Here is a 113,165-nt window from a genome sequence, read left to right on the forward strand (position 1 = left end):
AATCAACCGGCACCGGGATTTGCGGTGGCTGATAATCTGCCCGATGCGTATGCTCTGGCGAAGCGTCACTCCGCGCGCGTCAAAAAGCTCAAGATCGGGCTTCCGATTGCGGCAGCGGTTGTTTCGCTGGCTTTCATTGGCGTGTCGCTTGCCCGCACATGGCTCCCGGCGGAAGTGTCGTTGCAGAGTGCCTCGATCGAAGATGGCAAGATCGTCATGGAAAAACCGGCTCTTGCCGGGCGCAACAACAAGGGCTTCGATTACTCGATGAATGCTGAGCGCGCCCTGCAGGACGTGACGACGCCGAACCTGATGACGCTTGAGAAAGTTCTGGCAGCCGTGCCGATGAATGACATTGTGGCCCAGGTGGTAGCGCAGGAAGGCATCTTCGACCGCGCGACAAATAAGTTGAAAATGACGGCGCCCTTTGACATCAATCTGAGCAATGGCCTAAAAGCCAAATTTCAGTCTGCCAATGTCGACCTGAAAGCGGGAACGATGGAGAGCGACCAGCCGGTCGACATCACCACGAAGGAAGGCTCGATTGTTGCGGAAAGCCTACGCATAGCCGATAATGGCAGAACGATTGTATTTTCGGGGCAGGTACGAGCGCGTATTGCTGCATCCACCATTCAGAACGCAGGCAAGTGAGAGCCCGACCAGATGATGCAGATTTCCCGCAACGCCCCCTCTAAGAGAATCGCCGGAATTTCGGCTGCCATTCTTCTGGCATGTCTTTCCGCACCGGCTCTTGCTCAGAACACCACCAGCAAGATGGATGGCATGAAGCTTTCCAGCGACCAGCCGATTGCAATCGAAAGCGATCAGCTTGAAGTGCGCGACCAGGAGCACAAGGCCTACTTCACCGGTAATGTGAAGGTCGTTCAGGGAACGACCACTTTGCAGGCCGGCAAGATGACGGTTCTCTACAAGAACAAGGGTGACGGGCAAACAACATCGGTGACCGGCGGCGATGCCGATATCGACAAGATTTTCGTCGACAACTCCGTCTATCTGACATCCGGAACGCAGAAGGCAACGGCCGATCATGGCGAGTTCGACATGGCGTCGCAAACCTTCACGCTGTCCGGCAAGCAGGTCGTGCTGTCTCAGGACACCAATGTGTTTACCGGCTGCAAGCTGACGGTGCTGATGAATACCGGCGAAGCCAAGCTTGAGAGCTGCGGCGGCCCGGTCCGCATCATGCTCGATCCCAAGTCGCAGAAAAAGCAGTAAGCCGCTCATCGTGAAAATGCCTTTGATTTCAAAGCTTCTTGGCAGAGATTCCGCACGTCCGTCGACAGACGAGGCGAATGCGGGTGATAAATCTCGCTATGAAGGCACCCTGATCGCCCACGGCCTGACCAAGACCTACAACACCCGCCGCGTTGTCAACGGCGTGTCGCTGGTGGTGCGTCGCGGAGAGGCTGTCGGACTTCTTGGGCCGAACGGTGCTGGCAAGACCACATGCTTTTACATGATCACCGGCCTCGTTCCGGTGGATGAGGGCAAGATCGCCATCAACGGCAATGACGTGACCGGCATGCCCATGTATCGCCGCGCGCGTCTTGGAGTGGGCTATCTTCCGCAGGAAGCGTCGATCTTTCGTGGCCTGACTGTAGAAGACAATATTCTTGCCGTTCTGGAAGTGCATGAGAAGGACGAGAAGAAGAGAACCCGCAAGCTGGACGAGCTGCTTGAAGAGTTTCATATCTCGCAGTTGCGCAAGTCTCCAGCGGTTGCCCTTTCCGGCGGCGAGCGCCGCCGTCTTGAAATTGCACGCGCTCTCGCCACCGATCCGACCTTCATGCTGCTCGACGAGCCCTTTGCGGGGGTCGATCCTATCTCCGTCAGCGATATTCAGAATCTGGTGCGCCACTTGACGGCACGCGGTATCGGCGTTTTGATCACCGACCATAATGTCCGTGAGACTCTGGGCCTCATTGATCGTGCCTACATTATCCACGCGGGTGAAGTTCTGACCCACGGTCGGGCTGACGAGATTGTCAACAATGCCGATGTTCGTCGTCTCTATCTCGGGAACAACTTCAGCCTCTGAAGCATGGTCCGGGCAAAGGTGTGCAGCCGTTTTGCGGTAACGACATGTGGCGAGACGAGGGCCTAAGGCGTCAGGAGCGATACTGAAGGATCGCAACGGCTTGGGCCCGAATTCGCAGGTCTTCTTGTGCGGTTGATCTGACGAGAAGGTGGTAACGTCGCGGCTATCTTGTTGAAGATTCTTCCCCTCGACACCACTCTTGATCTTGACCAAACTCAAATAAAAAGCAATTTTTGGGCCAAGTTTGCCTTGTTTTGCAAGATAACAAAAAATTTCTTCAAAACAGGGCGTGTTTGGGAGTCGAGCGTCCGCCATGGCCTTGTCAGCCAGCCTGTTGCTGCGTCAAAATCAGTCACTTGTGATGACCCCGCAGCTGATGCAGTCGATCCAGCTGCTTCAGATGACGCATATCGAGCTGGTCAGCTTCATCGCCCAGGAAGTCGAAAAGAACCCTCTGCTTGAAATAGCAGCAAATGACAGCGAGCCTGGCGAAACATTCAGCAGCGACGACATTAGCGGTTCTCAAGGTGCGGAGAACATCCAGCCACCCCCCACGGCTGAGACGGCAGAATGGTATGGCGATGACGCCCCTGTTCTCAACGAGGCGCTGGACACCAGTTTCACCAATGTCTTTCCGGACGATGAGAGCGGTCGCAAGGCCGACGCACCGGAGCTTCTCGGCCAATGGAAATCCATGCCTGGGGCTGAAGCTGCCGACGATTACGATCTTGACGATTTCGTCGCGCACAGGCCGAGTTTGCGCGATCACATCGCCCAGCAAGTGCCTTTCTCGCTCAACGATCTCGCAGACAGCATGACAGCCGAGGCACTGCTCGATCATCTCGACGAGACAGGCTATATCTCTGCCGATGCGGTCAGTGATGTATCCGATCGGCTCGGGCGATCGGAAAAGGAGGTGGAGGCGGTTTTGCGCGTTCTGCAGAGCTTCGATCCGCCTGGCGTGTTCGCCCGCTCGCTTAGCGAATGCTTGTCGATCCAGCTGCAGCAGAAAGACAGGCTGGACCCGGCGATGCGTGCTTTCGTCGGCAATCTCGATCTTCTGGCCAAACGCGATTTCGCCACGCTCAAAAAGCTGTGTGGGGTGGATGAAGACGACCTTCTCGACATGCTGAATGAAATCCGCGGTCTCAATCCGCGTCCCGGTGCCGGCTTCGAGACGGGTTCGTGCGAGACCATCATACCCGATGTCATCGTCCATCCCTCGACCGATGGCAGCTGGCTGATAGACCTCAATCCGGACACGCTTCCGCGTGTCCTGGTCAATCACAGCTACTTCGCGCAGGTGTCCAAGCTAAAGCCGCGCGCGGGCGAAGACGGTGAATTTCTCTCCACTTGCATGCAGACGGCCAACTGGCTGACGCGCAGCCTGGACCAGCGCGCGAGAACGATCATGAAGGTGGCGAGCGAAATCGTGCGCCAGCAGGATGCGTTTCTGCTGCATGGTGTGGATCACTTGCGCCCCCTCAACCTGAAGCAGGTTGCCGATGCCATCAAGATGCATGAATCGACGGTGAGCCGCGTTACATCGCGCAAATATATGCTGACACCGCGCGGCGTGTTCGAACTCAAGTATTTCTTCAGCGTATCGATCGGCTCGTCGGAAGGTGGCGACAACCATTCGGCCGAGGCGGTGCGTCACCGCATCCGCACGATGATCGCGCAGGAAGCATCCAACTCCGTTCTTTCCGACGACGATATCGTCGATCAACTGAAGAAAAGCGGCATCGATCTGGCGCGACGGACTGTCGCAAAATATCGTGAAGCGATGAACATTCCCTCCTCTGTGCAGCGCCGCAGAGAGAAAAAGGCGATGGCCCGCACGGCATCGGCGTAAGGCGTTTTATTATAGTTTACAAATACTTAAGATTGCCAATTGACTTGCCATGCCGACAAGGCTAGAAGCTCGCCGCAGACAGGGCGGGGGTCTGAAGAGGGAGTTGCGTTCAACGGTTGGCGGCATTCGTCTGCAAAGGCACGAAAGAGGTCGCGAAACGCTTGGATGAGCGCTCAGCTTGACGTAAGCTGGTATACGCAAATCACTGAAAAAGGAAAAATTCCATGAGTGTGCGTGTATCTGGTAAACATATGGATGTGGGCGAGTCTTTCCGTCAAAAGATCGAGGACAATATAAGCCAAGCCGTTACCAAATACTTCGATGGGGGGTATTCCGGCCAAGTGACGGTCGCGAAGTCCGGCCAGCTTTTTGCTGCGGATTGCAAGATCCACCTCGATACTGGGGTCGTTCTGCACGCGGCAGGACAGGCCAACGATCCGCAAGCCAGCTTCGACGCGGCGGCAGAGCGCATTGAAAAGCGCCTGCGTCGTTACAAGCGCAGGCTCAAGGATCACCATAACGGCTCAGCCTCCAAGGGGATCGATGAGGAAGTCGCCTACCGCGTGATGGATGCAGTCCCGGATGAGGATGAGGAAATCGCGGAAGATTTCGCGCCAACGATCGTGGCCGAGACTTCCAAACAGATCAAAACCATGACGGTTGCAAGCGCAGTCATGGCTCTCGATATGACCGATGAGCCAGTTCTGCTGTTCCGCAGCCCGTCGAAGGAACTCAACATCGTCTACCGTCGCAACGATGGAAACATCGGCTGGGTCGATGTGGCGATGATAAAAAGCTGAAGTCTAAAGACCCGGGAGGCGTTCTTAAGCGCCCCCCGGTTCGTCTCGATGGCATGAAGGAAAAAGAAATGGCATTGGCAGATTTGCTGCACCAAGATGCGATTATTCCCGCGCTAAAGGTCAATTCCAAGAAGCAACTCCTTCAGGAACTGGCAGCAAAGGCATCCCGTATCACCGGGGTTTCCGAGCGGGACGTATTCGACGTCATCTTGCAGCGTGAGCGGCTCGGCTCCACCGGCGTCGGCCACGGCATTGCCATTCCCCACGGAAAGCTCAGCAGCATTTCTTCCATTACCGGCGTCTTCGCGCGTCTTGAAACGCCAGTCGATTTTGAAGCACTCGACGACCAGCCGGTCGATCTCGTGTTTCTTCTGCTTGCACCGGAAGGTGCCGGTGCTGACCACCTGAAGGCGCTGTCACGAATTGCCCGCGTTCTGCGCGACCCGGAGCTGGTAGCCAAATTGCGTGCGACGGAATCCGATACGGCGATCTATACCTTTCTTAACCAAGAGCAGGTGAACGCCGCCTGAACGCCGAAGCAGGCTTCACGGAAACCGCCGTTCTATTATTCAGACCATAAAGCAGAGGCCCGGGTATCGATGCGATACCCGGGCCTCTGCTTTATTCAACCCGTTGAAGGCGAAGAAAACGCTTAAGCGTCTTTCTCATTGAGACCGCTCGTGCCGGGCTCGGCACCTGCAGGCGCTTCCACCTTTGGGCCGCCCTTGGCGACGCCGACCATGGCCGGACGCAGAACGCGGTCACCAATGGTGAAGCCAGCCTGCACCACCTGAACGACGGTATTGTTCGGAACCGTCGTGTTCGGGATTTCGAACATGGCCTGATGGAAGTTCGGATCGAACTTCTGGCCTTCAGCATCGATCTTCTTAACGCCGTGACGCTCAAGCGCCGAGAGCATGGAGCGCTCGGTCATGTCGACGCCTTCGATCAGGCCCTTGATATTGGCTTCGGCACTTGCCTTCAGCTCTTGCGGAATGGTGTCCAGGGCGCGGCGAAGATTGTCCGAGACGGCCAGCATGTCGCGGGCAAAGCCGGCAACCGAATAGGCCTTGGCATCCTTCACGTCGCGTTCAGTGCGACGACGAAGATTGTCCATTTCAGCGGCGAGGCGCAGAAATTTGTCCCGGAGATCAGCATTCTCGGCTTTGAGCACATCCATCGGATCGGGTTCTGCCTGCTCCGGCACCGTATTTTCCGCCGTCGCCGCTTCCACTGCCTCGTCGGCAGCGCCCGCTTCAGGTCCGGTCTTATTGGTGTCATCAGTCATGACGTTCTCCAGATTACATGTGTATTGTAGCTTGCAATGAGATTGAGCCCGATATCGAGCTTTGCCATGCAAAAATCAAGGCTTACGGGAAAAAGGAGTGGCTTTTCAAGCAACCTTCGCAATTAGCGCCGTTTGGTCGAGAGCCGCGCCATGATCTGGGCGGTGTAATCCACCATCGGCACAATGCGGGAATAGTTGAGCCGCGTCGGACCAATAACGCCGACAGCACCGACAACCCGGTTCTCATCGTCCTTGTAGGGCGCGACGATCAATGAGGAACCCGAAAGCGAAAACAGCTTGTTCTCCGAGCCGATGAATATCCGCACACCAGAGCCGGTCTCCGCCAGATTGAGAATTTCGATCAGGTTCTCCTTGCGCTCCAGATCATCGAAGAGAAGACGAACGCGATCGATGTCCTCTTCGCCGGCAAGACCCTCGAGAAGATTGGAGCGTCCGCGCACGATGAGACGACCGAGCTTGCCTTCCTCATTATCGCCGGACCAGACGGCAAGCCCCCGCTCGACCAGATCCTGAGCCAGCGTGCTGAGCGCGCTCTGAAGCTCGTTCTTCTGCCGCGCTATCTGGCTTCTGAGTTCTGGCAGCGTCTGACCGGCGAGATGCGCATTGATGAAGTTGGCGGCTTCCGTGAGTTGCGAAGAGGTAATACCGGCCGGCAGTTCGATGATGCGGTTTTCGACCTGATTGTGATCACCGACCAGAATGGCAAGGCCTTTGGTGGGCTCAAGCCGAATGAACTCCACGTGTTTGAGCACGGCATCATTCTTGGCGGTCAATACCAGCCCTGCCCCGCGCGACATGCCGGATAGCATGCTGCTTGCGCCGTACAGCAAACCTTCGAGCGACTGTTCGCGACCAGAGATCGGGCCGATATGACGATCGATATTGGCGCGCTCGGCTTCGGGGAGTTCGCCCACCTGCATGAAGGCATCGACGAAGAAGCGCAGGCCGGTCTGGGTGGGCAGACGTCCGGCGCTCACATGCGGCGAATAGATAAGGCCAAGCTCTTCCAGATCGCTCATCACATTGCGCACGGAAGCGGGCGACAGCGACATGGGAAGCAGGCGCGACAGGCTGCGCGAGCCGAGCGGCTCGCCGGTTTCCAGATAGCCTTCCACAATGCGCCTGAAGATTTCGCGTGAACGATCGTCCAGAAGCGCACCCGGCTCTTTGCCAATGGGAGGAGTTATACCCATGCCGCCCGTTCTTCCCGAAGCTGTTAAGACTGTCTTGAATATAGTCACTCGGTCTTCCAAGTGAAAATGGAAATTCCGCTCCATGCTCTGGTCTTCCGCTTTTCCTTTGCAAAAGCGTCGTCCTGACCTTAGAAGGCGGGAAGTAGGGCATGTCGCGCAAAAGTGCGAAGCGGTTTTGCGAAAACGACATGCGCAAAAACGAGGACTTAAAGCCTATGGAGCGGATTTGAAAAATCGCGACAGGTTTTAAGAGACGGAGAGAAACGATATGCGGCCTTCAGGCAGAAAAACCGACCAGATGCGCAAGGTCTCCTTCGAGCGCAACTTCTCCAAGCATGCCGAAGGCTCCTGTCTCGTCAAGTTTGGCGATACGCATGTTCTGGTCACGGCAAGCCTCGAAGACAAGACACCGCCATGGCTGCGCAATAGCGGAAAGGGTTGGGTCACCGCCGAATATGGCATGCTTCCGCGCTCCACCAACGAACGCATGAAGCGCGAAGCCTCGTCCGGCAAGCAGGGCGGCAGAACGCAGGAAATCCAGCGTCTCATCGGCCGTTCGCTGCGTGCAGTCGTCGATCTGCAGGCGCTTGGCGAACGCCAGATCAGCGTCGACTGCGACGTCATTCAGGCCGATGGCGGCACGCGTACAGCCTCCATTACCGGTGCGTGGATTGCACTCCACGACTGCCTGAAGTGGATGGAAAGCCGCAACATGCTGAAGGTCGAAAAAGTACTGAAGGACCATATCGCCGCGATCTCTTGCGGCATATTCGCCAATCAGCCAGTGATCGACCTCGATTATCTGGAAGACTCCTCTGCCGAGACCGACGCCAATTTCGTCATCACCGGCTCCGGCGGCATCGTCGAAATTCAGGGTACCGCCGAGGGCAAGCCCTTTTCGGAAGACGAGTTCCTGACGCTGCTAGGCCTAGCCAAGACCGGCTGCGCCGAGCTTGTCGAGATGCAGAAACAGGCCATCGCCTGAACCGGGCGGAACGGGACACGGACCATGCGCAAGCTTGACACCAAAACCATCGTCGTTGCCAGCCATAACAAGGGCAAGATCGCCGAGATCGCTGAACTGATCGGACCGCTTGGCTTTTCGGCAAAATCAGCCGCTGAGTTGAATTTCGAGGAGCCGGCCGAAACCGGTACAACCTTCGAAGAAAATGCTGCGATCAAGGCTCTTGCTTCGGCCAAGGCATCCGGCATGCCGGCCTTGTCCGACGATTCCGGCTTGGTCGTCGACGCGCTGGATGGCGCACCCGGCGTTTATACTGCTGACTGGGCGGAGACGGGCAACGGCACACGCGATTTTGCCATGGCAATGCAAAAGGTGGAAGACGCACTGCAAGAGCGCGGCGCAACGACATCTCAGCAGCGCACGGGCCGCTTCGTCAGCGTGCTGTGCCTGGCCTGGCCTGACGGCCATACCGAGTTCTTCCGTGGCGAGGTAGAAGGCACCATCGTCTGGCCGCCGCGCGGCACGAGCGGTTTCGGCTACGACCCGATTTTCCAGCCGGAAAGATATACGACAAGCTTCGGTGAAATGTCGTCAGATGAGAAGCATGGCTGGCGCCAGGGTGATGCGACCGCACTGTCGCATCGCGCGCGCGCCTTCAAGACTTTCGTCGAAACCTGCCTGGAGGCATGAGCATTATCATGACCGGGAGCGGCTTTTCTTCTGCGCCCGGCGCACATCCGTCCGGATATGCGGACCTTCTGCCGGATACGGGCGAGCCTGGCTTCGGCATCTATGTCCACTGGCCCTTCTGTGCGGCCAAGTGTCCCTATTGCGATTTCAACAGCCATGTCCGCCACCAGCCGGTGGATCAAGAGCGCTTTGTCGCCGCCTTCCTTCGCGAGATGGAAACGATGCGGCGCTTAAGCGGCCCCAAGGTCGTCACCAGCATTTTCATGGGCGGCGGCACGCCATCGCTGATGGACCCGCAGACAGTTGGTGCCATCCTCGATGGCATCGCCCGCCATTGGCGGGTGCCGGACGGCATCGAGATTACCATGGAGGCCAATCCCTCCAGCGTGGAAGCCGAGCGGTTCCGCGGCTATCGGGCTGCTGGCATCAACCGTGTTTCCATGGGTGTGCAGGCGCTGAATGACCGGGACCTCAAGTTCCTAGGTCGGCTGCATGATGTTGCCGACGCACTGAAAGCCATTCGCTTGGCGCGCGAAATCTTCCCGCGCATGTCCTTCGATCTCATCTATGCCCGCCCCAATCAGACTGTCGAGGAGTGGGAAAAGGAGCTCGAAGAGGCCATCTCTTATGCGGTCGATCACCTGTCGCTCTACCAGCTGACGATCGAGGAAGGCACGGCCTTCTACGGACTCCACAAGGCGGGCAAGTTGATCGTTCCGGACGGCGAGCAATCGGCTGTCCTTTATGAGGCGACGCAAGAGATTACCGCTCGACATGGGCTTCCCGCCTATGAGGTCTCCAATCATGCCCGCCCGGGAGCGGAAAGCCGCCATAACCTCACCTACTGGCGTTACGGCGACTATGCGGGGATCGGCCCCGGCGCCCATGGACGTCTCACGAAGGGCGGTTCCAAGCTCGCAACCGCCACGGAGCGGCATCCAGAAACGTGGCTGCAAGCCGTCGAACGCGACGGCCATGGCATGGTGGATCAGGAGATGCTGGGGGTCGACGAACAGGCCGACGAGTTGCTTTTGATGGGACTGCGGCTTCGCGAAGGCGTCGATCTCGCCCGCTGGAGCGAATTCTCCGGCCGCGATCTCGATCCGGATCGTGAGGCCGTTTTACTGGAACACGGCTTTCTTGAGCGGCTTGGAAATTCCCGCGTTCGATGCACGCCGTCTGGCATGCTGATCCTGGATTCGGTGGTCGCCGATCTCGCATGAGGTCCGCTCTCCGGGCCCCCCTAGGAGCAACAACCGTAGAGAGCGGATCAACTGATCCTGAACGCGATGTAGATCAGCGTCACGGCAATCACCCAAAGTGCCAAACGGCCCCAGCGCGTGTGACGCGCTTCTGACTTGCCGATGGCTTCGGCCGTTCGCTCATCGAAGCGCAGGCCGTTTTCGCTCATATACATCAGGTCTGAATGCAGCTTTTCGGTCTTTGCGGCAATCTCGGGCGCCGCTTCCGCCAGCTTAATTGCGGCCTTCACGCCGTCCTTCAGATCGGTAACGATTCGCTTCGGCCCGAGATTGTCGCGGATCCAGCCGCTGACGACGGGGTCTGCCGCCTTCCACATGTTGAAGCGCGGGTTGAGGATGCGCGAGACGCCTTCGACGACAACCATGGTCTTTTGCAGCATGACCAGTTCGGGGCGCGTTTCCATGTCGAAAAGTTCGGTGACTTCGAAGAGCAGCGTCAGGAGCTTGCCCATGGAAATGGTTTCGGCCGGCTGTCCGTGGATCGGCTCGCCGATAGCGCGGATCGCCTGGGCGAAGCTTGCCATGTCATGATGAGCAGGCACATAGCCTGCCTCGAAATGCACTTCCGCCACGCGCATATAGTCGCGGGTGATGAAGCCATAGAGGATTTCAGCCAGGAAGCGGCGTTCCTTTTTGCCCAACCGTCCGGCAATTCCCATGTCCACCGCAACGATGATCCCCTTTGGATCGACGAAGAGGTTGCCGGGATGCATATCGGCGTGGAAGAAACCGTCGCGCAGCGTATGGCGCAGGAAAGACTGGATCAGCGTATCGGCGAGCGTATTCAGATCGTGGCCGGCTGCTTTAAGCGCTTCCGTGTCCGACATCTTGATGCCGTCGATCCACTCCATGGTGACGACGTCGCGGCCGGTGCGCTCCCAGTCCACTTGCGGCACGCGGAAACCGGGATCGCCTTGCGTGTTTTCCGCAAGCTCGGAGAGAGCGGCTGCCTCAAGGCGAAGATCCATCTCGATCTTGGTCGTCTGCTCCAACGTCTTGGTGACTTCGACGGGTCTCAGCCGCCGGGCGGAGCGAACGAAACGCTGCTGCAAATCGGCCACCAGATACATGGCTTCCAGATCGTCCTGGAAGCGCTGGCGCACGCCCGGGCGGATGACCTTGACCGCGACTTTCTTGCGGCCCGACGGCGTATCGATAACGGCCGGGTGAACCTGGGCAATAGAGGCTGCGGCAATCGGGTCGCCAAACTCCACGTAAAGCTCGGAAATCGGACGCCCGAGAGAGCCTTCGATATTGGCCTTGGCGGCAGCAGCCGGGAAGAAATCCATGCGGTCCTGCAGACCGGCGAGATCTTCGGCAAAGTCAGCGCCGACCACATCCGGACGCGTCGCCAGAAATTGGCCCATCTTCACATAGGACGGGCCAAGCCGGCTGACCGCCTTGGAAAGACGGTCGCTGCGCCCGCTTCTCAATGCCGTGTTGCGCGCGAGCGGCTTCAGCAGGCCTTTGACGAATTTAGCCGAAGCAGGCAGCCCTTCTGCGGGGAGCGCCAGAACCACACCCTCGCGGACGAGAACCCAGCCCACCTTGGCGAGACGAAAATAAGCGCCAAGCGTGCTCATGCGAATGCCCTGCTATGTCCTGGAAATGCCATCGATCAGAGCTTCCAGCCGGAATGCAGCGCGGCAATTCCGCCAGTGTAGTTGGTGTAGCTGACGCGTGAGAAGCCAGCGGTGCGGATCATCGCGGCAAAATCATCCTGCCGGGGGAATTTGCGGATCGACTCGACGAGATACTGGTATGGTTCTGCGTCGCCGGTGATCATTTTGCCGAATTGCGGAATAGCGTTGAAGGACCAGGCATCATAGACCTTGTCGAGGAGCGGCATCTCCACTTCTGAAAATTCCAGAACAAGAAGACGGCCACCGCGTTTGAGCACACGATACGCTTCCGAGAGCGCCACATCGATACGCGGCACATTGCGAATGCCAAATGCGATCGTATAGGCGTCAAAGCTGTTGGCCTCGAAAGGCAGTTCCTCGGCATTGGCTTCGACGAAGGTCAGATTTTCCGTCAGGCCTTTTTTCGCTGCCCGCTCTTCACCGACGCCCAGCATAGAGCCGTTAATATCGAGAACCGTGGCGTGTGCCAGACGGTTGGAAGCCTCCACGATACGAAAGGCGATATCGCCGGTGCCGCCTGCCACATCGAGAACCTTATAGGATGGGTCCTTGCGAGGCGACAAGGCGCCGATCATCGCGTCTTTCCAGACACGGTGAAGGCCCGCCGACATCACGTCATTCATGATGTCGTAGCGCTTGGCAACCTTGTGGAAGACATCATTGACCATGCCCTGCTTCTGGCCCTCATTGACCTGACGGAAGCCATAGGAGGTTTCCATACCGCCTTCGGCTGTCGTGCGGGCTTCGGTCATGATCAGTCTCCATTCTTCAATTGCGGCGAGAGCGCATTGCGCTCTCTAAGGCTCACTCAGACCACTCTAACTCTTTAAATCAACACATAGCGGAAACGGCTCTGCAGCGCTATCTGTTGCAACATAGATATGGCCTACGCCATGTATGTGTGCCGTCTATAGACCACAAGGTCGCCACGATAAACAGACGCTAAGAGAGTGCCATGCCCGAATTGCCAGAAGTGGAAACCGTTCGACGCGGCCTAGCACCCGTCATGGAGAGCGCGCGGATAGAACGACTCGTCCTCACCCGCCCGGATTTGCGTTTTCCGTTTCCGGAGGGATTTGCCGAACTCGTGGAAGGTTGCGAAATCCTGTCGCTCGGACGCCGGGCAAAATATCTGCTGATCGAACTCAATAACGGGCTCACCATCGTCTCGCATCTTGGCATGTCCGGTTCGTTTCGCATCGAAAGCGGAAACGAGGAAGCCGAAATGCGTGGCGAGGTTCCGGGCGAGTTTCACCATCCACGCTCAAAGGATGGCAAGCACGACCATGTGATTTTTCATCTGACGCGCGGCGCGGACAAGACCCGTATCATCTATAATGACCCGCGCCGCTTCGGCTTCATGCATCTGGTGCGCCGCGCCGATATCGACCTTTATCCCGCCTTTGCCGGCCTTGGGCCTGAGCCGACTGGAAATGAACTGAGCGCCGATTATCTCGCAGAGCGCTTTCAAGGAAAAACGCAGCCGCTGAAAGGCGCTCTTCTCGATCAGAAGGTCATTGCCGGTCTTGGCAATATCTATGTGTGCGAAGCGCTGTGGCGCTCACACCTTTCTCCACTTCGTGCAGCGTCCACGCTCGTCACCAAAAAGGGAAAGCCAAAACCCTTGCTGGAGGAGCTGACGCAGCACATTCGGAAGGTGATTGCAGATGCAATTGCCGCTGGCGGTTCGTCACTGCGCGATCATATTCAGACCGACGGTTCTCTTGGATACTTTCAGCACTCCTTTTCGGTTTATGATCGCGAAGGTCATGCTTGCCGCTTCCAGGGTTGCGGGGGTACGGTCGAAAGGGTCACCCAGAGCGGGCGCTCTACATTCTATTGTGCGGCCTGCCAGAAGTAACGGAGAGGACAAGGGCCATGGATTACGAGACCATCATCGTAGAGAAGCGCGATGCTGTCGGCATCGTGACGCTCAACCGTCCCAAGGCACTCAATGCGTTGAACTCCACACTCCTGAAAGAGCTGCGTCATATTCTCTCGGCTTTTTCTTCGGATGACTCCATCGGTGCTATCGTCATCACCGGATCGGAGAAGGCGTTCGCTGCAGGTGCTGACATCAAGGAGATGAGCACATTGAATTTCGTCGACGCTTATCTTGGCGACTTTCTGGGCGGATGGGACGATGTGGCGGCAAGCCGCAAGCCGGTGATTGCCGCCGTCTCAGGCTTTGCGCTGGGTGGTGGCTGCGAGCTTGCCATGATGTGCGATTTCATCATCGCCTCCGATACCGCGAAGTTCGGCCAGCCCGAAATCACGCTCGGCATCATTCCCGGCATGGGCGGCTCGCAAAGGCTGACCCGCGCCGTCGGCAAGGCGAAGGCCATGGACCTCGTGCTGACGGGACGCAAGATGGATGCTGCTGAAGCGGAGCGTGCCGGTCTCGTCTCGCGCATCGTGACATCCGAAAGACTGCTGGACGAGGCGGTCGAGGCGGCTGGTCTCATTGCGTCCCTATCGCGAGCCTCGGTGCTGATGGCCAAGGAGAGCGTCAACCGCTCCTTCGAGGTTTCGTTGTCCGAGGGTTTGCGGTTCGAGCGCCGCCTGTTCCAGTCGCTTTTTTCTACGGACGACCAGAAAGAGGGGATGGAGGCGTTCACTGAAAAGAGAAAGCCGCTGTTCCAGAACAAGTAGGCAGCGGCACCGCAAAGCCTCTGCCAGCCGGAAGTCTGAATCTCGGTGTTTTTGCGCAAAACGCGTTGACGGGCAGCGGCTTTAGGGTTATATGCCCGCCCACGGTTAGGGAAAGTCATCCGGCTTGTCCCAGTTACTCCCGCAATTTTGGAACATGAGGTCTTCGAACGACCCTATCCTGTGGTTGCGGATTTTGGTTTGAATTCGAAGAGAGGCATACATGGCCAATACAACTTCGGCGAAAAAGGCGACTCGCAAGATCGCTCGCCGTACCGCAGTCAACAAGGCTCGCCGTTCGCGCGTCCGCGGTTTCATTCGCAAGGTCGAAGAGGCCCTGGCAACTGGCGATCTCGCTGTTGCGACCGAAGCCCTCAAGGCTGCACAGCCTGAGATCCAGCGCGCCGCTACGAAGGGCGTCATGCATTTCAACACCGCATCGCGCAAGGTTTCTCGTCTCGCGCAGCGCGTGAAGGCTCTTTCGGCCTAATCCGGCTAAGACAATATTGTGATTAAAAAAGCCTGGCCATTTGGCCGGGCTTTTTCCGATTCTAACCGCCTGTTAACACTTTCACAGACAGCATGACATTTACGCGTCAAATGCGTGACGTAAATAATCATTTAATTTCAGTTACTTACGGAAGGTCTTTCAATGAGGCCTTGTCCTTCCGTGGCGGAAGGCGGCCACAATCTTGAGTCAAGAATTTTTTTATTTTTCTGCCAAAATCGGCCTCGAAAATAGCGTGAAAATGAATCTCATTGATTCATAAGCGATTCTCCAGACAGGGCCGTCGTCGATGCAAAACGGCTCCAACGAGTCAATGGCAGATCGGCTGAACCACAGAAAAAACGCCATTGATCTCGGTATGCGATCCTGCCTAAATGCATCTCGACAAGGGGCGCGGATATCTATCCACAAGCTATCTCGAAACAAAGTTCGAAGGCGTCAGCTCCTTGCGGACGGGTTCTGTTCGGACCCGTGTTTTCAAGCCACTGAGTGTGTTCGGCTGCAACCTGGCAGGTTGTGGAAACATGCACGCATGTCTTGAAGACGAGTGTCCGAGTTGTGTGTGAGAGTATGCGTTAAGAGTAGCATGCCTCTTCATGATGGAGAGGTTAGTGGGATAGCCGGCTCGCGGTTGAAGCCTTGCGCTTCAGGATGGTTTTCGAGGGGCCATCTTTACGGGGACAGTAAGAGGGGCATCTCTGGCGGGGCTTTGAGCTCTGTCAGGCTATGATTGGCAATTTGAAAGGCGGCAGTAATGCAATTGAATTTGGCAATGGGTGCGGTGGCAAACGGGGACCGCACACAGAACGCTTGTGATGCAGTTTGCAATGATGCGGCGGGGAATACATTGGATATGAAGAACGACGCGCTGTTCGAGCGCTTTAGCGCGCGACTGAAGGCGCAAGTCGGCCCTGAAGTCTATGCAAGCTGGTTCGCGCGGCTGAAGCTGCACTCGATGTCGAAGAGCGTCGTGCGCTTTACCGTTCCAACGACGTTTTTGAAATCCTGGATCAACAACCGCTATATCGATCTGATGACGACGCTGGTGCAGGCCGAGGACCCCAATGTCCTGAAGGTCGAGATTCTGGTGCGTTCGGCCAGCCGTCCGGTCCGCGCTGTCGCGACCGATGACAGAGCTCAGCCAGTCCAGGATGTGGCACCGTCCGCACAGCGCGCCAAGCCCTTCATTCCGCCGCAGATGACCAGCGCTGCAAGCCAGCCGGGTTCGTCCGCACCGACCATGGCACCGCGCGCGTCGGGGTCGGGTCCGCTATTCGGCTCGCCGCTCGATACCCGCTTCACCTTCGACACTTTCGTGGAAGGCTCGTCGAACCGCGTGGCGCTGGCGGCCGCAAAGACGATCGCAGAAGCCGGCGCCGGTGCCGTGCGTTTCAATCCGCTCTTTATCCATGCCGGTGTCGGCCTTGGGAAGACACATCTTCTGCAAGCGATTGCCAATGCCGCGGTCGATAGCCCGCGCAATCCACGCGTCGTCTATCTGACAGCAGAATATTTCATGTGGCGCTTTGCCACCGCCATCCGCGACAATGACGCGCTGACGCTTAAAGACACGTTGCGCAATATCGACCTTCTGATCATCGACGACATGCAGTTCCTGCAGGGCAAGATGATCCAGCACGAATTCTGTCATCTGCTGAACATGCTGCTCGACAGTGCCAAGCAGGTCGTGGTTGCGGCAGACCGCGCGCCTTGGGAGTTGGAATCGCTCGATCCACGCGTCCGTTCGCGTCTACAGGGCGGCATGGCAATCGAGATCGAAGGTCCCGATTATGACATGCGCTACGAGATGCTGAAGCAGCGTATTGCAGTTGCACGTCAGGAAGACCCGAGCTTCGACATCGGCGAGGACATCGTCTCGCATGTGGCGCGCAGCGTCACCGCCAGCGGCCGTGAACTGGAAGGCGCCTTCAACCAGCTGATCTTCCGTCGCTCCTTCGAGCCCAACCTGTCGGTCGAGCGCGTGGACGAACTGCTTGCCCATCTGGTTGGCGCTGGTGAAGCCAAGCGCGTACGCATCGAAGACATTCAGCGGATCGTCGCGCGCCACTACAATGTCTCGCGCCAGGAACTGGTTTCCAATCGCCGGACACGCGTCATCGTCAAGCCGCGCCAGGTGGCCATGTATCTTGCCAAGATGCTGACCCCACGCTCCTTCCCCGAAATCGGTCGCCGTTTCGGCGGGCGCGATCACACGACGGTGCTGCACGCAGTGCGTAAGATCGAGGAGTTGATCTCGGGCGATAGCAAGCTTGGCCATGAAGTCGAGCTTCTGAAGCGACTGATCAACGAAAACAACGCCTAATGAAAATGGCGCGGCAGGAATTCCTGACCGCGCCTTTTCAATGCATGCATCGAATACCAAGTTTTGAAGCCGCTGTGGCAAGGCCTCACAAGCATCACGGCACCGGAATGAAGAAGCCCGCCAGTCGTTTCCGACGGCGGGCTTTTCAATGCGCAGCGAAAAGCTGAAACGCTTACTTCGTTCCGTACATGCGGTCGCCCGCGTCGCCGAGACCTGGCACGATATAGCCCTTCTCGTTGAGCTTGCGATCGATCGCAGCTGTATAGATCGGCACATCCGGATGAGCTTCGCGAAAGTTCTTGATGCCTTCCGGTGCGGCCAGCAGGCAGAGGAAGCGCATGTTCTTTGCGCCACGCTCCTTCAGCTTTTCAACCGCCGCGATCGATGAATTGCCGGTGGCAAGCATTGGATCGACGACGATGATCAAGCGCGCGTCCAGGCTTTCCGGGGCCTTGAAGTAATATTCGACAGCCTCCAGCGTATCGTGATCGCGATAAACACCGATATGAGACACGCGCGCCGACGGCACCAGTTCCAGCATCCCTTCAAGAAGGCCATTGCCTGCGCGAAGGATCGAGGCAAATACCAGCTTCTTGCCTTCCAGAACCGGAGCCTCGATGGTTTCCATGGGCGTCTCGATGGTCTCCATCGTGAGGTCCAGGTCGCGCGTCACTTCATAGCACAGCAGCGTGGAAATTTCGCGCAGCAACCGCCTGAAGCCGGCCGTGGAAGTCTCCTTCTTGCGCATGAAGGTGAGTTTGTGCTGCACAAGCGGGTGATTGATGACTGTTACGCCGTCCATGGAAGCTGGCCTTTCCTTTTGCTTTTATCTTTGTTCTCTTCGACCAAATGCGGGCTTTTCGCAAGACCGCGGGTGCCAGATTGATCCTGGCACCTTAGGCTTTCTTCAGGCACCTGCACCAGTCGATGCATCGAAGCGTTTAAGAAGACTGCTTCGTGTCTCGTCGTCGACAAAGGCCGCTTCGAGTGCCGTTCGCGTCAGCCTATTGATCTCTGCATCCGAGAAGCCGAATGCATGTCTGGCAATCTCATATTCTTGCGCAAGCGACGTGGCGAAGAAGGGTGGATCGTCCGAGCTGATGCAAACGCGAACGCCGGCATCGCGAAGTCGCTTCAGGGGATGGCTTGCAAAATCCGGATAGACGCTGAGCGCAATATTGGAGCCTGGGCAGACCTCGAGCACCGTGCCGAGTTCTACCAGACGCTCGACAACTGCGGCATCCTCGATGGCCCGCACCCCGTGGCCGATGCGCTGCGGCTTGACGAGATCAAGCGCGTCGGCAACGCTGAAAGCGCCGCAGACCTCGCCGGCATGGATGGTGAGCCCGAGCCCCGCATCGCGCGCAATGTCGAAGGCGCGCGCGTAATCGGCCACTCGCCCCATGCGCTCTTCGCCTGCCATATTGAAGCCGGTGATCAGAGGGTGACGAACACGCGCGGCGTATTCTGCCGCAGCAATGACGCTTTCTGGACCGAAGTGGCGCTCGCCAGTGACGATGATGCGGGCCTCTATTCCGGTCTTTTCTTTGGCGCGCCGCATCCCTTCGGCAATACCGGCGAGATAGGCATCTGCGCCAAGCCCGATACGATTTCCGTGGTCGGGGGAGATGATCAGCTCGCTATAGATCGTGTTTTCGCCGGCAAGCTCAAGGAGATAGGCCTCCGCGAGGGCGGCATAATCCTCTTCCGTCTTGAAGACCTGAGCCACATCGTCATAGCAGCGGATGAACTCGGCAAAATCATTCCAGACGTAGGCGCCGTCTTTCAAGAACGCGCTGGTGTCGACATTATATTTACGTGCCTGTTCTGTGACGAGCGCGGGTGGTGCCGCACCTTCCAGATGGCAATGGATTTCGGCTTTCAACAATTGATGGGTCACATAAAACTCCTGCCGTGCCGCCCGGACGGTATGCTGAGGTGGGAGGCGATGCTCTCGCCGATATCCGCATAGCTAGAGCGGATACCAATATTTCTTTCGCGAAGACCTGGACCGAAAGCCATGATCGGCACACGTTCGCGCGTATGATCGGTTCCCCGCCAGGTCGGATCGCAGCCATGATCGGCCGTGAGGATCGCCACGTCTCCCGGCTGCATCTTGCGGTGAATTTCCGGTAGTCTCTGGTCAAACGCCTCTAGCGCTGCGGCATAACCTGCAACATCGCGGCGGTGGCCGTAATTCATATCGAAATCAACGAAGTTGGTGAAGACGAGGTCGCCATTCAGGGCCTCATCCATGGCCTCAAGCGTCGCCTCCATCAAGGCCTCGTTGCCATTGGCCTTGATGACCCGCGACACGCCTTGATGCGCATAGATATCTCCGATCTTGCCAATCGCAAGCACCTTGCGGTCCCGCTCGACGAGACGGTCGAGAAGCGTCGGCTCTGGCGGTAAAACCGAGAAATCACGTCGGTTCCCGGTGCGGGCGAATGTCGCTGCGGTCTCGCCGATAAAAGGGCGCGCGATGACGCGGCCAATATTCAGCGGATCGAGAATTTTGCGGACGATTTCGCAGAGCCCAATCAGCCGGTCCAGGCCGAAATAGAGTTCATGGGCGGCGATCTGAAAGACAGAGTCGGACGAGGTGTAGCAAATGGGTTTGCCCGTACGGATATGCTCTTCGCCCAGCCTTGCGATGACCTCCGTCCCGGAGGCATGGCAATTGCCAAGGATGCCGGGGAGATTGCCGCTCTCGCAGATCGCACGGACAAGCTCCGGAGAGAAGGCATCTCCTTCGGTTGGAAAATAACCCCACTCGAAGCGCACAGGTGTGCCGGCAATTTCCCAATGACCGGACGGCGTATCCTTACCCTTTGAGACTTCGTTGGCGCAGCCATGCAGACCGAAAATCCGTTCCGGCGGCGGCATGGCGGCTGGCCGCGTCCCGCTTGCAAGCGTCGCGATCTCCAGGAGACCAAGCGCCGACATGTTGGGGAGTTTCAGTGGTCCGGATCTAACCCCTGCCCTGTCCGCTGCGCCTGCGGCACAGAACTCGGCAATATGGCCGAGTGTATTGGCACCTAGGTCTCCGTAGTGTTCGGCATCCGGCGCACCGCCGACGCCAAATGAATCGAGAACGAGCAGAATTGCGCGTGCCATGCTTCACCATGAAAGGCGCGACATGATTGTCGCTGTGTAACGGCGATATATAGACCACCGGAGAGCAAAAGGGGAAACGCTTTATTAGGGCGTTCCACCCGCCTCTTCGTCTTCATCTCGCTTCGGCGCATTGAGGTTGCGTGTAACGTAAAAGCCAGCTGCCAGGGTCATCGCAGCGAGGATGTACCAGGTGATCGCATAGGAGAGATGGTTGTTGGGGAAGGTGAGCATGGTCTTTCCGCCGATCGGCAAGCCGCCTGGATTGGGCGTCGCATCGGCGTCGACGTAGAAGGGCGCCACAGCGCCAAGCGATTTCGCTTCGGCAATCTGCGCGATATTGCGCGAATACCAGCGATTGTTCGCGGGATCGTTGGTACGCAGGAACAGCCCGCCCGTTTCAGGCGCTCGCATCAGCCCCACGACTTCGACACGTGCCGGCAACTCGCTGGCCAGACGGGTTGACGGATCGCGCTTGTCGCTCGGCACGAAGCCGCGGTTGACGATGACCAAAGACCCGTCATCGCGTTGCAGCGGCGTCAGGATCCAGTAGCCAGGTCCAAGATCCGAAACCGTGTAGACCTGGACTTCATCCTGGTGGCGGAAGATGCCGGTCAAGCGGACGCGACGATATTCGTAGGTTGCAGGATCGGTCAGAGATCCCCATTCGGAAGGCGCCAGCGCATCCACAGGTGCCGCATGCGCCCTCTCCTCCACCTGCGCGATGAGGTTGAGCTTCCACGAAAGCCGCTTCACCTGCCAGGTCCCAAGCGCCAGCAAAAGGCCGGTCAGGATCACGGTCATGAGAATAACAACAACGGCTGCAGGTCGGATGCCCTTCCGGTCATTGCTGTGCTTTGGGGTGGCCATCTAAGAATTCCTCAGGAGCATCATGCTCAAACACATAACCCCATGAATCCGCTCTCCGATTCATGGGGTTAAATGTCTTCTCGGAGAGATGGTCCGTGCCTCGTATCGGCGCGGACCTTGTTCTTTACACCTGGATCGTTAGGGCAGATTTTTCATCTGCTCCATCGTCATCGTCGGCATCATGTTCTTGTTCATGTTGTACATGACCCAGAGCGAGCCGACGAGCGCGATCATGACCACGACCAGCGTGAAGAGCAGCGACATGAATGTCCAGCCGCCCTGCGACTTGGTGTTCATGTGCAGGAAGTAGATCATGTGAACGAATACCTGAACGACACCGAAGGCCATGATGATGATCACAGTGGCGGTGCGGCTTTCCAGAACATCGCCCATTACCAGCCAGAAGGGAATGGCGGTAAGGATGACCGACAGGATGAAGCCGATCATGTAGCTCTTGAACGAGCCGTGATCCTCGCCGCTTTCATGGTGATGGTCGTCCCCATGATGGGCATGGGCATGGCCGTGAGCGTGGTCGTGTGTATGTGTGTTTGAACTCATCACAGAACTCCAACCAGATAGACGAAGGAAAAGACGCCGATCCAGATGACGTCAAGGAAGTGCCAGAACATCGAAAGGCACGTCAGGCGGCGCATGTTTTCTGCATGCAGGCCGAACTTCTTCACCTGCACCATCAGCGTCACCAGCCAGATCACGCCGAAGGTGACGTGCAGACCGTGGGTACCGACCAGCGCGAAGAAAGCAGACAGGAACGCAGAACGATGCGGACCGGCACCTTCTTCAATCAGGTGATGGAATTCGTAGAGTTCCAGGCCGAGGAAGCAGAGGCCGAAGACGCCGGTGATGGCGAGCCAGAGCAGCGTTGAATTGACCTTCTTCTTCTGCGCCTCCAGCATGGCAAAGCCATAGGTGATGGACGAGAAGAGCAGGAAGCCGGTGTTGATCGCAACGAGCTTGAGATCGAAGAGATCCGCACCGGAAGGCCCGGCCGCATAGCTGCGACCGACGACGGCATAGGTTGCGAAGAGCGTCGCGAAGATCAGGCAGTCGCTCATCAGATAGAGCCAGAAACCGAGCGCAGTGCCGTTTTCCGTGTGATGGTCTTCCTTCAGGTAGAAGACCGGCTTTTCCGCGCTGTCGGCGGTCTGTGCGGGTGCTTGAGACATGAGTTACGCCTGAGTTGCCAGCAGCCTGGTGCGCGCTGCTTCGACTTCCGCCACGTCCGTTTCCGGAATGTAGTAGTCGCGATTGTAGTTGAAGGTGTGAGCAATCGAGACCGCGATGATCGCGATGAGGCTGGCGGCAGCAAGCCACCAGATATGCCACACCAGACCGAAGCCAAGGGCAACGCTGATGGCGCTGATGATCACGCCCGTGCCTGTGTTCTTCGGCATATGGATCGGGATGAAGCCATCCACAGGACGCTCAGCGCCACGCTTTTTCATGTCCGCCCAAGCATCGACATCATGCACGACCGGCGTGAAGGCGAAGTTGTAGGCAGGCGGCGGAGACGACGTAGACCATTCCAGCGTACGACCGTCGAAGGGGTCGCCCGTAACATCCCGCAGCTGTTCGCGCTTCAGGTAACCAAAGACGATCGACAACAGGAAGGAAGCGATACCGACGGCAATGATGGCAGCGCCGATAGCAGCGATGACGAACCAAATCTGCAAGGACGTGTCTTCGAACTGGCTGAGACGACGGGTCACACCCATCAGGCCGAGCACGTAGAGCGGCATGAAGGCAACGTAGAAGCCGACAAACCAGCACCAGAAGGACATCTTGCCCCAGAATGGATCGAGACGGAAGCCGAAGGCCTTCGGGAACCAGTAGACGATACCTGCCAGAACACCGAAGACTACGCCGCCGATGATCGTGTTGTGGAAGTGGGCAATCAGGAACAGCGAGTTGTGCAGTACGAAGTCAGCCGGTGGAACGGCGAGCAGAACGCCGGTCATGCCACCGATGACAAAGGTGATCATGAAGCCGATCGCCCAGAGCATCGGCACGTCGAACTTGATGCGGCCCTTATACATGGTGAAGAGCCAGTTGAAGATCTTCGCGCCCGTGGGGATCGAGATGATCATCGTCGTGATGCCGAAGAAGGCGTTGACGCTTGCACCGGAACCCATGGTGAAGAAGTGGTGCAGCCATACGACATAGGCCAGGATGGTGATGACGGCGGTCGCGTAAACCATCGAGGTGTAGCCGAAGAGGCGCTTCTGGGAGAAGGTCGCAACGATTTCCGAGAAGATACCGAAGGCCGGCAGAACCAGGATGTAGACTTCCGGGTGACCCCAGATCCAGATGAGGTTGACATACATCATCGGGTTGCCACCAAGGTCATTGGTGAAGAAGTTCATGCCGAGGTAACGATCGAGCGTCAGAAGAGCGAGCGTGCCGGTCAGGATCGGGAACGAGGCCACGATCAGGATGTTCGAACACAGCGACGTCCAGACGAAGATCGGCAGGCGCATCATGGTCATGCCAGGGGCGCGCATCTTGATGATGGTGACGATCAGGTTGATACCCGACAAGGTCGTTCCCACACCTGCGATCTGCAGACCCCAGATATAATAATCGACGCCGACATTGGGACTTCCCTCGATCCCCGACAGCGGCGGATAAGCAAGCCAGCCGGTCTGGGCATATTCACCGATGAAGAGCGAGATCATGGTGATCACCGCACCTGCGGTCGTCATCCAGAAGGAGAAATTGTTGAGGAAGGGGAAAGACACGTCGCGCGCGCCGATCTGCAACGGCACGACGTAGTTCATCAGACCGGTGATCATCGGCATGGCCATGAAGAAGATCATGATGACGCCGTGCGCGGTAAAGATCTGGTCGTAATGGTGGGGCGGTAGGTAGCCTTCCGAACCGCCAGAAGCGATCGCCTGCTGGGTACGCATCAGGACTGCGTCGGCAAAGCCGCGCAGAAGCATGACGAGTGCCAGAATGATGTACATGATACCGATCTTCTTGTGGTCGATCGACGTAAACCATTCCTTCCAGAGATAACCCCAGAGCCGGAAATAGGTGACGAGACCGAGCACGGCGATGCCCCCGATCGCCACCCCGAGAAAGGTGACGACGAGGATCGGCTCGTGGTACGGAATGGATTCCAACGTCAGCTTCCCGAACAGGAACGACGTTTGATCGGTGGTAGCGGCGACCATTTTAGCCTCTTGATTCAAATCTTAAGGGCGGCGCGAAAGCGCGCCGCAGACAATCATTTCAATTTCAGCCGGCATTGCCCGGAGCGGCAACAGCCTCTGCCTTGACCTGCGGGAGAGCGGCAGGCTCGAAAGTCTGGCCTTCGATGGCAGCAGGCATGGAGCCTGGACCGGTGGCCACACCATAAGGCGAAAGCGGGGTGCAGACGACGGAGTTCAGCGCCTTGGCGATATCGATGCCTTCCTTGCCGCCGCCGCCATTGGCGTCGACATGCATCATGTCGCGCATGCACAGCTTGTTCGGCTCGACGCAGCGATTGAGAATGGCGTCGTAAAGCTGAGGATCGACATTGGCGAAATATTCGACCGGGTTGCGTTCGCTCGGCTTGGCAAATTCCAGATACTCCATGCGGCCGAAAGGCTTGCCGCCTTCCTTAACCTTGGCGACCCACTGATCGAAGCCTTGCTGGCTCAGGCCATGGAACTTGAAGCGCATGTGCGAGAAGCCGGGGCCGGAGAAGTTCGCCGAAAAGCCGTCATAGACGCCTTCGCGGTTGATCACGGCGTGAAGCTTGGTCTGCATGCCGCCCATGGCGTAGATCTGACCGGCGAGCGCTGGCACGAAGAAGGAGTTCATGGCCGTCGTGCCGGTGATCTTGAAGTTGATCGGAACATCGACCGGGGCTGCGAACTCATTGACACTGCCGATGCCAAGCTCGGGGTAGAAGAACAGCCACTTCCAATCCATGGCAACGACTTCGACCGTCAGCGGCTTGACCGCCTCCGTCACTTCGCGCGCCTCGTCGATACGATCGAGCGGACGATAGGGATCGAGGCGGTGGGTCGCAATCCAGGTCACGGTACCGAGCATCAGAATGATGGCGACCGGTGCCGACCAGATGACCATTTCCAGACGGGTGGAGTGGTGCCATTCGGGATCGTAATCGGTGGCCTTGGCGGCTTCGCGATACTTCCAGGCGAAGAAAATTGTCAGCGCGATGACCGGAACGATGATCAACAGCATGAGAACCGTCGCAGTGATGATCAGGTCAGCCTGCTGGCGGGCGACGTCACCCGAGGGGTTCATGACGACGAGGTTGCAGCCGCTGAGCAGCAGCAACGACGACAGGCCGGCAAGGGCCGTGGTAAGTTTCTTGATCGTGCGCACGTTCTTCAACTCGATTATTCGGTATGGACCGGGATTAGTTGCCAAATGTCATTTAATAAATGTGTAATTTTGTCGCGGTGCAGCGGCCTTTTGCGCTGCAGCAATGACAGCTGGGCGATGTCATCATCTTCTTCCTAGCAGTTACTCCAATCCGAGCCTCATCGGCAAGCAATTTCAGGCAATTCCGTTTGACGGGTGACGGGTGCTGTGTGACAATCCGCCGCATGTAACGCAACGGATGAGGAGCCGCCTGCGTTACGGACATGGTTCGCAATACGCAGGAGGGACTATTATGAGCTATACTGACACAGCCTCGACTTTTCCGGGCTCCGGAGCCCCTTCAGGCCAGGCTCCCGTTGCGGTCGATCCGGACCGCATTACGATGGCTGTCATTCTGGCGAGAATGACCGAGTTCTTCGACTTTTTCGTCTACGCGATCGCGTCCGTCCTAGTGTTTCCTTACGTCTTCTTTTCGTTTGCGGACCCACTGACGGCCACCCTCTATTCCTTCGCCGTGTTTTCGCTCGCCTTCATTGCGCGACCCATCGGTTCGCTCATCTTCCTGCAGATCGACCGCAAGTTCGGTCGCGCCGTCAAGTTGACAGCCGCCCTCTTCACCCTGTGTGGATCGACGATGGCGATCAGCTTCCTCCCCTCCTATGACGATGTTGGTGTAATTGCGCCGCTCCTGCTTGCTGCCTTCCGCATTGGTCAGGGTCTTGGTCTTGGTGGCGCTTGGGATGGTCTGGTTTCGCTTCTGGCGATGAACGCACCTGAAAAGCAGCGCGGCTGGTATGCGATGATGCCGCAGATCGGTGCTGCCATGGGATTTGGCCTTGCCAGTGCCTTCTTCATCATCTTCGTCACCCAGCTTTCGAACCCCGAGTTTCTTGCCTGGGGCTGGCGCTTCCCGTTCTTCGTGGCCCTCGCGCTCAACGTTCTGGCACTCTTTGCCCGTCTGCGCATGATCGTGACGCCGGAGTTCCAGGCCATGCTGGCCCAGCATGAGCTGGAGCCGAAGCCGATGTTCGAGATGCTGCGCAGCCAGTCGCGGGTCGTCATCACCGGCGCCTTCGTTCCGCTGGCAAGCTTCGCTCTGTTCCATCTCGTTACCGTCTTCCCGATCAGCTGGGTCGTGCTGCACACGCAGCAGCGCCTGTCGGACTTCCTCTTCGTTCAGTTCATCAGCGCCATCATCGGCGGTGGAATGATCGTCGTGTCCGGCGCGCTCGCCGACCGTATCGGCCGTCGCAAGCTTCTGGTGATTGCCGCGTCCCTGATCGGTGTCTTCAGCTTCGTCGCGCCGATCCTGATGGCCTCAGGCGATATCGGCCGGTATCTCTTCGTGCTGATCGGCTTCTCGTTGCTCGGCTTGTCCTTCGGTCAGGCCGGTGGAGCACTCGCATCCCGCTTCAGCCGAGAGTATCGCTACACCGGCGCGTCTCTGACGTCGGACATCTCCTGGCTGATCGGTGCCGGCTTTGCGCCGCTCGTAGCGCTTGGCTTCTCTTCGGAGTTCGGCCTCTTCGCCGTCGGCCTTTATCTGCTGTCCGGCGCGGTCTGTACCATCGTGGCGCTTTTCTTTAGCCGCAAGCTGGAAATGCCCGCCTAATCAAGTTCTGATGCCCAAAAACAAAAGCTGCGAAACCTCGAGGTCTCGCAGCTTTTTTTCATGTCTTACGTCCTGCTGAAAGCTTGGCTAGGCGGACTTTCTACACTTCCGTGCCAGCTCCCCAAGGAGCTTGTCGCACCTCGAGGCTCATTGCGTCAGCAGTCGCGACAGACGATTGGTTCGCCTTCGCGCTTGGCGAAGTAATAATCTCGACCGATGGTGATGGTCGAGTTCTGCGACACCATCGTCGGCATGAACATCAGCAGGTTGTGCGGCACCGATAATTCCGAATGGACCAGAAAGTCACTGACGGAAAGAAGGTTTGCCGGTACATCCACTGCAGCACCCACAGCGTAGGGACGGCCACCGCCTTGGTCCCAAGACCACGCAACGGTTGCCTTCTTGTTGTCGTCGATCTTGATGCCGGTGATCTTGAGCTTCAAACCATCGGTGCCGTAGGGTACGAAGATCGCCGCGGCCACATCCTTCATGGTCGCCAGATAATCCTTGTCGATCTTCGTCTGGGTCGAGACGATATCGGCGACGGTTCCAGCTGCGCGCGTTGCGCGCTTATAGACGCTGAACCCGACCGTGATTTCAAATGAGGTGAGATAAAGCGATACGAGCAGCGGAAAGATGATGGCGAACTCGATTGCCCCGGCACCCTCCTTATGTCGGGCGAAGCGAAGAAAAACGCCGCCGGTCTTTGCGTCCGATGATCTGGATGTAACCTTCATCGTGTTCCGCTCGCTAGTAGTTCTCGTTGCGATACGCATCGGTCGCAACGATGAGGAAGTGGGAGGGCATCGAATTATCGGCAGGACGTATCTTCGTCAGATAGGGGCGGATGAGGTCGGTGATGACCGGCCAGCGATAATAGACTCGCAGCATATTGATCGAACCCGGGCCTCCAGGCTTAAAGCCGAAGACCGAACTGTTGAGATCGTAGTAATCGCCCATCTTGACCAGTGGTAGAGTTTTAGGAATATCCGCGAAACTATTGAACTGACGAAGGTCGATGTAGAGCTTTGAAGCCAGCTTGCCGTCATCGTCAGAGCAGGTCACCAGAATAGAAACTTCCTTACAGAACAGCTTACGAAAATCTTCCTTGGTGATCGTGTTGGCAATCTGACCGGTGCGCAATTTGCGCGCCATGGTGTCGGTCGCATTGACGAAAAGCTGCTCGCCCGTCATGGCGATGAAGGTCTCCAAAATTGCGAAGACAACCATGAAATAGGGGATGGCAAGGATGGCGAATTCGATCGCTGTGGCACCGTCGCGCGAGCGGAGTAACTTGCCAGGTAATGCTTTCTGCAACATTGGCATTCGCATGCGCTTATCTATCTCTGATAGGAAATGATCTTGTGGGAATGGTATCTTACAAGGATCATTATGAGGGCTTTCTTTATATTTCCTTGTCGGAAAGCCTCGCATTCGCCGTATGTCTTCTTTTTCGACAGGCAATTGAGAGTAGATGCTTTTTTAGCGGCTAAGACGTGAACAGAAGGCCCTGTTTTTAGACGCAAAAAGCCCAGCGATGCCGGGCTCTTTCTAACGTTGTAATGTCAGCGAAGACGCTTAATCCGCGTCGGCTCTGCGTAGTTCTTCCAGTGTCGGAACCGAGGTAATGTTGTAGCCGCAATCCACATAATGGCATTCGCCGGTAACGCCGCGGGAAAGGTTTGAAAGCAGATAAAGCGCGGAGCCACCGATATCGTCGATATCGGCCGTGCGGCGCAACGGTGCGTTCTTCAGGTTCCAGGCAAAGATCGCGCGCGCATCCGAGATGCCGGCGCCCGCCAGCGTGCGGACTGGACCAGCGGAGATGGCGTTGACGCGGATGCCCTTCGGACCGTAGTCGGCTGCGAGATATCGAACCGAGGCCTCAAGAGCCGCCTTTGCAACACCCATCACATTGTAGTTCGGGATGACGCGCTGAGAGCCATTATAGGTCAGCGTCAGCATCGAGCCGCCATCGGTCATCAGGCTTGCAGCCCGCTTGGCGATTTCGGTAAAGGAGAAGCAGGAGATGACCATCGTGCGGCTGAAGTTTTCGCGCGTGGTATCAGCGTAGAGACCCTTCAACTCGTTCTTGTCGGAAAAGCCGATAGCGTGAACGACGAAGTCGATCGAGCCCCAGCGCTCACGCAGCGTTTCGAACAGCACGTCGACAGACGCAATATCTTCGACATCGCAGGGAACGATGAAATCGGAGCCGACTTCCGCCGCGAGTGGCTTGACGCGCTTGCCAAGAGCCTCGCCCTGATAGGTGAAGGCCAGTTCCGCGCCCTGGGCGGCCAGTGCCTTGGATATACCCCAGGCGATCGAGTGATTGTTTGCGACGCCCATGATGAGGCCGCGTTTACCCTGCATGATGCCGTTCATGGGCAATTATCCGTTATAGCGCTGGAAAACGAGCGTAGCGTTAGTACCGCCGAAGCCGAAGGAGTTGGAAAGCACAGTGTCGATCTTGGCGTCGTCGATGCGCTTGCGAACGATCGGAACGCCATCGAACTCGGGATCGAGAGTTTCGATATGGGCGCTTTCGCCGATGAAGCGCTCCTGCATCATCAGCAGACCATAGATCGATTCCTGGACGCCAGCGGCACCAAGCGAATGACCCGTCAACGACTTCGTCGACTGAATGTGCGGGATCTTGTCGCCGAAGACTTCGCGGATCGCACCGATTTCCTTGCTGTCGCCAACAGGCGTGGAGGTGCCATGAGTGTTGACGTAATCGACATCGCCCTTCACGGTCGCAAGCGCCTGGCGCATGCAGCGGATCGCGCCTTCGCCTGACGGTGCGACCATGTCGTAACCGTCCGAGGTCGCGCCATAGCCGACGATTTCGGCGTAGATCTTCGCGCCGCGTGCCTTGGCGTGCTCCAGTTCTTCTAGAACCAGAACGCCTGCACCGCCAGCAATCACGAAGCCATCGCGGTTGACGTCATAGGCGCGCGAGGCGACCGAGGGCGTTTCGTTGTACTTGGAGGACATCGCGCCCATGGCGTCGAAGAGGTTCGACATGGACCAGTCAAGGTCTTCGTGGCCACCGGCAAACATCACATCCTGCTTGCCCCACTGGATCATTTCTGCGGCATTGCCGATGCAGTGCGCAGAGGTCGAGCAGGCAGACGAGATCGAGTAGTTGACGCCGTGGATCTTGAACCAGGTGGCAAGCGTGGCGGATGCGGTCGACGACATGGCCTTCGGCACGGCAAACGGGCCGATGCGCTTCGGGCTGTTGTTCTTCAAGGTGATATCGGAGGCCTCGACGATGGTGCGCGTAGACGGACCACCCGAACCCATGATGATGCCGGTGCGCTCGTTGCCGCTGATATCGCTCTCTTCAAGACCGGAGTCTGCAATCGCCTGCTTCATCGCAACATGGTTCCACGCGCCGCCTTGCGAGAGGAAGCGCATGGCGCGACGGTCCACCAGATCGGTCGGATCAAGCGACGGCTTGCCCCAGACCTGGCACTTGAAGCCGTGTTCGGCGAAATCCGGCGAGAACGAAATGCCGGACTTGGCGTCTCTCAAGGAAGCCGTGACTTCGCCCGCGTCGCTGCCGATCGATGAAACGATACCGAGGCCGGTGACTACTACTCTTCTCATGAAGGTGACCTTTTCTTAGAGCTTGCCGCAGATGGCGCAGGTGGCGCCCGTCTCGCTAAAGACGTCAGGCGGTCTTTTCCTTAGACAGACCAACGCGAAGGTCCGTCGCTTGATAGATGGTTTCGCCATCGGCCTTCAGCCAGCCATCGGCGGTGCCGAGAACGAGACGGCCGCGCATGACGCGCTTGAAATCGATGCCATATTGCAGAAGCTTGGTCTCAGGACGAACCATGCCCTTGAACTTTACCTCGCCGGTGGAAAGCGCCATGCCGCGGCCCGGTTCTCCCAGCCAGCCGAGGAAGAAGCCCGTAAGCTGCCACATGCCGTCAAGACCGAGGCAGCCCGGCATGATCGGGTTGCCCTGGAAGTGGCACGGGAAGTACCAGTCGTCCGGCTTCACATCATATTCCGCACGGATGAAGCCCTTGTCGAACTCGCCACCGGTTTCGGAAATTTCAGTGATACGATGAACCATCAGCATTGGAGGCAGAGGAAGCTGTGCATTGCCTGGGCCGAACAGTTCGCCGCGGCCGCATGCCAGAATTTCCTTGTAATTATAGCTGGATTGCCTCGTTGCCATTGCTTCCGTTTCCCGTCTCATCGTGTTTCTAGACTTCTGTAAAGCAAGTTAGGCTCAAAATGAAGCGCCACAAGGGCAGCATACACATTGGAGCAGACCAACCTGCCAGAGGCCTGTGCTCAATATGGCGCCCGCATACAGGAAGCGTAAGGACGGAACCAGAGGAAAATTGCAAAAACGGCCCTTTTGCCGCCAATAGGACAGAGGGCTCCGCCGGAAACTATTGAAAGGCTTGTCCTTAAAAGATATATGCATCGTCAAGACGCACTTTATAATCGTTCTCAGGAACCCCGACCGATGGCATTTGACGCCACCTTGGACATTGGAACACGGCTGCGCCGCTTCGGCCTGCGCCCGACACGCCAGCGCATTGCGCTTGGCGATCTTCTGTTTGCCAAGGGCGACCGCCACCTGACGGTAGAGGAACTGCATGACGAAGCCGTGACGGCGGGCGTGCCCGTTTCACTGGCAACCGTCTACAACACACTGCATCAGTTCACCGAGGCCGGTCTGATCCGCGTGCTCGCCGTAGAGGGTGCTAAGACCTATTTCGACACCAACGTCTCCGATCACCATCACTTTTTCGTGGAAGGCGAGAACGAGGTTCTCGATATCCCGGTCAACAATCTGCAGATCGGCAATCTCCCCGAACCGCCACAGGGTATGGAAATCGCCCATGTGGACGTGGTCATTCGCCTGCGGCGCAAAGAGCGCTGATACAGAAGCAGTTGATTTAGTGAGGCACCGCAAGGTGCCTTTATTATTCTGAACTTCACATCACATCTTCAGGCGGACGCCCAGGGCGAGACCTGTAGGGCGGAAAGGTCCAGCCGAAAATCAGCGCGCCACTGCGGATGCCGAAGGCGGTCAGAACGCCTGCCGTCGACGAGACGATCAGAGGCGCACCGATGAAATGTACCCCGGTGAACACGCAGGCACCAGCGAGCGCGCAACTGATATAGATTTCAGGTCGCAGCAGAACGGAAGGCTCGCCTGCCAGAACATCACGCAAGACACCGCCAAAGGTTGCCGTCATCGTGCCTGTCACGATCGCGACGGTGGGTGAGCCGGTGGCCGCAAGACCCTTTGCTGCCCCCATGACGCAATAGGCGGATAGCCCGACAGCATCGAGCCAGATCAACAGGCGGTAGCGCGATTCAAACAGGTGAGCCGTGACATAGACCAGTGCTGCGACGCCGACGCAGACGAGGATGTAAGTCGGGTTGACCACCCAGAAGACCGGCGCTCGGCCGAGCACCAGATCCCGCAAAGTGCCGCCGCCAATGCCGGTCGCTGCGGCAAAGAACATGAAGCCGATGAAATCGAGCTGCTTGCGTGAGGCGGCCAAGGCCCCCGTTGCCGCAAACACGGCGACACCGGCATAGTCGAGGAAAGCCAAAAGTGACATGAAGAGGCGCTCCTCATTTTTTTGTTTACGGTCAGTGTGACGCAAGGGCAGCGGGTTATAGACCTCACCATCATCATGCTGCGCCATCCATAACGCAAATCCGGCAAAGATGAAGCCGTTTTGCTTATGGATGCTCCTCACGGCAGCGATCAGATCACGAAGGACACTGCCTTGAAACGTCTCTTCTCATCCATGCTCTGCCTCCTGGCGCTTTCGAGCCCGATGACGCCAGCGCGCGCGCAACAGGAATTGGTGAGCGACCCGGAGGTTTACGAAAAGGCTTTCTTCCAGAAACAGTGCAAGGTCGCCGAGTTCGGGCCGGATTACATCTCCCGTATCGACATCAACAACGACGGACTGATGGATGCCGTGACCAATCGCGGGGCGTTGACATGCGATGGCCACAAGAGCACCACCTGCAATGACGATGGCTGCCCGTATAACTTTTATGTGCAGGTGAAAGAGGGCGGCTATCTGCTGATCGCTACAGCTACGATCTACGGCTATGATTTCATTCAGCGCTTCGGCAACATGGTCTTCGTTCTGAAAATGCACCCGCGCTATTGCGAGCGGACCGACAGCGTTCCTTGCGAAATGACGGTGCGCGTCCGCGGCACGTCCTTCGTCACACTCTCTCGAAAGTAGGGATTTCAGGCTCCAGGCAAAGAACGCCTGATTGCAATGCGCTGGTTGTAGCGGCTTCTCAAAGACCTCGGCATGAGCATGCTTGCAAGTGCCACGATGAAGACGAGAAGGCTCACGACGAACAGCGCGCCGCTTGGAAAGACGCTCGCCAGGATGGCACCAGAAATCGCGCCCGACACCATGCCGAGCCAGGGTACAAGCTGGATTGTCCAGTCGAGCTTTCGCTCGCCTAAAATGAAGCGACCAACGCCGCGGCCAAAGCGCGACAGAGCGCCCGTCACATAGGTCAGTCCGATCGGCAGACCCTCGATATGCTCGACCGCGGCGTTGATCATGCCCATGGCAAAGACGATCAGGTAAAAATCGAACGGGCGAAGTGCGGACGTTTGCATCAGGGCTGCGAGTGCCAGCATGATGGCGACGGAGCAAAGTACGGTGAAGATGCGACGGTGAGAGCTATGGGCGATGATGATGCCCGCAGCATTGCCAGCGACGAAAGTGATGATGGCGAGAAATAGCTTCACCGCATGATCATACTGCCCGGCCTCAATCGAAATCGCGGCACGGGTGGTGTTGCCGGTCATGAAGGACACGAAATCTCCTGCCATCATCAACCCGATCGCGTCCGTCATCCCGGCAACAAATGAAATGGCTGCCACCAGCGCCAGCCCCATTCCGGTGCGTCTTGCCTTAATGATGTTGCGGCGTCTTTGTCTGGTCATGGTGCCTCGACATGCGGAGACTAAGTGCTATGTCACTGCGGATTTTAGGCATGCGGATATTGCGATTTCAACAACGCGATCCGGCCGTGCTTAAGCCTTCTCTGGTAAAAACCATTTTCTTATCGTCGCCTTCTTGCTAGGCCAGCACGACGAAAAAGCAGGGAAAGGTTTTCGCGTGAAACAGGCAATCATCGTGATGGGCGTCAGCGGCTGCGGCAAGTCCACCGTCGGCGCTGAACTGGCCGAAAAGCTCGGGATCCCGTTTCAGGAGGGTGACAGGCTGCACCCCAAGGCCAATGTCGAGAAAATGAGCGCGGGTATTCCGCTCACCGACGAGGACCGGTGGCCTTGGCTCGATCTTGTGGGGGCTGAGTTGCGCCATGGCTACGAGGCCGGTGGCGTCGTGATTTCTTGCTCGGCCTTGAAGAAATCCTACCGCGACAGGTTGCGGACCGCCTGCGGCGGACCTTTGGCCTTCGTCTTTCTGGAAGGCAGCGTGGAGCTTCTGACGCAACGCATGGGCGCACGCAAAGGTCATTTCATGCCTTTGTCACTGCTGAAGACGCAGCTCGACACGCTTGAGGTGCCGACGGGTGAGCCGGGTGTGGTAACTGTCAGCATCGATGCCACGCCTGACGAAATCGTTGAAAATGCGCTGAACGGCTTGAAGGCCCTATAGGCCGAGTCGGTCGCGCAGTCCGTACCACCAAGCCCCCAGGACGGTCAGCGGCACGCGAAACGTCTTGCCGCCGGGAAACGGGAAGTTCGGCAGGGACGACCAGACATCGAAGCGACCTGCCTGACCGGAAACGACTTCCGCCAGAATGCGCCCGAGCAGTTGCGTTGTCGTCACGCCATGGCCGCTATCGCCATGGGAGAAATAGATATTCTGCGACAAGCGCCCCATATGCGGGATGCGGGTGAGTGTCAGGGCAAAATTACCGCTCCACGCAAAGTCGATCTTCACGTCCTTCAACTGCGGAAAGGTTTTCAGCATGTTGGGACGGATGACGCTCGTCAGATCTGCTGGATCACTACCGCCATAGCCGATACCGCCGCCATAGAGCAGCCGGTTGTCGGAGGTGCGTCGATAATAATCGAGGATGTAATTGGCATCCTCGACGCAGTAATTTGCAGGAAGCAAATCTTCGATCAGGCTTGCATCGAGCGGCTCCGTCGCCATGACCTGGCTCGATACAGGCATCATGCGTTCGCCGATTTCGGGCAGGAGCTCGCCGAGATAGGCATTGCCGCAAACCAGCACGTATTTTGCCGTCACCTTGCCATGCGCGGTTCTGACCGTGGGGTTTGTGCCCTTCTCGACGCCAATAACTTTGGAGTTTTCGAAAATGCGACCGCCCAATTTCTCAAGTGCTGCTGCCTCCCCTAGCACGTAATTCAATGGGTGGATGTGACCGCCGAACCGGTCGATCATGCCGCCGGCATAGCGATCGGATTTTACATATTTGCCGACCTCTGCCTTGGACACCATCTCGAGACCAGAGTGTCCGTGCTTTTCCCAATGCGCCTTGTTGGCCGCCATCTCCTTCATCTGCTTTGGCGTGAAGGCGGCAAAGAAGCCGCCGTCGACGAGATCGCAATCGATGCCGTACTTCGCCACCCGCTCACGGATGATTTGTCCGCCTTCCAGAGACATCTCGCCGAGCCTCACCGCCTTCTCGTGGCCATATCGTCCCGCGATGGTTTCGAGATCACGGCTATAGCCATTGACGATCTGCCCGCCATTGCGCCCGGATGCGCCAAAGCCGATGCGCGTGCCTTCCAGAACGATGACGGAGAACCCTTTTTCAGCGAGCTCCAGTGCGGCGGACATGCCGGTGAACCCTGCGCCTATCACGCAGACATCCGCATGCATCTCACCTTCGAGCGTGGGGCGCACGCTCTTGTCATTGGCGGAGGCCGCATACCAGGAAGTCGTATGACCGGGATTGGGGAGCGCGGTTACCTGAGCCATGTTCACACCGTCCTGATATAGGCGTCATATTCCACATCGGTGACGCGAAGCGAGAATTCGGAAATTTCCTGCTGCTTGCAGGCGGCATAGAGCGTTCTATAGCGCTGTCCGAGCGTGGCATAGGCAAAGCTCGAACGGGCAAAGCGCTGGACCGCGTAGTCCCAGTTGGTCGGCAAGGGCTCGTGATTGATGGCGTGACTGTCGCCCGCGATCGCCCCGCCCGGCTGGCGCTTCTCCCGCATGCCGGAAAGCGCCGCATTCAGGATCATGGCAAGTACGAGGTAAGGGTTGGTATCGGCTCCAGCCACGCGATGCTCGATGCGGGTGGCTGGTCTGCTGGCGGTGATCACTCGCACCGCGGCAGAGCGGTTGTCGAAGCCCCAGGAGGCGTAGGTTGGTGCATGTTCGCTGGGACGCAGACGCCGATAGGAATTGGCGTGCGGCGCAAACACTGCCATGCTTTCTCCCATGTTCTCCAGAAGTCCGCCGACGCTATGCATCAGGGCTTCCGAGGGACCATCCTCGCCCATGTAAATATTTCTACCATCCTTATCGAGCACGGAGAAATGCACATGCATACCGTTGCCGGCCTGCGTGCCGTAGGGCTTGGCCATGAAGGTGGCGTCCAGACCGTGTTTGCGGGCAACCCCTTTGACGATGCGCTTGAGAAAGACAGCAAAGTCTGCCGCTTGCAGGGCATCCGGCACATGGTTGAGGTTGATCTCGTATTGACCGGGCCCGTTTTCGCGAAGCGTCGTGTCGGCCGGCACGTTCTGGGCCCGGCAAGCCGTGGCGATATCATGGAAGACATCCTCGAAATCCTGAAGCTCGGAAATCGACAGAACCTGCGTCTGGCCCGTATGCCAGCGCCCTTCCCGGCTGTTGGGAGGACGCACCGGATCGAGCGCGGAGCGCACCGGGTCGATCAGATAGAATTCAAGTTCGGTGGCAACGACCGGTGTCAGCCCGCGCTTGGCAAAGCCAGATAGTACCTGTGCGAGAACATGGCGCGAATCCGCAAAGAAACCGGCGCCATCGGGCTCTGTCATGGCAAGCAGCACCTGTGCGGTGGGTCGTCCAAGCCACGTGACGCGCGACAGCGTTCCTGGCACTGCAAAGCATAAGCCGTCAGGATCGCCGGTTCCTTCCGCCAGCCCTGCGGCGTTTACATCGCGGCCCCAGATATCCAAAGCGTAAACAGATCGGGGAACGGCCATCCCCTTTTCCAGCACATCAAGGGCGCGCTCGCGCGGAATCCATTTGCCACGCGGAATACCGTTTGCATCGATGACGAAAGCTTCAAGAATTTCGATGTCGGGGTTCTGTTGGAAAAAGGTCTTTGCGTATTCGATATCAACCATCATTCACCAGGATGTTGTTGCTCTTTCGATCCACCGGAAGGCCGGCGCTAACGAAAGTCATCCTGCTGCTGGTAGATCAGATATCGCGCCGTCATCGTGACATTATGCCCCGCTGCATACCCTTTTCCTCCCTGACGTGCATGTTAAGCAGGCTTTTGCAGGAAGGCTACCCCTAATCCGCAGGTCAGGGGTTGAACCGCTCGGCGCCGTAAGGGCCAATGGGGACAACCGGTGTTTCGCCCAACATCGCTTCAGCCAGGATCCGTCCTGTGATCGGCCCCAGCGTCAGTCCATGATGAGCGTGGCCAAAAGCAAACCAGAGGCTCTTGTGGCGCGGTGCTCTGCCGATCACCGGCATCATATCCGGCGTACAGGGACGTGCGCCCATCCACGGCTCGGAATCCAGCCTGCCACCCAGCGGAAAGACGGTGCGAGCCACACGCTCCGCCCGGTAAAGCTGGACAGGCGACTTCGGCGCATCGCGATCGGCAAACTCCGCGCCCGTTGTCAGGCGGATACCTTTTTTCATCGGCGCGAGGAAGTATCCACGCTCGGCATCGATCAGCCAGTTGTTGAGCTTCGTCCCGTCCTGCGGCGCATAATGCATGTGGTAGCCACGCTTGACGCCCATCAGGAACCGATAGCCAAGTCGCGCTGTGACCGTATCGGCCCAGGGACCGAGCGCAACCACTACGCTTTCCGACTCGACCAACCCGCTCTCCGTCTGGATCTTCCAGCCGGAAGGCGTTTGGGAAAGAGCTGCTGCGTCTCCCTTGACGAAAGTACCGCCGAGACTTTCAAAAAGGCGTAGATAGGCCATGGTCAGGCCGTGCGGGTCGAGGACCGACCAGGGGTCGTTCCACTTTAGCCCACCGACAAAATCCTGCGACAGATGCGGCTCGGCTTGCGCCAATTCCTGCCGGGTCAGCTTGGTGTGAGAAATGCCGTGATCGCGCGCAAGGCGCTCGGCGAAAGCGAAGTCGTCATCGCGCTTCGCTTCAGTACGGTAAGCCTCCATCCAGCCATTCTTGACAATGAGATCGCCAGCCTTGGCTTCATCGATCAGGACCGAATGCTCCGTAATCGAATGTTCAATGAGTGGCGCGTAGGAGCGAGAGATCGCGGCATGACGCGCTGGTCTCGAATGATACCAGTAGCGCGCGAGAAACGGTGCGATCTTCGGCACCGCCGCCATATGATAATGCGCATCGATACGGTTGTTGAGCGAGTAGCGCGCCAGCAGGCCGAGATCCTGCGGGAACCCATAGGGCACAACGCCTTCACGCTGGATGAGCCCGGCATTGCCGAAGGATGTTTCTTCACCCGGTCCGCGGCGGTCGAGCAGCACGACGGACTTTCCGCGCCTTGCCAGTTGCACCGCCACCGAGACCCCGATGATCCCGGCACCCAAAACGATCACATCCGCTGCCATGCTCTTCTTCCTCTGCCGTCATGAGACGTTCCAGAAAGATGGCGTTCCCAACCGGCGAACGCAACTGCAAACTACTTTGCTGCCAGTAGCTTCAAGGTGTCTACTCGCTGACGGCTTCTGTCTTGACCGCCTCGATGTTGAAGGCCGCAGCCATCAGCGCTCGGGTATAATCTTCCTTCGGCGCCTCGAAGATCGACTTGGCAGGGCCGCTTTCGACGATCTTCCCGTGGCGCATGACGATCACTTCATTGGCAAGCGCCTTTACCACCTTGAGATCGTGGCTGATGAAGAGATAGGCAAGATCATGTTTGGACTGCAGATCGCGCAAGAGATCGACCACCTGCGCCTGCACGCTCATGTCGAGAGCAGAGGTCGGCTCATCGAGCATGACGAAACGGGGTTTCAGCACCATGGCGCGGGCAATGGCGATGCGCTGCCGTTGTCCGCCGGAAAACTCGTGCGGATAGCGCCAGCGCGTCGCGGGATCTAGCCCGACCTCTTCCAGCGCCTTGGCGACTCGCCTGTCGCGCTCCTCATAGGAGAGCGATGTCTCGTGCACTTTCAAACCTTCGGCGATGATGTCACCGACCGACATGCGTGGGCTGAGAGAACCGTAGGGATCCTGGAACACCACCTGAAGGCGGTTTCTCAGCGGCTTCATCATGGAATAAGAAAAGGCGTCGATGGACTGGCCGACAAAGCTGATCCGGCCTTTCGAGGAAATGAGACGTGAGAGCGCAAGCCCGAGCGTCGTCTTGCCGGAGCCCGATTCTCCAACAACACCGACCGTCTGGCCTTCACGAAGGGTGATGTCGATGCCATCCACGGCCTTGACGTGATCCACCACCTTGCGCATCAGCCCGGCCTTGATCGGAAACCAGACCTTGATGTCGTCACCTTGCATCACCACCGGCTTCTTGTCGTCGGCAGGCGGCGGCTCGCCTTTCGGTTCGGCAGCCAGAAGATGGCGCGTGTAGGCATGTTGTGGATTGTTGAAGACTTGCTCCACAGTCCCCGTCTCGACGATCTTGCCCTTGGTCATGACGCAGACACGGTCGGCGAACTTGCGCACGATGCCGAGATCGTGGGTAATGAACAGCATGGACATGTGGTGCTGATTTTTCAGCCCTGCCAGCAGTTCGAGAATTTGCGCCTGTACCGTCACATCAAGTGCCGTCGTCGGCTCATCGGCAATCAGAAGCTTGGGGCGGTTGGCCAGCGCCATGGCGATCATTACACGCTGACGCTGGCCGCCGGAAAGCTCGTGCGGAAATGCCTTCAGTCGCTTTTCCGGTTCGCGAATGCCTACCTGGTTTAGCAACTCCAGGATCCGAGCGCGTGCAGATGCTCCAGTAAGAGCCTGGTGCAGTTCCAGGATTTCGCCGATCTGCCGCTCGATGCTGTGAAGCGGGTTGAGCGAGGTCATCGGCTCCTGAAAGATCATGGTGATATCATTGCCGCGCACGGATCGCAGGTCGCGCATCGGCAGCGTCAGCAAATCCCTGCCCTCAAACAGGATTTGACCGGATGGATGACTTGCCGCGGGATAGGGCAAAAGCTTCAGGATGGAATTGGCCGTTACCGACTTGCCCGAGCCTGATTCACCCACCAGAGCCAGCACTTCGCCGGGCATGATCTCAAAGGAAACACGGTCGACCGCGAGACTTTCCTTCCCACCCTGGTGGAAGGCGACGGAGAGGTCACGGACGGAGAGAAGGGGTGCGGTCATTGTGCCTGTATTCATTTGCGACATCGCCATCACCGGAACGTCTTGCGCGGATCGAAGGCATCGCGCACCGCTTCACCGACGAAGATCAAGAGCGACAGCATGATCGACATCGTGAAGAAGGCGGTCAGCCCCAGCCATGGCGCCTGAAGGTTGTTCTTGCCCTGGGCTATCATCTCACCCAGCGATGGAGATCCTGGTGGCATGCCGAACCCAAGGAAATCGAGCGACGTCAGCGTGGTGATCGAACCGGACAGAATGAAGGGCAGGAAGGTGAGTGTCGCGACCATGGCATTCGGCAGCAAATGCCGGAACATGATGGTGGCATTGCTGACGCCAAGAGCGCGTGCGGCATTCACATATTCGAAATTGCGAGCCCGAAGGAATTCAGCGCGGACCACTCCGACGAAGCCGACCCAGGAAAAGAGCAGCATGATGCCGAGCAGCACGAAAAATCCGGGCGGCAGGATGGCGGCGATAATCAGCAGGATGTAAAGCACCGGCATGGACGACCAGATCTCGATGAAGCGCTGCATCAGGAGGTCGGTCCAACCACCGAAATAACCCTGCACAGCGCCTGCCGTTACGCCAACGATGGCCGAGCAGATGGTCAGCGCCAGGCCGAAGAGCACCGAGATGCGGAAGCCGTAGATGATGCGTGCGGTCACGTCGCGCGCCTGGTTATCAGTGCCAAGCCAGTTGAGGTTGCCGAGCGTACAGCCGGGATCGGCCGCACCTTGCGGATAGCCCGAGCAGCGCTCATCCTTGTCCATCAGCCAGAAGGGCGGCGTGGGTGCGGAATGAGGAATGTTGGAATTCACCGTCTGGTAGGAGTAGCGGATCGGCGGCCAGATCATCCAGCCATTGGCGTTGATCTCGTCCTGAATGTAGGACGACTTGTAATCGGTCTGCGCGAGGAAACCGCCAAACTTCTCCTCCGGATAATCCACCATCACCGGAACGATCAGTTCGCCCTTGTAGGAGGCAAGGATCGGCTTGTCGTTGGCGATGAACTCGGCGCAGAGGCTGAGACCGAACAGCAAGAGGAAAATCCAGAAGGACCAGTAGCCCCGGCGATTGGCCTTGAAATTCTGCCAACGGCGGATCGTCGTAGGCGAAAAGAATGGACGCTTCTGTGGGGGCGTGGCATCGGTCGCCGGTGTGGAGGTGGAAACAGCCATCACACATCCCTCCGCTCAAAGTCGATGCGCGGGTCGATCCAGGTGTAGATCAAGTCGGAAATCAGGCTGACGACGAGCCCCATAAGCGAGAAGATAAAGAGGGTACCGAACACGATCGGATAATCACGATTGACGACGGAGAGATAGCCAAGGCGACCAAGGCCATCCAGCGAGAAAATGTTTTCGATCAGCAGCGACCCAGTGAAGAAGGCGGAAATGAAGGCGCCGGGAAAGCCAGCAATGACGATCAGCATGGCATTGCGGAAGACGTGGCCGTAAAGGACTTTCCGCTCCGACAGCCCCTTGGCACGTGCGGTAACCACATATTGCTTCTTGATCTCATCGATGAAGGAGTTCTTGGTGAGCAGCGTGGTGGTGGCAAAAGCCGACAGGACGAGAGCCGTTAGCGGCAATGTTAGGTGCCAGAAATAGTCGATGATCTTCTGCCACCACGTCAGGTCCGCAAAATTGTCGGAGGTGAGGCCACGCAGCGGAAACCAATCAAAGAAAGACCCGCCTGCAAAGACCACGATGAGCAAAATACCAAAGAGAAAGCTTGGCACCGCATAGCCAATAATGACGATGCCGGAGGTCCAGACATCAAACTTCGAGCCGTCTTCCACTGCCTTCTTGATGCCAAGCGGAATGGAAATCGCGTAGGAAATGATCAGGATCCAGAAGCCGAGTGAAATCGACACCGGCATCTTGTCAATGATGAGATCGATGACGGAGGAGTTTCTGAAGAAGCTGTCGCCGAAATCGAAGCGGATGTAGTTCCACATCATCTCCAGAAAGCGCGTCAGCGGCGGCTTGTCGAAGCCAAACTGCTTTTCGAGCTTGGCGATCAGTTCGGGATCAAGACCCTGAGCGCCACGATATTTCGATCCGCTTTCATCCAGACCCCCACCGCCCATGAGATCGCCGCCGCCTGACAGGCGGTCGGCAGCGCTGTCACCAGAACCGGAAAGCTGCGCGACGACCTGTTCGACGGGGCCGCCGGGGGCAAACTGAATGACGAGGAAGGAGATGCCCATGATGCCGATGATGGTCGGTATCATCAAAGCCAAGCGCCGAAGAATATAGGCACCCATTAGAGATCACACTCCAGGCGGGCGCGCTCCGCTGTCATCCTCACTGTCAAACCGTTTCCTTTCCCAGCAAGCGCCGCGTGTCGCCGACCAAATGATTCGTGTTCACTCATGTGAATCAAGGCTGAGCCGATAAAGCAAGACCAAGCTCATTTCGCCGCGCTTGCCGACCACCAGGCTTCGGGAAAGCCTATGCCGTAATAGGGCAGTTCCGTTGGGCGAACGATGGTGTTCCAGTTGGCAACCGTCATCTCGCCACGGTAGAATTGCGGGATGACGTAATTGCCAGCCAGCAGAACCCGGTCCAGCGCCTTGACGGCAGCAACCTGGTCCTCACGGGTGGGAGCGAAGATGATCTTGCGGATGATCTTGTCGATCGCAGGGTTGCTAATGCCAGCAAAGTTCTTCGAACCCTGGCGATTGGCGGCTGCCGAACCCCAATAATCGACCTGCTCATTTCCAGGATTTGAGGTTTGAGCCCATAGATTGACGATCATGTCATAATCGAATGCGCGTGTGCGATTGGTATATTGCGACGAATCCACGTTGCGAACGGTGACGTTGATGCCAATCTTTTTGAGATTTTGAGTGTAGGCCAGGACAACTCGCTCCATGGCTGGCGAATCGACAAGGATTTCAAAATCGAAAGGCTGGCCCGTCTTCGCATTGACCATGCGGTTGCCGCGCAACTCGTAGCCTGCCTCCTTCATGAGCTTCACAGCCTCACGAAGATTATCGCGCTGTTTGGCCGGATCCCCGCCGACGGGGTTGCGATACTCGGTGGTAAAGACCTCCGGCGGCACCTCATCCTTTACTTCGGTGAGGATCTCTAGTTCCTTGCCCTGCGGCAAGCCGGACGAGGCAAGGTCGCTTCCCATGAAAAAGCTGTTGATCCGCTGGTATTGGCCGAAGAACAGCGTCTTGTTCATATCCTCAAAATCATAGGCGAGGTTCAACGCCTTGCGCACCTTAGGGTCCTTGAACTTGTCGCGGCGTGCATTTGGCACGAAAGCCTGCATGATACCGACGGAGCGATAGATATTGGGAAGCTCCTCGCGCTTGATCCGGCCATCCTTGACAGCTGGGAAGTCATAGCCGGTCGCCCAGCGACCAGCGGAATTTTCCTGCCAGAAATCAGTGTTGCCTGCTTTGAAGGCCTGAAACTCCACATCGCGGTCGGTATAGAAGGTGTAGCTGATCGTCTTGAAGTTGTTCATGCCAACATTGACGTTGAGGTTTTTGCCCCAGTAATCGTCGCGCAACTCATAAGTAATCGTAGAACCTGGAGCTACCGACGCAATCTTGTAGGGTCCGGACCCCATCACCGGCTCCAAGGTCCCGCGTGAAATGTCGCGCGGCTTTCCATCCGGGCCGTTGGCCTCCCACCAGTGCTTGGGAACGACGAGCAACTGCCCGACGATCTGCGGAAGTTCGCGGTTGTTCTTCTCGTCAAAGGTGAAGGTCACTTCCCCGTCGCCAGTCTTTTCGGCTTTGGTGACGTGCGTGTAATAGGTCGCAAGCTGCGGATTAAGGTCTTTTGCCTTTTCGAAGCTGAAAACAACGTCCTCCGGAGTGACGGGCTTGCCATCGGCGAATTTGGCTTCGGAGCGCAATCTAAACGTTGCCTGCGATATGTCGTCTGGAAAGGTCAAGGCCTCTGCGAGCAGCCCGTAAGACGCCGAAAGCTCCTCTTCCGATGACTTCATCAACGTATCGAAAACGACACCAAGACCCGTCGCGGCTTCCCCCTTGGCAAGAAGGGGGTTCAGGGTGTCGTAAGTCCCGGCTGTCGACATACGCAAGGCGCCGCCTTTTGGCGCATTCGGATTGACATAGTCGAAGCGTTCGAAGCCTTTCGGATGTTTCAGTTCTCCCACCGTGGCAATGCCAACACGCCATTGCCCGCCATCCTGCGCTTGCGTTTCTGTCGAAAAGGCGAGAAGCGACGCCCCCATGCCTAAGAGCAGGAGGAGTTTTGCGCTTGCCAGAGCCATGGGCGGATAATCCTTTTTGGTGTTTGTTGCGGTGAAGCATAAGCCAAACAATGTCAAAAAATAGAGGCGGGGCCTCACAAGCTGGTTATTCGCAAACATGCTTTCACCAAAATCGCGATCCAGCGTAATATCATAAACAAGAATCAACAGGATCGCAGGCAGCGACGAATGAGATTAGAGACAATGGCAGCGCGCAGGCTTTCGCTTATCGCTTTTTCGGTCATCGCGATGATCGGCGCAGATTTGGCCCCTGCTTTTGCGGAAGACCAGCCCGCAAAGCAGGTTTTTGGCCACATCGATCTCCCCTCTGCCGGTCCTTCCAAGTCCTTCGGGTCCTATGCAAAAGGCTGTCAGTCCGGCGCTGTCGCCTTGCCGACCGATGGCGAGGGTTTTCAGGCCATGCGGCTTTCCCGCAACCGCCGCTGGGGCCAACCGCAGCTCATTTCCTTTATCGAGCGCTTCGCCCAGGATTCCCAGAAGATCGGTTGGCCGGGCCTCCTCATCGGCGATATATCGCAGCCTCGCGGCGGTCCGATGCTGACGGGTCACGCCTCACATCAAATCGGTCTGGATGTCGACATCTGGTGGCGCAAGATGCCCGACCACATCATGAGCGCGCAGGAGCGCGAAGATACTCCCTTCATCTCCATGCTCGACAAGAGCAAGTTCCTGACGGTCGACGACCGCAAGTGGTCTCCGCTCAATGGAAGGCTGGTGATGATGGCGGCGAGCTATCCGCAGGTGGAGCGCATCTTCGTCAACCCGGCCATCAAGCAGAAGCTTTGCCAGAGCTGGACGGGCGACCGGACCTTCATGGGCAAGATCCGTCCCATTTACGGTCATGACGAGCATTTCCACGTTCGGCTGGCTTGCCCCGCTGGCGCGACCGACTGCAAGCCGCAGGCCGCCGTGGGCGCCGGAGACGGCTGCGACAAGTCGCTGGCGTGGTGGTTCACAAAGGAGCCATGGGCAGCGCCGAAAAAGGACCCTAATGCCAAGCCGGCAAAGCCGCCAAGACCGATGATGGTGTCGGACCTACCAAAGGCGTGCGCCGCGATAGCGGCGGCACCTTCCGGCGGGAGGTCTCAAGCTGCGGTGCAAAGCTCCTTCACCCGCCCTGCCGCTCCAGCAGCAAATGCGCCTGTCTACGCATCTCCCGGGGCACCGATCCCGCCGGCAGACGTTCCCAGACCCTCTGCACGTCCTTCCATGAACTGATCCAAACACGCCTGCTTTTCAAACCTGGAAGAGTTGATATAGAAGGCTTCAAATCGATTTAAATTTTGCTTGGGGCGGATGATGGACAGCAAACGCTGCGTGGCGCTGATTGCGCATGATCAGAAGAAGAACGACATGGCGGAGTTTGCCCGCGAGCATCAGGACGCCCTTTCCGCGTTCCGCATCGTCGCGACCGGCACGACTGGTGGACGAGTGCAGGATGCTTGCCCGAAGCTCGATGTTATTCGTCTGAAAAGCGGGCCGCTCGGTGGCGACCAGCAAATCGGTGCGATGATCGCCACCGGCGATGTCGACATGCTGGTCTTCTTCGTCGATCCACTGACCTCCATGCCGCATGACGTGGACGTGAAAGCCTTGACACGGCTTGCAACAGTCTACGACATACCAATGGCGCTCAACCGCGCGACGGCCGAGCGACTGATCGACTTTCATATCAACAGATAGGCGCTTGCTGAAAGCGGCGGTTCATCTCTTAAAAAATCAGGCGGCTTCAGGAGCAGTGATGCCCAATCAGAACGATCATCTTCCCTTTCCGATCCTCATTGGAGATATCGGCGGCACCAATGCCCGTTTCTGCATCCTGCCGGACGCCAACGCCGAGGCCCTTAACCTGACCACCGTCAAGACGGCCGACTATCCCACAATCGATGACGCCATCAAAGTTGCGGTCCTGAGTAACACTGCGATCCGTCCGGTGTCAGCGCTGCTTGCCGTTGCAGGTCCGATCGAGTCAGACGAGATCCCATTGACCAACTGCCATTGGGTCGTCAAACCGAAGGGGATGCTGAGCAACCTCGGCTTGAGCGATGTCGTCGTGGTCAATGATTTCGAAGCTCAAGCTTTGGCGATTGCGGCACTTGGCGACGACAATCGCGAGCGTATTGGACCGGACCGCGAAGATATGATGGCGTCGCGCGTCGTTCTCGGCCCCGGCACTGGACTGGGTGTAGGCGGCCTCGTCTATGCGCGGGATATGTGGTTCCCCGTGCCTGGCGAAGGTGGTCATGTCGATCTTGGACCTCGGACAGAACGGGATCGCCAGATCTTCCCGCATCTTGAGGCCATCGAAGGCCGCATCTCCGGCGAACAGATCCTCTGCGGCCGGGGTCTCGTCAACCTCTACCGCGCCATCTCTGCCGCAGACAGTATTGCGCCTCGCTTCTCAGACCCGGCGGACGTCACCGCACATGGTCTTAGCGGGTCGGATGAACAGGCCGTGGAAACACTTTCCCTGTTCAGCACCTATCTCGGCCGCGTTGCCGGAGATATGGCGCTGGTCTTCATGGCGCGCGGCGGGGTGTATCTTGCCGGCGGCATTTCGCAGAAAATCATTCCGGCGCTGAAGCAGCCTGAATTCCGCGCTGGCTTCGAAGACAAAGCGCCCCACAGCGCCCTGATGCGCTCCATTCCGACCTATGTCGTCACCCACCCGCAGGCAGCACTTGCCGGTCTCTCCGCCTTCGCCAGGACGCCGGAGAATTTCGGCGTGACCCTGGAAGGCCGCCGCTGGCAAAGGTGAGCTTCCAGTTAAAGGCTGGTCAAAGCCTGCCCTAATGGATATAGACGCCGGTTGAAAAGGCGGCCCAGCCGCCGGAACATCAAAAGGTGGATGAGCGATTGAAAACCGCCAAGTCACGGGGTCCTGTGGACACCGATACAATTGCTGCAGTGCTGAAACGTGTCTTTGCAGAAAATGCGCGTGATCATATCAAGGGTTACGTCTTCGTCGTTTTTTGCCTGCTTTCGATAGCCGCAACTACGGCCTTCACAGCGTGGATCATGGACTCGATCATCAACGAGGCCTTCGTAAACAGACGCGCTGATCTCGCATTTCTGATTTGCGGCGCCATATTTGCAGCTTTTTTCATTCGAGGAATTGCCAGCTACGGACAATCCGTTGCGTTGTCCAAAATTGGTAACAACATCGTCGCATGTTATCAAAAGCGGCTTTACTCGCACTTAATGACCCTTTCGGTAGGCTACCTGAGCGAGTCTCGTTCCGCCCATCTGGCAGCTCAAGTTGCTCAGAACATCGGCGGTATTCGCGACGTGATGAATATCACCGTGACGTCCGTAGCCAGAGATCTTCTGACCTTTGTCGCGCTCGTTGGCGTGATGATTTTCAAAGACCCATTCCTGTCGATTATTATCGTTTTCATCGTTCCCCCGCTTGTCCTTGGGCTTCGATACATCGCCAAAAGACTTCGTGAAACCACGAGGGAAGCGGTTATCCTAAATAGTCGTGTGCTGGGAGCCATGCAGGAGACCCTGCAGGGCATCGCGATCGTTAAGGCTTTCACCATGGAAAAGCCGCTCGAACAACGCGTCTTTAAGACGATTGATGAGGCAGAACGGCGCGGCAACAAGATCGCTCGTCTGACGGAAAGAACCGCGCCTCTGACCGAAACCATTGCCGGGATCGCCGTATCGAGCGTTCTTGCCTATGCAGCCTATCGCGCGATCTATGACAACGTCCCGCCAGGCGCCTTCTTTGCCTTTGTGACAGCTCTTCTTCTCGCTTACGACCCTGCGCGTCGCCTTGCCCGTCTTCAAGTTTCCATGGAACGTGCTGTCGTCAATGCGCGAATGATCTATGAAATCCTCGACATGGAGCCGGTTCAGCGCGAAAAGCCGAATGCTGTGCCGCTGAAGGTCGACAATGCGACGGTAGAACTGCGCAATGTCACCTTCGCATACAAGGACTCTGGTCCTATCCTCAAAGGCGTGAGCTTCGTGGCCGAAGGCGGAAAAACGACGGCCCTCGTCGGACCGTCGGGAGCCGGAAAATCCACGATCATCAACCTCGTTCCGCGGTTTTATGATCCCACAGGTGGTGAGATTTTGATCGATGGGCAGAACATTGCAGACGTGACGACGCGCTCGGTGCGTCTCAATCTGGCTTACGTTTCACAGCAACCCTATCTCTTTGAAGGCACGATCCGCGACAATATTCGCTACGGTCGCCCTGAAGCCACAGACATCGAGATCGAGGAAGCGGCGAAGCTTGCTTTCGCCCATGACTTCATCCTGGCTCAGCCGCAGGGTTACGACACGCTGGTCGGTGAAAACGGCATGACACTTTCTGGCGGTCAGCGTCAGCGTTTGTCGATCGCACGCGCGCTCGTGCGCAACGCACCGATCCTCCTGCTTGATGAAGCAACATCGGCTTTGGATACCGAGTCGGAAGCCGTCGTGCAGAAGGCACTGGATACTGCCATGACCGGCCGTACCGTCATCGTCATCGCCCACCGTCTATCCACCGTTGTCAAAGCCGATAAGATCGTGGTGATGAATGAGGGGCAGGTTGTCGAAGAAGGAACGCACGAGACGCTTGCACGGCAGGAAAACGGTCTCTACGCTCGGCTCAACAATCTACAGGCGACGGGCGTTCGCGGACTTTGACAGCATAGGGTGACGAAATGAGCGGCAACGACATGAGACTGGTAGTGGTTGGTGCTGCAGGCCGCATGGGACAGACCCTCATTCGCCTCATTCACGAAACGCCCGGCGTTCAACTCCATGCCGCGATCGAGCGCGAGGGTTCCCCCTTCGTTGGACGCGATGCTGGTGAACTTGCTGGTCTCGGCAATATCGGTGTTCCCGTTAGCAGCGACGCGCTTGCCGCTTTCGTCAATGCTGAGGGTGTCGTCGATTTCACGTCGCCGGCAGCCAGTGTGATTTTCTCCGGTCTAGCCGCGCAGGCACGCATCGTCCACGTCATCGGGACGACAGGCTGCTCTACCGAAGACGAAGAGAAGTTCCAAGCAGCAGCGCGGCACGCACGCGTCGTAAAGTCTGGGAACATGAGCCTTGGCGTCAATCTTCTCTCAGTCCTGACGCGTCAGGCGGCGAGAGCGCTCGGACCGCAGCAGTGGGACATCGAGGTGCTCGAAATGCACCATAAGCACAAGGTCGATGCGCCATCCGGCACGGCTCTCCTCCTTGGTGAAGCTGCGGCCGAGGGCCGCAACATCGATCTCGCCGACCGCGCTGTCCGGGTGCGCGACGGGCATACCGGGGCACGCGAAGCGGGCACTATCGGGTTTGCAACGTTGCGCGGTGGCTCGGTTGTGGGTGATCACTCCGTGATCTTTGCCGGCGAAGGTGAACAACTGACCTTCTCGCATCATGCCGCAGATCGCAGCATTTTCGGACGCGGCGCAATTGCAGCGGCACTCTGGGCCTTCGACAAGAAGCCCGGCTTCTATTCCATGCTGGACGTTCTTGGTCTGGCCGACAATTCCTAATCAAACTGGAGAGCATTTATGAGCGGAACCCTCGTCCTCGTTCGTCACGGTCAAAGCGACTGGAACCTCAAGAACCTCTTCACTGGATGGCGAGATCCCGACCTGACCGAACTTGGCGTGCAGGAGGCCAATGCAGGCGGCAAGGCGCTGGCCGATTACGGCATCAAGTTCGACGTTGCCTACACCTCTTCTCTGATCCGCGCCCAGAAAACCTGCCAGATCGTTCTCGACAATGTCGGCCAGTCCGGTCTTGAGACCATCCGTAACGAGGCGCTCAACGAGCGCGACTATGGCGATCTCTCTGGTCTTAACAAGGATGACGCCCGCGAGAAGTGGGGCGAGGAGCAGGTTCACATCTGGCGCCGTTCCTACGACATCCCGCCGCCCGGCGGCGAGAGCCTGCGTGATACCGGCGCACGTGTCTGGCCCTACTATCTGACGGAAATCCTGCCGCGCGTTCTGCGTGGCGAGAAGGTTCTTGTTGCCGCCCACGGCAATTCGCTACGCTCTCTGGTGATGGTTCTCGACAAGCTGAGCAAGGAAGAGATCCTGAAGCTCAATCTGGCGACGGGCGTACCTATGGTCTACAAGCTGAATGCCGATTCTACCGTCGCTTCCAAGGATGTGCTGGGCGACATGTCTGCTGCTCATTGATCGAACAAGGGCGGCCTTCTATCCGTGATTGAAGGCCGTTCCACACGCTGCTGAATCGCGGCGTCTCATAAGGTCGCCTTAAGCACTCTGGCAGGCTCTTCTAGCGAAACAGTCGCAAGCTCTGCACGGCATCAGTTCACTCCGTTTCCTTCAAGATTGCATCATGAAATTCAGCATAGAACAGGCAGAAGACTTCGTTTCTTCAATCTTCGAGAAGAATGGCGTTTTGGCCTCGAGCGCGCGCTCCGTCGCCCGTGCACTGGTTGCCGCGGAGGCCTGCGGCCAAAGCGGACATGGATTTCGGCGTATCCCTGTCTATGTGGCGCAACTTCATGTCGGCAAAGTGAACGGGAAAGCTGTCCCAGCTGCCAGAAAAGTGCGACCGGCGGTCATCTCAATCGACGCGCAGAACGGGTATGCTTATCCGGCTATTGATGTTGCCCTCGATCAGTTGGTGCCGCTTGCCCGCGACCAAGGTATTGCGCTTGCCGCAATCAGCCGCTCGCATCATGCAGGCGTTATGGCCTTGACCGTCGAGCGCTTGGCAGAGCAAGGTCTCGTAGCCTTTATGGTCGCCAATGCCCCCGCCTCCATGGCTCCTTGGGGCGGCATCAAGCCTCTCTACGGAACGAACCCAATCGCGTTTGCCGCACCGGTCAAAGACGCCGATCCGCTGGTGATCGATCTTGCACTTTCGAAGGTCGCGCGGGGCAAGATCATGGCGGCCCGGCAAAAAGGAACGACCATTCCAGCCGACTGGGCTCTCGACGCGCAAGGCCGTCCGACAACCGATCCGAACGAGGCGATCAACGGCACCATGGTCCCGGCCGGTGAGGCTAAGGGCGCGGCATTGGCGCTCATGGTCGAGATCATGGCGGCGGGCCTTACCGGAGGCAATTTCGGCTTCCAGGCATCGTCCCTGTTGGACGATACGGGAACGGCGCCATCTCTCGGGCACACGATCATCGCGATTGATCCGACCATCGCCGGCAACGATGTTCTGGCTGAGAGGGTTTCGCAGATGGCCGCCGAAATCGAGTCTCAGGAAAACGCCCGGCTTCCCGGACGCCGCAGCCAGGGCCTTCGCAAGCAGTCTATTGAAAACGGAATCACGATCGAAGACGATATCTTGCGTCAGATCGAAGCACTCTGAAGCATGTCGCGCAAAAGCGTGCAGCGGCTTTGCGAGAACGACATGGAGATAACAAGGACCTCAAGCGTATGAGCGAATCTAAAAAATCGCGATGCGCTTTGAGAAGGCGTGACGGCTCGAGGTCTCAGGTTGAGGTCTCCTTGAACAACACATTCTGGTCGAGCAGATAACGGGAAAACAGTGGCAAGCTGGCGCCACCAATGGCGCGCGCCTGGCTTCCAACTGCACCCTCCACGATATCGGGTACGCTCACACCTTGAAGATCGTGCAACATCAGGGCGTCTCGCGTTGCCTGAACAATGCGCGAGCGCACCCAGCCTGGAAAGCCGCCATCGATGATGACGGTCGAAAAATCGATGATCGATGCGGCGGCGATCACGGCCTGAGCAAGGGCGGCGCCTGTATTGCGGATCCACACTTCCAAAGGCTCGCCGAAATCGATCCATTCGTCCGGTGAAAACCACAGCGGCTTTGGATCGATACCTCTTTCACGCAGCATGTCTTCAAGCACGAAGATCGAGGCGATCTTCAGCAATTGCACAGTCTGGCCATCTCGCCCCTGTACCGGCAGCGGACCGATTGCGCCTGCCGCGCCCGTCCTTCCCGAGAACAAAGCCGAATTCAAAACGACGCCACCACCGATAAACGACCCTATGAAGACGTAGAGAAAATCAGGATAGGCTTGGCCATTGCCAAACACCAACTCGGCGCCACACGCGCTCGTCGCATCATTCTGGAGAAAGACAGGATAGTCGACAGCATCGGCGATTTCCTGCCGAAGATCGACATCGCGCCAGCTGTCCATTTGACCTTCGGGCGCACCGACTTCTTTGGCCCAACTCCACAATTCGAAGGGCGCAGCGATCCCGACACCGGCAATCTTCTCGCGCTCCAACGGATCAAGCCGGGCTTCCAGCTCCGCAATACCTTCGGCTACGAACGGCAATATCCACTCCGGCATTGGGTAGGGATAGGTGTTGCGCAACTGCATGCGGATCTGACCGACGAAGTCCATCAACACCAGATCGACGCTACGGCGGCCGATCTTCACACCAAAGGAATAAACCGAATCCGGGTTGAGCCGCATCGGCGTGGAGGGCTGTCCGACGCGCCCCCGAAGAAGCTCGCCCCTGATCAGCAGACCATCCTTTTCGAGCGAGCGCATGATCACAGAGACCGTCTGGGCTGAAAGACCACTGCGCCTGGCAATCTCAGCTTTAGACAAAGCATTATGACGACGCACCAGAGAAAGCACCAGCCGCTCATTATAGGCGCGAACGCGAACCTGGTTGGCACCGCCTGTCAAATCGGTAGCAGCTGCAGTCGGCGTCTGCGAGATCTCTAGCGAACGCGACATTTCATTATCCTCCCAGCCGGTGCGAGCTTAACCGCACTGGCTCTATTCCTCATTTCATTTGCGAAAGTGTCCCGGTCTCCTCCCGTCAACCTTCGCCATCAAGGATGAGAGCATGACAGATCGAATTAATAATTCAATTGGATTTATTTATTGACAGGCTGTTAATTTGGTGGTTCGATCGCTTCCAGTGGCGCCTGATCTTAGGAGGAGAAGGGCCGCAGACCAGTCATACAAATGGCTGCTTGTTTCCACTGGGAGGATCATATGAAGACCACTGTTTCCGCCTTTTTGGGCGCGCTCGCGCTTGGCGTTTCTTTCGCTTCGGTTGCATCGGCCGCCGATACCTCGGCATGCCTCATCACTAAGACCGATACCAATCCCTTCTTCGTCAAGATGAAAGAAGGCGCGACCGCCAAGGCCAAGGAACTGGGTGTCACGCTCAAGTCTTACGCTGGCAAGGTCGATGGTGACTCCGAAAGCCAGGTTGCAGCCATCGAGTCCTGCATCGCGGACGGCGCCAAGGGCATCCTGATCACTGCTTCCGACACCAAGGGCATCGTCCCAACGGTCAAGAAGGCTCGTGACGCAGGCATCCTCGTGATCGCTCTCGACACTCCGCTCGATCCCATCGCTTCGGCCGATGCGACATTTGCGACCGACAACCTGCTTGCTGGCAAGCTGATCGGCGAGTGGGCAAAGGGCACCATGGGCGACGGCGCAAAGGACGCCAAGGTCGGCTTCCTCGATCTGACGCCTGACCAGCCGAGCGTCGACGTTCTGCGTGACCAGGGCTTCATGATCGGCTTCGGTATCGATCCGAAGGATCCGAACAAGATCGGCGACGAAACCGATCCGCGCATCGTCGGCCACGACGTGACCAACGGCAACGAAGAAGGCGGCCGCAAGGCCATGGAAAACCTTCTGCAGAAGGACCCAGGCATTAATGTCATCCACACGATCAACGAGCCTGCTGCTGTTGGTGCCTATCAGGCACTCAAGGCGGTCGGCATGGAAAAGAACGTGTTGATCGTTTCGGTCGACGGCGGTTGCCCAGGCGTGAAGTCGGTTGAGGAAGGCGTCATCGGCGCGACCTCGCAGCAGTACCCGCTGATGATGGCCGCACTCGGCGTCGAGGCCATCAAGAAGTTCGCCGACACAGGCGAAAAGCCGAAGCCGACCGAAGGCAAGTCCTTCTTCGACACGGGCGTTTCTCTCGTCACCGACAAGCCGGTCAAGGGTGTTCCTTCGATCAGCGTCAAGGAAGGCCTGGCGAAGTGCTGGGGCTAATGCCCTCGATCACCATCTGAAGATCATGGCCGGGATCACTCCCGGCCAACTTCACACAAAACCATTCGCTTTCGTAATACCCGGCTGACATTTCGGCGCCGCGCATAGATGTTTGGCGAGCGGGAGGAGGAAACATGAGCGGAATTCAAGAATTCGAGCGCGTGTTGGACGGGAGCGACAAGAATGTCGCCTCCTTCGATCAGCAGAGCGTTTCTGCGCTCAAACGCGCCCAGCATTTTCTACACTCTACACCGGCCGCCGTGCCACTCATCGTCCTGATTCTATCGGTCGCGATTTTCGGTCTGACGATCGGCGGACGGTTCTTTTCATCATACACACTCACGCTGATCCTGCAGCAGATCGCCGTCGTCGGTATTCTCGGCTCGGCGCAAACATTGATCATCCTGACGGCCGGTATCGATCTTTCGATCGGCGTCGTGATGGTGATCTCTTCTGTTGTGATGGGCAATGTGGCAGTCACCTATGGTCTGCCGACCCCTATCGCCATTCTCGCCGGCTTCATCGTTGGCGGACTTTGCGGCTTCTTCAACGGCTTCCTGGTGGCGGTGGTCAAGCTTCCTCCTTTCATTGTCACGCTCGGGTCGTGGAACATCGTCATGGCGACGAACTTCATCTACTCGGCGAATGAGACGATCCGCGACGCCGATGTGCAGCAGACAGCGCCGCTTCTGCAGTTCTTTGCCACCAACTTCCGCATCGGCTCTGCCATTCTCACGCTCGGCGTCATCGCCATGGTCGCGCTCGTTGCGGTGCTCTGGTACGTCTTGAACCAAACCGCATGGGGACGCCACGTCTATGCTGTCGGCGACGATCCGGAAGCGGCAAAGCTTTCCGGTATCCAGACCCGCAAGGTTCTTCTCAGCGTCTACACGATCGCTGGCGTCATCGCAGCCTTCGCAGCTTGGGTTGCCATCGGCCGTAACGGTTCGATCTCTCCCTCTGCCGCCGTAACCGACTACAACCTGCAGGCCATTACGGCGACCGTTATCGGCGGTATCTCGCTCTTCGGTGGACGCGGCTCCATTCTCGGGACGCTGTTCGGCGCCATGCTGGTCGGCGTGGTCTCCATGGGCCTCAACATGCTCGGTGCAGACCCGCAGTGGAAGGTTATGTTGACCGGCTGGTTGATTATTGCCGCCGTCGCAGTGGATCAATGGATCAGAAAGGCAGCCGTCTGATGGCCCAGGATATGAACAGACAACCCATTCTTTCAGGTCATGGTCTCGTCAAGCGCTACGGCCGCGTGACCGCCCTCGACAATGCCGACTTCGATCTCTACCCGGGCGAAATCCTGGCGGTAATCGGCGACAACGGCGCAGGCAAGTCCTCGCTCATCAAGGCGCTGTCGGGTGCAATCCGTCCGGATGAGGGCGAGATCAGACTGGAAGGCAAGCCCGTTCAGTTCAAGACGCCACTCGAGGCCCGCGATGCCGGCATCGAGACCGTCTATCAGAACCTTGCTCTGTCTCCTGCCCTGTCGATCACTGACAACATGTTTCTGGGGCGCGAGCTCCGTAAACCCGGCATTCTCGGCTCGGTGTTTCGCAAGCTCGATCATGCGGCGATGGACAAATTCGCCCGTGAGAAACTTTCCGAACTTGGTCTGATGACCATCCAGAACATCAACCAGGCGGTCGAGACACTGTCCGGCGGTCAGCGTCAGGGTGTTGCGGTTGCCAGAGCGGCCGCCTTTGGTTCGAAGGTCGTCATTCTGGATGAACCGACAGCGGCACTTGGCGTCAAGGAAAGCCGGCGCGTTCTGGAACTCATTCAGGATGTGCGCTCTCGCGGCCTGCCTATCGTGCTCATCTCGCATAATATGCCGCATGTCTTCGAGGTCGCGGATCGCATTCACATCCATCGCCTCGGCAGACGTCTGTGCGTCATCAATCCGAAGGAATACACGATGTCGGATGCGGTAGCCTTCATGACGGGCGCAAAGGAACCGCCACGCCAGGAAATCGCCGCATGACGCTGACGCTTGCGGCGTTGACGGACGATGTCCTCGCTCGCGCAGGGACGCCTGACTCCCGCCGCTACATGGTTGCGATTGCCGGCCCTCCCGGGGCCGGCAAATCCACGCTTGCTGATGCTTTAAGAGACAGCCTGATCGCACGCGGCGAAACAGCCGAAGTCCTGCCGATGGACGGCTTTCATATGGACAATGGCATCTTGGAGAGCCGCGGTCTGATTGCCCGTAAGGGTGCGCCGGAAACGTTCGATGTGCGCGGTTTCATAGACATCGTGAAGGCCGTGCGTCAGAGTGACGAAGAGGTGCTCGTCCCTGTCTTCGATCGATCGCGGGAAATCGCCATCGCATCCGCAAGAGCGGTGTCTGCAAACACTCGCTTCATTCTCGCAGAGGGCAACTATCTGTTGCTGAATGAAGCGCCATGGGACCGTTTGAAAGACAGCTTCGATCTCACCATCTTCGTCGGGCCGTCCTATCCGGTTCTGGAGCAGCGGCTCCGTGATCGCTGGATTGGCTATGGGCTGGACGAGCAGGCCATTCAGGCCAAGCTTTACGAGAACGATCTTCCCAACGGCAAGCGCGTCGTCGAGCATTCACGTCCGGCCGACATCCGTATCGACATCTGGAACTGACGCTTCGCTACTGCGCGCTCGCAGGAGCACTCAATCCCCTTCACCTTCGGTTCGCGAACTTCAGTTTGGATTGACGACCTTGCTGGCCAGTCTGAACGGGCTTGAAACTGTCGCTCCGACAGCGTCCAAGACGAAGGCACCCGCGCGGCTTATATCATTGCCACCGCCGCGCCGCTTTTCATCGAGCTTCGGCAACAGTGCGGCAAGTGCGGCGTAGCGGTCGTGGTTAAAGCCATCGGACGAATCGAGCTCGGAGATATCGACGAACTGAACGCCCTCGCGTTTTGCCGCCTTGCTGATCTCGGGGTCCGTCACGTCCAAGGCACCCACTCGGCTCCGCTCCCCGGCCAGAATGGACGCTGCCATCAAGGCGCGGTCATCCTTCGAGACGAGAACAGTGAGCGGCGGATTAAGGCGACCGACCACTTCGATCTGCTTTCTAAACACGTCAGTGTCGATATCCGGTGCGGCGAGAATGACCTGTAGCTTGGCGATCACATCGTTGCGGCCCTTTAGCCTGAGCTCTCGCAGGGCTTCCATGACCAGCCACGCGCCCATGCTGTGACCGAAAACGATGACATTCTTGCGAGGTGATTTTTGTGCGAGATCGATCAGGAGGTCAGCCAGCGCATCGCGAGAAAAGGTCGCCGCCTCCTTGTCCGCCAGATAGCCCGTGACATCGGCCATCGACGGCCAGGAAAAGACCACCGGCACGCCGTTGATATCCGCGTCCGCCGCCATTTGCGCTGCGCGAAACAGAGCCTCTTGATAGCTATAATTATAGCCGTGAACAAAAAGACCCACATCCTTCCCCGATGAGAGGATGCCGGCGAGATCGCGCTTGAGTGCGTCTTTCGACAGCATGTCGCGATCGGTGACGACGAAGTCCTTTTTCGCATCTGGCTTACCCGATGGCCACTCGATCTTGCCCTTCTTGTGATCCGGCGGGATAGAGATGTCGAAGCGCGCATAGTTGGGCGCATCGGCACGCCCGGCACCGAATGCCAGCGTCTTTCCCGCTTCCTTCTCGCGCGTGCTGACCACATAAGCAGTGATACTTTTTGCCGATACCGCCCGCGTATTGACGGCCTGCAGGACATCGGCTCCCGGTCGTCCGGCACAGGATCCAAGGACAGCGAGAGTGAGCAAAAGGGAAATGACTCTGAGCATGAAATATCCGCTAAATTAGGCGACCATCGATAGCGGCAAAATCTACGACTGGCAATCGGACGAACGCGAACGTAAACGTAAGATATTGGCGCAAGATGCCTGTCCCCGTAGCGCTCGGCAGCCGCGCTTGAAAGAATGTCCGTTTCGATTTTTGGCGGGATGCTGTAGGTCATACGCCATGACGATTCTGGATATGGCATGATAGCCAAGGTTTTCCTGTCCCGGCTGAAACTCACCGATTTCCGCAACTATGCGGAAGTGTCCCTGCGGCTGGATGATCGCCATGTCGTGCTGACGGGAGACAATGGGTCAGGCAAGACCAACTTGCTGGAAGCCATTTCCTTCCTGTCGCCCGGTCGCGGTTTGCGCCGTGCAGTTCTCTCCGAGGTCACCCGCGTTGGCGCAGAGGAAACGGGCTTCTCGATCTTCTCAGACGTATCCGGCATGGATGGTGAAGTTGCGATCGGAACGGGCATCGATGGCGAGGGTGAGACGCCATCGCGGCGGCTGCGGCTCAACGGTACTCCCGTCAAATCGGTCGACGAATTGACCGATCACCTGCGGGTGCTTTGGCTGACGCCTTCCATGGACGGCCTCTTCACGGGGTCGTCCTCGGATCGCCGCCGTTTCCTCGATCGCCTTGTTCTCTCCCTCGATCCATCGCATGGTCGGCGCGCCAGCGATTTCGAAAAGGCCATGCGCCAACGCAACCGCCTGCTGTCTGATGGTCGCTTCGATCCCGTATGGCTGGACGGCATCGAAAAGCAGATGGCAGAGCTTGGTATTGCCATGGCGGTTGCGCGCCACGAGATGCTGGGTTTGCTACGCGCGCTGATCGAAAGTCGCTCCGGCGACTCGAGCTTCCCGAAGGCTGCGCTCACACTTTCGGGCTTTCTCGACGACGAGTATCATCGACCGGCGGTCGATCTTGAGGATGAGTATTTCGCCACGCTCCGGGAAAGCCGCTACCGCGATGCGGGTGCCGGACGGACGCTGGACGGCCCACACCGCGCCGACCTCTTCGTTCGTCATGCGGAAAAGGATATGGACGCGGCACGCTGCTCGACGGGCGAGCAAAAGGCGCTTCTCGTCGGTCTGGTGCTTGCCCATGCCCAGCTGACCGCGAACATGACTGGGTATGCTCCCATTCTTCTGCTGGACGAAATCGCTGCTCATCTGGATGAAGGCAGGCGCGCAGCGCTTTTTGATCTCATCCATGCGCTTGGCGGCCAGAGCTTCATGACCGGAACGGATGCATCGATGTTTTCGGCGTTGGACGATCGCGCGCAGTTTTTCACCGTGTCGCATGGCAGCGTGTCGTGATAGGCCTTCTATCCATTGACGTGCCGGAGACTGGATCATGGATGCTCTTAGCCCCGAGGAAATCGAACGCTACAAGCGGCATATTCTCCTGCCCGAAATCGGCGGCACGGGGCAGCAGCGGCTGAAGGCGGCCAAGGTGCTGGTGATCGGTGCCGGCGGTCTTGGTGCTCCCGTCCTTTACTATCTTGCCGCCGCAGGCGTCGGGACGCTTGGCATCATCGACGACGATATCGTCTCGCTATCGAACCTGCAGAGACAGGTCATTCACGATACGGGCACAATCGGCGAACAGAAGACGGAAAGTGCACGACGCAGCATCTCCCGGCTCAACCCGCATGTCCGCACCCTGCACTTCGAGGAGCGTTTCTCTACCGTTTGGGCGCATGATCATCTTGGTGGCTTCGATCTGGTGATCGACGGATCGGACAATTTCGACACGCGCTACGCGGCGGCGGATGCTGCGGAGGCAGCAAAGGTGCCGCTGGTCACAGGTGCTGTTGGCCGTTTCGATGGCTCGGTCACAGTTCTAAAGCCCTATGAGGAAGGTCCGGACGGCATCTTGCTGCCGCGCTACCGCGATTTGTTTCCCGCGCCGCCGCCGGAAGGCTTGATCCCGTCCTGCGCCGAGACCGGCATTATCGGCGCGCTGACGGGTGTTATCGGCACGACCATGGCGATGGAGGCGATCAAGGTCATCACCGGCACCGGAGAGCCATTGGTCGGGCGGCTGATGCTTTACGATGCGCTTGCTGCCCGTTTCGAGACCGTTCGCTACAAGAGGCGTCACGCCGCATGACGACGATTGTTCAAATCGACGACACGTTCGACCGCGTCGATGACTTACTAGCGCTCATCATGTCCTCTTTCGCCTATATGGATGGCGTCATCGACCCGCCTTCCTCGGCCCACCGTCTGACGCCAGACAATCTGCGTCAAAAGATCCGGGACGAGATTGCCTTTGTCGCGTTCAATGACGGCCATATGCTCGGGTGTATTTTCTGCAAGCCGGAAGCCGCCGCGCTCTATGTCGGCAAGCTCGCTGTCTCACCTGCGGCGCAAGGCCGTGGTATCGGAAAAGCGTTGCTGAGGAGGGTTCAAGAGACGGCGCACAGGCTGTCGCTCCCAAGCCTGCGACTGGAGACCAGGATTGAACTCGTCAACAATCACCGGCAGTTTTCGTCCTGGGGCTTCGTCAAGACGGCTGAGAATTCGCATGTCGGATATGAGCGGGTCACCTCTATCGAAATGACGAAGCGTCTGCCCAGTTAAGCCCTGCCCGGCAACACCCGGTTCGGCGGTCTGTGGCCGTCGTAAAAGGCGCGAATGTTGATGATGACTTTATCGCCCATGTCGATACGGCCTTCGATCGTGGCCGAGCTCATATGCGGTAAGAGCACCACTCTGCCCTCCTTGGCGAGCTTGATGAGCTTTGGATTGACGGCCGGCTCGTTCTCGAACACATCGAGACCCGCGCCGGCGATCTTGCCTTGGCGCAGGCACTCGATCATCGCCGATTCATCGATGATATCGCCACGCGCGGTGTTGACGATGTAGCTGGTCGGCTGCATCAGCGCGAGGCGGCGGGCCGAGATCAGGTGATAGGTGGCGGGCGTCGACGGGCAATTGACGGAGACAATGTCGACACGCGCCAGCATCTGGTCGAGGCTGTCCCAATAGGTCGCCTCGAGTTCTGCTTCCGTAGCCGGACTGACGCGTTTGCGATTGTGGTAGTGGATCGACAAGCCAAAGGCCTTGGCGCGGCGGGCAACGGCGGTGCCGATGCGGCCCATGCCGACGATGCCGATACGCTTGCCCGACAGACGACGACCCAGCATCCATGTCGGCGACCAGCCGCGCCAGTCTTCCGAGCCATTGGCAAGCACGCGCGTGCCCTCCACAAGGCGGCGCGGAACGGCAAGCACCAGCGCCATCGTCATGTCCGCGCTGTCTTCTGTCAAAACGTTCGGTGTGTTGGTAACGGTGATTCCCTTGCGCGCCGCCGCATCCACATCGATATGGTCGATGCCGTTGGAAAAACCCGCGATCAATTTCAGTTGAGGACCGGCCTGCTCGATCATCGACGCGCTGATGCGATCCGTCACAGTGGGCACCAGAACGTCGACACGCTGCATGGCCGCCAGAAGCTCCGCTTCAGTGCGGGGTTCGTCCTCAATGTTCAATTCAGCTTCGAACAGTTCCCGCATGCGGGTCTCGACCAGATCCGGCAGTTTGCGGGTCAGATAGACGGTCGGTCTCTTCTTGTTCGTCATTGTCTGCAGGCACCTTGTTCAGAGGTCGTTAACCAGAAAGAGCGATAATTTGTTCATCAAGGGCGTTTCTACCAGACCCACCGGCGAAGACAAACAAATCTCGCATGTGGCTTCTTCGGCGGCAGGACTGGGGCGGCCCCTCAAACGTCATTCTCTTGTTTCACGGAAACGGTCAAACGACATGCGTAGCTTTGTCTCTATTCTCTGCCTTGCATTGTCATTCAGTTTTCTTCATGCGGCTGCTACGCCGGCTCTGGCGCAGGGCGCCGCTAAGGGTGCAAGCGGCCTGCCACTGCCGCGTTTCGTCAGTCTCAAGTCCAAGCGCGTCAATATGCGCATTGGACCGAGCACCGACTACGCCGTTTCCTGGATGTACATGAAGTCCGGCATGCCGGTGGAGATCATTCAGGAATATGAAAACTGGCGCCGCATCCGCGATGCCGATGGCACCGAAGGCTGGGTCAACCAGGCGCTGCTTTCGGGCGAAAGAACCGCGGTTGCCGCCCCTTGGATGCGCGGCAAAGGCAAGGAAGTGTTCGTCAACATGCGCCGCGAGCCGCAGTCGAGTGCTTCGGTCGTGGCCAAACTTGAGCCCGGCGTGCAGATTCGCATCGGCGAATGCAACGGAGACTGGTGCAAGGCGGAAGCTGGTCAAGTGGGTGGCTGGGTGTCGCAGGGCGAGATTTGGGGTGCCTACCCCGGCGAAGCCTTCAAGTAAATCAGGCTATCTATAAACCGTGCGCCCTTAATGGACGCACGGGGATCGTTGCAAACGATATCAGAGAAGCCCGTGCTTCTCAGCCAGCGCCTTTAGCGACGACATCGGGCGCGGTCCGATCTGCTGAATGACGGCAGCGGCCGCAAGGCAGCCGAGCTTGCCACTGTCTTCCAGTGAACGCCCCTGCGTATAACCGAAGAGGAAGCCGGAGGCGAAAAGATCTCCAGCGCCCGTCGTGTCGACCACATCGAAAACCGGATAGGCATCGACCTTCACCCGCTCCGTGCCGCGCACAATCACCGCACCGTCTTCACTCATCGTCACGGCTGCGATCTTGCAGTCCTGAGCGATTTTGGTCAGCGCCAGATCAAAGTCTTCGGTTTCGTAAAGCGAAAGCGCTTCCTGCTTGTTAGCGAAGACGATATCGACAGTGCCCGAGCGCATCAGATCGAGAAACTCGTCGCGGTAGCGACCGACACAAAAACTGTCGGATAGCGTCATGGAAACTTCGCGACCATTCTCGTGGGCGATGCGCGCGCAGTCGCGGATCGCATCCTTGGCGCGCGGCGGGTCCCAGAGATAGCCCTCGAAGTAGGTGACCTTAGACTGCGCAACGATCTCCGGCTCGACGTCTTCCGGTCCAAGCTCAACGCAAGCGCCGAGATAGGTGTTCATCGAGCGCTCGCCATCTTCGGTCACGAAGATCATGGACCGAGCGGTAGGCGGAAAGGTGCCGCGTGGCTTCGTTTCGAAATAGACGCCCTGCGCACGGATATCGTGCTGAAAAATTTCGCCGAGCTGATCTTCGGCCACCTTGCCGAAATAGGCTGCCGGTGCGCCAAAATTGGCAATGCCCGCTGCCGTATTGCCTGCACTTCCGCCCGACGCTTCCAATGCCGGACCCATGAGCGAATAGAGCAGTTCCGCACGCTCCGCATCGATCAGGTTCATCGCACCCTTGGTGATGGCGTTATCGATGAGGAAACTGTCATCGCAACGGGAGATAATGTCGACGATGGCATTGCCAACGGTCAGTACGTCGAATTTTGTCATGAGCCTCTTGTCCGAGCCGCACCGACCCGGTGCGTTATCCGGAACTTGGTCTTAAAGATTTCTGCCGACAAGAAAAGCGAAAAGGCGACTTCGGCCGTATGCCGCTTTCTGCCAGCAAATTTCTTAACGTCATTTGCTTGTCATGAAGCGCTGCTAGTCGTTGCTTGTTCCCGACACGGATGTACTGGCGGGAATGACAGGCTGAAGCGGGGACGATCCCCGCTTTTTCTGTTTTAAGCCGTTGCTAGAAAACGGTTCCCGACGATTTGCCTTTGCTGTACATGAAGACGTTCCGCAGAATGCCGTGAAAGCCCGTCTCCATGTATGCTGTCGCCGTCAATGTCGCCCCGATCTTTCTTCTTATCCTGATCGGTTGGCTTATCGTGAAGGCACGCCTGTTCAAGGCCGACGCAAGCGACGTGTTGAGTGACTTCGTTTTCAAGATTGCCGTACCGACGCTAATCTTCCGCACGCTGGCGGAAGCCGATTTTCACGGCGCCTCACCTTTCAAGCTGTGGATCACCTACTTTACGGGTGTGGCCATCACCTGGGCTGCCGGTCAACTTGTCACGACCTACATCTTCAAGCAGGACTTGCGCGTCAGCGTCATTGCCGGCATATCCTCGGCCTTTGCCAACAACATCTTCATCGGCCTTCCCCTCGTGGGTCGATCGGTTGGCAATGACGGCATCGTCGCGATTTCCATCCTGCTCGTCATCCACCTTCCCGTCATGATGATTGCCGGAACCATCTTGATGGAAAACGCGACGCACAAGGTGGTGGGCGGCGAGAAAAGGAGTGCGCTGACGGTGCTGAAGCAGGTGGGGCGCAATCTTGCGACCAATCCGCTCGTCATCGCGCTCATTCTAGGGCTTAGCTTCAACATGATTGGTGCACCGATGCCGGTCGTCTTCACGACAGTGATCGACCAGATCGCCGCCATGGCAGGACCTGCGGCGCTGATCTCGTTGGGAATGGCGCTGACCAAGTATCCGGTGCGCGGCAATCTGCACATCTCGGCAACGATTACCGCCTTCAAGCTCTTGCTGCTGCCCGCCTGCGTTTGGGCAACGGCACATCTGCTTGGTCTGAGCCCCGACTGGACATCTGCTCTGGTGCTGACATCTTGCGTGCCGACCGGGATCAATTCCTGGCTGCTCGCCAACCGCTTCGGCATCGGGCACAGCATCGCCGCGTCGACGATCAGCATATCGACGCTGTTCGGTGTGTTGACCGTGTCGCTGTGGGCGTGGTTGCTGAGTTGAGGCCGCGGTCGAACAGCGGCCTCTTCCACGAATAATTACTTCTGCGCGCTCAGAATCTTGAAGCGGGCGTTACGGCAGACTTCTTCGCTTTTGCGGAATTCGCTTGCCAGCACCGGCTCATAGGGAAGACCGCGATTGGCGACCATCAGCAACTTGCCGCCGCCGCGCAATGCGGTTGCTGCTGCCTTGATCATCGCTTGGCCCAGCGCCGGTTCGGCGGCCTGACCGCCCGCATGGAAGGGGGGGTTCATGATGATCAGGTCGTATTTTTCCTTCGGCAGCTCGGCGGCCAGATCCTGCCAGAAGAAACGTGCCGTCAGTCGCGGGCAGTTTTCCAGAAGATTGGTCTTGGCAAATTCAAGCGCGTTGTAGTCGGCCTCGAAAAGATCGATGCGCGCCGTGCGTGGCGACTTCTCGGCCAGCATGACCGAGAGATAACCCCAGCCAGCGCCGAAGTCTGCAGCATTGCCATCGAAATCAGTCGGCATGCGCGACACGAGCAGTTCCGAACCGTCGTCGACACGGTCATGGGAGAACATGCCAGGCATGGCGGTAAAGCGGTTTTCGATGGTGACCAGCTTCTGCTCCAGCTTGGCCACTGCTGCCGAAACGTCGTCGGGGCGTGTGAACCAGATGGCGACGCCGTGGTATTTCGGGGTGGATTCAGCTTCGATACCAAGCTTGGCGAGCGTCTTGCGCAGGGTGACGATGCCGTCCTCCTTGGCGCCAGCAGCTACGATCAATCCGCCTGCCTTCACACGCTTCAGGGCTTCCGCCATGCGGTTTTCGTTTTCGCCGCGGTGCTTGCCGCACAGGATCATGGCGGCGTCGTAGTCTTCGCCGGAGATCTCCGGCGTGACCTCGGAACCATGCGCCTGCAGCGCACGATACAGCGGCCGCAGGTTCTGAACCGCGACGATCTGAGCCTCGAAACCCTCCAGGCGAGGTGCACCTGCCTCCGCGCCCAGGAACAGCACGCGTTCACCGGCTTTCGGCGCTGGCAGCATATCGGCAGCGAAGGGATGGAAAAGGGTTTTGACTGCGTCACGGCTCATCGGGAGCATCCTCAAGAACATGTGCCGGAAAAGCGCCAGGCGTCTTTGCGTCGGGACAATGTGTTCAACAACAATGGAGCAGTTTCACGTTCTAAACGAAGCAACGCTGCTCTGAAAATAGAAAAAAGGCGCGGGAGATATCCCGCGCCCCGATAGGAATAAGCGACTGCGCCTTACTCGGCAGCAGCGTCGCCTTCAGCCTTCTTCTCAGCAACGATTTCCTTGCCGGTTGCCTGGTCAACGATCTTCATCGACAGGCGGACCTTGCCGCGCTCGTCAAAGCCCATCAGCTTGACCCAGACCTTGTCGCCTTCCTTGACGACGTCGGAAGTCTTGGCAACGCGCTCGGAAGCAAGCTGCGAGATGTGAACGAGGCCGTCACGGGCGCCGAAGAAGTTGACGAATGCGCCGAAGTCGGCGGTCTTGACGACCGTACCTTCGTAGATCTGTCCGACTTCAGGTTCAGCCACGATGGAGTGGATCCACTTGCGGGCTGCTTCGATTTCCTTGCCGGAAGAGGACGCGATCTTAACGGTACCGTCATCTTCGATGTTGATCTTCGCGCCGGTCTTTTCGACGATTTCGCGAATGACCTTGCCGCCGGAACCGATGACTTCACGGATCTTGTCGACCGGGATGTTCATGACTTCGATGCGCGGAGCGAATTCGCCGAGTTGGCCACGGCTTTCGGTGATGGCGTTGGCCATCTCGTTGAGGATGTGCTTGCGGCCACCCTGAGCCTGATCAAGCGCGACCTTCATGATCTCTTCGGTGATACCGGCGATCTTGATGTCCATCTGCAGCGAGGTGATGCCGTCAGCGGTACCGGCCACCTTGAAGTCCATGTCGCCAAGATGATCTTCATCACCCAGGATGTCCGACAGAACGGCAAAGCGCTCGCCTTCGAGAATCAGGCCCATGGCGATACCGGCAACCGGCTTTGCCAGCGGAACGCCAGCATCCATCAGAGCAAGCGAGGTACCGCAAACGGTTGCCATGGAGGACGAACCGTTGGACTCGGTGATTTCCGATACGACGCGCAGCGTGTAGGGGAACTGCTCAGCAGACGGAAGCATCGGACGGATTGCGCGCCAAGCGAGCTTGCCGTGACCGATTTCGCGACGGCCTGGGGAACCCATGCGGCCTGTTTCACCGACCGAGTAGGGCGGGAAGTTGTAATGCAGCAGGAAGCGTTCCTTGTACATGCCGGTCAGGCTGTCGACATATTGCTCATCTTCGCCGGTGCCGAGCGTGGCAACGACGATTGCCTGCGTTTCACCGCGGGTGAAGAGCGCAGAACCGTGGGTACGCGGCAGAAGGCCGACTTCCGATACGATCGGGCGAACCGTGGAAAGATCGCGACCGTCGATACGGCTCTTGGTGTCGAGGATGTTCCAACGAACGATCTTGGCCTGCAGGTGCTTGAAGACCGCGCCGACTTCTTCTGCGGAATACTTGGCGTCCCCTTCTTCCGGCAGGAAGTGCGCCTTAACCTTCGCCTTGACGGCGTCGACGGCGGCGTAACGAGCAGCCTTTTCGGTGATCTTGTAAGCGTCGCGCAGTTCGGCTTCGGCAAGGCCGAGCATTTCGGTTTCGAGAGCCGAGAAATCTTCCGGTTCGAATTCGCGCGGTTCCTTGGCAGCCACTTCAGCGAGCTTGATGATCGCGTCGATGACCGGCTGGAAGCCACGATGGCCGAACATGACGGCGCCAAGCATGACGTCTTCGTTCAGTTCCTTGGCTTCGGACTCAACCATCAGGACGGCGTCCTGGGTACCGGCGACGACGAGGTCGAGAACCGACTCGTCCATCTCGTCGAGATGCGGGTTCAGAACATATTCGCCATTGATGTAACCGACGCGCGCGCCGCCGACCGGGCCCATGAAGGGAACGCCGGAAAGCGTCAGCGCAGCAGAGGTTGCGATCATGGACAGGATGTCCGGATTGTTCTCCAGATCGTGCTGGATAACCGTGACGACAACCTGGGTGTCGTTCTTGTAGCCTTCAGGGAAGAGCGGGCGGATCGGACGGTCGATCAGGCGGGAAACGAGGGTTTCGTTCTCGCTCGGGCGGCCTTCGCGCTTGAAGTAGCCACCGGGGATCTTGCCGGCTGCGTAAGTCTTTTCCTGGTAGTTGACCGTCAGCGGGAAGAAGTCCTGGCCCGGCTTCGGGGACTTTGCGGAAACGACGGTCGCAAGAACCATGGTTTCGCCGTAGGTTGCGATGACGGCGCCGTCAGCCTGACGAGCAACCTTGCCCGTTTCCAGCTTCAGCGGGCGGCCTGCCCATTCGATTTCCACGGAATGTTGATTGAACATATCTTGTCCTTCTTGTCGCCGCGGCTCCACCATTGAAGCAGCGGCTGCGACACATCACGGGCAAGACAGCGGGAGGCTTTATCAAGAGTGCCACGAAAGGTGACACAAGCATCCGGCAATCCTGCCCCATGACAGGTCTTCGGTTGGTTGAGACGGTTCCGGCCCATCCGGTCCGTCTTCATGATCCAGCACCTGCCGGATCAAAAAACCGGCGGGCGCCTTCGAAGGAACCCGCCGGTCAAGGTGTTAGCGGCGAATGCCCAAGGTACCGATCAGCTTCGAGTAACGGCCTTCGTCCTTCTTCTTCAGATAGTCGAGAAGCGAACGGCGGCTGGAAACCAGCGTCAGAAGACCACGACGAGAGTGGTTGTCCTTCTTGTGGCCCTTGAAGTGTTCGGTCAGGTTGTTGATCCGCTCGGTCAGGATTGCGACCTGAACTTCAGGCGAACCGGTGTCGCCTTCCTTCGTTGCATATTCCTTGATGAGGGCGGCTTTGCGCTCTGCAGTAATCGACATCGTAAGATCCTTTCTATTTTAAGGAAAATCGGTCGCCAAAGGCCGGGATGTCGTCCAGCGATGGCCATTCAACAGCAAAGGCAATGCCTAGCTGGCGCTGCCTATAAACCAATTGGCGGATAAAGGAAAGAGCTGTTGGCTAATCCCGCTTCACCGTGGCACGGCGCTAACGCTTGGCACTGCGCCAAAAGGCGCTTTCGTGTCCAAACGAATATGTCGGCAACGATGGGGCCGCCGGCATAGATGTGTACCGTTGGGACGGAAATAAAGCCGTTCAGCCGAAAACGCGCTTGGGTCGAAATTCACCCTGACCGATCTCGCCGATCGCAACCAGTTTGCCACGCGCCGTCGCATAGGCGTCCGATTCCTGCGTCGGCGCATCGCGTCCGCGCAGCAGGATCGGATTGCCCATCTTCAGGCGGTGTGCCTGGTCATCATTGATGATGAGATGCGGTAGCGAGGAGAGCGCTTCGGAGGTGTCGATAAGATAGGCATCAAGCGCCGCAAGGCGCTCGTCGCGGTCTTCGATGGTTTCCAGTTCGGTAAGCTTCTCCAGTGGCACCATCGCATCTTCCGCGAACGGAGCGACCATGGCACGGCGAAGCTCAGAGATGAAACCATAGCAGCCGAGATCGCTGCCCATGTCGCGCGCCAGCGCACGAACATAGGTGCCCTTGCCGCATTCCACTTCGAAATGTGCGGTATTCTCATCCGGGCAGGCCAGCAGCGTCAGGCGATGAACCTCGACTTCACGTGCCGGAATTTCCACGACTTCCCCTTCACGGGCGAGGTCATAGGCACGCTCACCGGCGATCTTGATGGCGGAGAACTGTGGCGGTGTCTGGAGGATCGTGCCGGTATATTTCGGCAGCAGATCGCGGATGGCCTGCTCGCTCGGACGATTGTCCGAAGCGTTGAGAACCTCGCCTTCCATATCGTCGGTGGTGCGTTCTTCACCCCAGCTGACGGTGAACTCATAGATCTTGCGGCCGTCCATCACGTATGGGACGGTCTTGGTGGCGTCGCCGAGCGCAATCGGCAGCATACCGGATGCGAGCGGGTCAAGCGTGCCGGCGTGACCTGCCTTCTGCGCGTTGAACAGCCATTTGATCTTGGAGACGGCCTCGGTGGAGCCGAAATCGAACGGCTTGTCGAGGATGAGCCAGCCGGAAACCGGGCGGCCCTTGGGTTTGCGTGGTTTGGACATGCTTCAGTTCTGTTCGTCGTCTTTTTCGTTGGAAGATCCAAGATCGCGCTGCACTTCGGGGGAGCGCAGGAGGGCGTCGATCTTCTGATAATTGTCGAAACTGGTATCGTCGCGGAAGCGGACTTCCGGAACATATTTCATCTGGCGCAGCTGCGGTCCGAGCCTTCCGCGGATAAACTTCGCGTGGCGGTTCAACGCTTCAATGCTTTCGGTGTGATCGGCAACGCCAAGCGGCGTTACATAAGCGGTCGCAATCTTGAGATCGGGAGACATGCGCACTTCCGAGATGGAAATGACCGTCTTCTCGAGAAGATCGTCACGCACTTCACCACGCTGGAGAATTTGCGTCAAAGCCGCGCGAACCTGCTCGCCGACGCGCAGCATGCGTTGTGAAGGGGCTGATGAAGTTGCTTTTGCCATTGTTATTCTTGCCTCAGCAAATTGGAAAACGAAAGTCAGAGTCGCCTTTCAGCTGCTGACCCTCTGGTTCCAGCACTCTCGGCTGAAGGTCGCTTGGCGTCCCTCTTGTCGGAGTATCTTAAAATTCAGCGAGCGCCGGTTAGCCAGCGCTCGCTCTTAAAGTTTTACAATCAAGCAGAGCGCTTAGAGCGTTCTGGTAATATGCTCGACGCGGAAGCACTCGATCGTGTCGCCAGCGCGAATGTCTTCGTAGTTCTCGAAGGCCATACCGCATTCCTGACCGACCGGCACTTCGCTAACTTCGTCCTTGAAGCGCTTGAGCGTCTTGAGCTTGCCTTCGTGGATGACGACGTTGTCGCGAACCAGACGAACGCCTGCACCACGCTCCACCTTGCCTTCGATAACACGGCAACCGGCAACCTTGCCGACCTTGGTGATGTTGAAGACTTCGAGGATCTCGGCATTGCCGAGGAAGGTCTCGCGACGTTCCGGCGACAGGAGACCGGACATGGCTGCCTTCACGTCATCCACCAGATCGTAGATGATGTTGTAGTAGCGGATCTCGATGCCTGCACGCTCAGACGCCGTACGGGCCTGGGCATTGGCGCGGACGTTGAAGCCGATGATCGCGGCGTTGGATGCTTCTGCCAGAGAAATATCCGATTCCGTGATGGCACCAGCGCCCGAATGGACGATGCGTGCGCGGACTTCGTCGGTGCCGAGCTTTTCGAGCGATGCGATGATCGCTTCGACGGAACCCTGCACGTCTGCCTTGATGACCAGCGGGAATTCCTTCATGCCGGACGTCTGTAGCTGGCTCATCATCTGCTCGAGAGAACCGCGCTGGCCAGTCTGGCGGGCAACGGCCTTGTCACGGGCAAGACGCTGACGATATTCGGAGATCTCACGAGCGCGGCTTTCGCTTTCGACGACCGCAAAACGGTCACCGGCAGACGGCGTGCCGGACAGGCCGAGAATTTCGACCGGCATGGCAGGACCCGCTTCCTTGACGTGATCACCCTTGTCGTTGACGAGAGCACGCACACGGCCCCACTGATCACCGGCAACGATGATCTGACCAGGCTTGAGCGTACCCTTCTGCACGAGAACCGTCGCTACCGCACCACGACCGCGATCGAGTTCGGCTTCGATGACCGTGCCTTCTGCCGTACGGCTTGGGTCTGCCTTGAGGTCGAGAATTTCGGCCTGCAGCAGAATGGCTTCGAGCAGCTTGTCGAGGCCCTGCTTCTTCTTGGCCGAGACTTCGACATCAAGCACTTCACCGCCCATGGATTCCACGAAGACCTCGTGCTGGAGCAGCTGCTGGCGAACCTTTTCAGGGTTGGCCTCATGCTTGTCGATCTTGTTGATCGCCACGATGATCGGCACGTTAGCGGCCTTGGCGTGGTTGATCGATTCGATCGTCTGCGGCATCACGCTGTCGTCAGCCGCAACCACCAGGATGGCGATGTCGGTTGCCTGCGCACCACGGGCACGCATGGCCGTGAAGGCGGCGTGGCCGGGGGTGTCGATGAAGGTGATCTTCTGACCGTTCTGCTCGACCTGATAGGCGCCGATATGCTGGGTGATGCCACCGGCTTCGCCCGCAACCACGTTTGCCTGACGGATGGCGTCGAGCAGCGAGGTCTTGCCGTGGTCAACGTGACCCATGATGGTGACGACCGGAGGACGCGAAACCATGTCGCCCGCAACGTCGGCGACGTTGAAGATACCTTCTTCAATGTCGGATTCCGACACGCGCTTGACGGTGTGGCCGAATTCGCCGGCGATCAGTTCGGCCAGATCGGCGTCGATGACGTCGCCCGGCTTCATCATCTGGCCTTCCTTCATCAGGTACTTGATGACGTCCACCGCACGTTCGGACATGCGCTGCGACAGTTCCTGAATGGTGATGGTTTCCGGCAGGATGACTTCGCGGGAAATCTTCTCGCGGGTTTCCTGCATCTGGCTGCGGCGGAACTTCTCCTGACGACGGCGCATGGAGGCCAGCGAACGGCCGCGCTGCGCACCTTCTTCGTCGAGGTTCGAAGTGACGGTCAGCTTGCCGCGGCGGCGCTCTTCTTCCGTCTTCAAACGAGCGGCAGGCTTTGCAGGTGCCGGTGCCGGGGCCTTGCCGCGCATCGGCATGCCGGTGCGGCGCGCACCACGATCGTCCTCGTCATCCTTGTCGGTGCGGCGAACGCCCGGGACGCCACGGCCGGGCATTTCCGGCGCAGGTGCAGGCGCCGCTGCTGCGGGCGACGGACGCGTGGACTGCGGACGAACATCACGGCGCACTGGCTGTGCGGTGGTTGTCGTCGGACGTGCTGCAGGCTGTTCGGCTCTTGCAGGTGCTTCATTTTCAGCGGCCTTTGCAGCAGCCGCTTCTTCGGCGGCGCGACGGGCTGCTTCTTCCTTCTCGGCAACGAGGCGGGCTGCTTCCTCGACCTTGCGGCGCTCTTCGTCTTCGGCGCGCTGCTTGGCTTCGACAACGTCGCGCGCCTGGGCTTCCATCAGCGCGCGACGGCGGGCTTCCATTTCGCCGGCCGAGAGATCGTGCAACACGTTACCGCGCGGGCGATCCGGCTGGCGTGGCTGAGCCGATGGCTGCGGACGCTGCTGGTTGTTGGACTGGTGAACCCGAGGTGCGGGCTGAGCCTGCTGCGGGCGCGGCTGGGCAGGCGCGGCCGGTGCTGCTGCGCGCGGCTGCTGGGCAGCTGGTGCTGCTGCGGCTGCGCCGCCTTGCTTCTCGTCTTCAGGACGCATGGGGCGACGCTTGCGTGTCTCCACGACAACTGCGTTGGTGCGACCACGACCCATGTCCTGACGCACGGTACCCTGGTTCAACCCGCCCGGCTTGAGGGTGAGAGTCTTCTTAGGTTGTGCGTTGAGTGTCTTGTCGTCGTTGTTATCGGTCATTCCGTTCCCGTTCCTACAGACGAGAGCCGGATGACACCATCAGGCCCTGTCTTTCAATAGCTGCATCCGAACGCGGCGGCCGGTGTTGTCCGATAACCGCGTCATTGTCGTTCTGTCCGGGCAGCGCCAATGTCCGCTGGAGCTTTTTCGCCATGGCGATATCGCTCGAGCATCCTTGCGCGCTTCACTACACCCTCACCCGCCTGTCCCGCAAGCGCGCAGGCATGGATAAAAGCATTCTGGCCCAATAGTTCGTCCATTTCGGCTCCGGTGAAGAGCTTGAAGGACGGTATTTCATCGGCACCCGTACCGAGTGCCCAGGCCTTGCGGGCCTGATCCAGTTTGCGGACGCCATCGGCGGCGGCATCGCTGGCGTGAAAGACCGCCAGCGCCTGCCCTGACCGGACGGCCGCATCGACCTTCATCGCGCCGCTGATGAACTGGCCTGCCTTGCGCGCCATGTTCATCATACCCGTCACTTGCTGCGTCATCAGCCGATCCAGCATCTCAAGAAGATCCGGTCCAGCCTTAACGTCCGTTTTCAAGGCGCGCGCAAAGAGCTTCTTTGCGATCGCCTTTTCAACCAAAGCTCGGTCTGCTGTTACCCAGCAACCGCGCCCCGGCAATTGGCGTTTCAGGTCCGGAACGATGTTACCGTCCGGGCCTGCGACGAAGCGGATCAGCTCATCGGGCGATCCGCTCTGCCGTGTTACAATGCACATACGTCCATTGACGTTGCCTTCCGCCAAATCCTCATCGGGTTCGGCATCCGGTTCATGCGCCTGCGATATCATTCCTCAACGGCGGTATCCGCCTCCTCGGCAGCCTGCTGTTCAGCAGCCAGTTCTTCCTCGGTGATCCAGCCAGCGAGCAAGCGGGCCTGCAGAACCATGTTCTCGGCTTCGATGCGCGACACGTCGAGCTTGGAGAAGATACCGTCGAACTTCTTGGTCTCGCCGTCCTTGCGCTCGGTCCAGCCAACGAGATCGTCCGCTGCACAGCCGGCAAAGTCTTCCACCGTCTTGATGCCATCTTCGCCGAGAGCCACCATCATCTGCGATGTCAGGCCGTCGATCTGACGCAGTTCGTCGGCAACGCCGAGTTCCTTGCGCTTGGCATCCATTTCCGCTTCGACGCGGTCGAGATATTCCTTGGCGCGCGTCTGGATTTCGACGGCGGTGTCTTCGTCGAAGCCGTCGATCGATGAGATTTCGTCCAGTTCGACATAGGCCAGTTCTTCGACCTGGGCGAAGCCTTCCGATGCCAGAACCTGGCCGACCATCTCGTCGACGTCGAGCGCTTCCATGAACAGGTTGGTGCGCTCGTTGAATTCCTTCTGACGACGCTCGGACTCTTCCTGCTCCGTCATGATGTCGATATCCCAGCCGGTCAGCTGCGAGGCGAGGCGAACGTTCTGACCGCGACGACCGATTGCAAGCGACAGCTGCTCGTCGGGAACGACCACTTCGATACGCTCGGACTCCTCGTCCAGAACGACCTTCGCCACTTCTGCAGGCTGCAGCGCGTTGACGATGAAGCTCGCAGGCTCCTGGCTCCACGGAATGATGTCGATCTTTTCGCCCTGAAGCTCCCCAACCACGGCCTGAACACGCGAACCGCGCATACCGACGCAGGCGCCGACCGGATCGATCGAGCTATCGTTGGAAATAACTGCGATCTTGGCGCGCGAACCGGGATCACGGGCAACCGACTTAATCTGGATGATGCCGTCGTAGATTTCCGGCACTTCCATGGTGAAGAGCTTGACCATGAACTGCGGATGGGTACGCGACAGGAAAATCTGCGGGCCACGCTGTTCGCGACGAACGTCGTAAACATAGGCGCGGACGCGATCACCATAACGCAGGTTTTCGCGTGGGATCATCTCGTCACGACGGATGATGCCTTCGCCACGGCCGAGATCGACGATAACGTTGCCATATTCGACGCGCTTGACCGTACCGTTGATGATTTCGCCGATGCGATCCTTGAACTCGTCGAACTGGCGATCACGCTCAGCTTCACGAACCTTCTGAACGATGACCTGCTTGGCGGACTGAGCTGCGATACGGCCGAAATCCATTGGCGGCAACGGATCGGCAATGAAGTCGCCAAGCTTGGCATCCGGGTTGCGGTCACGCGCCAGTTCCAGCGGGATCTGGGTCGAATAGTCCTCGGCCTTTTCGACCACTTCCAGAAGACGCTGAAGACGGATTTCACCGGTCTTGGAATTGATGTCGGCGCGAATATTGGTCTCGGAACCGTAACGCGAACGGGCGGCCTTCTGGATGGCATCGGCCATTGCGGCAAGCACGATCTCGCGGTCGATGACCTTTTCGCGCGCCACAGCATCGGCGATCTGCAGAAGCTCAAGCCGGTTAGCACTCACTGCCATTTTTCTGTCTCCGTAAGTCGCATTGTTTGCGTTGGAAGAGCCCCGCGGGGTCTCTCAAAAAATCAATCTTCGTCTGCTTCTTCGTTCTGATTGGCTGCAGCGGCCTTGGCCAGCTTGTCTGCTTTCAGCGCGTCACGAATAAGGTCGTCGGTCAAAACCAGCTTGGCATCCGACAGCGTGTTGAACGGGATCGTCACCACCGGTTCTTCGCCATAACCGATCTGATCGCGCTCAAGCTTGAAGCTATCCGCCTCGACTTCCGCGATCTTGCCGCGGAAGCGCTTGCGATTATCCACCAGGATCGAGGTCTCGACCTTGACGAGATGTCCCTGCCAGCGAACGAAATCGGACTTGCGAACCATCGGACGGTCGATGCCGGGCGAAGACACTTCCAGATGATACGCCTTTTCAACCGGATCTTCCACATCGAGAACAGGCGAGATGGCCATCGAGACGGCTTCACAGTCCTGAACCGTCATGGTGCCGTCTTCACGTTCGGCCATGATCTGCAGCGTCGAGCCATTTTGGCTGGAAAGCCGCACCCTGACAAGCACGAAACCCATTCCGGTCAGAATCGGCTCGATGATTTCGGCGATCCGTTGATCGATGCCTGTTTCGGTAATCAGTCTGGGTTCGGCTGCTGCCATTATGCTCTTCCGGTCTTCCTCAAGCGGAACATCTGCTCCGGTTTGACAATCCGCCTAACGAAAAAGAGCGGGGCCTTGGGGACCCCACTCTTCATCAGACGATCAAGAATTTGAACGGGGATATAAACCCTTCGGGCCGGAATTGCAAGGTTTGCGGCGCAAATCCAAATATTCGATTTTTTCTGCCACAATTTTACCTTTGCGGCGTTCGAATGGATGGTGTCCTCGCCATCGACCTTTATAGTGCCTGCTGCCAGAACAGCAGTTGAAATCAATTGGATCGCTCGTGCCCGACCGTCAATCGCCACTCGCGCCACTCCGGCACCCGACCTACAAGCGCATCTGGTTCGCCAGCATTGCGTCCAACTTCGGCGGGCTCATTCAGGCCGTGGGTGCCGCATGGATGATGACGGCCCTTTCGACGTCTGAAAACATGATCGCGCTGGTGCAGGCATCCACCTCGCTGCCGATCATGCTGTTCTCGCTGATCTCCGGCGCGCTGGCCGACAGCTTCGACCGGCGCCGGATCATGCTGTCTGCGCAGTTCCTGATGCTGATCGCCTCGGTGATGCTGACCGTCTTTGCCTGGGCCAATCTTCTGACGCCATGGCTGCTCCTGTTCTTCACCTTCATGATCGGTTGCGGAACCGCGCTGAACAACCCGTCCTGGCAGGCATCGGTCGGCGAGATGGTTCCGCGTGAAGACTTGCCCGCAGCGGTGACGCTCAACAGTGTCGGTTTCAACATCACCCGCAGCGTCGGACCTGCCATCGGCGGTGTGATCGTTGCAGCAGCGGGTGCTGCGGCAGCCTTTCTCGTCAATGCGCTCAGCTACTTCACGCTGATCTACGCGCTGTTCAAATGGCAGCCGCCGAAGAACGCCTCCACTCTGCCACGCGAGCAACTCCCCGCCGCGATCTCGGCCGGTATGCGCTATGTGGCAATGTCACCCAATATCGGCAAGGTGTTGGTCCGCGGCTTCCTCTTCGGCCTTTCCGCCAGCGCCATCCTTGCGCTCATGCCGCTCGTGGCACGCGATCTGGTCGAAGGCGGACCGCTGACCTACGGTATCATGCTCGGTGCCTTCGGCGTCGGCGCCATTGGTGGCGCACTCATGAGCGCGAGACTGCGCGAAATGCTGAGCAGCGAGTGGATCGTGCGTGTTGCCTTTCTCGGCTTCGCCTTGAGCGCCGGCGTGACGGCGATCAGCACCAATGCCATCATCACCAGTCTGTTTCTGACGATCTCGGGTGCAAGCTGGGTTCTGGCGCTCTCGCTCTTCAACACGATCGTGCAGCTTTCCACCCCGCGATGGGTGGTGGGGCGCGCGCTGTCGCTGTACCAGACGCTGACTTTCGGCGGCATCGCGGTCGGCAGTTGGCTGTGGGGGTCTCTGGCGGAAGATCATGGGCTGACCTTCTCGCTTCTCTGTTCCTGCGTGCTGATGCTGCTCGGCGTCGTCGTCGGCTTCAAGCTTACCATGCCCGCTTTTGCCTCGCTGAACCTCGATCCGCTCAACCGCTTCGTCGAGCCGCCGTTGCGGCTTGATGTTAAGCCTCGCAGCGGCCCGATCGCGATCATGGTGGATTACGAGATCGACGATGCCGATCTGCCGGAGTTCATGGCGATCATGGCGGAGCGCCGGCGCATCCGCATTCGCGATGGTGCGCGCAACTGGAGCCTGATGCGGGATCTGGAAAACCCGGATGTCTGGACGGAAATCTATCACGTGCCAACCTGGGTCGAATATGTCCGCCACAACCATCGGCGCACGCAGGCCGATGCCGAAAGCTGGGATCGCATTCTGACGCTGCACAAGGGCAAGACCCGCCCGCGTGTCCACCGAATGATCGAGCGACAGGCCATTCCGCCGCAGGACGATATTTTTCACAAGGCCCATATCGATCCGCATTGAGCGGATCGACTGTCTCAGAGGCGTCATGCGTAGGCTTATTTCAGTTTTGATTTCAGAGACGCGTCAGGAAAGCAGGTGGGCTTCAAGCCGTTCTTGGTCTGCCAATCCCCGAGCGAGCGGCGGGTCTTGAAGCCAGCCAGCCCATCCGCCTTGCCGACATCATAGCCCTTCGCGACCAGTGCCTTCTGCATGGCAAGGACATCCGAGCGCAGCATGGAGCCGACGTTGCCCCATTCCGCCTTGAATGGGCCTCCCCCGTACGCAATGCGATCGGCGAGATTGCCGATGAAAAGCGCGTAGAGATCGGAGTTGTTGTATTCCTTGATGACGTAGAAATTCGGCGTCACGACGAATTCCGGGCCGTGGCGACCGGCAGGCACGAGCATCATGCCATCGGCGCTCAAGTCATTGGCGGGGAAGTCTTTTCCAGAGACGCGGGTGATCCCCATCTTCGCCCATCGCGAGACTGGCTTTGCCAGATCCGGGCCTTCCTGCGCGCAGGAAACATTGTCTGGTATGGACACCTCGAAGCCCCAATCACGGTCTCTCTGCCAGCCGCGCTTGGATAGATAGTTGGCGATGGAGGCGAGCGCGTCCGGTACCGAATTCCAGATATCGCGATGACCGTCACCATCGAAATCGACGGCGTATTTCAGGTAACTCGATGGCATGAATTGCGGCTGACCGAGCGCGCCGGCCCACGAGCCCATCATGCGCGAGGGCGGCACGTCGCCGCTTTCGGCGATCTTCAGCGCGTCGATCAATTCGGCGCGGAACATATCCTTGCGGGTGGAAGCATATGCCTTTGTTGCCAAGACGTCGATGACGGAATTGGGCAGCTTCGCGCGACCGAAGCCAGACTCACGGCCCCAGATGGCCACGACAATATTGCCTGGCACGCCATAGGTGGCTTCGATCCGCTTCAGTGTCGCCGCATGGGTGGCCGCAAGCGCGCGACCGGTCGCTGCCAGACCTTGCAAACGCTTTTCAGAGAAGTACGCTCCGGGAGAGGAGAACTCAGCCTGGCTTTGGGCCTGCTCCTTGGGCGGTTTTTGACCCGGCACCAGGACATCCGGTAGCTTCCAGTTGATCGACAGACCAGTAAGCGCTGCCTCGAGCGTCTTTTGTGACACGCCGGCTTTGCGCGCCTCCGGCCAGATTTCCCGCTTCAGCCAGGCATTGAACTCCGCGTCATATTTCGCGGCAGCAGCCCCTGTCGGAACAGCCTGCGCAGAGGCAGTGCCGGATGAGAGAAGAGAGATAGCGGCGGCAAGGGCAAGGCCGATGGTTTGAGCGCGCATTCGGTCTCCTTAATCGTATGCTGTTTAAATTGCGGTACGGGCGCGAAGCGCTGCGGTCAGCGTGCCTTCGTCGAGATAGTCGAGTTCCCCACCCACCGGCACGCCGTGGGCAAGGCGGGTGATCTTAACGCCAAGGTCGGTCAGCCGGTCGGTGATGTAATGGGCTGTCGCCTGACCTTCTACGGTGGCGTTGACGGCAATGATCAGCTCGCGAATGCCCCCGACACTCACCCTGTCGATCAGTCCCTTGATGTTCAAATCCTCAGGGCCAACGCCATCCAGCGGCGAAAGCGTGCCACCGAGCACATGATAGGCCGTGTTCATCGCCCCAGCGCGCTCCAGCGCCCAGAGATCGGATACGTCTTCGACCACGATGATAACCGCCTGGTCGCGCTGGACATCGGAACAGACCGTACAGGGATCGATCGTATCGACATTGCCGCAGCAGGAGCAGATCTTGACCTTGTCATAGGCTTCGCCCATGGCATGTCCAAGCGGACCGAGCAGCTGCTCCTTCTTCTTGATGAGATGCAGCGCCGCACGGCGTGCAGAGCGAGGCCCAAGTCCCGGCACCTTTGCCAGAAGCTGGATCAGTTTTTCAATCTCGGGACCGGTGACTCGTTTTGCCATGGAGCGTTTCTACTGCATTAATCGTTGAACGGGAATCGGGAAGGGCAAAAGGCATCTCATGAAAATTCAGGCTATTTGTCGCGCGGATGCGCAAACGCTCCCCGGCAAGACATCCAAGACCGGCATCTTCAAGCACGCGCTAAGTGGGCCTGTGATGGTCGATGCGCAAGGCATCGTCAGTGATGCCGTCTGTAACCGCAAGCATCACGGTGGGCCAGACCAGGCGATCTATGCCATGGGTTCAGGCGATCTCGACTTCTGGGCAAATGATCTCGGCCACGCCGTCGAGCCCGGATTCTTCGGCGAGAATCTGGTGATCGAAGGCATCGACAGCGCCACGCTCTGCGTCGGCGACCAGCTTGCGCTCCAGCAAGTGACGCTGGAAGTGACCGCCGCGCGCATACCCTGCGCAACGCTCACAGCCCGCGTTGGCGATCCGCAATTTGCCCGGCGCTTTCGCGATGCTGGCCATCCCGGATTTTACTGCCGGGTGCTCCAATCAGGCATGATGGAAGCCGGAGAGAGCGTGACCTTCACACCCTATGACGGAACGAAACTGCCGATCCCGGTTATCCTTCAGCGTTTTCGCCCCAATCGCTTAACGCAAGAAGAGCGCGTCGCTTTTCTCGACACGCCCCTTGCCAGCCGCTTTCGTGCGATGATCGCTTAAGTCTTCTTGGTCTACGCCGCCGAAGACTCCCGCATCGTTAGAATGGGAATTTCATGCCTGGCGGGATCGGCAGACCAGCCGTAATACCGGCCATCTTCTCCTGCGCCTGGGCCTCACCCTTTTCCTTTGCATCCTTATGGGCTGCAACAATCAGGTCTTCGAGGATTTCGACGTCGTCTTCCTTGAAGAGCGATGGGTCGATCTTCAGGCCGCGCATTTCGCCCTTGCCATTGAGGGTCACGGTCACGAGGCCGCCGCCGGACGTGCCATGGACTTCCAGTGCGGCAATTTCTTCCTGCACCTTCTCCATCTTGGCCTGCATTTCCTTGACCTTGCCCATCATGCCCATAATGTCACGCATGGCTGAAACTCCTGTCTTTTGTTGTTGGGGCGGATGATCCGAACACGGCTACGGTCTTGAACTCCGCCGTTTTCTCAAAACTCGATATCATCACCGGGAAGAATGTCGCCTTCGCTGGATTCTGCAACGGAAGGCGGGCTAACGTCTTCGACCTCCTCCTGAACGGGCACACGAATGCGCACGTCGGTAATCTTGGCGCCGGGAAACTGCGACAGAATCGCGGCGACATCCGGGTCCTGCCGTGCATCGACCAGACGTGCGTCGCGGGCGTTGCCTTCGGCTTCCACGAGTGTCGGCTCGCCCTCTTCCTTGCTGAGGCTGACGATCCAGTGGATACCGGTCCACTCTTTCAGCTTGACGCCGAGTTCGCCCGGAAGCGAGCCCGGCGCGCCTTCGCCAAGGCGCATGTCGAGACGGCCAGGCTCGATCTTCACCAGCCGAACGAAGTTGCGGACCTTGGCGCGGATGACGGGATCACGATTTTTCTGTGCCAGATCGGCAATGTCCTGCACCGATTTGACCGGCACTTTCGGTTCAGGCCGCTCTTCGGTGCGCGGTGCGGCAACCTGCATCTCCTGTGGGCGGCTGTCCGGCACGGCGCGCAGCATGGCCGTCGGCTGAGGTGCCGATTGCATCTGCGGCGATGTCTGTGCAGAGGCAACGGCCTGCGTCGAGCCATAGGCACGTGCGCCACCGTTTCCGCCCCCACCAGCAGCGCCACCATTCGGAAGTGCGCCGCCATTGTTTGAAAACTCTTCAAGACGGCGGGCCGCATCTTCCGGCGCCGGCAGATTGGCGGCGTGCGACAGACGGATCAGCACCATTTCGGCAGCACCGGCAGGGCGCGAAGCATTCTCGGTCTCGGGGATGCCCTTCAGCAGCATCTGCCAGATGCGCGAGAGGGTCGAGACGGCAACACTGTCTGCGAACTCTGCGCCGCGAAGCCGCTCGACTTCCGAGAGCGATGGGTCTTCCGCTGCGTCCGGCACGTATTTCATGCGGGTGACGAGATGGGTAAAATCGGCCAGATCGTTCAGCACGACCACCGGATTGGCACCCGCCTCATATTGCGCGTTGAATTCGGAGAGGGCCGCCGCGACATCGCCCTTGATGATGTGCTGGAAGAGATCGACGATGCGGGCGCGGTCGGCCAGACCGAGCATGCCACGCACGGCATCGGCTTCCACACGTCCGCTGCCATGGGCAATCGCCTGATCGAGCAGCGACAGACCGTCACGTGCCGAGCCCTCCGCTGCACGCGCAATCATCGAAAGTGCCTGGGGTTCGGCTTCGAAGCCTTCCTTGGACGCGATAGCGGTGAACAGCCCAACGAGATCGGCGGCACTGATACGGCGCAGATCGAAACGCTGGCAACGCGACAGAACAGTGATCGGAACCTTGCGGATTTCGGTGGTGGCGAAGATGAACTTCACATGCTCCGGCGGCTCTTCGAGCGTCTTCAACAGGCCGTTGAAAGCCTGCGTCGAAAGCATGTGCACTTCGTCGATGATATAGACTTTGTAGCGCGCAGACACCGGACGATAGCGCACCTGCTCGATGATCTCGCGAATATCGTCGATGCCCGTATGGGAGGCGGCGTCCATCTCGATCACGTCGACGTGGCGACCTTCCATGATCGCCTGGCAATGTTCGCCGGGGATGCGCAGATCGATGGTGGGCTTGTCAATTTCGGGCGTTTTGTAATTCAGCGCACGCGCCAGAATGCGGGCCGTTGTGGTCTTGCCCACACCGCGAACACCAGTCAGCATATAGGCCTGGGCAATGCGGCCAGTTTCGAACGCGTTCGTCAGCGTGCGAACCATCGGCTCCTGCCCGACCATCAGATCGGAGAAATCCTTGGGACGGTATTTTCGCGCCAAAACCCGGTAACCGGTACCCTGCTCTTTCGTCTGGGGCATGTTGGTTCCGGTGTCGCTCATCGCCTCGCCAGTTTTCGAAGTGGGGCCCGCTTCAGGCTCAACTGGCCCGGCGAAGCAGAGCGTGTCTTAAAAAGAAAGGTGGGAGGCTGGCACGGCGACCCGTGCCTGGCTCGTTAGGGCTGCTTCCTTCCGGACCTGACCCGGTTGGCGAGTGGCTCGTCCACCACCAACCTCCCGGCGCCACATATCGGCAATAATAGAAGCAAAAGCAAGTCAGGCCTTGAAAAAACTGCTATCTCTGTGAAAACAGGTCACTATTAAGCGCGAACCGCGGCGCAAGACCGCAGATTAATTTTGGGAGGATGCCTTGGGCCCATTCCACCTGGACGACCGACTGGCGCGCGATAGCGTCCTGGTTACAACACTTGGCCTTTGCCAACTGCGTCTGCAGAACGATTGTCGTTGGCCCTGGGTGGTTCTGGTTCCGCAACGCAACGATGTCAGCGAATTGTTTGAGCTCACCCCACTCGACCAGGCGGTGCTGACGTTCGAGACCAACCTCGTCGCTTCGGCGCTGAAGGATCTGACGGGAGCTGTAAAAATCAATGTCGGTGCGCTTGGCAACATCGTTCGCCAACTGCATGTGCATATCATTGCTCGCAACGAAGGCGATCCGTGCTGGCCTGGGCCGATTTGGGGACAAGGCACTCCTGTTCCTTATGCAGAACACGAAAAACAAAACTTCATAAAAAAGTTGGCTGGCGCACTCTGATGACTTCACATCGCATTTTCGAGAACACCTCGCCGCACCCCGAACCCTCCGCCCTGACCGCCTTTGCGCAGAACGGTCTTGACCGTTTGGCCGAAAATCGCAACGAGACCTGCGTTGCCGATGCCTTGAAGGTTGAAGGCACGCATCTTCTGGCCTTTGCTGGAAACAAGCTCATCCTCAAGCATGACGACCAGGTTCTCGACCCTCTGTTTGCGGCGTACGAACTGGCGGAACTCGATCCTGATTTCGATCAGGCCATTCTGCTGGGCTACAAGGAAAACGGCGAGCCACGCGTCGCCGTGCCGGTCAAGATTGCCGAAGACGCGCTTGCCAGCCACTACAAGGCGGCCGATGCGCGCACGCTTTACCGCGACCAGTTGATCGGCGAGGAATTGCTGGGCGAAGTGGCGCAAGCTGTTAGCCTGGTGAACTGGAATGCGGACAACAAATTCTGTGGTCGCTGCGGTGGCCAGATGGAGCTCCGGATTGGCGGCTACAAGCGCATCTGCTCGGGCTGCGGCCATACGATCTTTCCGCGCACCGATCCCGTCGTCATCATGCTGACCATCGATCTGGAGCGGGATCTGTGCCTGCTCGGTCGCGGCGCGCATTTTCCCCCGGGGATGTATTCCTGCCTCGCGGGCTTCGTCGAGCCGGGTGAGACGATCGAAAACGCCGTACGCCGGGAAACGCGGGAAGAGGCGGCCATCCAGGTAGGGCGCGTTCGCTACCATGCGTCACAGCCTTGGCCGATGCCGCATACGCTGATGATCGGCTGCTTTGCCGAAGCGCTGTCTTTCGATATCAGCCGTGACGATGCTGAACTCGAAGATTGTCGCTGGTTTACCCGCGCGGAAGTAGGCGAGCTTTTGCAGATGACAGGGGCGAATGGCCAGTTGCCGCCGCCGAAAGGCGCCATCGCCCATCGGCTGATGCGCGACTGGATCGAGTGGGACGGGGCTGCATAGCTCTCTCCGCCGACCATAACACGATTACAGTCTGTTCTAGACTTGCCGCTGGCCTGCATTTGCAGGTGGCGAACAGCAATTCTTGGATCGACTATTAGACGGTGTTGAAATTGCCACGCATCGCGTGGCCCTTATAGACGCCGAGAATGCGGACCTTCTCGGAGAAGAACCTCAGCTCTTCCAGCGCATGGCGCACGGGTTCGTCTTCCGGATGGCCTTCGATATCCGCATAAAACTGTGTGGCAACGAACTTGCCGCCGATCTGATAGCTTTCCAGCTTCGTCATGTTGATGCCGTTGGTGGCAAAGCCACCCATAGCTTTGTAGAGCGCTGCCGGAATATTGCGCACATTGAAGACGAAGGTGGTGACGATCACGTCCTGTGGCGTGGTGCGCTTCACCCACTGCTCATCGCGCGACAACACGACGAATCGGGTGACGTTGTTCTCGGAGTCCTCGACATTCTCAGCGAGGATATCCAGTCCGTAAAGCGACGAGGCCAAGCGGGGCGCAAGGGCTGCCATGCTGCGATCGCCCTTTTCCGACACCAGTTTGGCAGCCCCGGCGGTATCGCCTGCAACCACCGCCTTCCAGCCATTGGACCTTATGATCTTGCGGCACTGGCCTAGCGCGTGAATGTGGCTATGGACTGTCTTGATCTCATCCTTTTCAACACCTGGCAGAACCATCAGCTGGAAGCGGATCGGCATGAAATACTCGCCGATGATATGCAGGCGCGATTCCGGCAACAGGTGATGGATGTCCGCCACGCGACCGGCCAACGTATTCTCGATCGGGATCATGGCGCGATCGGCTTCGCCGTTTTCCAACGCATTGAACGCATCCTCGAAGGTCGGGCACGGCAGTGGCTCCATATCGGGAAAGACGTCCCGGCAGGCCATGTCGGAATTGGCGCCATATTCGCCCTGGAAGGCAATGCGATTGCTGCTGGTCATGGTGCGATCTTCAATTCTGTCTGTTGGCAAGGATCTTGCGAGCCGTCTCAAGCTGCGGCTGCGTATCGACTCCGAGCGGGACCGAGCGCACGATCTCCGCATCGATCCGCATGCCGGCCTCAAGCGCACGCAACTGTTCGAGGCTTTCACGAAGCTCCAGTACCGACGGCTTTAGCGACACGAATTTCTCCAGTGCTGCACGTCGGTAGGTGTAAAGCCCGATATGGTGGTAGAGCGGACCGTTGCCGTAAGGTGCCGTCGCCCTTGTAAAGTAGAGAGCACGCAGGCGGGTCTCGGACAGCGGGCTGCCGACGATCTTGACGATGCTCGGATTGGTCTTTTCGTCCTCGTCGGTGATCGGCACGGTCAAGGTGGCGATATCGACCTGTGGATTGTCCATCGGCAAAAGCGAGGCGCGAATCGTTTCCGGCTCGATGGTCGGAAGATCGCCCTGCACGTTGATGACGAACTCCGCCCTGCCCTCCGGATCGGCCTTCTGCAGGGCTTCATAGATGCGGTCCGAGCCGGATTGGTGATCGTGGCGGGTCATGATGACATCGAAACCGGCCGATCTGACAGCATCGAAAACGGCTGTGTCGTCGACGGCGACAACAATGCGTTTGGCGCCTGCTTCGCGGGCGCGAAGGGCAACCTGAACGATCATCGGCTTGCCATTGATGTCGGCAAGAGGCTTGCCCGGAAGGCGGGTCGAGGCCATTCGCGCGGGAATAAGCACGATGGCATTTTCGAAATTCCGATTATTCATCCGACACCCTTCAAATTCCGCCGGAAAAGTGGCAATACGTCACGGGGCGGAGAGCATATTCAAGTTGCGCAGGCTGTGCAAAAGCCATAGCTTTCACGCAATTTCAAGATGCCCGTTTCAAGCAAACGGTTGTGAGGGAGCGCAAATCAATGAATTCACGGGTTAACATGGCGGTCGGTGCCCTTCTTGGCACGGTCTTCGTCCTTATGACGGTATCTATAGCGTCGGACGGGATTTTTCATTCCGCTGCCCCGGAAAAGGAAGGCTATACGATCGTTGCGGAGACATCCGGTGGTGAGGCCGCTGGTGGAGCCGCCGAGGCGCCTGCAACGCCGATTGCCAAGCTTCTCGCGACCGCAGACGCTGCCAAGGGCGAAACCGTGTTCAAGAAATGCACGAGCTGTCACACCGGGGACAAGGGTGGCCCCAATAAAGTCGGCCCTAACCTCTACGACGTCGTCAACCGCCCGATCGCAAGCCACGAAGGCTTCAGCTATTCCGCAGGCATGAAGGACTTCTCCAAGGGCGGCTCCGAGAAGTGGGATTACGATCACCTCAGCTACTTTATCGAAGCACCGAAGAAGCATGTTCCAGGCACCGCGATGGGCTTTGCCGGCATCAAGAAAGAGACCGAGCGCGCCGATCTAATCGCCTATCTGCGCACACTGTCCGACAACCCGGCCCCGCTGCCGGATCCGAATGCACCGGCAGCGCCGATGCCGACGAACTAACCAGCATGAATTCAAAAGCCCGGGAGACCGGGCTTTTTTGTGCTCTCCGTAAGCGGCGCAATCATGCGGCCGCCTTGTTGGGTTTGTGGGCCGTCTCGCTATGGGCCTCATGTTCTACCGTGTGACGCCGTGAGAACAGTCTGCCAAGACCTTGGCCCGCGCGTTCCATCTCGACAAAAATCACTGGCGTGATGAAGAGAGTGAGGACCTGCGACACCAGCAGGCCGCCGACCACCGCGACACCCAGAGGCTGGCGGAGTTCGGAACTGGCGCCGGAACCCAGCGCGATCGGCAACGCACCGAGGAGCGCGCAGAAGGTGGTCATCATGATCGGTCGGAAACGGCGCACGCAGGCCTCGTGAATGGCGACAGCCGCCGCCTCTCCCTTGCTGCGCATATTATCGACCGCCACGTCGATCATCATGATCGCATTCTTCTTGACGATGCCGATCAGCATCAGCAGGCCGATCAGGGCAATGATGGAAAAATCCATGCCCATGATTTTAAGCGCCAGAAGTGCGCCGAAGGCGGCCGCCGGCAGGCCCGACAGAATGGTGAGCGGATGGATGAAGCTTTCATAGAGAACGCCCAGCACCACATAGATGGTCAGCACCGCAGCCAAGATCAGCAGACCGGTATTGCCCTGCGACTGCTGGAAGATCGCTGCCGTGCCGCCATAGGTGGTGAAGACATCGTTGGGAAGGCCGATCTGCGCCTTGACCTGGTCGATGCGCTGCATGGCCTGACTCAGCGAGACACCATCCGGCAGATTGAAGGAGATGGTGGTGGAGACCAGCTGTCCGGTCTGGTTAATGGCAACAGGCGCCGGCTTGCTCTCGACCGTGGCGAAGTTGGACAGCGGCACCAGCGTGTTGGTCTTGGTGGAGAGAATATTGATGTCGCGCAGTGAGTTTTCCGTCCAGGGCTTGGAGCGATCGAACTCGACGATCACGTTGTAGCTGTTGCCCGTCGATTGGATCTGGGCGGCATCATAGCCGCCAAAAGACATTTCCAACGTCTTGCGCAGCTGATCGTTTGTAATGCCATAGGCGGCTGCCTTCTCGGGATCGATCACGATGGTTGCGGCAATCGCGCCATTCTGCGCGTCGGACGTGACGGATGTGAATGTCGGGTCCTTGCGCATCTCGTCCATCAGCTTGCCCGACCAAAGGCTCGTGGCATCGGCGCTCAAGCCCTGTACGACGAGCTGATATTGCGAGGCAGAACTGCGGCCACCGAAGCGTAGGCTTTGCTGCGGCGTGATGTAGGTTCTGATACCCGGGACCTTCGCGGTTGCCTTGGTTAGCTCAGCCAGTGTCTGCTGAAGCGGTTCTCGATCCGCTTTCGGCTTCAACTGCACAAACATGGAGCCGTTGTTGAGCGGGCTGCGCGAACCGCCGCCGACGATGGAGGTGACATGCAGGACGGCGGGGTTGGTGCGGATCGCAGCCGCCACCTGGTTCTGTAGGTCACTCATGTCCGTATAGGATATGTCTTCACGCGCACGGGTCGAGACCGACAGCTGACCAATGTCTTCCTGTGGGAAGAAGCTGGATGGCAGGGTCCAGAACAGCAAGCCGGATGCTGCGACAGAGCCCAGGAAGCACAAAAGAACAAAGACGCGATGGCGCAGGCACCACCCGACGGCGCGGTCGTAAACGCCGAGGGTACGGTCGAAACCGGCATCGAACCAGCGAATGATCGCCGGCGGTCTGGAGGAATGAGACGACAGGCGCGAAGCGAGCATCGGCGTCACCGTCAGGGAAACCAGCGCCGATGCCAGGATGGCGAGCGTTACCACCATGCCGAATTCGTTAAACAGACGGCCAACCACACCACCCATCAAAAGAATAGGGATGAACACTGCAACGAGCGATATCGACATCGAGAGAATGGTGGAACTGACTTCCGCCGCACCTTTCAGTGCGGCTTCGCGCATGGGCAGCCCCTCTTCATGCAGGCGCAGAATATTTTCCAGCATGACGATCGCATCATCCACCACGAGACCGACCGAGAGCGTCAGACCCAGAAGGGAGATGTTGTCGATGCTGTATCCCAGGACATACATGGCGCCGAAGGCGGCAATCAGCGACAAGGGCACGGCAAGCCCTGGAATGATGGTCGCGGTCAGGTGCCCGGTGAAGAGATAGATGACCAGGACTACGAGCGCGATGGTCAGGAACAGCGTGAACTGAACATCCGAAACGGCGTCCTTGATGGCAACGGACGTGTCGTTCATGACATGGATGTTGATCGAGGGCGGCAATTGTTCGCGAAGCGCCGGCAACTTGTCCTGGATGGCTTTCACCACATCGACCGTATTGGCGTCAGACTGGCGCTGGACGGCGAGAATGATGGCGGGTTCTCCATCGAACCAGCTGCCAGCATCCGGATTGTCCACGCCATCCTGCACATTGGCCACATCGCCCAGATGGATCGGCGCACCGTTTGCAGTGGCCACGACCAGCGACTTGAACTCATCTGCATTGGTTCTTTGCGTATCGGCATCGATCGTCAGGCGCTGGCTCTTGTTTTCAAGCGCACCCACCGGGACCTGATTGTTCGCCTGTGCAATGGCTGTCGTGACCGTATCGACCCCGAGGTTGCGGGCCTGAAGTTTGGAGGGCTGAAGACCCACGCGGACAGCATAGGTTTTTGCGCCGTAAACACTCACCTGCGCCACGCCTGAAATTGTCGAGAGCAGCGGCGAGATGATGTTCTCAGCAATATCGTCCACCTTGCTTGCCGGCATTTCCTTGCTGTTGACGGCAAGCAACAGGACCGGCGCGTCCGCCGGGTTAGTTTTGCGGTAGCTCGGCGCGGTGGTCATGTTGCTTGGCAACTGTCGTTGCGCGCGCGAAATGGCCGCCTGGACATCCGCTGCCGCCGCATCGATATCGCGGTTCAGGTCGAACTGGATGACGATGGAGGTGTTGCCGAGCGTGTTGGTGGCGCTGATCTCGCTGATGCCGGGAATGGTCTCGAACTGCTTGACGAGCGGGGTCGTGACCGACGTCGCCATTGTTTCAGGCGATGCACCGGAGAGTGACGCGGAGACGTTGATGGTGGGAAAGTCGACTTTTGGCAGCGCCGCCACTGGCAGGAGCCTGTAGCCGGCAAAGCCGGCGAGCGTCAGCCCGATCGCAAGAAGGATGGTCGCGACGGGGCGATTGATGCAAAAACGTGCGATCACTGGGCAATCTCCGTGGCAGGCGCGTTCTGTGCAACTTTGTTTGGCTGACCGGCAGCAGCTTCCGGCGTATCGATGACCGTCTGACCATCCGTCAGTTCCGACTGCCCTTCCACGATGATGCGTTGTCCGGCAGAGAGGCCACTGGCGATCGCTGTCATGTTGCCGTTCGAGCGGATGACATCGACCGGCGTCATGTGAACACGATGGCTATCATCAACGGTATAGACGAATTGCCCGTTCGGTCCCGCCCTAAGCGCCACTGTCGGCACGACGATCTGCTTCTGATCCGACTGGAAGTGAACAACGACGTCGGCGGACTGACCGGGCCACACAAGGCCCTTGTCGTTTTTGAACTCGGCCTTCACCAGCACCGTACCCGATGCCTGGTCAACGGTGTTGTCGAAATAGGCAGGCTTTCCCTGGATCGCCGTTCCGCCAGTCGCCACCGGGTCGATATCGACCGTCGCACCGTTTTTCAATCCTTCACGCAGTTGTTCCAGGTAGCGCTGGGGCAGCCTGAACTGCATGAAGATGGGGTCGTAACGGGTGATGCTGACAATCGTCACACCGGCACTGAGATAGGCGCCAGGGCTAATGCTGATGATGCCGAGGCGACCATTATAGGGCGCGCGAATTTCTGTGTCCTGAAGGGTTGCCTCATCGGACTGCAATGTTGCCTTGTCGGCATCAATCTTGGCCGCAGCCATGTCGCGGGCAGCGCGAGCCTGATCAAGCACCTGTTGGGATTCAGCACTCTGTTTGGCAAGCGCAGTCGCGCGATCGAATGCCGCTTGCGCCTGCGCCAGACTGGCCTGATCCGACGCGATGTTGGCCTTGTCCTTGGCAACGGCAGCGCTGGCAAAGCGATCATCCATCTTGATGATGAGATCGCCGGCCTTGACCTCCTGGCCGCTCGTGGCGGCCACAGACGCAACCGTACCCGCTTCACGCGGGGCGATGTTGGTGGAATCCGCAGCAACAGCCCAGCCGGTCGCTTCCACATCCATCGGCAAGGCCGCTTCTTCGACTGTGACTGTGGAAACCGCAGGCGGACCACCATTGCGGCGCCCGCCACCCTGGCCCTTCGATCGGTCATGACCGCCACCATCCTGGGCGGCGGCCTTGTCTCCCCCGGCCTTTCCGTCAGCAGAAGCCGTGTGCGTCACGGCCCCTTGCGAAGCGACGAAAGGCAGCGTTTTGATATAGGGGATCTCGTCACGAAACGGCCAAGCCGCAACAGCGACGACAACCAGTATGCTGAAGAGTATCCATATTTTTTTCATGCGGGGGGTCCGACTTGATGGAGAAAGCCGCGATACGCCCACCGTATCGTTGAGACCTTCCAGTCTCAGGAAACATCCTTATCACGCCGAAATCACCTTAAGTTTTGGTAACATGGACAAGTTTTAATTTTGGTGGATGCGCATAGCGCAAAGCAATGACGAGACGAGCTGCGCAATGCGCTAGATCTTCGGGTAACTCAAAAATATCGTGAGAATTTATGATCGCGAAATGGCGGACAGGGTGGGATTCGAACCCACGGTACGCTTTCACGCACACACGCGTTCCAGGCGTGCGCCTTAAACCACTCGGCCACCTGTCCTTCATTACAATCTGCATGTTTGGGAAATGCAAATCACTGGAACGGCGCGATATATACCGATGAATTCGCTGCGATCAACCCGATTCTGACAGTTTTTTAAAATGTCTGTGAAAAGGCTGTTCATGAGAAGATTGCAAAGCGTGTCCGCGGACTTTATCCGGAACCGTAAGAATGTCGCCTTATCGGCGGCTGCCCTATTTTAAAGGTTGGTAGGAAGGCATGCCATGAAAGCGTTGTTCCGGTTTTTCAGCTTTCTCCTGCTTTTGTCAGCAATCGCTGTTGGCGTCTTCGATTCCATCCGGTCTGTTTCCACATCCTCCGTTGATCTTTTGAGCTTTCGCGAAGGGTGGGCGGAGATTTTTCCTTCTTCGCTTGCCATGGCAGAAAGCGTGACGGCACACTATATTCATCCGGAAGCGTGGCGCTGGATCGAAAACGGCTTAGACGCCGTCCCTGCCTTCGCGGTTCTTCTTGGTCTTTCGCTGCTGTTCTGGATGGCAGGCTATCGGAAGCCGAGACCGCTCGGTCGTTTTGCGGCCTGACGATACCAGCATCCCGCACTGCATGGACCGGAGCGCGGCGCCGATCGCCGCAGGGAGACTGCAATGTTTGGATTCGATACTCTTTCCAAGAAGACCGTGACGCCGACCGCCGAGACCGCGATCCCCGGTCGCGACGAGGCGGTGGCTGTGCCGGAGCATCATTTCGTCAACGGAAGAAACCTGAAAGGCCCCTACCCCGATGGCCTCGAGACAATCTATCTTGGCATGGGCTGCTTCTGGGGTGCCGAGCGGTTGTTCTGGAAGACGCCTGGTGTCTATGTGACTGCGGTCGGCTATTCCGGCGGGATTACCCGCAACCCGCACTATCAGGAAACAACGACCGGGCTGACCGGCCATGCCGAAGTGGTGAAGGTCGTCTACGATCCATCGCAGGTGACGCTGGCTCAACTCCTTAAGATCTTCTTTGAGGAACATGACCCGACCCAGGGCATGCGCCAGGGTAACGATGTCGGAACCACCTATCGCTCGGTGATCTATACGACGAATGATGAGCAGCTTGCCGAGGCCAAGGCGGCCCGCGATGTCTTCCAGCAGTCGTTGGAGGCAGCGGGGCATCGTCCGAAGATCACCACCGAAATCGAGCCGCTGGATATCTTCTACTATGCCGAGGATTACCATCAGCAATATCTTGCCAAGAACCCGGGCGGCTATTGCGGATTGAGAGGAACCGGCGTGACCTGCAACATCGCCTAGTTGTATGGCAACTGCCCGGTGGAACAGATTAAAAAACCATCAGAAATGAGGTTTTCCACCGGGCAAAAAAAACGGGTGAATTTTTCTCGCAGCCGTGCAAGGATGCCCTCACGCTCAGCCGGCAAGGCTGGCTTTTCCGCAGAACATGCCCAGCATAAGGGCTTGCGGGAGGACCCTTTTTATAAAATTAAACTGCAACAACAGGGCTGCAAAATGAAAAAATCCCTTCTGACGCTTTTCGCGCTGGCTGCGATGTCGGCTTCCGCTTTGGCTGCGGATATCAAGCCTGCGCTGGTCTACGGAACGGGCGGCAAGTTCGACAAGTCGTTCAACGAAGCTGCCGCAGCGGGTGCCGAGAAGTTCAAGGCTGAGACCGGTACCGAATTCCGCGACTTCGAGCCGACAAGCGATACGCAGGGTGAGCAGGCAATCCGCAACTTCGCGAGCCGTGGCTTCAACCCGGTTGTTGCCGTGTCCTTCGCCTGGACTTCCGCCATGGAGAAGGTGGCTGCAGAATTTCCTGACACCAAGTTCGTGATCGTCGATTCCGTTGTCGACCTGCCAAACGTACGTTCGGTCGTCTACAAGGAAGAAGAAGGCTCCTACCTCGTCGGTCTTCTCGCTGGCATGGCGTCCAAGACCGGTAAGGTCGGCTTCATCGGCGGCATGGATATTCCGCTGATCCGCAAGTTCGCCTGCGGTTACGCTCAGGGCGCCAAGGCAGCCAACGACAAGATCGAAGTCTTCCAGAACATGACCGGCACGACGGGTGCAGCCTGGAACGACCCGGTACGTGGTGGTGAGCTGACCAAGAACCAGATCGACCAGGGCGCAGACGTGATCTACGCAGCAGCCGGTGCGACGGGTCTCGGCGTTCTGCAGACGGCCGCCGACAACAAGAAGTTCTCGATCGGCGTCGACTCCAACCAGAACCACCTGCATCCTGGCTCGGTTCTGACCTCGATGGTCAAGCGCGTCGATCTTGCCGTCTATAACGCGTTCAAGGACGTGAAGGACGACAAGTTCACCGCTGGCGTCAATGCGCTCGGCGTCAAGGAAGATGGCGTCGGTTACGCTGTCGACGACAACAACAAGGCTCTGATCACGCCTGAAATGGCAGCAGCTGCCGACAAGGCGAAGGCCGATATCATCGCCGGCACCGTCAAGGTTCACGACTACATGTCGGATAATTCCTGCCCGAAATGATATGATATTTGACTGGGGCGCATGATGTTTTTCATCTTGCGCCCTTTTCATATCCAGCCTTCGGAGAGGTTTCGGTTTGAGTATGAACCCTGCAATCGAGCTCGTGGGCATCGACAAGAAGTTCGGTGCCGTTCACGCCAATAAAAATATCAATCTGACCGTTGCCAAGGGAACGATCCACGGCATCATCGGGGAAAACGGTGCCGGAAAGTCGACCCTGATGTCGATCCTTTATGGATTCTATCAGGCCGATTCCGGCGAAATTCGCGTCAACGGCAATCCTGTTGCCGTCAAGGATAGCCAGGCGGCCATCGGCGCCGGCATCGGCATGGTGCACCAGCACTTCATGTTGGTCGAGAATTTTTCCGTGTTGGAAAATGTCATGCTCGGTGCGGAAGGCGGTGCGCTTTTGTCCAAGGGCACGGCGGCAACCCGCAAGGAGCTGAAGCGGCTTGAGGACGAGTATGGCCTAGAGGTCAACCCGGATGCGATCATCGAGGATCTGCCGGTCGGACTGCAGCAGCGCGTGGAAATCTTGAAAGCCATGTATCGCGGCGCGGAGATCCTGATCCTTGACGAGCCCACCGGCGTGCTGACGCCGGCCGAAGCCGATCACCTGTTCAAGATCCTCAGCGTGTTGCGCGATCAGGGCAAGACAGTCATCCTCATTACTCACAAGCTGCGCGAGATCATGGCGATCACCGACGAGGTATCCGTCATGCGCCGCGGCGAGATAGTGGCGACGCGCAAGACCTCCGAGACGACCGTCGAGGAACTTGCCGAACTCATGGTTGGTCGCCGTGTTCTGCTGCGGGTGGAAAAGGGCGAAGCCAAGCCTGGCGAGGTTCTTTTCTCGGTTCGGAATCTGACGGTGAAGGACAGCCGTGGCGTGACCATGGTGGACAATGTGTCCTTCGATGTGCGCGCCGGCGAAATCGTCGGGATTGCAGGCGTCGCGGGCAACGGCCAGTCCGAACTTCTGGAAGCCATTGCTGGCATTCGCAAGCCGCATTCGGGCGAGATCCTGATTGGTGGCAAGCCGGTGGACAAGGTCGATCCTGCCATCCTTCGCAAGCTCGGTCTTGCCCATATTCCTGAGGACAGGCACCATATGGGCCTGGTTTTGAAGTTCGAGGAGTATGAGAACTCCATCCTCGGCTATCATCGCGACGAGCGTTATGGAAAGGGTCCATTTCTCGACCCGGAGGCAATCCGAAAGGATGCAATCGAAAAGATCGAGAAATACGATATTCGCCCGCCGAACGCCCGGTTAAAGACCGCCAATTTTTCCGGCGGCAATCAGCAGAAGATTGTCGTTGCGCGTGAAATCGAGCGTGATCCAAGCATGCTGATCATTGGCCAGCCAACGCGCGGCGTCGATATCGGTGCGATCGAGTTCATTCATCGCCGCATCATTGAGATGCGCGATGCGGGCAAGGCCATTCTGCTGGTCTCCGTTGAACTGGATGAAATCCGTTCGCTCTCGGACCGCATTCTGGTCATGTTTGCGGGTCGGGTTGTTGGAGAAAAGACGGCGGAAGCCGAAGAACAGACGCTGGGCCTGATGATGGCCGGCATTGCCGCATAAGGCCATTCAGATGAGTACAGCTTCCGTTCCCCTTCCCGGTTGGATCAATTACGGCCTCCTGCCGTTTCTGAACATCCTGACCGCCTTTTTCATTTCCGGCCTAGTCGTCTGGTCAATCGGTGAAGACCCCTTCGCAGCACTTCGTCTGCTGATCGAGGGCGCGCTCGGGCGCGGTGATGCCATCGGCTTCACCCTGTTTTACACGACGAGCTTCATCTTTACCGGGCTTTCCGTCGCCGTCGCCTTCCATGCCGGGCTCTTCAATATCGGCTCGGAAGGCCAGGCCTATATCGGCGGTCTGGGTGCGGCACTGGTGGCGCTGACGCTCGATCGTTACGTGCCCTGGTACGTGACGATGCCGTTTGCGGTGATCGGCGCAGCACTCTTCGGCGCGGCATGGGCGTTCATTCCCGGCTGGCTGCAGGCCAAGCGTGGCAGCCACGTCGTGATCACCACCATCATGTTCAACTTCATTGCTGCGGCATTGATGGTTTATCTGCTCGTGAACGTCCTGATCGTGCCGGGCAAGATGGCGCCGGAAACACGCACCTTTCTTCCGGGCGGCCAGTTGCCGAAGCTCGATTGGCTGATGGCGCTCTTCGGGCTTAAGCTCGGCCCTGCGCCTTTCAACGTCTCCTTCCTCATCGCGCTCGTTATGGCGTTCCTGGTCTGGGTGTTGATCTGGCGCACCAAGCTTGGCTATGAGATGCGCACGCTCGGCATCAGCCCTTCGGCTGCCGTCTATGCCGGTATTCCCTATTCGCGCACGGTCATCATCGCCATGCTGATCTCCGGCGGTCTTGCAGGCATGATGGCGCTGAACCCCGTCATGGGGGCATCAGCCCGTCTGCAGGTGGAGTTCGTGGCTGGCGCTGGATTCGTCGGTATTGCCGTCTCGCTTATGGGAAGAAGCCATCCGCTCGGCATCGTCTTTGCGGCGCTGCTTTTCGGCATCCTCTATCAGGGCGGCGCGGACCTCTCGTTCGAAATGCCCAATATCACCCGTGAGATGATCGTCGTTATCCAGGGTCTGGTGATCCTGTTTGCCGGTGCTCTCGAATATATGTATCGCCCCGCGCTTGTGCACATTTACCAGAATTTCGTGAAGAGGTAAGGCCATGGAAACCTTCGACATGCTGGTCAGCATTCTCGGTTCGACCGTTCGCCTGACCATTCCGCTTCTGTTCACCGCGCTTGCCGGTCTGTTCTCCGAACGCGCCGGCGTGTTCGATATCGGCCTTGAAGGCAAGATGTTGGCCTCTGCCTTTGCATCTGCCTGCGTCGCCTATCTCACCAAGGACCCATGGGCGGGGCTTGCGGCCGGTATCGGTATTTCGATCTTCTTCTCGCTGGTGCACGGCTTTGCCGTTATCACCAATCGCGGCAACCAGATCGTCTCCGGGGTTGCTCTGAATTTCGTCGCTGCCGGTCTCACCGTCGTTCTCGGTCAGGCCTGGTTCGGCCAGGGCGGACGCACGCCGCAGATCACTGGCGAAGGCCGTTTCACGCCGATCATTCTGCCGGGTGCAGATATGATGCGCGAGGTGCCGTTTATCGGCCCGCTTTACGCCAATGTCATTTCCGGCAACAACATTCTGACCTACGTCGCCTTTCTGGCGGTGCCAATTTCCTGGTGGGTGCTCTACCGCACCCGCTTCGGTCTGCGTCTGCGTGCCGTTGGCGAAAACCCGGGTGCCGTCGATACGGCCGGCATTTCGGTGGCATGGATGCGCTTCCGCGCCGTTATCGTGGCGGGTCTCCTGTGCGGGTTTGCCGGCACCTATCTTGCTGTTGCACAATCGGCCGCCTTCATCGCCAACATGTCCGCTGGCAAGGGATATATCGCACTCGCAGCACTTATCTTTGCCAAATGGAAGCCGGTCCCCGTCATGTTCGCCTGCCTGCTGTTCGGCTTCCTCGATGCGATGGCAAACTTCATGCAGGGCAAGGCGATCCCCGGCATCGGTGAAGTGCCGGTGCAGATATTCCAGGCGCTGCCCTACATCCTCACCTGCATACTGCTTGCCGGTTTCATCGGCGTCGCCAAGCCGCCAAAGGCCGGTGGCGTTGCCTACTCCAAGGAGCGTTGATCGATGCTGAACGAACCGACGACCCGTGCGCTCTTCGAAGCGGCGCGTGAGGCCATGGGCTTTGCCCACGCGCCCTACTCGAAATTTCCAGTGGGAGCAGCCATCCGTGCCGAAGACGGCAAGGTCTACAAGGGCGCCAATATCGAAAACCTGTCCTTCCCCCAAGGGTGGTGTGCGGAGCCATCGGCCATCAGCGCCATGGTGATGGGCGGCGCGAGAGAGATCAAGGAGATCGCCGTCATCGCCGAAAAGCTGGCACTCTGCCCGCCCTGTGGCGGCTGCCGCCAGAAGATTGCGGAATTCGCAAGCGCTGACACAAAGGTCTACCTCTGCGACGAGACCGGCGTCCAGAAGGTGATGACCATGGACGAACTTCTGCCCTTCAGCTTCAAGACAGAGTTGTAAGATGGATCACGCGATCATCGACGTTCTGGTGGAACGGTTGAATGGGCTTGTTGCCCGCACTGCTATCGTGCTTGGCTCCGGCCTCGGCGTGCTGGTGGATGAGGTCGTTGACCCGATCCATATCCCTTACGCTGACATTCCAGGCTTTCCGGAAAGTGCCGTCTCCGGCCATGCCGGTGAAGTGGTGGCCGGGTATCTGGGCGGCCAGCCGGTCATCATGCTCTCCGGCCGTGTCCATTATTACGAAAAAGGCGATGCATCTGCCATGCGCCCAGCGATCGAGGCACTGGCCGGTATCGGCGTGCAGTCGCTGATCCTCACCAACTCGGCAGGTTCGGTTCGCCAGGACATGCCGCCAGGCTCGGTGATGCAGATCACCGACCACATCAACTACTCCGGCATGAACCCGCTGATCGGCGAGGAGAGCGACAAGCGCTTCGTCGGCATGACCAGCGCTTACGATACAGATCTGACGCTTGCCATGCGCAATGCGGCGATCCGTGCGACGGTACCACTTTTCTCTGGCGTCTACATGTGGTTTTCCGGCCCAAGCTTCGAAACACCGGCGGAAATTCGCATGGCGCGCACGCTCGGTGCCGATGCGGTCGGCATGTCCACCGTGCCGGAAGTCATCCTTGCGCGCTTTTTCGGGATGCGCGTTGCTGCCGCTTCCGTTATTACCAATTACGGTGCGGGCATGACCGGTGCTGAACTGAGCCATGAAGAGACCAAGGACATGGCTCCAATCGGCGGCAAACGTCTCGCCGCTGTTTTAACGGAAATGATTTCGGGAGGAAACTAAGCATGGAACTTCAGCGCCCGCGCGAAGCAGCCGCACTCGCTTTGTCCTTGCTGGACCTGACCAATCTGAAAGAGGATTGCACCCCGGAGCAGATCGCAAGCCTCTGCCAACGAGCGCACACGCAGTTCGGCAATACGGCTGCCATCTGCATCTGGCCGCGCTTCGTTGCGCAGGCGCGTGCGGCCTTCGGCAACAATCATTCGATCCGCATTGCGACTGTCGTCAACTTTCCATCCGGCGATCTGGATGTCGCAACCGTCATTGCTGAAACCGAGCGCGCCATCCGCGATGGTGCCGATGAAATCGATCTCGTCATTCCCTATCGCAAGTTCATCGCAGGCGATGAAGCGTCCGTCTCTGAGATGGTGGCCTCCGTTCGCAGGGCCTGCCCAGAGCCGATTTTGCTGAAAGTCATCCTCGAAACGGGCGAGTTGAAAGACAAGACGCTCATTCGCCGCGGCAGTGAACTAGCCATTGCCGAAGGGGCAGACTTCATCAAGACGTCGACCGGCAAAGTGGCCGTCAATGCTACGCTTGAAGCCGCCGACATCATGATGCAGGTTATCCGCGACAGCAAAAAGAAGGTCGGCTTCAAGCCAGCCGGTGGCATCGGCACGGTTGCGGATGCGACCCTTTATCTCAGGCTGGCCGAAACCATCATGCAGCCCAATTGGGCCATGCCTTCCACCTTCCGCTTCGGCGCTTCCAGCCTGCTGGACGATGTGCTGAACGTGCTGGCCGGTGGCGAGCCGGCCAAAGCCGCCAGCGGATATTGACGCCTGATGATTCCGCAGGAGATCATCCGCCGCAAGCGTGATGGCGAGGTCCTTGCCGCACCCGACATTGCGGCTTTTATCGCCGCGCTCTCCGACGGTTCGATTTCTGAGGGCCAAGCGGCCGCCTTTGCCATGGCGGTGTATTTTCGCGGCATGACGCGCGAGGAGACGGTTGCGCTAACCCTTGCTATGCGAGACAGCGGCGATGTGCTTTCCTGGACCGATATTGGCAAGCCGATCTCCGACAAGCATTCGACCGGCGGTGTCGGCGACAACGTCTCGCTGATGCTGGCGCCGATCGTGGCGGCCTGTGGGCTGGCGGTCCCGATGATATCCGGCCGTGGTCTTGGTCATACCGGCGGCACGCTCGACAAGCTGGAAGCCATTCCAGGCTATGATGTTATGCCGAACGAGGCGCTGTTCCGGCGCACAGTCAACGATGTTGGCTGCGCCATCATCGGCCAGACGGGCGATCTCGCGCCTGCAGACAAGCGGCTTTATGCCATCCGCGATGTGACGGCGACAGTGGATTCCGTACCGCTGATTACCGCTTCGATATTGTCGAAAAAGCTCGCGGCGGGTCTTGAGACGCTGGTGCTCGATGTCAAGTTCGGCAGCGGCGCCTTTATGCTGAGTGCCGAGGAAGCTGAACTGCTGGCCGCTGCCCTAGTGCAGGTCGCCAATGGCGCAGGCGTGAAAACCTCGGCGTTGATCACCGATATGAACGAGCCTTTGGCGGACGCGGCAGGCAACACGCTCGAGATCGTCCACTGCCTCGATTTCCTGCACGGTCGAAAAGGCGGCACGCGCATCGAGAAACTGGTCCTCGCTTTCGCAGCGGAAATGCTAGTGCAGGGCGGTGTGACATCGACCCTTGCCGATGCCGAGACACTGGCGAGCGAAGCGCTATCTTCTGGCCGCGCCGTGGAGCGCTTCGGGCAGATGGTCGGCGCACTCGGTGGCCCGGCCGACTTTATCGATCGGCCTCATCACTATCTGAAAGCCGCTGCGCACATTGCGCCTGTTGCAGCCCCGGCAAATGGATGGCTCGTCTCTTGTCAGGCCCGCGATGTGGGCATGGCAGTCGTTGAGCTCGGCGGAGGCCGTCGTCACCCTAGCGACAACATCGATCACCGCGTTGGCCTATCGGACATTCTGCCGCTCGGAACGAAGGTTGAGAAGAACCAGCCGATCGCCATGGTGCATGCCGCAAGCCTCGAAGAGGCCGAACGCATTGCCGCGTCTGTGCAGGCAGCTTATGTAGTCGCGGACGCCCCCGCCGCGTCCGCACCTATCATCGTCAAGCGCATTGGATGAAGCTGCGCGGCATCTGCTGCCGCGCACGCAGGTGTTTTTTAAAGACCCAACCCCTCGAACAGCGCCGTGGAGAGATAGCGCTCGGCAAAAGAGGGGATAATCACGACGATGGTCTTTCCGGCGTTTTCCTCCCGCGCGCCGACCTTGATGGCGGCAGCAAGGGCTGCGCCTGAGGAAATGCCGACCGGAACGCCTTCCAACCGCGCTGCAAGGCGTGCGGTCTCAAAAGCATCGTCATTGCTGACGGTGACGATCTCGTCATAGATCTTGGTATCGAGAATGCTCGGCGCAAAGCCTGCACCGATGCCTTGAATCTTGTGGGGGCCGGGCGTGCCGCCGGACAGAACAGGGCTGTCCGTTGGCTCGACAGCTACGACCTTGAGGTCTGGTTTACGGCCCTTCAGCACCTGTCCGACGCCCGTGATCGTGCCACCGGTGCCGATGCCGGACACGAAGATGTCGACTGCGCCATTGGTGTCGTTCCAGATTTCCTCTGCCGTCGTCTTGCGGTGGATTTCCGGATTGGCCGGGTTTTCAAACTGTTGCGGGATGATCGCGTCGGGCAGCGTTTCGGCCAGTTCATGCGCCTTGGCAATCGCGCCCTTCATGCCCTTCGGGCCTTCCGTCAGCACCAGTTCGGCACCGAGCAGCGCCAGCATCTTGCGGCGCTCCACCGACATGGTTTCCGGCATGGTGAGGATCAGCTTGTAGCCTTTGGCGGCTGCGGCGAAGGCGAGCGCAATGCCGGTATTGCCCGAGGTTGGTTCGACAAGCGTCGTCTTGCCGGGCGCAATCTTGCCTTGAGCTTCCAGCGACTCGATCATCGCAACGCCAATACGATCCTTGACGGAGGCGATCGGGTTAAAGAATTCGAGCTTCGCCAGAAGCGTGGCGTGCACACCCTTATCCTTCGCCAGCTTGTCCAGACGCACCAGAGGCGTGTCACCGATGGTTTCGGTGATCGAGGAATAGATGCGCCCGCGTCCGGGTTTCTTGGCTTCCGACATGCCTGCTCTCCTGCCATATGTCCTCATGCAATCGCGCGCAGGATAGGGCGATACTGGCGGCGAAGCCAGAGAACAAACGTGCTTAAAGGGCAAGGCAACCGGGATAGTTCACCAATCTCAGCCCTTTGCGTAGAAGACTGTTCTCAGCTGGTGCGTGTTGCGATCATCGCGGCCGTGCCCGCCAGAATGCCGGCGGCGGTACGATTGAGGATCGTCAAGGCACTCGGACGCTTCAGCAACATCCGCGCTTTCGAAGCCAGGAGAATGTAGGGCAGCAAGACCGCCATCAGCACGGTGAAGGTCACAGCGATCAGGACCGCATATTCGGACAGGCCGATCGCGCGGATGTCGATCAAGGTTGGCACGAGCGCAACGTAGAACAACATTGTCTTGGGATTACCAAGAGTGATGAACAGACCGGACAGGAAGGACATGCCGATGCTGGTGCTTTTCTTCGCCTGCAGATCCTGCGGCAGAAGCCCTGCCGTCCAAAGCTTCCAGGCGATGTAAAGCAGATAGGCAGCGCCAGCGAATTTCAGCACCATGAAGGCTTCCTGAAACGTCTGGGCGACGAAGGCGAGCCCAAGGATAACGGCCGTCAGATAAACCATGTCGCCCAGGACCAAACCGAGCCCCATGAAAAAGGTTTCGCGGAAGCCTGAACCCAGCGCGCGCGCCACGATCGCCGTCATTCCCGGGCCCGGAATGGCTGCCGCAATGAAGAGCGCCATGGCGTAAGCAAGGATTGTGGTGATCGTCATGGAGATGTCCCTCTCGTCAGTCCTTTGAGACATACTCCAGAAAGCGTTGGCTCACAACGTCGTGATCAGACGCCAGTCGAGCCAAACCCACCAGCACCGCGCGCGGTCTCGGAAAACGCGCTGACCTCAGTCACATTCACCTGCGTTACCGGCGCAATGACCACCTGGGCGATACGCATGCCGCGCTCGATAACGAAATCGTCCTGCCCGAGATTGGCGAGGATCACCTTCACTTCACCGCGATAGTCGCTATCCACGGTGCCGGGAGAATTAAGGCAGGTAATTCCGTTCTTGATAGCAAGGCCCGAGCGTGGGCGAATTTGCGCCTCATAGCCGAAAGGTATTTCGAAGATGAAACCGGTTGGTACCAATGTTCTCTCGCCGGGACGCAGTGTCATCGTCTGGCCAGCGGCGACGGCAGCGCGAAGGTCCATGCCGGCGGCACCTGCCGTTTCATAGGACGGCAGTTCGATGTCCTCACCATGGGGAAGACGGATGAGTTTCAAGGCGGGCGACGACGTGTTTTGCGTGTTCATGCGGCATTAGTTTGCGCTGCACGGGCGAAGGTCAATTGCAAAAGCAGGCTCGAAACGCTAGATAGCCCGCAATTCCACAGGATTTGTTAGATGGCCGAAACACTCGCCGAGGCGGTCTCCCGCCGCCGCACCTTTGCTATTATCGCGCACCCGGATGCGGGTAAGACGACGCTGACCGAAAAGCTGTTGCTGTTCGGCGGAGCGATCCAGCTTGCCGGTGAAGTGAAGGCCAAGAAAGATCGCATCCAGACTCGTTCGGACTGGATGAAGATCGAGCGCGAGCGCGGCATCTCCGTCGTGACCTCGGTCATGACCTTTGAATATAACGACCGCGTCTTCAACATTCTCGATACACCGGGCCACGAAGACTTCGCCGACGACACCTATCGCACGCTGACGGCCGTCGACGCTGCCATCATGGTCATCGACGCCGCCAAGGGTATCGAGCCGCGTACGCTAAAGCTCTTCGAAGTCTGCCGCATGCGCGACATCCCGATCATCACCTTCATCAACAAGATGGACCGTGAGAGCCGCGACGCCTTCGAGATTCTCGATGAGGTGGAAGAGAAGCTTGCGCTCGATACCGCGCCGATCACCTGGCCTGTGGGACGCTCCAAGACCTTCTGTGGCGCGTACAATCTTGCTGAGAATACCTTCCGCGGCAACGACACGCAGGTCGATGGTCTGCCAGTCAACGGTCCGCAGGCCGTGGCTGATCGTCTGCCGGAAAACGAGCGGGACGCTTTCATCGAAGAAACGGAACTGGCGATGGAAGCCTGCCGTCCCTTCGACCGTCAGGCATTTCTCGAAGGCCACATGACGCCGGTTTTCTTCGGCTCGGCGCTTCGCAATTTCGGTGTGCGCGATCTGATCAACGCGCTCGGCGATTTCGCCCCGCCGCCACGTGACCAGGTGGCGGATATCCGTACCGTCCACGCGGCTGAAGAAAAGATGACGGCCTTCGTCTTCAAGATCCAGGCCAATATGGACCCGAACCACCGCGACCGCATTGCCTTTGCGCGCATCTGCTCCGGCAAGCTGGAGCGCGGCATGAAGGCGCGTCTTGCGCGCACCGGCAAGCAGATGGGCCTCACCGCGCCGCAATTCTTCTTCGCCTCGCAGCGCCAGCTGGCCGATACGGCCTATGCGGGTGACGTGGTGGGTATTCCCAACCACGGAACGCTTCGCATCGGCGACACGCTGACCGAAGGCGAGAACCTCGTCTTCCAGGGCGTGCCGAACTTCTCGCCGGAAATTCTGCGTCGTGTCCGGCTTGAAGATGCGATGAAGGCGAAGAAGCTGAAGGAGGCTCTGCAGCAGATGGCCGAAGAAGGCGTCGTGCAGCTGTTCTCACCTGAAGACGGTTCGCCCGCTATCGTCGGCGTCGTCGGCGCGCTACAGCTTGACGTCTTGAAGGAACGGCTGATGGGCGAATATGGCCTGCCGGTCTCCTTCGAAATGTCGCGCTTCTCCGTCTGCCGCTGGATTTCGTCCGATCAGCCAGCGGAATTCGAGAAGTTCCTGAACGTCAAGCGCGGCGATATCGCCCGCGACCTCGACGGCGATCCGGTGTTTCTGGCGCAGGATGCCTTTTCGCTGCGCTATGAAGCCGAGCGTTTCCCGGCGATCAAGATGGTCGCCATCAAGGAATATCACGTCGCCAAGGCGGCGTGATTGCACTTTGCGTACCGACAGCTTCGAGCGCCGTGCGTCTCTAAACGAACGACGCTCTCACCCCCTTGAGTAGACGCATCGTGCTTGTCCGAAAATCGATTTCGATTTTCGGGCCGATGCTGTAGTTTCCCGTTCCAACGGGAAACTGGTCTTTGCGCATGGCTCTGTCAAACAAGCATATTCTGCTCATCATCTCCGGCGGCATTGCCGCCTATAAGAGCCTCGATCTCATCCGCCGACTGAAAGAGCGCGGCGTGAAGGTGACGCCGGTGATGACCAAGGGCGCGCAGGAATTCGTCACGCCGCTTGCCGTCGGCGCGCTGTCCGCCACCCATGTCTTTACCGAACTTTTTTCCCGTCAGGATGAACAGGATGTCGGCCATATTCGGCTGGCACGGGATTGCGATCTCGTTCTAGTGGCACCCGCGACCGCCGATCTTCTGGCGAAGATGGCGAATGGGTTGGCCGATGACCTTGCCTCGACCGTGTTGTTAGCGACAGACCGGCCGTTGCTGGTGGCGCCTGCGATGAACCCGAAAATGTGGGAGGCCAAAGCCACCAAGCGGAATATCGCAACGCTGAAAGGCGATGGCATTGCCTTTATCGGACCGATGGCGGGCGAAATGGCGGAGAAGGGTGAAGCCGGTGTTGGCCGCATGGCCGAGCCATTGCAGATCGCGGAGGCCGTCGAGCAGATGCTGGACGACGCACCGAAGCCGCTCAAGGGCAAAACGGCCATCGTCACCTCCGGTCCGACGCATGAGCCAATCGATCCTGTACGATATATCGCCAACCGTTCATCCGGTCAGCAGGGCCATGCCATTGCCGCTGCCCTTGCGAAGCTTGGCGCGGAGGTGACGCTCGTCTCTGGTCCGGTGACGATCCCCGATCCGGCGGGTGTGAAGACGATCCATGTGGAACGCGCCGAGGAAATGCGCGACGCCGTGCTTGGCAAGTTGCCTTCGGATATTGCCGTTTTTGTTGCGGCAGTTGCGGATTGGCGGTTGGCGAGTTCTTCGAGCCAGAAAATCAAGAAGCAGCCGGGTGACGCGCCGCCGGTGCTGCAACTGACGGAAAACCCGGACATTCTAAAAACCGTTGGCCACCATGAAAAGCGGCCCAAGCTGGTGATCGGCTTTGCAGCGGAAACGCAGAATGTCGAGGAGAATGGCCGCGCCAAGCTTCAGCGCAAGGGTGCCGACATCATCGTTGCCAATGATGTGTCGCCGGAAACCGGCATCATGGGCGGAGCGCGCAACCAGGTGAAGATCATTTCTGAGACCGGTGTCGACGCCTGGTCGGAGATGTCGAAGACCGAGGTGGCCGAACGGCTGGCCGCATTGATTGCAGAGAAGCTGCAATGAGCCTCTTCGATCGGAAGACCTTCGATGCGACGCTTGGTGCCTGGCCGGGCGTGGGCTTTGTCGATCAGTGGGATTCGCATGTGGCCAAGGTTGGCGACAAGGTGTTTGCGGTGCTCGGCGAACGGGATGACTGGCGGCTTGTGGTCAAATGCTCGGAAGAGAGTTTCGAAATCCTCACATCGCTGGATGGCATTGCCCAGGCACCCTATTTCGCCAAGCGCAAATGGGTGTCGATCAGCGATCATTCTCCGCTGGAAGGCGAAGAGCTGGAGCATTATGTCCGCCGCTCCTACGAACTCGTGGCGGCTGGGCTGACGAAGAAGCTGCGCGCAGAACTTGGCATCGCGCTGGAGCCGTAAGGGCAAAGAACAGGTAGGCGCCTGTTCTCCGACTTCAATCCTCGCCCTTGAGGCGAGGATCCACAGCAACAACCAAGGCTCTCAGCTCTTACGCGCCAACCTGCGCGATCCAGTCATTGAGATTGTAGTAGTTGGTCACCCGTGAGACCTTACCATCCTTCAACTGAAAGAAGGCACCAGCTGGCAGAACATAGGTCTGGCCGTTTGCTTCCGGCAGGCCTTCATCGGTCGCCAGATACTCGCCGTTGACGATAAACTCCGCGGAAGCGCGCTTTCCGTCTTCGCTCGCCATGATCACCATGTCGGTGAGGTTTTCCTTATAGCAGCGGTTCATATGCTGCATGAATTCGGCGAAGACTTGCTTGCCCACCTGGCGCTCACCCTGGTTGATGTCATGCACCACATCGTCGGTGAGAAGAGCAAGAAAGGCATCCATATCCTGACGGTTGAAGGCATCGTAGTAGGCGCGGATGGTTTCGACTGCGGACATGGTTCGGCTCCCTTCGAGACTTGCACAGCATTTTCATGACGGTATAACCAAGGAAAATCCAGGTGAACATGCCCATGACCGTCGAAATCCGTTCCCTTTCCGGCATTGATGCCGCACCGTTCTTCGACGATCTGTCACGGCTGCGCATCACCGTCTTTCGCGCTTTCCCGTACCTCTACGACGGATCGTTCGATTACGAGCACACCTATCTTTCGACCTACGCAAAGGCTGAAGGTGCCGTGTTCGTGCTCGCGATGGATGGCGAAAAGATCGTGGGCATGTCGACGGGCATGCCGATGATGGCGGAAACGGTTGAGGTAAAGGCACCTTTTCTGGCCGCAGGCTACGAGCTTGAGCCTATCTTCTATTTCGGCGAGAGCGTGCTTTTGCCCGAATATCGCGGCCATGGCCTAGGCGTGCGCTTCTTCGAGGAACGGGAGGCGCATGCGAAGCGCCTTGGCGGTATCGAATGGTGCACCTTCTGTGCCGTCGAACGTCCGCTCGATCACCCGCGGCGTCCAGCCGAATACGTGTCGCTGAACGACTTCTGGGCAAAGCGTGGCTATACCCATCACCCGGAGCTTCGCACCACTTTCAGCTGGCAGGATTTGGATGAAGATGCGGAGAGCGCAAAGCCTCTGTCCTTCTGGATGAAGAGGATTGCGGAATGACCCGGCTTGCCGCCTGCCAATATGCCATCGAGCTGATCCAAACCTGGGAAGACTACGCAAAGCATCTGTCGTCGATCGTCGTTGAGGCGAAGGAAAAGGGCGCGGAGCTGCTTCTGTTGCCGGAATATTCCGCCATGGCGCTGACCGGGCAACTGCCGCCGGATGTGCGCTCTGATCTGCATGGCTCGATCGAAGCGGTGCAAAGCCTCATCCCGTCCTGGGTGGAGCTCTGCGAAGAACTGGCGCGGGAGCACGAAATTCTCTTTCAGCCGGGCAGCGCGCCGGTGAAGGATGCCGATGGCAAGTTCCGCAATCGTGCCTGGTTGTTCGGGCCGGATGGGCTGATCGGCTATCAGGACAAGCAGATCATGACGCGCTTCGAGCGTGAGCAATGGTTCATTGATGCTGGTGTAGAGGGTCTCAAGGCGTTTGATACCAGCATTGGCAAGCTCGGCATCCTGATCTGCTACGACAACGAGTTTCCGATGCTCGGTCGCAGGCTGGCGGAGATGGGCGTTGAGCTGGTTTTGGCGCCAAGCTGCACGGACACGCTGGCCGGCTCCTATCGTGTGAGGATCGGCGCGCAGGCGCGAGCGTTGGAAAACCAGTTTGCTGTGCTCTCTTCCCCCACCGCCGGTGAAGCGCCATGGTCGCCCGCGGTCGATGAGAATCGCGGACGCGCCGCGCTTTACGTTCCTTCCGACTACGGCATGCCAGCCAATGGCATCGTGGCGGAAAGCGACAGTGACGCGGTGAGCGAGAGTACGCTTCTCATCGTCGATATCGACCTTGCGGACGTGGCGCGTCTGCGCACGCAAGGACAGGTTGCGACGCGGCGTGACTGGAGCGAACAGTTCCCCGGCTGAAAAGCCGATTTCGCCGCGTCTTGCCGCCATAGAACAGCTTCCATTTACCCGCGAAACCCTCTATAGCGCGGGGCATGAGCACCAATTCGACCCGTACGCCCCTCGACCATATCCGTAACTTTTCCATCGTCGCCCATATCGACCATGGCAAATCCACCCTTGCCGACCGGTTGATCCAGTCGACGGGCGGTCTTGCCGAGCGCGATATGTCCGAGCAGGTGCTGGACAATATGGATATCGAGCGCGAGCGCGGTATCACCATCAAGGCTCAGACTGTGCGACTGCACTACAAGGCCAATGACGGCGAAACCTATGTGCTCAACCTCATCGATACCCCCGGCCACGTCGACTTCGCCTACGAAGTATCGCGTTCGCTGTCGGCCTGCGAAGGCTCGCTTCTGGTGGTCGATGCCTCGCAAGGCGTGGAAGCTCAGACGCTTGCCAACGTCTATCAGGCGATCGACAACAATCATGAACTCGTCACGGTTCTCAACAAGATTGATTTGCCAGCGGCCGAACCCGACCGCATCAAGGAACAGATCGAGGAAGTCATCGGCATCGACGCCTCCGAAGCCGTGTTGATTTCAGCCAAGACCGGCCTCGGAATTCCCGATGTCCTCGAGGCCATCGTCCAAAAGCTGCCCGCGCCTAAAAGCAATGCCGGTGAGAAAGGCGCGCTGAAAGCGCTGCTCGTTGATAGCTGGTACGACACCTATCTCGGCGTCATGGTTCTGGTGCGCATCATCGATGGCGTGCTGACAAAGGGTCAGCAGATCCGCATGATGGGCTCCGGCGCCAAATACACCGTTGAGCGCGTCGGCGTTCTGACGCCGAAGATGGTCACAGTGGATAGTCTCGGCCCTGGCGAAATCGGCTTCATCACCGCCTCGATCAAGGAAGTAGCCGATACCCGCGTGGGTGACACGATCACTGACGACAAGCGCCCGACGGAAAAGGCCTTGCCCGGCTTCAAGCCCGCACAGCCTGTCGTCTTCTGCGGTCTCTTCCCGGTCGATGCGGCTGACTTCGAGGATCTGCGCGCAGCCGTCGGCAAGCTTCGCCTGAACGACGCCTCCTTCTCCTTCGAAATGGAAAGCTCGGCAGCGCTCGGATTCGGCTTCCGTTGCGGTTTCCTTGGGCTTCTGCATCTGGAAATCATCCAGGAGCGCCTGGAACGCGAGTTCAATCTCGATCTCGTCGCGACCGCCCCTTCGGTTGTCTACGAAATGACGCTGACGGATGGCACCGAGAAGGAACTTCACAACCCGGCGGACATGCCGGACGTGGTGAAGATCGATGAAATCCGCGAACCATGGATCAAGGCTACGATCCTGACGCCGGACGAATATCTCGGCGGCATTCTGAAGCTTTGCCAGGACCGTCGCGGTATCCAGACGGAGCTGACCTATGTCGGCAACCGCGCCATGATCACCTACGAACTGCCGCTCAACGAAGTGGTGTTCGACTTTTACGACCGCCTGAAGTCGATCTCGAAGGGCTACGCCTCCTTCGACTATACCATCATGGATTACCGCGAAGGCGATCTGGTGAAGATGTCGATCCTCGTCAATGGTGATCCGGTCGATGCGCTGTCCATGCTGGTCCATCGCTCGGCAGCGGACCGTCGCGGGCGCGGCATGTGCGAAAAGCTGAAGGAACTCATTCCGCCGCACATGTTCCAGATCCCGATTCAGGCCGCCATCGGCGGCAAGGTGATTGCGCGTGAAACCGTGCGCGCGCTGCGCAAGGACGTGACCGCCAAGTGCTATGGCGGCGACGCTACTCGTAAGCGCAAGCTGCTGGACAAGCAGAAAGAAGGTAAGAAGCGCATGCGCCAGTTCGGCAAGGTGGAGATACCGCAGGAAGCCTTCATCGCTGCACTGAAGATGAACGACGAATAAGCACTTCACGATCTCTGGTTTGAAAATCCCGGCCATCGGTCGGGATTTTTTGTATTCATCGATAGCTATCGGTCGGGAAACATCAGTGATCTGTGCGCCGCAGTGCCAGCCATAGCGCCGTCGCCCACCGCAAGTGCAACCGACCCGGCAGGGCGAGCGATATCGCCACAGGCAAAGACGCCGCGCTTCGTCGTCTGCTTCATCGCGTCGGTTCGGATGGTCATGCCCATGGGCGTTTCATCTAGCGAGCAGCCCAACGACGCGATCCAGGGTGCCGAGATCTTGAGCGTCGGCTGGGTGAAGAGCCCTTCCATGACGAAACGTCGGCCATCGGTCAGGATGACGTCCGCTTTGCCGGTTATCTCTTTTATCGTTGTCTCCTCCACCACAGTGCCGCGCGCGCCGAGTTGGACACGCTGCTCTTGGTCCGGCGTGAAGGCGCCGTTGGTGAAGAGCGTCGTTGCTCCCCAATCCGGCAGCATCAATCCGTGATGGATGGCGAGTTCTGATGCGGCGATGACCCCGATGTGGCCTTGGTTTAGCTCGTAACCGTGGCAATAAGGGCAATGAAACACGCTCTTCCCCCAGCGTTCGATCAAGCCTGGTATTGGGGGCAGGTCATCCGTAACGCCCGCGGCAATGATGAGCCTGCGGCCCACCCTCCGCTGTTCGTCAATCTCGACTTCGAAATCATCGAACGAGCCGCTCACATTGATCGCTAGCCCATCGATCCAGTCGATCGAGTCATAGGCTTCAATCTGACGGCGCGCCTCGGCAACGATCTCCCCTGGCGCCTTTCCGTCCTGGCCCAGAAAGCCATGCGAGTGGCTGACAAAGCGGTTCCGTCGCTCGCCGGCATCAATAACGAGAACGCGCCTCCTTGCGCGTCCAAGCTGCAGTGCTGCGGAGAGGCCGGCATAGCTTCCTCCGATAATGATGACGTCGTAGATCATGGCGCAAGCCTCCGTCCAGTTCGCAAGATTTCGTAACTTATATTGTTACGTGAATGCGCAAGTCAATATCATGTAACTCATGTTGTTACGTGCAAGGCGAAGTGGTAGAAGAAAGAATGAGGAAGCCAAAATGAGACAAGACACCCGCCTATCGCGCGTGCTCCACGTGCTGATCCATATGGAAAAGCACGAGAAGCCGGCAACCTCCGACGCCATTGCTGCGATGCTGCAGACCAACCCGGTTGTCGTCAGGCGGACCATGGCGGGCCTGCGCGATGCCGGTTATGTCACCTCCGAAAAGGGCCATGGCGGCGGATGGGTACTGGCACGACCGCTCGCAGAGATCACTCTGCTCGATATTTACCAGGCGCTCGGGACGCCTGAACTGTTTTCGATTGGTCTTTCGGGAGATAATCCGGCCTGCGTCATTGAACAGGCGGTCAATGTGGCGCTGGCAGATACCATGACGGAGGCGGAAGCGATCCTGCTCGGTCGCTTCGGCAAGATCACGCTTGCCGATCTCGCAAGCGAATCCTTTAAGCGATGGGCTCAAGCTGGTCACACGCCGTCGGCGATGGAAAGTTTTTAACAACGAAAAGCCGCCTGCCTTTCAGCAAGCGGCT

General features: G+C 58.4%; 107 protein-coding genes, 1 tRNA gene and 1 other RNA gene (1 of these 109 running past the window's edge). 55 read left to right on the forward strand and 54 right to left on the reverse strand.

Annotated features, from left to right (window positions below):
• From lptC to ptsN, 6 genes are all read left to right on the forward strand, one after another.
• A protein-coding gene (gene lptC / locus WKI41_RS13050; RefSeq protein WP_340193935.1) for an LPS export ABC transporter periplasmic protein LptC crosses the window boundary here: on the forward strand, positions 1 to 651 show its 3' portion. It extends 15 nt beyond the left edge of the window; only the last 651 of its 666 coding nucleotides appear in the window; the start codon falls outside the window, past its left edge; its stop codon occupies positions 649 to 651.
• 12 nt (positions 652 to 663) lie between these two features.
• Positions 664 to 1,236, forward strand: coding sequence for an LptA/OstA family protein (locus tag WKI41_RS13055; RefSeq protein WP_340193936.1), 573 nt, complete (start codon positions 664 to 666; stop codon positions 1,234 to 1,236).
• Between the two features lie 16 nt (positions 1,237 to 1,252).
• Entirely contained in the window at positions 1,253 to 2,059 is an 807-nt protein-coding gene (lptB, locus tag WKI41_RS13060; protein WP_425341039.1) for an LPS export ABC transporter ATP-binding protein, read from the forward strand.
• A gap of 313 nt (positions 2,060 to 2,372) precedes the next feature.
• Entirely contained in the window at positions 2,373 to 3,914 is a 1,542-nt protein-coding gene (gene rpoN, locus WKI41_RS13065) for an RNA polymerase factor sigma-54 (RefSeq protein ID WP_340193938.1), read from the forward strand.
• Positions 3,915 to 4,138: 224 nt separating this feature from the next.
• Positions 4,139 to 4,714 carry a ribosome hibernation-promoting factor, HPF/YfiA family gene (hpf, locus tag WKI41_RS13070; RefSeq protein WP_340193939.1) on the forward strand — a complete coding sequence of 192 codons (576 nt, stop codon included), beginning with the start codon at positions 4,139 to 4,141 and terminating at the stop codon, positions 4,712 to 4,714.
• Between the two features lie 68 nt (positions 4,715 to 4,782).
• Positions 4,783 to 5,244, forward strand: coding sequence for a PTS IIA-like nitrogen regulatory protein PtsN (gene ptsN, locus WKI41_RS13075; RefSeq protein WP_340193940.1), 462 nt, complete (start codon positions 4,783 to 4,785; stop codon positions 5,242 to 5,244).
• Between the two features lie 122 nt (positions 5,245 to 5,366).
• Here ptsN and grpE read toward each other — a convergent pair whose 3' ends face one another.
• Both grpE and hrcA read right to left on the reverse strand, forming a co-directional pair.
• A complete protein-coding gene (gene grpE, locus WKI41_RS13080; protein ID WP_340193941.1) occupies positions 5,367 to 6,002 on the reverse strand; it encodes a nucleotide exchange factor GrpE in 636 nt (211 codons plus the stop codon).
• Between the two features lie 122 nt (positions 6,003 to 6,124).
• Complete coding sequence (hrcA, locus tag WKI41_RS13085) at positions 6,125 to 7,216, reverse strand: heat-inducible transcriptional repressor HrcA (protein WP_340193942.1); 1,092 nt, start codon at positions 7,214 to 7,216, stop codon at positions 6,125 to 6,127.
• Between the two features lie 268 nt (positions 7,217 to 7,484).
• Between hrcA and rph the strand changes: the two genes are divergently transcribed.
• The 3 genes from rph to hemW are packed head-to-tail and all read left to right on the forward strand — an operon-like array spanning position 7,485 to position 10,093.
• On the forward strand, positions 7,485 to 8,201 hold the full coding sequence (gene rph / locus WKI41_RS13090) for a ribonuclease PH (RefSeq protein ID WP_340193943.1): 717 nt from the start codon (positions 7,485 to 7,487) through the stop codon (positions 8,199 to 8,201).
• A 24-nt stretch (positions 8,202 to 8,225) separates the two neighbouring features.
• Complete coding sequence (gene rdgB, locus WKI41_RS13095) at positions 8,226 to 8,870, forward strand: RdgB/HAM1 family non-canonical purine NTP pyrophosphatase (RefSeq protein ID WP_340193944.1); 645 nt, start codon at positions 8,226 to 8,228, stop codon at positions 8,868 to 8,870.
• An 8-nt stretch (positions 8,871 to 8,878) separates the two neighbouring features.
• A complete protein-coding gene (gene hemW / locus WKI41_RS13100; protein ID WP_340193945.1) occupies positions 8,879 to 10,093 on the forward strand; it encodes a radical SAM family heme chaperone HemW in 1,215 nt (404 codons plus the stop codon).
• A gap of 47 nt (positions 10,094 to 10,140) precedes the next feature.
• Here the strand turns inward: hemW and ubiB are convergent, their stop codons facing one another.
• Positions 10,141 to 11,715 carry a 2-polyprenylphenol 6-hydroxylase gene (gene ubiB, locus WKI41_RS13105; RefSeq protein WP_340193946.1) on the reverse strand — a complete coding sequence of 525 codons (1,575 nt, stop codon included), beginning with the start codon at positions 11,713 to 11,715 and terminating at the stop codon, positions 10,141 to 10,143.
• 35 nt (positions 11,716 to 11,750) lie between these two features.
• Positions 11,751 to 12,527 (reverse strand): bifunctional demethylmenaquinone methyltransferase/2-methoxy-6-polyprenyl-1,4-benzoquinol methylase UbiE, encoded by a 777-nt coding sequence (gene ubiE / locus WKI41_RS13110; RefSeq protein WP_340193947.1) that lies wholly within the window; start codon positions 12,525 to 12,527, stop codon positions 11,751 to 11,753.
• Positions 12,528 to 12,730: 203 nt separating this feature from the next.
• Between ubiE and mutM the strand changes: the two genes are divergently transcribed.
• From mutM to dnaA, 4 genes are all read left to right on the forward strand, one after another.
• Positions 12,731 to 13,636 (forward strand): bifunctional DNA-formamidopyrimidine glycosylase/DNA-(apurinic or apyrimidinic site) lyase, encoded by a 906-nt coding sequence (gene mutM, locus WKI41_RS13115; protein WP_340193948.1) that lies wholly within the window; start codon positions 12,731 to 12,733, stop codon positions 13,634 to 13,636.
• 17 nt (positions 13,637 to 13,653) lie between these two features.
• On the forward strand, positions 13,654 to 14,427 hold the full coding sequence (locus WKI41_RS13120; RefSeq protein WP_340193949.1) for an enoyl-CoA hydratase: 774 nt from the start codon (positions 13,654 to 13,656) through the stop codon (positions 14,425 to 14,427).
• A 220-nt stretch (positions 14,428 to 14,647) separates the two neighbouring features.
• Positions 14,648 to 14,914, forward strand: coding sequence for a 30S ribosomal protein S20 (rpsT, locus tag WKI41_RS13125; protein ID WP_062427133.1), 267 nt, complete (start codon positions 14,648 to 14,650; stop codon positions 14,912 to 14,914).
• An 871-nt stretch (positions 14,915 to 15,785) separates the two neighbouring features.
• Positions 15,786 to 17,255, forward strand: a complete 1,470-nt coding sequence (gene dnaA, locus WKI41_RS13130) for a chromosomal replication initiator protein DnaA (protein ID WP_425341040.1) — start codon at positions 15,786 to 15,788, stop codon at positions 17,253 to 17,255.
• Between the two features lie 172 nt (positions 17,256 to 17,427).
• Here the strand turns inward: dnaA and upp are convergent, their stop codons facing one another.
• The 8 genes from upp to cyoA all read right to left on the reverse strand — a co-directional run bounded on the left by upp (position 17,428) and on the right by cyoA (position 25,598).
• Entirely contained in the window at positions 17,428 to 18,057 is a 630-nt protein-coding gene (upp, locus tag WKI41_RS13135) for a uracil phosphoribosyltransferase (RefSeq protein ID WP_340193951.1), read from the reverse strand.
• A gap of 105 nt (positions 18,058 to 18,162) precedes the next feature.
• Complete coding sequence (locus WKI41_RS13140; RefSeq protein ID WP_340193952.1) at positions 18,163 to 19,155, reverse strand: adenosine deaminase; 993 nt, start codon at positions 19,153 to 19,155, stop codon at positions 18,163 to 18,165.
• A complete protein-coding gene (locus tag WKI41_RS13145) occupies positions 19,152 to 20,372 on the reverse strand; it encodes a phosphopentomutase (RefSeq protein WP_340193953.1) in 1,221 nt (406 codons plus the stop codon). Before WKI41_RS13145 ends, WKI41_RS13140 begins: the two co-directional genes overlap by 4 nt.
• Before the next feature lie 84 nt (positions 20,373 to 20,456).
• Positions 20,457 to 21,239 carry an SURF1 family protein gene (locus tag WKI41_RS13150; RefSeq protein WP_340193954.1) on the reverse strand — a complete coding sequence of 261 codons (783 nt, stop codon included), beginning with the start codon at positions 21,237 to 21,239 and terminating at the stop codon, positions 20,457 to 20,459.
• A 138-nt stretch (positions 21,240 to 21,377) separates the two neighbouring features.
• A complete protein-coding gene (cyoD, locus tag WKI41_RS13155; protein WP_340193955.1) occupies positions 21,378 to 21,797 on the reverse strand; it encodes a cytochrome o ubiquinol oxidase subunit IV in 420 nt (139 codons plus the stop codon).
• A complete protein-coding gene (gene cyoC / locus WKI41_RS13160) occupies positions 21,797 to 22,423 on the reverse strand; it encodes a cytochrome o ubiquinol oxidase subunit III (RefSeq protein WP_340193956.1) in 627 nt (208 codons plus the stop codon). The genes cyoD and cyoC overlap by 1 nt, the downstream gene beginning before the upstream one ends.
• Before the next feature lie 3 nt (positions 22,424 to 22,426).
• Positions 22,427 to 24,433 carry a cytochrome o ubiquinol oxidase subunit I gene (gene cyoB, locus WKI41_RS13165; protein WP_340193957.1) on the reverse strand — a complete coding sequence of 669 codons (2,007 nt, stop codon included), beginning with the start codon at positions 24,431 to 24,433 and terminating at the stop codon, positions 22,427 to 22,429.
• Between the two features lie 64 nt (positions 24,434 to 24,497).
• Positions 24,498 to 25,598, reverse strand: coding sequence for a ubiquinol oxidase subunit II (gene cyoA / locus WKI41_RS13170; RefSeq protein ID WP_425341031.1), 1,101 nt, complete (start codon positions 25,596 to 25,598; stop codon positions 24,498 to 24,500).
• A gap of 292 nt (positions 25,599 to 25,890) precedes the next feature.
• Here cyoA and WKI41_RS13175 point away from each other — a divergent pair, with 292 nt between their 5' ends.
• Entirely contained in the window at positions 25,891 to 27,210 is a 1,320-nt protein-coding gene (locus tag WKI41_RS13175) for an MFS transporter (RefSeq protein ID WP_340193958.1), read from the forward strand.
• Positions 27,211 to 27,365: 155 nt separating this feature from the next.
• Here WKI41_RS13175 and WKI41_RS13180 read toward each other — a convergent pair whose 3' ends face one another.
• The 5 genes from WKI41_RS13180 to fabA form a co-directional block, all read right to left on the reverse strand.
• Entirely contained in the window at positions 27,366 to 27,947 is a 582-nt protein-coding gene (locus tag WKI41_RS13180; protein WP_340193959.1) for a TadE/TadG family type IV pilus assembly protein, read from the reverse strand.
• A 13-nt stretch (positions 27,948 to 27,960) separates the two neighbouring features.
• A complete protein-coding gene (locus tag WKI41_RS13185; RefSeq protein WP_425341032.1) occupies positions 27,961 to 28,542 on the reverse strand; it encodes a TadE/TadG family type IV pilus assembly protein in 582 nt (193 codons plus the stop codon).
• A gap of 246 nt (positions 28,543 to 28,788) precedes the next feature.
• Complete coding sequence (gene fabI, locus WKI41_RS13190; RefSeq protein WP_340193961.1) at positions 28,789 to 29,595, reverse strand: enoyl-ACP reductase FabI; 807 nt, start codon at positions 29,593 to 29,595, stop codon at positions 28,789 to 28,791.
• Positions 29,596 to 29,601: 6 nt separating this feature from the next.
• The gene (gene fabB, locus WKI41_RS13195) at positions 29,602 to 30,825 is read right to left on the reverse strand and encodes a beta-ketoacyl-ACP synthase I (RefSeq protein ID WP_340193962.1); all 1,224 of its coding nucleotides are present in this window, start codon (positions 30,823 to 30,825) and stop codon (positions 29,602 to 29,604) included.
• A gap of 64 nt (positions 30,826 to 30,889) precedes the next feature.
• Entirely contained in the window at positions 30,890 to 31,405 is a 516-nt protein-coding gene (gene fabA / locus WKI41_RS13200) for a 3-hydroxyacyl-[acyl-carrier-protein] dehydratase FabA (protein ID WP_340193963.1), read from the reverse strand.
• A gap of 297 nt (positions 31,406 to 31,702) precedes the next feature.
• Here fabA and irrA point away from each other — a divergent pair, with 297 nt between their 5' ends.
• Positions 31,703 to 32,122, forward strand: a complete 420-nt coding sequence (gene irrA / locus WKI41_RS13205) for an iron response transcriptional regulator IrrA (protein WP_340193964.1) — start codon at positions 31,703 to 31,705, stop codon at positions 32,120 to 32,122.
• 55 nt (positions 32,123 to 32,177) lie between these two features.
• Here irrA and WKI41_RS13210 read toward each other — a convergent pair whose 3' ends face one another.
• Positions 32,178 to 32,813, reverse strand: a complete 636-nt coding sequence (locus tag WKI41_RS13210; protein WP_340193965.1) for a trimeric intracellular cation channel family protein — start codon at positions 32,811 to 32,813, stop codon at positions 32,178 to 32,180.
• A 192-nt stretch (positions 32,814 to 33,005) separates the two neighbouring features.
• Between WKI41_RS13210 and WKI41_RS13215 the strand changes: the two genes are divergently transcribed.
• Positions 33,006 to 33,458 (forward strand): hypothetical protein, encoded by a 453-nt coding sequence (locus WKI41_RS13215; RefSeq protein WP_340194128.1) that lies wholly within the window; start codon positions 33,006 to 33,008, stop codon positions 33,456 to 33,458.
• Between the two features lie 5 nt (positions 33,459 to 33,463).
• Here WKI41_RS13215 and WKI41_RS13220 read toward each other — a convergent pair whose 3' ends face one another.
• Positions 33,464 to 34,180: a YoaK family protein gene (locus WKI41_RS13220; RefSeq protein WP_340193966.1), complete on the reverse strand. Its 717-nt coding sequence runs from the start codon at positions 34,178 to 34,180 to the stop codon at positions 33,464 to 33,466.
• Between the two features lie 196 nt (positions 34,181 to 34,376).
• Between WKI41_RS13220 and WKI41_RS13225 the strand changes: the two genes are divergently transcribed.
• Positions 34,377 to 34,859 (forward strand): gluconokinase, GntK/IdnK-type, encoded by a 483-nt coding sequence (locus tag WKI41_RS13225; RefSeq protein ID WP_340194129.1) that lies wholly within the window; start codon positions 34,377 to 34,379, stop codon positions 34,857 to 34,859.
• Here the strand turns inward: WKI41_RS13225 and WKI41_RS13230 are convergent.
• From WKI41_RS13230 to WKI41_RS13260, 7 genes are all read right to left on the reverse strand, one after another.
• The gene (locus WKI41_RS13230; protein WP_340193967.1) at positions 34,854 to 36,155 is read right to left on the reverse strand and encodes an NAD(P)/FAD-dependent oxidoreductase; all 1,302 of its coding nucleotides are present in this window, start codon (positions 36,153 to 36,155) and stop codon (positions 34,854 to 34,856) included. The genes WKI41_RS13225 and WKI41_RS13230 overlap by 6 nt on opposite strands.
• Before the next feature lie 2 nt (positions 36,156 to 36,157).
• On the reverse strand, positions 36,158 to 37,519 hold the full coding sequence (locus WKI41_RS13235) for a glutamine synthetase family protein (RefSeq protein ID WP_340193968.1): 1,362 nt from the start codon (positions 37,517 to 37,519) through the stop codon (positions 36,158 to 36,160).
• 181 nt (positions 37,520 to 37,700) lie between these two features.
• Complete coding sequence (locus WKI41_RS13240; RefSeq protein WP_340193969.1) at positions 37,701 to 38,948, reverse strand: NAD(P)/FAD-dependent oxidoreductase; 1,248 nt, start codon at positions 38,946 to 38,948, stop codon at positions 37,701 to 37,703.
• Positions 38,949 to 39,048: 100 nt separating this feature from the next.
• Complete coding sequence (locus WKI41_RS13245) at positions 39,049 to 40,692, reverse strand: ABC transporter ATP-binding protein (RefSeq protein ID WP_425341033.1); 1,644 nt, start codon at positions 40,690 to 40,692, stop codon at positions 39,049 to 39,051.
• Positions 40,693 to 40,706: 14 nt separating this feature from the next.
• Positions 40,707 to 41,855, reverse strand: coding sequence for an ABC transporter permease (locus tag WKI41_RS13250; RefSeq protein WP_340193970.1), 1,149 nt, complete (start codon positions 41,853 to 41,855; stop codon positions 40,707 to 40,709).
• On the reverse strand, positions 41,855 to 42,946 hold the full coding sequence (locus tag WKI41_RS13255; RefSeq protein WP_340193971.1) for a microcin C ABC transporter permease YejB: 1,092 nt from the start codon (positions 42,944 to 42,946) through the stop codon (positions 41,855 to 41,857). The genes WKI41_RS13250 and WKI41_RS13255 overlap by 1 nt, the downstream gene beginning before the upstream one ends.
• A 146-nt stretch (positions 42,947 to 43,092) precedes the next feature.
• Entirely contained in the window at positions 43,093 to 44,898 is a 1,806-nt protein-coding gene (locus tag WKI41_RS13260) for an extracellular solute-binding protein (protein WP_425341041.1), read from the reverse strand.
• Between the two features lie 267 nt (positions 44,899 to 45,165).
• Between WKI41_RS13260 and mepA the strand changes: the two genes are divergently transcribed.
• From mepA to WKI41_RS13295, 7 genes are all read left to right on the forward strand, one after another.
• Positions 45,166 to 46,155 carry a penicillin-insensitive murein endopeptidase gene (gene mepA, locus WKI41_RS13265; RefSeq protein ID WP_425341042.1) on the forward strand — a complete coding sequence of 330 codons (990 nt, stop codon included), beginning with the start codon at positions 45,166 to 45,168 and terminating at the stop codon, positions 46,153 to 46,155.
• Between the two features lie 81 nt (positions 46,156 to 46,236).
• On the forward strand, positions 46,237 to 46,620 hold the full coding sequence (locus WKI41_RS13270; protein WP_340193974.1) for a methylglyoxal synthase: 384 nt from the start codon (positions 46,237 to 46,239) through the stop codon (positions 46,618 to 46,620).
• 58 nt (positions 46,621 to 46,678) lie between these two features.
• Positions 46,679 to 47,695 (forward strand): glucokinase, encoded by a 1,017-nt coding sequence (locus tag WKI41_RS13275; RefSeq protein WP_340193975.1) that lies wholly within the window; start codon positions 46,679 to 46,681, stop codon positions 47,693 to 47,695.
• A gap of 98 nt (positions 47,696 to 47,793) precedes the next feature.
• Positions 47,794 to 49,578, forward strand: a complete 1,785-nt coding sequence (locus WKI41_RS13280; RefSeq protein WP_340193976.1) for an ABC transporter ATP-binding protein — start codon at positions 47,794 to 47,796, stop codon at positions 49,576 to 49,578.
• Between the two features lie 17 nt (positions 49,579 to 49,595).
• Positions 49,596 to 50,423 carry a 4-hydroxy-tetrahydrodipicolinate reductase gene (gene dapB, locus WKI41_RS13285; protein ID WP_340193977.1) on the forward strand — a complete coding sequence of 276 codons (828 nt, stop codon included), beginning with the start codon at positions 49,596 to 49,598 and terminating at the stop codon, positions 50,421 to 50,423.
• A gap of 18 nt (positions 50,424 to 50,441) precedes the next feature.
• Positions 50,442 to 51,077: a 2,3-bisphosphoglycerate-dependent phosphoglycerate mutase gene (locus tag WKI41_RS13290; protein WP_113178774.1), complete on the forward strand. Its 636-nt coding sequence runs from the start codon at positions 50,442 to 50,444 to the stop codon at positions 51,075 to 51,077.
• Between the two features lie 163 nt (positions 51,078 to 51,240).
• Positions 51,241 to 52,230 carry an Ldh family oxidoreductase gene (locus WKI41_RS13295; protein ID WP_340193978.1) on the forward strand — a complete coding sequence of 330 codons (990 nt, stop codon included), beginning with the start codon at positions 51,241 to 51,243 and terminating at the stop codon, positions 52,228 to 52,230.
• 124 nt (positions 52,231 to 52,354) lie between these two features.
• Here WKI41_RS13295 and WKI41_RS13300 read toward each other — a convergent pair whose 3' ends face one another.
• Positions 52,355 to 53,587: an ROK family transcriptional regulator gene (locus WKI41_RS13300; protein ID WP_340193979.1), complete on the reverse strand. Its 1,233-nt coding sequence runs from the start codon at positions 53,585 to 53,587 to the stop codon at positions 52,355 to 52,357.
• Positions 53,588 to 53,851: 264 nt separating this feature from the next.
• On the opposite strand from WKI41_RS13300, the gene WKI41_RS13305 reads away from it, so the two are divergent.
• From WKI41_RS13305 to WKI41_RS13320, 4 genes are all read left to right on the forward strand, one after another.
• On the forward strand, positions 53,852 to 54,874 hold the full coding sequence (locus WKI41_RS13305; protein ID WP_340193980.1) for a sugar ABC transporter substrate-binding protein: 1,023 nt from the start codon (positions 53,852 to 53,854) through the stop codon (positions 54,872 to 54,874).
• 134 nt (positions 54,875 to 55,008) lie between these two features.
• On the forward strand, positions 55,009 to 56,073 hold the full coding sequence (locus WKI41_RS13310; protein WP_340193981.1) for an ABC transporter permease: 1,065 nt from the start codon (positions 55,009 to 55,011) through the stop codon (positions 56,071 to 56,073).
• Positions 56,074 to 56,084: 11 nt separating this feature from the next.
• Entirely contained in the window at positions 56,085 to 56,867 is a 783-nt protein-coding gene (locus tag WKI41_RS13315) for an ATP-binding cassette domain-containing protein (protein ID WP_340193982.1), read from the forward strand.
• Positions 56,864 to 57,499 carry a nucleoside/nucleotide kinase family protein gene (locus WKI41_RS13320; protein WP_340193983.1) on the forward strand — a complete coding sequence of 212 codons (636 nt, stop codon included), beginning with the start codon at positions 56,864 to 56,866 and terminating at the stop codon, positions 57,497 to 57,499. Before WKI41_RS13315 ends, WKI41_RS13320 begins: the two co-directional genes overlap by 4 nt.
• Positions 57,500 to 57,559: 60 nt before the next feature.
• On the opposite strand, the gene WKI41_RS13325 is transcribed toward WKI41_RS13320, so the two are convergent.
• The gene (locus WKI41_RS13325; RefSeq protein WP_340193984.1) at positions 57,560 to 58,669 is read right to left on the reverse strand and encodes an alpha/beta hydrolase; all 1,110 of its coding nucleotides are present in this window, start codon (positions 58,667 to 58,669) and stop codon (positions 57,560 to 57,562) included.
• 198 nt (positions 58,670 to 58,867) lie between these two features.
• On the opposite strand from WKI41_RS13325, the gene recF reads away from it, so the two are divergent.
• The 3 genes from recF to WKI41_RS13340 are packed head-to-tail and all read left to right on the forward strand — an operon-like array spanning position 58,868 to position 61,261.
• Positions 58,868 to 59,992, forward strand: coding sequence for a DNA replication/repair protein RecF (gene recF, locus WKI41_RS13330; protein WP_340193985.1), 1,125 nt, complete (start codon positions 58,868 to 58,870; stop codon positions 59,990 to 59,992).
• Positions 59,993 to 60,029: 37 nt separating this feature from the next.
• Positions 60,030 to 60,788, forward strand: a complete 759-nt coding sequence (locus WKI41_RS13335) for a molybdopterin-synthase adenylyltransferase MoeB (RefSeq protein WP_340193986.1) — start codon at positions 60,030 to 60,032, stop codon at positions 60,786 to 60,788.
• Complete coding sequence (locus WKI41_RS13340; RefSeq protein WP_340193987.1) at positions 60,785 to 61,261, forward strand: GNAT family N-acetyltransferase; 477 nt, start codon at positions 60,785 to 60,787, stop codon at positions 61,259 to 61,261. Before WKI41_RS13335 ends, WKI41_RS13340 begins: the two co-directional genes overlap by 4 nt.
• Here WKI41_RS13340 and WKI41_RS13345 read toward each other — a convergent pair.
• Positions 61,258 to 62,262 carry a 2-hydroxyacid dehydrogenase gene (locus WKI41_RS13345; RefSeq protein ID WP_340193988.1) on the reverse strand — a complete coding sequence of 335 codons (1,005 nt, stop codon included), beginning with the start codon at positions 62,260 to 62,262 and terminating at the stop codon, positions 61,258 to 61,260. The genes WKI41_RS13340 and WKI41_RS13345 overlap by 4 nt on opposite strands.
• A 181-nt stretch (positions 62,263 to 62,443) precedes the next feature.
• On the opposite strand from WKI41_RS13345, the gene WKI41_RS13350 reads away from it, so the two are divergent.
• Positions 62,444 to 62,980, forward strand: coding sequence for an SH3 domain-containing protein (locus tag WKI41_RS13350; RefSeq protein ID WP_340193989.1), 537 nt, complete (start codon positions 62,444 to 62,446; stop codon positions 62,978 to 62,980).
• A gap of 60 nt (positions 62,981 to 63,040) precedes the next feature.
• On the opposite strand, the gene WKI41_RS13355 is transcribed toward WKI41_RS13350, so the two are convergent.
• Positions 63,041 to 64,033 carry an adenosine kinase gene (locus WKI41_RS13355; RefSeq protein WP_340193990.1) on the reverse strand — a complete coding sequence of 331 codons (993 nt, stop codon included), beginning with the start codon at positions 64,031 to 64,033 and terminating at the stop codon, positions 63,041 to 63,043.
• A gap of 320 nt (positions 64,034 to 64,353) precedes the next feature.
• Between WKI41_RS13355 and WKI41_RS13360 the strand changes: the two genes are divergently transcribed.
• Positions 64,354 to 65,298, forward strand: coding sequence for an AEC family transporter (locus WKI41_RS13360; protein WP_340193991.1), 945 nt, complete (start codon positions 64,354 to 64,356; stop codon positions 65,296 to 65,298).
• Positions 65,299 to 65,333: 35 nt separating this feature from the next.
• Here WKI41_RS13360 and WKI41_RS13365 read toward each other — a convergent pair whose 3' ends face one another.
• The 9 genes from WKI41_RS13365 to rimP form a co-directional block, all read right to left on the reverse strand.
• Positions 65,334 to 66,353, reverse strand: a complete 1,020-nt coding sequence (locus WKI41_RS13365; RefSeq protein ID WP_340193992.1) for a class I SAM-dependent methyltransferase — start codon at positions 66,351 to 66,353, stop codon at positions 65,334 to 65,336.
• Between the two features lie 173 nt (positions 66,354 to 66,526).
• Positions 66,527 to 68,671, reverse strand: coding sequence for a polyribonucleotide nucleotidyltransferase (gene pnp, locus WKI41_RS13370; RefSeq protein WP_340193993.1), 2,145 nt, complete (start codon positions 68,669 to 68,671; stop codon positions 66,527 to 66,529).
• A gap of 246 nt (positions 68,672 to 68,917) precedes the next feature.
• Positions 68,918 to 69,187, reverse strand: coding sequence for a 30S ribosomal protein S15 (gene rpsO, locus WKI41_RS13375; RefSeq protein WP_062427177.1), 270 nt, complete (start codon positions 69,185 to 69,187; stop codon positions 68,918 to 68,920).
• A gap of 274 nt (positions 69,188 to 69,461) precedes the next feature.
• Entirely contained in the window at positions 69,462 to 70,394 is a 933-nt protein-coding gene (truB, locus tag WKI41_RS13380; protein ID WP_340193994.1) for a tRNA pseudouridine(55) synthase TruB, read from the reverse strand.
• Between the two features lie 3 nt (positions 70,395 to 70,397).
• Positions 70,398 to 70,814, reverse strand: a complete 417-nt coding sequence (gene rbfA / locus WKI41_RS13385; protein WP_112520040.1) for a 30S ribosome-binding factor RbfA — start codon at positions 70,812 to 70,814, stop codon at positions 70,398 to 70,400.
• Between the two features lie 183 nt (positions 70,815 to 70,997).
• Positions 70,998 to 73,733, reverse strand: coding sequence for a translation initiation factor IF-2 (gene infB / locus WKI41_RS13390; RefSeq protein WP_340193995.1), 2,736 nt, complete (start codon positions 73,731 to 73,733; stop codon positions 70,998 to 71,000).
• Positions 73,734 to 73,834: 101 nt separating this feature from the next.
• Positions 73,835 to 74,527, reverse strand: coding sequence for an RNA-binding protein (locus tag WKI41_RS13395; protein ID WP_340193996.1), 693 nt, complete (start codon positions 74,525 to 74,527; stop codon positions 73,835 to 73,837).
• Positions 74,524 to 76,128 (reverse strand): transcription termination factor NusA, encoded by a 1,605-nt coding sequence (nusA, locus tag WKI41_RS13400; protein WP_340193997.1) that lies wholly within the window; start codon positions 76,126 to 76,128, stop codon positions 74,524 to 74,526. Before nusA ends, WKI41_RS13395 begins: the two co-directional genes overlap by 4 nt.
• Positions 76,129 to 76,190: 62 nt before the next feature.
• Positions 76,191 to 76,775, reverse strand: coding sequence for a ribosome maturation factor RimP (gene rimP / locus WKI41_RS13405; protein WP_340193998.1), 585 nt, complete (start codon positions 76,773 to 76,775; stop codon positions 76,191 to 76,193).
• Between the two features lie 286 nt (positions 76,776 to 77,061).
• On the opposite strand from rimP, the gene WKI41_RS13410 reads away from it, so the two are divergent.
• A complete protein-coding gene (locus WKI41_RS13410; protein WP_340194131.1) occupies positions 77,062 to 78,690 on the forward strand; it encodes an MFS transporter in 1,629 nt (542 codons plus the stop codon).
• A 35-nt stretch (positions 78,691 to 78,725) separates the two neighbouring features.
• On the opposite strand, the gene WKI41_RS13415 is transcribed toward WKI41_RS13410, so the two are convergent.
• Both WKI41_RS13415 and recR read right to left on the reverse strand, forming a co-directional pair.
• Positions 78,726 to 79,991 (reverse strand): lytic murein transglycosylase, encoded by a 1,266-nt coding sequence (locus WKI41_RS13415; protein ID WP_340193999.1) that lies wholly within the window; start codon positions 79,989 to 79,991, stop codon positions 78,726 to 78,728.
• Positions 79,992 to 80,015: 24 nt separating this feature from the next.
• Complete coding sequence (gene recR / locus WKI41_RS13420; RefSeq protein ID WP_340194000.1) at positions 80,016 to 80,621, reverse strand: recombination mediator RecR; 606 nt, start codon at positions 80,619 to 80,621, stop codon at positions 80,016 to 80,018.
• 58 nt (positions 80,622 to 80,679) lie between these two features.
• Between recR and WKI41_RS13425 the strand changes: the two genes are divergently transcribed.
• Positions 80,680 to 81,291: an MOSC domain-containing protein gene (locus WKI41_RS13425; protein WP_340194001.1), complete on the forward strand. Its 612-nt coding sequence runs from the start codon at positions 80,680 to 80,682 to the stop codon at positions 81,289 to 81,291.
• 37 nt (positions 81,292 to 81,328) lie between these two features.
• Here the strand turns inward: WKI41_RS13425 and WKI41_RS13430 are convergent, their stop codons facing one another.
• The 3 genes from WKI41_RS13430 to ffs form a co-directional block, all read right to left on the reverse strand.
• On the reverse strand, positions 81,329 to 81,652 hold the full coding sequence (locus WKI41_RS13430; RefSeq protein WP_340194002.1) for a YbaB/EbfC family nucleoid-associated protein: 324 nt from the start codon (positions 81,650 to 81,652) through the stop codon (positions 81,329 to 81,331).
• Positions 81,653 to 81,726: 74 nt separating this feature from the next.
• A complete protein-coding gene (locus WKI41_RS13435; protein WP_340194003.1) occupies positions 81,727 to 83,592 on the reverse strand; it encodes a DNA polymerase III subunit gamma/tau in 1,866 nt (621 codons plus the stop codon).
• A 78-nt stretch (positions 83,593 to 83,670) separates the two neighbouring features.
• Positions 83,671 to 83,767, reverse strand: an RNA gene (gene ffs, locus WKI41_RS13440) — signal recognition particle sRNA small type.
• A 132-nt stretch (positions 83,768 to 83,899) separates the two neighbouring features.
• Here ffs and WKI41_RS13445 point away from each other — a divergent pair.
• Positions 83,900 to 84,304, forward strand: coding sequence for an HIT domain-containing protein (locus WKI41_RS13445; RefSeq protein WP_340194004.1), 405 nt, complete (start codon positions 83,900 to 83,902; stop codon positions 84,302 to 84,304).
• A complete protein-coding gene (gene nudC, locus WKI41_RS13450) occupies positions 84,304 to 85,272 on the forward strand; it encodes an NAD(+) diphosphatase (protein WP_340194005.1) in 969 nt (322 codons plus the stop codon). Before WKI41_RS13445 ends, nudC begins: the two co-directional genes overlap by 1 nt.
• Before the next feature lie 94 nt (positions 85,273 to 85,366).
• Here nudC and WKI41_RS13455 read toward each other — a convergent pair whose 3' ends face one another.
• Together WKI41_RS13455 and WKI41_RS13460 are read right to left on the reverse strand one after the other, a co-directional pair.
• Positions 85,367 to 86,227: a prephenate dehydratase gene (locus WKI41_RS13455; protein ID WP_340194006.1), complete on the reverse strand. Its 861-nt coding sequence runs from the start codon at positions 86,225 to 86,227 to the stop codon at positions 85,367 to 85,369.
• Positions 86,228 to 86,237: 10 nt separating this feature from the next.
• Positions 86,238 to 86,993 carry a 3-deoxy-manno-octulosonate cytidylyltransferase gene (locus WKI41_RS13460; RefSeq protein WP_340194007.1) on the reverse strand — a complete coding sequence of 252 codons (756 nt, stop codon included), beginning with the start codon at positions 86,991 to 86,993 and terminating at the stop codon, positions 86,238 to 86,240.
• Between the two features lie 149 nt (positions 86,994 to 87,142).
• On the opposite strand from WKI41_RS13460, the gene WKI41_RS13465 reads away from it, so the two are divergent.
• Positions 87,143 to 87,724: a c-type cytochrome gene (locus WKI41_RS13465; protein WP_340194008.1), complete on the forward strand. Its 582-nt coding sequence runs from the start codon at positions 87,143 to 87,145 to the stop codon at positions 87,722 to 87,724.
• A gap of 61 nt (positions 87,725 to 87,785) precedes the next feature.
• Here WKI41_RS13465 and WKI41_RS13470 read toward each other — a convergent pair whose 3' ends face one another.
• The 3 genes from WKI41_RS13470 to WKI41_RS13480 form a co-directional block, all read right to left on the reverse strand.
• Entirely contained in the window at positions 87,786 to 90,917 is a 3,132-nt protein-coding gene (locus WKI41_RS13470) for an efflux RND transporter permease subunit (RefSeq protein WP_340194009.1), read from the reverse strand.
• Complete coding sequence (locus tag WKI41_RS13475; RefSeq protein ID WP_340194010.1) at positions 90,914 to 92,200, reverse strand: efflux RND transporter periplasmic adaptor subunit; 1,287 nt, start codon at positions 92,198 to 92,200, stop codon at positions 90,914 to 90,916. Before WKI41_RS13475 ends, WKI41_RS13470 begins: the two co-directional genes overlap by 4 nt.
• A 230-nt stretch (positions 92,201 to 92,430) precedes the next feature.
• A tRNA-Ser gene (locus tag WKI41_RS13480) sits at positions 92,431 to 92,520 on the reverse strand.
• A 224-nt stretch (positions 92,521 to 92,744) separates the two neighbouring features.
• Between WKI41_RS13480 and WKI41_RS13485 the strand changes: the two genes are divergently transcribed.
• The 10 genes from WKI41_RS13485 to deoA all read left to right on the forward strand — a co-directional run bounded on the left by WKI41_RS13485 (position 92,745) and on the right by deoA (position 101,960).
• On the forward strand, positions 92,745 to 93,062 hold the full coding sequence (locus WKI41_RS13485) for a hypothetical protein (protein WP_340194011.1): 318 nt from the start codon (positions 92,745 to 92,747) through the stop codon (positions 93,060 to 93,062).
• 63 nt (positions 93,063 to 93,125) lie between these two features.
• Positions 93,126 to 93,776, forward strand: a complete 651-nt coding sequence (msrA, locus tag WKI41_RS13490; RefSeq protein ID WP_340194012.1) for a peptide-methionine (S)-S-oxide reductase MsrA — start codon at positions 93,126 to 93,128, stop codon at positions 93,774 to 93,776.
• Positions 93,777 to 93,989: 213 nt separating this feature from the next.
• On the forward strand, positions 93,990 to 94,982 hold the full coding sequence (locus WKI41_RS13495; RefSeq protein WP_340194013.1) for a BMP family lipoprotein: 993 nt from the start codon (positions 93,990 to 93,992) through the stop codon (positions 94,980 to 94,982).
• Positions 94,983 to 95,064: 82 nt separating this feature from the next.
• Positions 95,065 to 96,570, forward strand: coding sequence for an ABC transporter ATP-binding protein (locus tag WKI41_RS13500; RefSeq protein ID WP_425341043.1), 1,506 nt, complete (start codon positions 95,065 to 95,067; stop codon positions 96,568 to 96,570).
• Positions 96,571 to 96,580: 10 nt separating this feature from the next.
• Positions 96,581 to 97,684, forward strand: coding sequence for an ABC transporter permease (locus WKI41_RS13505; protein ID WP_340194015.1), 1,104 nt, complete (start codon positions 96,581 to 96,583; stop codon positions 97,682 to 97,684).
• A 4-nt stretch (positions 97,685 to 97,688) separates the two neighbouring features.
• The gene (locus WKI41_RS13510; protein ID WP_340194016.1) at positions 97,689 to 98,660 is read left to right on the forward strand and encodes an ABC transporter permease; all 972 of its coding nucleotides are present in this window, start codon (positions 97,689 to 97,691) and stop codon (positions 98,658 to 98,660) included.
• 3 nt (positions 98,661 to 98,663) lie between these two features.
• Positions 98,664 to 99,065: a cytidine deaminase gene (locus WKI41_RS13515; RefSeq protein WP_340194017.1), complete on the forward strand. Its 402-nt coding sequence runs from the start codon at positions 98,664 to 98,666 to the stop codon at positions 99,063 to 99,065.
• Between the two features lies 1 nt (position 99,066).
• The gene (locus WKI41_RS13520) at positions 99,067 to 99,867 is read left to right on the forward strand and encodes a purine-nucleoside phosphorylase (RefSeq protein WP_340194018.1); all 801 of its coding nucleotides are present in this window, start codon (positions 99,067 to 99,069) and stop codon (positions 99,865 to 99,867) included.
• Between the two features lie 2 nt (positions 99,868 to 99,869).
• Positions 99,870 to 100,643, forward strand: a complete 774-nt coding sequence (gene deoC, locus WKI41_RS13525) for a deoxyribose-phosphate aldolase (protein ID WP_340194019.1) — start codon at positions 99,870 to 99,872, stop codon at positions 100,641 to 100,643.
• A 6-nt stretch (positions 100,644 to 100,649) separates the two neighbouring features.
• Entirely contained in the window at positions 100,650 to 101,960 is a 1,311-nt protein-coding gene (gene deoA, locus WKI41_RS13530; protein WP_340194020.1) for a thymidine phosphorylase, read from the forward strand.
• 38 nt (positions 101,961 to 101,998) lie between these two features.
• On the opposite strand, the gene cysK is transcribed toward deoA, so the two are convergent.
• From cysK to dut, 3 genes are all read right to left on the reverse strand, one after another.
• Positions 101,999 to 102,967: a cysteine synthase A gene (cysK, locus tag WKI41_RS13535; RefSeq protein ID WP_340194021.1), complete on the reverse strand. Its 969-nt coding sequence runs from the start codon at positions 102,965 to 102,967 to the stop codon at positions 101,999 to 102,001.
• Positions 102,968 to 103,110: 143 nt separating this feature from the next.
• Positions 103,111 to 103,728, reverse strand: a complete 618-nt coding sequence (locus WKI41_RS13540) for a LysE family translocator (protein WP_340194022.1) — start codon at positions 103,726 to 103,728, stop codon at positions 103,111 to 103,113.
• 65 nt (positions 103,729 to 103,793) lie between these two features.
• Positions 103,794 to 104,264: a dUTP diphosphatase gene (gene dut, locus WKI41_RS13545; protein WP_340194023.1), complete on the reverse strand. Its 471-nt coding sequence runs from the start codon at positions 104,262 to 104,264 to the stop codon at positions 103,794 to 103,796.
• Positions 104,265 to 104,354: 90 nt separating this feature from the next.
• On the opposite strand from dut, the gene WKI41_RS13550 reads away from it, so the two are divergent.
• The 3 genes from WKI41_RS13550 (at position 104,355) to WKI41_RS13560 (ending at position 107,661) form a co-directional block, all read left to right on the forward strand.
• Positions 104,355 to 105,938, forward strand: coding sequence for a peptide chain release factor 3 (locus WKI41_RS13550; RefSeq protein ID WP_340194024.1), 1,584 nt, complete (start codon positions 104,355 to 104,357; stop codon positions 105,936 to 105,938).
• A gap of 158 nt (positions 105,939 to 106,096) precedes the next feature.
• Positions 106,097 to 107,302 carry a bifunctional phosphopantothenoylcysteine decarboxylase/phosphopantothenate--cysteine ligase CoaBC gene (gene coaBC / locus WKI41_RS13555; RefSeq protein WP_340194025.1) on the forward strand — a complete coding sequence of 402 codons (1,206 nt, stop codon included), beginning with the start codon at positions 106,097 to 106,099 and terminating at the stop codon, positions 107,300 to 107,302.
• Positions 107,299 to 107,661: an MmcQ/YjbR family DNA-binding protein gene (locus WKI41_RS13560; protein ID WP_340194026.1), complete on the forward strand. Its 363-nt coding sequence runs from the start codon at positions 107,299 to 107,301 to the stop codon at positions 107,659 to 107,661. Before coaBC ends, WKI41_RS13560 begins: the two co-directional genes overlap by 4 nt.
• An 88-nt stretch (positions 107,662 to 107,749) precedes the next feature.
• Here WKI41_RS13560 and WKI41_RS13565 read toward each other — a convergent pair whose 3' ends face one another.
• The gene (locus WKI41_RS13565; protein WP_340194027.1) at positions 107,750 to 108,151 is read right to left on the reverse strand and encodes a ketosteroid isomerase-related protein; all 402 of its coding nucleotides are present in this window, start codon (positions 108,149 to 108,151) and stop codon (positions 107,750 to 107,752) included.
• A gap of 74 nt (positions 108,152 to 108,225) precedes the next feature.
• Here WKI41_RS13565 and WKI41_RS13570 point away from each other — a divergent pair, with 74 nt between their 5' ends.
• From WKI41_RS13570 to lepA, 3 genes are all read left to right on the forward strand, one after another.
• Positions 108,226 to 108,822: a GNAT family N-acetyltransferase gene (locus tag WKI41_RS13570; RefSeq protein ID WP_340194028.1), complete on the forward strand. Its 597-nt coding sequence runs from the start codon at positions 108,226 to 108,228 to the stop codon at positions 108,820 to 108,822.
• On the forward strand, positions 108,819 to 109,688 hold the full coding sequence (locus WKI41_RS13575; RefSeq protein WP_340194029.1) for a carbon-nitrogen hydrolase family protein: 870 nt from the start codon (positions 108,819 to 108,821) through the stop codon (positions 109,686 to 109,688). The genes WKI41_RS13570 and WKI41_RS13575 overlap by 4 nt, the downstream gene beginning before the upstream one ends.
• A gap of 62 nt (positions 109,689 to 109,750) precedes the next feature.
• Complete coding sequence (gene lepA, locus WKI41_RS13580; RefSeq protein WP_340194132.1) at positions 109,751 to 111,589, forward strand: translation elongation factor 4; 1,839 nt, start codon at positions 109,751 to 109,753, stop codon at positions 111,587 to 111,589.
• A gap of 65 nt (positions 111,590 to 111,654) precedes the next feature.
• Here lepA and WKI41_RS13585 read toward each other — a convergent pair whose 3' ends face one another.
• A complete protein-coding gene (locus WKI41_RS13585) occupies positions 111,655 to 112,542 on the reverse strand; it encodes an NAD(P)/FAD-dependent oxidoreductase (RefSeq protein ID WP_340194030.1) in 888 nt (295 codons plus the stop codon).
• Positions 112,543 to 112,672: 130 nt separating this feature from the next.
• Here WKI41_RS13585 and WKI41_RS13590 point away from each other — a divergent pair, with 130 nt between their 5' ends.
• The gene (locus WKI41_RS13590; RefSeq protein ID WP_340194031.1) at positions 112,673 to 113,131 is read left to right on the forward strand and encodes an Rrf2 family transcriptional regulator; all 459 of its coding nucleotides are present in this window, start codon (positions 112,673 to 112,675) and stop codon (positions 113,129 to 113,131) included.
• Positions 113,132 to 113,165: the final 34 nt, after the last annotated feature.

The organism is Agrobacterium larrymoorei, from assembly GCF_037722385.1.
Classification (GTDB): domain Bacteria; phylum Pseudomonadota; class Alphaproteobacteria; order Rhizobiales; family Rhizobiaceae; genus Agrobacterium; species Agrobacterium larrymoorei_C.

What these genes read in the sequence shown, in the direction of transcription:
- rpoN (WP_340193938.1), top strand. Translation starts at nt 2,373, where the DNA reads ATGGCCTTGTCAGCCAGCCTGTTGCTGCGTCAAAATCAGTCACTTGTG.
- WKI41_RS13500 (WP_425341043.1), top strand. Translation starts at nt 95,065, where the DNA reads ATGAACCCTGCAATCGAGCTCGTGGGCATCGACAAGAAGTTCGGTGCC.
- deoA (WP_340194020.1), top strand. Translation starts at nt 100,650, where the DNA reads ATGATTCCGCAGGAGATCATCCGCCGCAAGCGTGATGGCGAGGTCCTT.
- WKI41_RS13175 (WP_340193958.1), top strand. Translation starts at nt 25,891, where the DNA reads ATGAGCTATACTGACACAGCCTCGACTTTTCCGGGCTCCGGAGCCCCT.
- WKI41_RS13315 (WP_340193982.1), top strand. Translation starts at nt 56,085, where the DNA reads ATGAACAGACAACCCATTCTTTCAGGTCATGGTCTCGTCAAGCGCTAC.
- WKI41_RS13240 (WP_340193969.1), bottom strand. Translation starts at nt 38,948, where the DNA reads ATGGCAGCGGATGTGATCGTTTTGGGTGCCGGGATCATCGGGGTCTCG.
- WKI41_RS13465 (WP_340194008.1), top strand. Translation starts at nt 87,143, where the DNA reads ATGAATTCACGGGTTAACATGGCGGTCGGTGCCCTTCTTGGCACGGTC.
- cysK (WP_340194021.1), bottom strand. Translation starts at nt 102,967, where the DNA reads ATGTCGGAAGCCAAGAAACCCGGACGCGGGCGCATCTATTCCTCGATC.
- WKI41_RS13575 (WP_340194029.1), top strand. Translation starts at nt 108,819, where the DNA reads ATGACCCGGCTTGCCGCCTGCCAATATGCCATCGAGCTGATCCAAACC.
- mutM (WP_340193948.1), top strand. Translation starts at nt 12,731, where the DNA reads ATGCCCGAATTGCCAGAAGTGGAAACCGTTCGACGCGGCCTAGCACCC.
- truB (WP_340193994.1), bottom strand. Translation starts at nt 70,394, where the DNA reads ATGTCCAAACCACGCAAACCCAAGGGCCGCCCGGTTTCCGGCTGGCTC.
- WKI41_RS13235 (WP_340193968.1), bottom strand. Translation starts at nt 37,519, where the DNA reads ATGATGGTTGATATCGAATACGCAAAGACCTTTTTCCAACAGAACCCC.
- pnp (WP_340193993.1), bottom strand. Translation starts at nt 68,671, where the DNA reads ATGTTCAATCAACATTCCGTGGAAATCGAATGGGCAGGCCGCCCGCTG.
- WKI41_RS13220 (WP_340193966.1), bottom strand. Translation starts at nt 34,180, where the DNA reads ATGACCAGACAAAGACGCCGCAACATCATTAAGGCAAGACGCACCGGA.
- dnaA (WP_425341040.1), top strand. Translation starts at nt 15,786, where the DNA reads ATGAAGAACGACGCGCTGTTCGAGCGCTTTAGCGCGCGACTGAAGGCG.
- WKI41_RS13395 (WP_340193996.1), bottom strand. Translation starts at nt 74,527, where the DNA reads ATGATATCGCAGGCGCATGAACCGGATGCCGAACCCGATGAGGATTTG.
- cyoB (WP_340193957.1), bottom strand. Translation starts at nt 24,433, where the DNA reads ATGGTCGCCGCTACCACCGATCAAACGTCGTTCCTGTTCGGGAAGCTG.
- recF (WP_340193985.1), top strand. Translation starts at nt 58,868, where the DNA reads ATGATAGCCAAGGTTTTCCTGTCCCGGCTGAAACTCACCGATTTCCGC.
- WKI41_RS13325 (WP_340193984.1), bottom strand. Translation starts at nt 58,669, where the DNA reads ATGCTCAGAGTCATTTCCCTTTTGCTCACTCTCGCTGTCCTTGGATCC.
- WKI41_RS13560 (WP_340194026.1), top strand. Translation starts at nt 107,299, where the DNA reads ATGAGCCTCTTCGATCGGAAGACCTTCGATGCGACGCTTGGTGCCTGG.
- WKI41_RS13345 (WP_340193988.1), bottom strand. Translation starts at nt 62,262, where the DNA reads ATGACGAACAAGAAGAGACCGACCGTCTATCTGACCCGCAAACTGCCG.
- WKI41_RS13335 (WP_340193986.1), top strand. Translation starts at nt 60,030, where the DNA reads ATGGATGCTCTTAGCCCCGAGGAAATCGAACGCTACAAGCGGCATATT.
- WKI41_RS13430 (WP_340194002.1), bottom strand. Translation starts at nt 81,652, where the DNA reads ATGCGTGACATTATGGGCATGATGGGCAAGGTCAAGGAAATGCAGGCC.
- WKI41_RS13495 (WP_340194013.1), top strand. Translation starts at nt 93,990, where the DNA reads ATGAAAAAATCCCTTCTGACGCTTTTCGCGCTGGCTGCGATGTCGGCT.
- hemW (WP_340193945.1), top strand. Translation starts at nt 8,879, where the DNA reads ATGACCGGGAGCGGCTTTTCTTCTGCGCCCGGCGCACATCCGTCCGGA.
- WKI41_RS13300 (WP_340193979.1), bottom strand. Translation starts at nt 53,587, where the DNA reads ATGTCGCGTTCGCTAGAGATCTCGCAGACGCCGACTGCAGCTGCTACC.
- rdgB (WP_340193944.1), top strand. Translation starts at nt 8,226, where the DNA reads ATGCGCAAGCTTGACACCAAAACCATCGTCGTTGCCAGCCATAACAAG.
- rimP (WP_340193998.1), bottom strand. Translation starts at nt 76,775, where the DNA reads ATGGCAGCAGCCGAACCCAGACTGATTACCGAAACAGGCATCGATCAA.
- WKI41_RS13215 (WP_340194128.1), top strand. Translation starts at nt 33,006, where the DNA reads ATGCTCTGCCTCCTGGCGCTTTCGAGCCCGATGACGCCAGCGCGCGCG.
- WKI41_RS13460 (WP_340194007.1), bottom strand. Translation starts at nt 86,993, where the DNA reads ATGAATAATCGGAATTTCGAAAATGCCATCGTGCTTATTCCCGCGCGA.
- WKI41_RS13455 (WP_340194006.1), bottom strand. Translation starts at nt 86,227, where the DNA reads ATGACCAGCAGCAATCGCATTGCCTTCCAGGGCGAATATGGCGCCAAT.
- WKI41_RS13275 (WP_340193975.1), top strand. Translation starts at nt 46,679, where the DNA reads ATGCCCAATCAGAACGATCATCTTCCCTTTCCGATCCTCATTGGAGAT.
- dapB (WP_340193977.1), top strand. Translation starts at nt 49,596, where the DNA reads ATGAGCGGCAACGACATGAGACTGGTAGTGGTTGGTGCTGCAGGCCGC.
- WKI41_RS13120 (WP_340193949.1), top strand. Translation starts at nt 13,654, where the DNA reads ATGGATTACGAGACCATCATCGTAGAGAAGCGCGATGCTGTCGGCATC.
- WKI41_RS13585 (WP_340194030.1), bottom strand. Translation starts at nt 112,542, where the DNA reads ATGATCTACGACGTCATCATTATCGGAGGAAGCTATGCCGGCCTCTCC.
- fabA (WP_340193963.1), bottom strand. Translation starts at nt 31,405, where the DNA reads ATGGCAACGAGGCAATCCAGCTATAATTACAAGGAAATTCTGGCATGC.
- WKI41_RS13145 (WP_340193953.1), bottom strand. Translation starts at nt 20,372, where the DNA reads ATGGCACGCGCAATTCTGCTCGTTCTCGATTCATTTGGCGTCGGCGGT.
- WKI41_RS13415 (WP_340193999.1), bottom strand. Translation starts at nt 79,991, where the DNA reads ATGCGCGCTCAAACCATCGGCCTTGCCCTTGCCGCCGCTATCTCTCTT.
- WKI41_RS13210 (WP_340193965.1), bottom strand. Translation starts at nt 32,813, where the DNA reads ATGTCACTTTTGGCTTTCCTCGACTATGCCGGTGTCGCCGTGTTTGCG.
- nusA (WP_340193997.1), bottom strand. Translation starts at nt 76,128, where the DNA reads ATGGCAGTGAGTGCTAACCGGCTTGAGCTTCTGCAGATCGCCGATGCT.
- nudC (WP_340194005.1), top strand. Translation starts at nt 84,304, where the DNA reads ATGACTTCACATCGCATTTTCGAGAACACCTCGCCGCACCCCGAACCC.
- WKI41_RS13250 (WP_340193970.1), bottom strand. Translation starts at nt 41,855, where the DNA reads ATGGCTGTTTCCACCTCCACACCGGCGACCGATGCCACGCCCCCACAG.
- coaBC (WP_340194025.1), top strand. Translation starts at nt 106,097, where the DNA reads ATGGCTCTGTCAAACAAGCATATTCTGCTCATCATCTCCGGCGGCATT.
- WKI41_RS13225 (WP_340194129.1), top strand. Translation starts at nt 34,377, where the DNA reads ATGGGCGTCAGCGGCTGCGGCAAGTCCACCGTCGGCGCTGAACTGGCC.
- dut (WP_340194023.1), bottom strand. Translation starts at nt 104,264, where the DNA reads ATGAACACGCAAAACACGTCGTCGCCCGCCTTGAAACTCATCCGTCTT.
- WKI41_RS13565 (WP_340194027.1), bottom strand. Translation starts at nt 108,151, where the DNA reads ATGTCCGCAGTCGAAACCATCCGCGCCTACTACGATGCCTTCAACCGT.
- WKI41_RS13515 (WP_340194017.1), top strand. Translation starts at nt 98,664, where the DNA reads ATGCTGAACGAACCGACGACCCGTGCGCTCTTCGAAGCGGCGCGTGAG.
- WKI41_RS13520 (WP_340194018.1), top strand. Translation starts at nt 99,067, where the DNA reads ATGGATCACGCGATCATCGACGTTCTGGTGGAACGGTTGAATGGGCTT.
- WKI41_RS13510 (WP_340194016.1), top strand. Translation starts at nt 97,689, where the DNA reads ATGGAAACCTTCGACATGCTGGTCAGCATTCTCGGTTCGACCGTTCGC.
- cyoD (WP_340193955.1), bottom strand. Translation starts at nt 21,797, where the DNA reads ATGAGTTCAAACACACATACACACGACCACGCTCACGGCCATGCCCAT.
- irrA (WP_340193964.1), top strand. Translation starts at nt 31,703, where the DNA reads ATGGCATTTGACGCCACCTTGGACATTGGAACACGGCTGCGCCGCTTC.
- msrA (WP_340194012.1), top strand. Translation starts at nt 93,126, where the DNA reads ATGTTTGGATTCGATACTCTTTCCAAGAAGACCGTGACGCCGACCGCC.
- WKI41_RS13310 (WP_340193981.1), top strand. Translation starts at nt 55,009, where the DNA reads ATGAGCGGAATTCAAGAATTCGAGCGCGTGTTGGACGGGAGCGACAAG.
- WKI41_RS13180 (WP_340193959.1), bottom strand. Translation starts at nt 27,947, where the DNA reads ATGAAGGTTACATCCAGATCATCGGACGCAAAGACCGGCGGCGTTTTT.
- grpE (WP_340193941.1), bottom strand. Translation starts at nt 6,002, where the DNA reads ATGACTGATGACACCAATAAGACCGGACCTGAAGCGGGCGCTGCCGAC.
- WKI41_RS13435 (WP_340194003.1), bottom strand. Translation starts at nt 83,592, where the DNA reads ATGAGCGACACCGGAACCAACATGCCCCAGACGAAAGAGCAGGGTACC.
- fabI (WP_340193961.1), bottom strand. Translation starts at nt 29,595, where the DNA reads ATGAACGGCATCATGCAGGGTAAACGCGGCCTCATCATGGGCGTCGCA.
- WKI41_RS13255 (WP_340193971.1), bottom strand. Translation starts at nt 42,946, where the DNA reads ATGGGTGCCTATATTCTTCGGCGCTTGGCTTTGATGATACCGACCATC.
- hrcA (WP_340193942.1), bottom strand. Translation starts at nt 7,216, where the DNA reads ATGGGTATAACTCCTCCCATTGGCAAAGAGCCGGGTGCGCTTCTGGAC.
- recR (WP_340194000.1), bottom strand. Translation starts at nt 80,621, where the DNA reads ATGGCAAAACGAGTCACCGGTCCCGAGATTGAAAAACTGATCCAGCTT.
- WKI41_RS13540 (WP_340194022.1), bottom strand. Translation starts at nt 103,728, where the DNA reads ATGACGATCACCACAATCCTTGCTTACGCCATGGCGCTCTTCATTGCG.
- deoC (WP_340194019.1), top strand. Translation starts at nt 99,870, where the DNA reads ATGGAACTTCAGCGCCCGCGCGAAGCAGCCGCACTCGCTTTGTCCTTG.
- mepA (WP_425341042.1), top strand. Translation starts at nt 45,166, where the DNA reads ATGATCGGCGCAGATTTGGCCCCTGCTTTTGCGGAAGACCAGCCCGCA.
- WKI41_RS13475 (WP_340194010.1), bottom strand. Translation starts at nt 92,200, where the DNA reads ATGAAAAAAATATGGATACTCTTCAGCATACTGGTTGTCGTCGCTGTT.
- rpsO (WP_062427177.1), bottom strand. Translation starts at nt 69,187, where the DNA reads ATGTCGATTACTGCAGAGCGCAAAGCCGCCCTCATCAAGGAATATGCA.
- WKI41_RS13590 (WP_340194031.1), top strand. Translation starts at nt 112,673, where the DNA reads ATGAGACAAGACACCCGCCTATCGCGCGTGCTCCACGTGCTGATCCAT.
- WKI41_RS13295 (WP_340193978.1), top strand. Translation starts at nt 51,241, where the DNA reads ATGAAATTCAGCATAGAACAGGCAGAAGACTTCGTTTCTTCAATCTTC.
- WKI41_RS13360 (WP_340193991.1), top strand. Translation starts at nt 64,354, where the DNA reads ATGTATGCTGTCGCCGTCAATGTCGCCCCGATCTTTCTTCTTATCCTG.
- ubiB (WP_340193946.1), bottom strand. Translation starts at nt 11,715, where the DNA reads ATGAGCACGCTTGGCGCTTATTTTCGTCTCGCCAAGGTGGGCTGGGTT.
- ubiE (WP_340193947.1), bottom strand. Translation starts at nt 12,527, where the DNA reads ATGACCGAAGCCCGCACGACAGCCGAAGGCGGTATGGAAACCTCCTAT.
- WKI41_RS13270 (WP_340193974.1), top strand. Translation starts at nt 46,237, where the DNA reads ATGGACAGCAAACGCTGCGTGGCGCTGATTGCGCATGATCAGAAGAAG.
- cyoC (WP_340193956.1), bottom strand. Translation starts at nt 22,423, where the DNA reads ATGTCTCAAGCACCCGCACAGACCGCCGACAGCGCGGAAAAGCCGGTC.
- WKI41_RS13320 (WP_340193983.1), top strand. Translation starts at nt 56,864, where the DNA reads ATGACGCTGACGCTTGCGGCGTTGACGGACGATGTCCTCGCTCGCGCA.
- WKI41_RS13365 (WP_340193992.1), bottom strand. Translation starts at nt 66,353, where the DNA reads ATGAGCCGTGACGCAGTCAAAACCCTTTTCCATCCCTTCGCTGCCGAT.
- hpf (WP_340193939.1), top strand. Translation starts at nt 4,139, where the DNA reads ATGAGTGTGCGTGTATCTGGTAAACATATGGATGTGGGCGAGTCTTTC.
- rpsT (WP_062427133.1), top strand. Translation starts at nt 14,648, where the DNA reads ATGGCCAATACAACTTCGGCGAAAAAGGCGACTCGCAAGATCGCTCGC.
- fabB (WP_340193962.1), bottom strand. Translation starts at nt 30,825, where the DNA reads ATGAGAAGAGTAGTAGTCACCGGCCTCGGTATCGTTTCATCGATCGGC.
- infB (WP_340193995.1), bottom strand. Translation starts at nt 73,733, where the DNA reads ATGACCGATAACAACGACGACAAGACACTCAACGCACAACCTAAGAAG.
- lptB (WP_425341039.1), top strand. Translation starts at nt 1,253, where the DNA reads ATGCCTTTGATTTCAAAGCTTCTTGGCAGAGATTCCGCACGTCCGTCG.
- WKI41_RS13350 (WP_340193989.1), top strand. Translation starts at nt 62,444, where the DNA reads ATGCGTAGCTTTGTCTCTATTCTCTGCCTTGCATTGTCATTCAGTTTT.
- WKI41_RS13505 (WP_340194015.1), top strand. Translation starts at nt 96,581, where the DNA reads ATGAGTACAGCTTCCGTTCCCCTTCCCGGTTGGATCAATTACGGCCTC.
- WKI41_RS13290 (WP_113178774.1), top strand. Translation starts at nt 50,442, where the DNA reads ATGAGCGGAACCCTCGTCCTCGTTCGTCACGGTCAAAGCGACTGGAAC.
- WKI41_RS13340 (WP_340193987.1), top strand. Translation starts at nt 60,785, where the DNA reads ATGACGACGATTGTTCAAATCGACGACACGTTCGACCGCGTCGATGAC.
- WKI41_RS13230 (WP_340193967.1), bottom strand. Translation starts at nt 36,155, where the DNA reads ATGGCTCAGGTAACCGCGCTCCCCAATCCCGGTCATACGACTTCCTGG.
- WKI41_RS13305 (WP_340193980.1), top strand. Translation starts at nt 53,852, where the DNA reads ATGAAGACCACTGTTTCCGCCTTTTTGGGCGCGCTCGCGCTTGGCGTT.
- rbfA (WP_112520040.1), bottom strand. Translation starts at nt 70,814, where the DNA reads ATGGCAAAAGCAACTTCATCAGCCCCTTCACAACGCATGCTGCGCGTC.
- WKI41_RS13055 (WP_340193936.1), top strand. Translation starts at nt 664, where the DNA reads ATGATGCAGATTTCCCGCAACGCCCCCTCTAAGAGAATCGCCGGAATT.
- WKI41_RS13260 (WP_425341041.1), bottom strand. Translation starts at nt 44,898, where the DNA reads ATGGGGGCGTCGCTTCTCGCCTTTTCGACAGAAACGCAAGCGCAGGAT.
- rph (WP_340193943.1), top strand. Translation starts at nt 7,485, where the DNA reads ATGCGGCCTTCAGGCAGAAAAACCGACCAGATGCGCAAGGTCTCCTTC.
- upp (WP_340193951.1), bottom strand. Translation starts at nt 18,057, where the DNA reads ATGGACGGCGTAACAGTCATCAATCACCCGCTTGTGCAGCACAAACTC.
- WKI41_RS13550 (WP_340194024.1), top strand. Translation starts at nt 104,355, where the DNA reads ATGGCCGAAACACTCGCCGAGGCGGTCTCCCGCCGCCGCACCTTTGCT.
- WKI41_RS13245 (WP_425341033.1), bottom strand. Translation starts at nt 40,692, where the DNA reads ATGAATACAGGCACAATGACCGCACCCCTTCTCTCCGTCCGTGACCTC.
- WKI41_RS13355 (WP_340193990.1), bottom strand. Translation starts at nt 64,033, where the DNA reads ATGACAAAATTCGACGTACTGACCGTTGGCAATGCCATCGTCGACATT.
- WKI41_RS13150 (WP_340193954.1), bottom strand. Translation starts at nt 21,239, where the DNA reads ATGGCCACCCCAAAGCACAGCAATGACCGGAAGGGCATCCGACCTGCA.
- WKI41_RS13570 (WP_340194028.1), top strand. Translation starts at nt 108,226, where the DNA reads ATGACCGTCGAAATCCGTTCCCTTTCCGGCATTGATGCCGCACCGTTC.
- WKI41_RS13185 (WP_425341032.1), bottom strand. Translation starts at nt 28,542, where the DNA reads ATGCGAATGCCAATGTTGCAGAAAGCATTACCTGGCAAGTTACTCCGC.
- ptsN (WP_340193940.1), top strand. Translation starts at nt 4,783, where the DNA reads ATGGCATTGGCAGATTTGCTGCACCAAGATGCGATTATTCCCGCGCTA.
- WKI41_RS13425 (WP_340194001.1), top strand. Translation starts at nt 80,680, where the DNA reads ATGAAAATTCAGGCTATTTGTCGCGCGGATGCGCAAACGCTCCCCGGC.
- WKI41_RS13485 (WP_340194011.1), top strand. Translation starts at nt 92,745, where the DNA reads ATGAAAGCGTTGTTCCGGTTTTTCAGCTTTCTCCTGCTTTTGTCAGCA.